Genomic DNA, 113,884 nt, shown 5'->3' on the forward strand with positions numbered 1-113,884 from the left:
GACAGTTCGATGAACACACGCTCCGGGTTCTCGCCAACCGGGCCGGCCAGGTCAGGATGCGCGGAGAAGTAGGCGATGCCGAAGAAGCCGACGGCCACGGCACCGGCCAGGGTGACGATCATCCAGGTCATGGAGATGCGACGGGCGGCCGGAATGGATTTAACCGAATCGGCAGCCATGAAGCGCGCCAGGATGTGCGGCTGGCCAAAGTAGCCCAGGCCCCAGGCCATCAGCGAGATGACACCGATGAAAGTGGCACCCTTGAGCATGTCGAAGTGGCTCGGGTCGACGGCCTCGATGGCGGTCATGGCCGGATCGAAACCGCCGGTGCCGATCAGCACGAATACCGGGGTGAGGATCAGGGCGAAGAGCATCAGGGTGGCCTGCACGGTGTCGGTCCAGCTCACTGCCAGGAAGCCACCGATGAAGGTGTAGGCGATGGTCGCTGCCGCACCAGCCCACAGGGCAGTGCCGTAGCTCAGGCCGAAGGTGCTCTCGAACAGGCGGGCACCGGCCACCACGCCCGAGGCGCAGTAGATGGTGAAGAACACCAGGATCACCAGTGCCGAGAAGATGCGCAGGATGCGGCTGTTGTCCTCGAAACGGTTGGTGAAGTAATCAGGCAGGGTCAGGGCGTTGCCGTTGTGCTCGGTCTGCACGCGCAGACGGCCGGCGACGAACAGCCAGTTGAGGTAGGCACCCACCACCAGACCGATGGCAATCCAGCTCTCGGAGATACCGGAAACGAAGATGGCGCCCGGCAGGCCCATCAGCAGCCAGCCGCTCATGTCGGAGGCACCGGCAGACAGCGCGGTAACGAAGCTACCGAGGCTGCGGCCACCGAGGATGTAGTCGGACAGGTTCTTGGTACGCAGGTAGGCGATAAGGCCGATCAGCACCATCGCGGCGATATACACCACGAAGGTAATCAGCATGGGGGTACTGGCTGTCATGGGAGGATGCCCTCTCGTTTGTTGTTATGCGCCACAGGGGTACCTGCGACTGGGTTGGCAAACTCGCCCGCTCGTGGCGGACGCTGGAAGGCCCCGGCCGTTCGACCGAGGCTATGAAGACTGACGCCCGCTGCCGGCGCCACATCACGCCGCTCCAGTCCGGGAACGACAACGGGGTGCCAAGCACCGCTCCAGGCCGAGCCGAGGATCAGCCCAGGATTACCGCCAGCCATGCGCTGACTCTTTCTGTTTAGCCCAGCAGGGATTCGGCGCAAACGCAATGCGCCGGCAGCCTGCACCGAGCGGATGCAGGACTCTAGTGACAGAGGCATGAAGGCTTCTTGCGAAAAGCTCCGGAGTTTTTGCAGAAAACTCCGGAGCGGGGAACTTTCCCGTGAACGCCCAGAGGCGATCAGCGCTCGATAATCTGCTCGCGCATCGGCGCCAGGCGCGCCAGCAGGCGGTTCTGCTGGCGCACGGGCACACCCTCGGCGTCCATGGCGTCGATCAGGTCTTCGACCAGAGCGTTGAAGTCACTGCGGGTCAGGTGCTGGCCCTTGTGGCTCTCTTCCATGCTGTCACCGGTGTACTCGCACGGCCCGCCCGCTTCGACGCAGATTTGCTCGACCAGTTTGTCGCGCAGGCGCTCCATGTCGATGTCCTCGAAGTGCCGGGCAATGCGCGGGTTGCGCACGGCATTGAGCAAAGTGCCCTCGACGATGCGGGTGATACCGGCGCGCTCGCCCAGCCCCCGATACAGGCTGTCATCCTGCGGCGGCTGGCTGGTGCAGGCGCTGAGCAGAAGCAGCAAGGCAGGCAACAGATGGCGCATGCTCAGAAGCTCCCCTGGATGGACAGGTAGGCGCCGTCCTGGTTATCCAGCCCGGCGATCTCGCCCAGGCGGGCGTAGGCCAGAACCACGGCCAGGTGCTTGTTGGGGAAGTAGCCGAGGAACACATCGGCCCAGTCGCTCTCGCCGGCGAAGTTCAGGTTGTCCGGTTTCTCGCGATATTCCACGCCCAGCGCCCAGCGCGGGTTGAACAGCACGGCGACGGAGCCTTCCTTGAGCACCGAATGCCGGTCTCGTCGGTCGCCGCCGAAGCCGAGCAGGCCCTGCTCATTGGCCCGACTGTAGCGCAGGTTGCCGTTGAACAGCAGGTTGTAGCCGAAGGCGCCGCCGAGAATCAGGCGACTGGCGGCCAGGTAGGCTTCCGTGTCCTCGTCGCGCTCGGCGCCCACCAGGCTCGGCACCCGGAAGTCCTTCTGCCGTTTGTGTTCGATACCCAGCGACACCTGGGGCAGGCGGTCGTAGATCAGGTCGCCGAACAGGCGCAGCTTGAGACCGAAGATATCCTGACTGAGGCTGTTGTCCGGCAGGTTCAGGTCACGCGCCAGGGTGCCCAGATCGAAGCGCTGGCGGGCGTAGGACAGCTCGATGCGGTTGTCGTAGGAGAATGCCGCGCCACCCACATCGAGACGGTAATCGCCGGTTTCGACGCGGGTGAGAAAAGCCGTGGCGCCCCACTCGCCCTGCTCGCCATAGCCGGACAGCACGGCCCAGGGCACGATGCCGCCACCGGCAGCGCCGTCGATGCTGGTCGCGCCGCCCGTGGCCAGCAGGCGGCCTTGGTCGGCAGCGGCCAGGCCGGGCAGCAGCGCGAGAAGAGCAAGGCACAGACGTTTGCGCATGGTCAGGGAACCTTTGCCAGATGGGAGCCTTGCCACTGCTGCAGCCAATGCTCGAAGGCGTTTGCCGGCAGCGGCTTGCCAATCAGATAGCCCTGGGCGATGTCGCAGCCCCAGGCCGTCAACAGTTCGAGGGTGGCACGCTGCTCGATGCCCTCGGCGACCACCCGCAGCCCGAGGGCATGACTCATTTCGATGGTCGAGCGCACGATCACCGCGTCCTCGCTGTGCGCATCCAGTTCACGGATGAAGGCCTGGTCGATCTTCAGCTCCTGCACCGGCATGCGCTTGAGCTGGGCCAACGAGGAATAACCGGTGCCGAAGTCGTCCACCGACAGGGGCAAGCCGCGCTGGCGCAAGCGCTGCAGCACCTCCAGGGCCAGCGCCGGGTCCTGCATCACCGCGCTCTCGGTGATTTCCAGCACCAGCTGCTCGGCGGGCACCTCGTGGGCCTCCAGCAATGTCGCGATGCGCTCGTCCAGATCCAGGCTGACCAGATCCTCGGCGGAGATATTCAGCGACACCTGCAACTTCAGGCCGCGCTGGTTCCATAGGTGCAGCTGGCGCAGCGCCTCCTCGATCACCCAGGCGGTGAGCAGCTGGATGCTGCCGGTGCGCTCGGCCAGGGGGATGAACTCGCCCGGCGAGACCATGCCGTACTGCGGGTGATTCCAGCGCAGCAAAGCTTCGGCCCCATGCGCCTGGCGGCTGCGCATGTCCAGCTTGGGCTGGTAGTAGAGCAGCAGCTCGCCATTGGCGGCCGCATGGCGCAAGTCGCGCACCAGGTTGACCTGGCGCAGATGGGCGTCGTCGCGGCCCTGCTGGTACAGCTGCAGGCGCCCGGGCTGCTGGGCGGCGTCCTGCATGGTGATGGCCGCGCGCCGCAGCAGTTCGTCGGGGTGATTGCCATGGGCCGGAAAGGCGACGATGCCGATGCTGCAATCGAGCACCAGGTCCAGCGTACCGACTCGCATCGGCGCCAGCAGCAGCTGATGCAGGCGGTCGGCGGCGGCGATGGCGGCGTCGCTATCGCAGTTCTCCAGCATCATCAGCATCTCGTCGGCGACCAGGCGGGCCAGGCTGTCGCCGGGGCGCAGCGTGGCCTGCAGGCGGCGGCTGAGCTGTTGCAGGGCCAGATCGAGCCCATCGGCGCCGCAACTCTCGAGAATGCTGCGGAAGTTGCCCACGCCGATGTACAGCAGCGCCGTCGGCCGCTTAGCGCTGATCGCGCTGCCCAGGCGTTCCAGCGCCAGGGTGCGATTGGGCAGGCCGGTGAGCCCGTCGTGCAGTGCATTGTGGGCCAGTTGCCGCTCGCGCTCGGCGATACCCTGCTGCATGGCATTGACTGCCTTGGCCAGGCTGCCCAGCTCATCCTTGCGCTGCAGCTCGACCTGGGTCGCATAGTCGCCCTGACCGATGCGCCCCGCCACCCGCGCCAGCTCACGCACCGGCTGCGCCAGGCTGCGCGCCAGCAGCAACGCGCCCAACAGTGACGCAAAGAACGCCGCCAGGGCGATCAGCAGAATGTCGCGATCGAGCGGCGCGAAGGCCTCCTCCGCCTGATCCAGGGATTTGTGCAGCAAGGCCAGCACCTGGAAGTCACTGCCGCTGGCCAGAGTCAGCCATTCGCCCAGGTAGCGCTGGCCCGCGGCTTCCAGCATGCGGCTGCCAGTACCACCCTGGCGCTGCGCCAGGATTTCCTCGCGCAGGCGCGCATGCAGGGCCGGCGGCAAGGTACTGACCCAGCCATCGGCCTTGCCATGCTCGATGGAGACCAGGGTCAGCTCCAGGTGGGTCAGCTCGCGCAACTCCTGAGCGAAGGCCTCGTCGATGCGAAAACCCATGACCACCCGCGCAATCGGTAGCGGAGCACTGACGGAAGCCTCCACCAGCAGATAGACCTCGCCGGCCAGTGGCAGCAGAAATACCTGAGCGCCACGCTGGGCCTGCTCGCGTACCTGGCCAGAGAGGCGCGCCACCGCCGCCGCGCCGATGCTCTGATCGGTGCTGGCCTGCAGGCTGCCATCGAGCGCCAGCAGCAGCACCAGGCTGGCATTGATGCGCGCCCCGTGGTTGGCCAGGGCCGAGCGAATGGTGTCGCGGTCGCGGCTGGCCACGGCGTCCTTGAAGCCGAAATCGGCGGCCAATACCTGCACCGCATCGCTGAGCTGGCGACCACGCACCTCGACCAGTTGCTCGAACACCCGGCCACCGACCCCCAGCTCTTCGCGTAGCTGGTTCTGCACGGCGACGCCGGTAGCGCCCTTTACCGCGAAATACAGGGCACCCACTACCACCAGCAGCAGCAGGATCAGAACCCCGGCGATGCGTGTCTGAAAACTATGGGTAAACGTCACTGGCGGCTTTCCTGATGGCCTCGCCAAATGCGCTGGGAGCGGGCTGGGTCGGCAGGGCCTGGGCGGCATCCCCCACCAGTTGTAGCGGATATTGGCGAGCGAGCCCCTGTTCCGGCACCTGCAGGCTGCCCGCTGCCACCGGCAGCATATCGGCGACTTGCGGGTGCCATAGGCTGACCTGGTAGGTGCCGGCTGGCAGCTCCAGGCGCACATGGCCCCGCTCGTCGCTCACGGCAAACCAGGGGTCGTCGGTGACGTAGACGTAGCCCAGCATCCAGTCATGGATGTTGCAGCCGAGCACCACCAGCCCCGGTTTGTCGAACAGCACCGGCTCGCTGGGCGTGCCCTGGTACAGGCGCAGCTCGAAACGCTTGGCCGGCGAGAAGGAATAGACGTGGTGGCGAATGTTGTCGCTGTTGGGGAACTTCACCGAGGTGCCGGTGCGCACCGCGAGCACACGTGGCAGGAATTGCTTGTTGCGCTGGTCCATCACGCCTTGCGCGGCGGCCGGCGCAGGCCCGGCGCCACGCAGGCTGAACACGGCATTTTCCAGCGGCTGGCCCTGGCCATCACGCAGATCGATATCGAGGGTTGCGGCTCCGGCAGACACACTGCCGAGGCCGCCCAGAACCAAAACCAGGGCAAGACGATGAAGCTTCATGGCATGGACTTCCGCAGTACTGCAAGGCGAACTGCAAGCTGGTGGCGCCTTCCTGGCAGATTTATTCGACTCCCCGCAGATTAGCTGAGTGACGGGTTAAGTTCACGCGCGAATTGGCCAGCAAAACGCCAGCATCATGACAAGACGCTACGGTCGAATATGAACCCGCCCGCACCCTGCGGCCGGTGCTCCAGCAGATTCTGCGGGCGCCCCATCTTCGGTTGGTTCTTCGCGCCGGTGTCCAGCACCCAGCCGTGCTGCTTCATCTTCTCCAGACGCCCGCGCAGGGTGGTGTGCTGCACGGCCTGGCCGAGGCTGGCCTGGAAGGCCGCCAGCGCCTCGGTGACGGTGAAGCGCGGCGCCAGCAGGTACAGCGGCAGCGAGGTGTACACCGCCTTGCTGGCCAGGCGTTCGGCGGCCTGAACCACCAGATGGGCATGGTCGAAGGGTAGCGCCAGGCGCCCGTCCAGTACCTCGGCCAGGGCGACGAAGCGCAGGTCGTCGCCCTGCAGCTCGGTGTCCGGCGCCAGCAGGGCCAGGTAGAAGGTCGACAACGACCAGCCACGCGGGTCGCGCGCCATATTGCCGACGGTAGCCACCTGTTCCAGATGCTGCGGAGCGATACGCGCCTTGTCGTGCAGCGCGCGCTCGGCGGCGGCATCCAGGCTGGCATCGACACAGCGACCGTTGACCAACACACCTGGCAGCGCCCACTGCTCGGCGAACGGCGCCTGAGCGCGGCGGATCAGCAGCAGTTGCAGCACGCCCTCCTCGCTCAGGCGCAGCGCCACGATGTCCACCCCGGCCAGCACTTCGGCAGCACTCATGCCCTCTCCTTGCAGTTACAGACTTATTTCATCTTGACGAATAACTCACAGAGTTTCACCCCTGGCGGAGAAAAACACTTGCAAACTTATTCCATCAGATGAAATATGTAACCACCGTCACGGCAACGAGGAATGCCAAGATGAAAATCGCCAGCTTCGACATCGATGCGCAAAAGGGCTTTACCCCCCTGTGCCCGGACGAGCTGCCGGTACCTGGCGGCGATACCATCGCCCCTGCCCTCAATCAGCTGGCCGAGCGCGCCAGCCTGCGCCTGGGCAGCAAGGACGCACACAGCCCGCGGGCCGCCTGGGTGGCACCGAGCCACGCCGAGATGCTGCAGCCGCTGCCGCTGGCCAACGCCGACCTCTCCTGGGTCAGCCACTGCGTGCCGGGCACTCCCGGCTTCGAGCTGCTCGACGAGCTGCCGGCGCCGCTGGACTACGACTACTTCGTGTGGAAAGGCGTGGAGCCGGACCTGCACCCCTACGGCGCCTGCTACCACGACCTGGCCGAGAAGCGCAGCACGGGCGCCATCGAATTTCTCCTGCAAAATGGCGTGCAGCGCGTGCTGGTCGGCGGCCTGGCCCTCGATTACTGCGTCAAGACCACCGCCCTGCAGCTGCGCCGCGCCGGTTTTGCGGTCGACGTATTGCTGCCGGCCTGCCGCGCCATTGCCGAGAACACCGCAAACGCCGCCTGCACCGAGATGCGCGCCGCCGGCATCGCCCTGCACGCCAGCCTGGATGAGCTGGATGCCGCATTGAACATGGATGGAGACAACTGAGATGAGCGAAAGCGTATTCGCCGACCGCATCGTGCAGAACCTGCTCGATACCGACTTCTACAAGCTGACCATGATGCAGGCGGTGCTGCACAACTACCCCAATGCCGAGGTGGAGTGGGAGTTTCGCTGCCGCAACAGCGAGGACCTGACGCCCTACCTGGCCGAGATCCGCTACCAGATCGAGCGTCTGGCAGAGCTGGAGGCCACTGCCGATCAACTGGCCTTCCTCGAACGCATTCCGTTCATGAAGTCCGACTTCATCCGCTTCCTCGGCCTGTTCCGTTTCAACCCACGGCACGTGCACACCGCCATCGAGGATGGCCAGCTGTGCATTCGCCTGCGTGGCCCCTGGCTGCATGTGATCCTCTACGAGATCCCGCTGCTGGCCATCATCAGCGAAGTGCGCAACCGCTATCGCTACCGCGAAGTCGTGCTGGAACAGGCCAGCGAGCGCCTGTACCAGAAACTCGACTGGCTCAAGAGCGAAGCCTCGGCCACCGAGCTGGCCGGCTTCCAGGTGGCCGACTTCGGCACCCGCCGGCGCTTCTCCTACCGGGTACAGGAGGAAATGGTGCGCATCATGAAGCGCGACTTCCCCGGTCGTTTCGCCGGCACCAGCAACGTACACCTGGCCCGCGAGCTGGAACTGCGCCCCATCGGCACCATGGCTCACGAATGGCTGATGGCCCACCAGCAGCTCGGCCCACGGCTGATCGACAGCCAGAGTGCGGCACTGGACTGCTGGGTACGCGAGTACCGTGGCCAGCTCGGCATCGCCCTGACCGACTGCATCACCATGGATGCCTTCCTCGCCGATTTCGATCTGTACTTCGCCAAGCTGTTCGATGGCCTGCGCCACGACTCCGGCGACCCGCTGGTATGGGCCGAGAAAGCCATCGCCCACTACGAACAGCTCGGCATCGACCCCGCCAGCAAGACCCTGGTGTTCTCCGACGGCCTGGATTTCGCAAGGTCGCTGCAGCTCTACCGTGCACTGCACGAGCGGATCAACGTAAGCTTCGGCATCGGCACCAAGCTGACCTGCGACATCCCCGGGGTCGAACCCATGAACATCGTCATCAAGATGACGGCCTGCAACGGTCAGCCGGTGGCCAAGATTTCCGATGCACCGGGCAAGACCCAGTGCCGCGACGAGAATTTCGTCAGCTACCTGAAACATGTTTTTCGCGTATGAGGACTCCGACATGAGCAACCGCCAAGCTGAAATCGCCGCCGCGCTGGACGTGGTGCCCCCTTTCGCCGACGAAGCCGCCCTGATCGCGCAGATCGACAAGCGCAAGGCCTTCATCAAGAACACGCTGCAGAATTCCGGGCTGAAAGTGCTGGTACTGGGCATCAGCGGCGGCGTCGACTCGCTGACCGCCGGGCGCCTGGCCCAGCTCTCGGTCGAGGAACTGCGCGCCGAAACCGGCGATGACGCCTACCGTTTCATCGCCGTGCGCCTGCCGCACAACAGCCAGCACGACGAGCACGATGCCCAGGACTCGCTGAAATTCATCCGCGCCGACGAGGAGGACACCGTCAATATCGCCGGCAGCGTCAGCGGCCTCGGCGAGCAGGTCACCCACCTGCAGAAGCTGACCGATGCCCGCCGCGACTTCGTGGTCGGCAATATCAAGGCGCGCATCCGCATGGTCGCCCAGTTCGCCATTGCCAACGCCAACAACGGCCTGGTGATCGGCACCGACCACGCCGCCGAGGCGGTGATGGGCTTCTTCACCAAGTTCGGCGACGGCGCCTGCGACCTGGCCCCGCTGTCCGGTCTGGTCAAGGGCCAAGTGCGCGCCATCGCCAAACACCTGGGCGCGCCGCAGCACCTGGTGCTGAAGACGCCGACCGCAGACCTGGAAGAGCTGCGCCCCGGCAAGCCGGACGAGGAAGCCCATGGCGTCAGCTACGCCGAGATCGACGCCTTCCTGCACGGCGAGGCGGTCAGCGAGGCGGCCTACGCGACCATAGTGCGCACCTACGACAACACCCGCCACAAGCGTGAGCTGCCGCTGGTGCCGTAACGGCTCAATGCCCTGCAGGGCTGGGCGGCGGCTGATCGGGAAGAGTCGGTTCACCCGGCTCTTCGGGCACCTCCGGGGTGTCAGGGTCGGGTTGATGGGGAATACCGCCGCCATGAACCGCAAGATGCGGCCCGACCACGGGCCATAACGAAGCCATGATGCAATCCTCCGTGTCGAACACATAAGGGTAGAGCCCGTCACGCAGGAAGAATCCACATCGGCGAATTTCCGGCCGCAAGAGGCATATCGGCTGAATCCGGGGAAACAGACATGACAGAGGGCCGCAGCGCAGTCGGGTGGAGCCGGCTACGCTGACTGGCGTGGCCCATCTAGTGAGTGGGGCTGCTCCCAGCAGACTCAGGAAAGGAACCCCTCATGTCCAATCTCACACCAATCGACCCCCGTATCCCCCGCACGCTGCTCGACACCCTGATTCGCGCGGGACTCATCGCCACCCTGGTCGTGGCCTGCTATGAGGTTTTTCACCCCTTTCTCAGCCTGATGGCCTGGGCGCTGATCCTCGCCGTGACCCTCTATCCGTTGCACGGCATGCTCAAGGCCCGCGTTGGCGGCGGTGAAGGACGGGCGGCCACCCTGATGGTCGTAATCGCCGTGGCGATCTTGCTGATCCCCGCCTACCTGCTCGGCGCCTCGCTGACCGAGTCGGTGCAGAGCGTCATCGCCGTGGTCAAGGAGGATGGCGTGCATATCCCCGCGCCACCGGCCAGCGTGGGTGACTGGCCACTGATCGGCAAACCGCTGTACGCGTTCTGGGCCCAGACCGCTGCCGATGTGAGCAGCGCCCTGCAACAGGCGGCACCGCATCTCAAGGGTGCCGCGCTGGGGCTGCTGAGCAAGCTGGCCGGAGCCAGCGTCGGCCTGCTGGTCTTCATCGGCGCACTGATCATCGCCGGGATCATCATGGCCTATGGCAAAACCGGCCATGCCAGCGCCCTGCGCATCGCCAACCGGGTCGCCGCCGAAGGGCAAGGCAACGACATAGTCACCCTGTGCACCGCCACCATTCGCGCCGTTGCCCAGGGCGTGATCGGCATCGCCTTCATCCAGATGCTGCTGATCGGTGCCGGCTTCATCGTCAAGGGTGTGCCGGGCGCCGGCCTGCTGGCCCTGGGGGTGCTGATCATCGGCATCATGCAACTGCCCGCCACCCTGATCACCCTGCCCGTGATCGCCTATGTGTTCTTCGCCGATGGCGCCAGCCTGGCCGTGATCATTTTCGCCATCTACACCTTCGTCGCCGGCCTGGCGGACAACGTGCTCAAACCACTGCTGCTCGGCCGCGGTGTGGATGTGCCGATGCCGGTGATCCTGATCGGCGCCCTGGGCGGCATGGTGGTTGGCGGCATCATAGGCCTGTTCATCGGCCCGGTGCTGCTGGCCGTCGGCTACAAGCTGTTCTGGCAGTGGGTCGACCAGCAACCGGCCGATGCACAGCCCAAGCCACAGGATGAGGCCTGAATACCACCCGGCCTGGATGCTGCTGGCCGCAGCCGCCCTTGGCGGCTGCGTGCGCCTGGGACCGGACTTCCAATCGCCGCGCCAGGACTGGATCGAGCACTGGCAGAGCACGGCGCTGAACGACGCCAGTGCCCGGCAGCAGGCCGACAATCGCCAGTGGTGGACGTTGTTCGACGACCCGGTGCTCAACCACCTGATCGAGCTGGCCGATGCCGGCAACCCCAGCCTGCGCATCGCCGCCCTGCGCATTCTCGAAGCCCGTGCCCAGCTCGGCATCGCCCGCAGCGGGCGCTACCCGCAGGTGCAACAGGCCAGCGCCGACGCGCTGTACCTGGATCGCAACCAGTACGGCGGCGACAACCCGCAGGATCTCAGCACCTGGCAGTACGGCGCCGGCTTCGACATCGGCTGGGAGCTGGACTTCTGGGGCCGTTATGCCCGCGCCATCGAATCCGCCGACGCCGTCTACTTCGCCGCCCACGCCAACTACCAGGATGCTCTGGTGCTGCTGCGCGCCCAGGTCGCGCAGAGCTACTTCAGCCTACGCACGGCCGAGGCGCGCCTGCGTATTGCCCGTGACAACGCCAAGCGGCAGCGGCGCAGCCTGCAGATCACCGAACGGCTGTTCAAGAGCGGCAACAGCGCCGAGCTCGACCTGCAACAGGCCAAGACGCAGTACCTGGGCACGCTCAGCAGCATTCCCGAGTTCGAAACCCAGGTCGCGCAGACCCGCAATGCCATTGCCGTACTACTCGGCCTGCCGCCTGGCGCCCTGACCGAACTGAAGGCGCAGACCGGCCTGATCCCGCTGGTCGACCAGGCGCTGATCGACGACGTACCGGCCACCCTGCTGCTGCGCCGCCCCGACGTGCGCGCCGCCGAGCTGCAGGTCGCCGCCCAGTCCGCGCTGATCGGCGTGGCGGAAACCGACCTCTACCCCTCGATCAGCCTGCTCGGCAGCATCGGCTGGTCGGCCAGCAGCCAGGACGGCAGCTCGGACACTCTCAGCATGGGCGGAGGCCCGAGCCTGACATGGAACCTGTTCGACCACGGCCGCCTGCGCAACAACGTGCGCGTGCAGGACGCCCGCCTGCAACAGTTGATCGAGGCCTACCGCGACCGCGTGCACCAGGCCGCCCGCGAGGCCGACGATGCCGCCACCGGCCTGCTCAATGCCCTCGAACGCGAACGCATCCTGCGCGAAGCCGCCTACTCGGCGGAACGCTCACTGACCCTGGCCAGCGCCCAGTACCGCGAAGGCTATTCCGACTTCCAGCGCGTGCTGGACGCCCAGCGCGCCCTGTTCGCCCAGCAGGACGGCTATCTGGTAGCGCGCAGCGCAGCCGTCAGCAGCCTGATCGACCTCTACCGAGCCCTGGGCGGCGGCTGGAACAGTGCCCGCCCACTGCTCGACCCGGATACCCGCGAGCAGATGCGCAAGCGCACCGACTGGGGCGAGCTGCTCGACGACACTGACCAAGCGGAGACACCCGTCAATGAATGACCAGGCCGAACAGTCCGACCCCAGCCGCCTGGGCGTGCGCATCGTGCTCGTGCTGATCGTCCTTAGCCTGCTCTGGTACCTGCTGGCCGACCGCTTCACCCCCTACACCCAGCAGGCGCGGGTGCAGGCCTATGTGGTGGCGGTGGCGCCGGAAGTGGCCGGCCGGGTAACCCAGGTACGGGTCGGCAACAACCAGATGGTCGAAGCTGGCCAGGTGCTGTTCGAGCTGGACCAGGAGCCCTACGAGATCGCCGTGGCCAAGGCCCGCGCCGAGCTGGAGAACATGCGCGGCCAGGTCGGCGCCAGTAGCGCCGCCATCGATTCGGCGCTGGCCAACCTGCGTGCCGCCCGAGCCGGCGAACTCAAGGCGCGGCAGGACCGCGATCGCCTAGAACGCCTGTATCGCGAAGACCCCGGCACCATTTCCCTGCGCCGTCTGGAGGTCTCGCGCGCCAGCCTGACCCAGGCCAGCGCCCAGGTCGCCGCCGCCGAGGCTCAGGTCGAGCAGGCGCGCGAGACCGAGGGCGGCAGCGGGGAAGACAACGCGCGCCTGCGCAGTGCTGCTGCGGCCCTGGAGAAAGCCGAGCTGGACCTGACCAAGACCCAGGTACGCGCCGCCTCCGCCGGCCTGGTCACCGACCTGCGCATCGAGGCCGGCCAGTTCGCCGGTGCCGGCAGCCCGCAACTGACGCTGATAGCCCTCAGCGACCTGTGGATCAACGCCGAGATGACCGAGAACAACCTCGGTCACCTGCAACCCGGCACGCCGGTATCCATCGTCCTCGACGCGCGCCCCGGCCACGTCTACCGCGGTAAGGTACGCAGCATCGGCTACGGTATCAGCGTCGGCCAGGGCACGCCGCCCGGCAGCCTGCCGACGGTGGAGAACAGTCGTGACTGGCTGCGCGCCGCCCAGCGCTTCCCAGTAGTGGTGGAGTTCGAGCCCGGCGAACTGGAGAACTATCAGGGCCTGCGCGTCGGCGGCCAGGCCGAGGTCATGGCCTTCCCCACCGAAGGCAACCCGCTCAACCTGCTCGGCCGCGCCTTCCTGCGCGTGATGAGCTGGCTATCGTTCGCCTACTGAGCATGAGCACGCCTATCGACCCTCGCCCCCGCCGCGCCCTGCGCCTGGCCTTCGGCGTGGCCTGCGGCACGGCCCTGGGCTTCGGCCTGGCCCTGCCGATTCCCTTTCTCACGCCCATGTTGGTGCTGTTTGTCCTGGTGCTGCGCAACCAGCCACTCAGCCTCAAGGCCGGCCTGGCCCTGGCCCTGGTCGTGGCGCTGACCACCGGCAGCGGTCTGTTGCTGAGCCCGCTGTTGAATCATCAAGCCTTCGCCGGCGTCCTGCTGGTCGCCCTCGGCCTGTTCTTCTGCTTCCGCTATGGGCTACGCGGCGGCAACGCCCTGCTGAGCAATCTGATGGTGGTCGGCCTGACCATGATCACCGCGGCCGGCACGACCTCCATGGCACTGGGACAGTTGGTAATCGAAGGACTGATCAAGGCCGTGTTCATGACCACCCTGTGCGTGGCCGTCAGCCACTGGCTGTTCCCCGAACCGGCCGGCCTGCCGCCGGCCAAGCCAGCCGCACCCTCGCCCCTGGCACAGGCCAACTGGATAGCCCTGCGCGCCATGCTGGTCGTGCTGCCGGCCTGGCTGCTGGCGCTGATCAACCCGGCCAGCTACATGCCGCTGGTGATGAAATCCGCCAGCCTGGGGCAGCAGGTCTGCGGCGTCAGCGCACGCAATGCCGGGCGCGAACTGCTCGGTTCGACCCTGCTTGGTGGCGCCCTGGCCATCGCTTTCTGGGGCATCCTCAGCATTTGCCCACAGCTATGGCTGTTCTTCCTGCTGATGGTGCTGTTCGCGCTGCTGCTGGCGCGACGGCTCTACCTGTTGGCGCCCAACAAGCTGAGCCCAGGCTTCTGGCTCAATACCTGCGCCACCCTGATCATCCTGCTCGGCCAGTCGGTGCAGGACAGCGCCGCCGGCAAGGATGTCTACAGTGCCTTCGCCGTCCGCATGGGCCTGTTCCTGCTTGTCACCCTCTATGCCTGCGCGGCGGTGTACCTGCTCGACCGGCGTGTGTCCCCCTCCGCACAAGGAACTCCAGCATGCTCCTGAACCTGATCATCGGCCTGCCCATAGCCATCCTGTGCCTGCTGCTGCAGGCTGTGCTCATAGCGCTCTGTCTACGTCGCTATGTCGACTACCGGCAGAATCTGACGCAGCCAACCCCTGGCAGCACCATCCTGATCCTGAGCCTGGTGATGCTGCTCATGCTGTTCGGCAACTTCCTGCAGATGGCCGTGTGGGCCTTGCTGTTCGTGACGCTCGGCGAATTCGAGACCTTTGCCCAGGCGCTGTACTTCTCCGGCGTGACCTTTGCCACCCTGGGTTATGGCGACCTGGTGCTATCTGCGCCGCGGCAACTGCTCAGCGCCGTGGAGGCCGCCAATGGCATCCTCATGTTCGGCCTCTCCACCGCGGCGATGACGGCCGCACTCGGTGACGTGCTCAAGCAATATGCCCAGCAGCTGCGGGCCACATCCCCGAATTGAACTAAAGCGCAACGCATCCGGCAGTTTCATGCGGGGGTAAAACGAAAAAACCGAGCATCAGCTCGGTTTTTTCAGTGCTCAGCGGCAATCAGGTCTTCGGCAGGGTTACACCGGTCTGACCCTGGTACTTGCCGCCACGGTCCGCGTAGGAGGTTTCGCAGGCCTCATCCGACTGCAGGAACAGCATCTGCGCCACGCCCTCGTTGGCGTAGATCTTTGCCGGCAGGGTGGTGGTGTTGGAAAACTCCAGGGTCACGTGGCCTTCCCACTCCGGCTCCAGCGGCGTGACGTTGACGATGATGCCGCAGCGCGCGTAAGTGCTCTTGCCGAGGCAGATGGTCAGCACATCACGCGGGATGCGGAAATACTCGACGGTACGGGCCAGGGCGAAGGAGTTCGGCGGAATGATGCACACCGGGCCTTTGACGTCGACAAAGCTCTTCTCATCGAAGTTCTTCGGATCGACGGTGGCCGAATGGATGTTGGTGAACACCTTGAATTCGTCGGCGCAGCGCACGTCGTAGCCGTAGCTGGAAACCCCGTAGGAAATCAGGCGCTCGGCGCCTTCGGTGCGCACCTGGCGCTCGACGAAGGGCTCGATCATCCCGTGTTCCTGGGCCATGCGGCGAATCCACTTGTCCGATTTGATGCTCATGGCGGGCGTCCTGAAGCTGGTGGTTGAAAATTGATCGCGCATCTTACCGGGAGGTGGCCCTGGTTCAAAGGCCCCCACCCGGTCCGGTAAGGTCAGTCGTCACTGGTCTCGATGGTCGGCATGGCCTGTGCGCCGAGTCCGGCCTGGGAGATACGCGCACCCACACAGCGCGCCATCTCTTGATAGATCATCGCCAACTGGCTTTCGGTATCGGCCACCACGGTCGGTTTGCCGCCATCGGCCTGCATGCGGATCGCCATCGACAACGGCAGCGAGGCCAGCAGGTCGACGCCATACTGGGCGGCCAGCTTCTCGCCACCGCCCTCGCCGAACAGATGCTCGCTATGGCCGCAGTTGCTGCAGATATGCACCGCCATGTTCTCCACCACTCCGAGTACCGGAATGTTGACCTTGCGGAACATCTCCACGCCCTTCTTGGCATCCAGCAGAGCCAGGTCCTGCGGGGTGGTGACGATGACACTGCCGGCCACCGGCACTTTCTGCGCCAGGGTCAGCTGGATGTCACCGGTGCCCGGCGGCATGTCGATCACCAGATAATCGAGATCGTCCCAGGCGGTCTGGGTCACCAGCTGCAGCAGCGCGCCTGAGACCATAGGCCCGCGCCACACCACCGGGGTGCTGTCATCGGTGAGGAAGGCCATGGACATGACCTGCACGCCATGGGCCTCCAGCGGCACGAAGAACTTCTGGTCACGCACCTTGGGCCGGGTACCTTCGGCGATGCCGAACATGATGCCCTGGCTGGGGCCATAGATATCCGCATCGAGGATGCCGACCCGCGCGCCTTCACGGGCCAGGGCCAGGGCCAGGTTGGCGGCGGTGGTGGACTTGCCCACGCCGCCCTTGCCGGAGGCCACGGCGATGATGTTCTTCACGTTGGCCAGTGCCGGTACTTGCTCCTGCGCCTTGTGCGGTTCGATGGCCACGTCCACCTGCACCTTCGCCGACTCCACGCCGTCCAGCCCCTCAAGGGCCATCTGCAGCATCTGTGCCCAGCCACTCTTGAACAGATCGGCGGCATAACCCAGCTCCAGGCGCACGGCGACCTTGCCGCCCTGGATATCGATCTCGCGCAGGCAGCCGGCGCTGACCGGGTCCTGATTCAGATGCGGGTCGGTGAACTGACGCAGGCGGGCTTCGACCGCTTCACGGGTGACGGCGCTCATGGGGCAACTCCGAAAGGCTGGGTAAAACAGGCCGGCATCTTACCCCGCTGCGCAGCCGTCGCGGATGAAAAAAAACCGCCGCGCCTATATAGTGGCCGACTTCCTTCGAAACACCCGATGGCCCGATCCCCATGTCCGAAGCCCGCAAGATTCTCGTTACCAGCGCCCTGCCCTACGCCAACGGCTCCATTCACCTGGGCCACATGCTCGAATACATCCAGACCGACATGTGGGTGCGTTTCCAGAAGCTGCGCGGCCACCAGGCCATCTACGTCTGCGCCGACGACGCCCATGGCTCGGCCATCATGCTGCGCGCCGAGAAAGAGGGGATCACCTCCGAACAGCTGATCGACGGCGTGCGCGCCGAGCATATGGCCGACTTCGCCGACTTCGGCGTCGATTTCGACAATTACCACTCGACCCACTCGGAAGAGAACCGCGAGCTGTCTGCCGCCATCTACCTCAAGCTGCGCGACGCCGGACACATCGCCACCCGTTCGGTGACCCAATACTTCGACCCCGAGAAGGGCATGTTCCTCGCCGATCGCTTCATCAAAGGTACCTGCCCCAAGTGCGGCACCGAGGATCAGTACGGCGACAACTGCGAGAAGTGCGGTGCCACCTACGCGCCCACCGAGCTGAAGAACCCGCGCTCGGCCATCTCCGGTGCCGTGCCGGTGCTCAAGGACTCCAAGCACTTCTTCTTCAAGCTGCCCGACTTCGAGGCCATGCTGAAGAGCTGGACCCGCAGCGGCACCCTGCAGGACGCCGTGGCCAACAAGATCGCCGAGTGGCTGGATGGCGGCCTGCAGGAGTGGGACATCTCACGCGACGCACCCTACTTCGGTTTCGAGATCCCGGACGAACCCGGCAAATACTTCTACGTCTGGCTGGACGCCCCGATCGGCTACATGGCCAGCTTCAAGAACCTCTGCAGCAAGCGATCGGAGCTGGACTTCGACGCATTCTGGAACAAGGAATCGACCGCCGAGCTGTACCACTTCATCGGCAAGGACATCGTCAACTTCCACGCCCTGTTCTGGCCGGCCATGCTCGAAGGCGCCGGTTACCGCAAGCCTACCGCGGTCAACGTGCACGGCTACCTGACCGTCAACGGCCAGAAGATGTCCAAGTCGCGCGGCACCTTCGTCAAGGCACGTACCTACCTGGATCACCTGAACCCGGAATACCTGCGCTACTACTACGCCAGCAAGCTGGGCCGTGGCGTGGACGACCTGGACCTGAACCTCGAAGACTTCGTGCAGAAGGTCAACTCGGACCTGGTCGGCAAGGTGGTCAACATCGCCAGCCGCTGCGCCGGCTTCATCCACAAGGGCAACGCTGGGGTTCTCGTAGACGCGAACCCAGAGCCGGAACTGTGGGCCGCCTTCCAGGCCGCCGCGCCGAGCATCGCCGACGCCTATGAAGCCCGCGACTTCTCCCGCGCCATGCGCGAGATCATGGCCCTGGCCGACCGCGCCAACGCCTGGATCGCCGACAAGGCGCCGTGGGCGCTGAACAAGGTCGAGGGCAAGCAGGCCGAGGTGCAGGAAATCTGCGCCCTGGGCGTCAACCTGTTCCGCCAGCTGGTGATCATGCTCAAGCCGGTGCTGCCGAAACTGGCCGCCGACGCCGAGGCCTTCCTCAACGTCGCCCCGCTGACCTGGGCCGACCTGGCCACGCCGCTGGCCAACCACCAGCTGAACCCGTTCAACCCGCTGCTGACCCGTATCGAACCCGCGAAGATCGAAGCCATGACCGAAGCCTCCAAGGAAGACCTCGCCGCCGAAGCCACCAAGCCAGCTGGCAATGGCGAACTGACCAAGGAGCCACTGGCCACCGAGATCAACTTCGACGCCTTTGCGGCGGTCGACCTGCGCATTGCCCTGATCGAGAAGTGCGAATTCGTCGAGGGTGCCGACAAGCTACTGCGCCTGTCGCTGGATATCGGCGACGAGAAGCGCAACGTGTTCTCCGGCATCAAGTCCGCCTACCCGGACCCGAGCAAGCTGGAAGGCCGCCTGACCCTGTACGTGGCCAACCTGGCCCCGCGCAAGATGAAGTTCGGCATCAGTGAAGGCATGGTCCTGGCCGCCGGCCCGGGCGGCGAGGAAATCTACCTGCTCAGCCCGGACAGCGGCGCCAAGCCGGGTCAGCGCGTCAAATAACCCCGGCAAGCAAGGATGCTGCAATGAACAGATGGCTGCTGGTTTTGCTGCTGGCCCTGGCCGGCTGCTCCGACAAGGGCGGCGAGGAGTACGGTGCTGCCATACAGGGTGAGCAAAACAAGCCCGGCAGTTATCTGGCCTACGAACACAGTGTCGGTATCGAGCTGCCAGCCGAGCGGATTGCCGAGCGCCTGACCGCCACCCGCCAGGCCTGCCTGGAAGAACGCTTCGGTGCGTGCAGCCTGATCGGCGCCGAGCAAAGCTCCGGCCAGTACCCCAGCGGCGAACTGACCTTGCGCATCGTCCCCGCGGGCGTCGAGAAGATCAGCGCCTTTGCTGCCGAAGGTGGCGAACAAGTGCGGCGCTTTACCCGCGCCGAGGACCTGGCTCAAGCCGTGGCCGACAACCGTCAGCAGCGCGAGCAACTACTGCGCCAGCAACAGACGCTGCAGCAATACCAGCAACGCACGGACCTGAGCGTTTCCGACCTGCTGGCCCTGGCCAGAGAGCTGGCCGCCGTCGAAGTGCAACTGCAGGCCCTGGACCAGCAGGCCGCCCAGCAGCAGCGCCGCCTGGATACCAACCTGCTGACTCTGAACTTCTCCAGTCGCTACCAGCGCTCGCGCATGGGGCAGATCGGCGAAGCTGCCGGCAACCTGCTGGACAACTTCACCGAAGGCTGCGTCGCAGTGCTTGAGTTCATCGGTTATGGCCTGCCATTCCTGATCCTGCTGTTCCCCTTGGCCTTGCTACTACGCGGGCTCTGGCGGCGCCTCACTCAGCGACCACGCTAAACCCGGCGCAACAGGCTAGCCTTTTCCTGCGGCCAGCTTGTTTGCTGTGGGCGCGTTCCCGATAATAGGCGCCCTTTTTCTACGGCCTTTCCGCCACCACGGTAGCTCCGATGACCGAACTCGCCTTGATCATGGTCAGCGCCATCCTGGTCAACAATTTCGTGCTGGTGCAGTTCCTCGGCCTGTGCCCCTTCATGGGCGTGTCGAAGAAGATCGAGACGGCCATCGGCCTGTCGCTGGCCACCACCTTCGTCCTCACCCTGGCTGCCATGTGCAGCTACCTGGTGCAGGAATACGTGCTGGAGCCCCTGGGCCTGGAGTTCCTGCGCACCATCAGTTTCATCCTGGTGATCGCCGTCACCGTGCAGTTCACCGAAATGGTGGTGAACAAGACCAGCCCCCTGCTCTACCGCGTGCTGGGCATCTTCCTGCCGCTGATCACCACCAACTGTATCGTCCTCGGCGTGGCCCTGCTCAACGCCAACAAGGCCGAGTTCACTTTCATCACCGCCACCGCCAACGGTTTCGCCGCTGGCCTGGGCTTCTCCCTGGTACTGGTGCTGTTTGCCGCCATGCGTGAACGCATCGCCATCGCCGACGTACCCAAGCCGTTCCAGGGCGCCTCCATCGGCATGATCACCGCCGGGCTGATGTCCCTGGCGTTTATGGGCTTCGCCGGGTTGATCAAGCTATGAGCCTGGTGCTGATCGCCGTTCTCGCCGTTCTCGGCCTGTGCCTGCTCGGCGGCGCCATCCTCGGCTTCGCTGCGGTGCGCTTCAAGGTCGAGGGTGACCCTATCGCCGAACAGATCAACGCGCTGCTGCCGCAGACCCAGTGCGGCCAGTGCGGTTACCCGGGCTGCAAGCCCTACGCCGAAGCCATCGCCGGCGGCGACAAGATCAACAAGTGCCCGCCCGGCGGCGAGGCCACGATCCAGGCCCTGGCCGACCTGCTCGACGTCGAGCCGGAGCCGCTGGATGCCGTCGAAGGCGAGAAGCCGCAGATGGTCGCGGTGATCCGCGAAGCCGAATGCATCGGCTGCACCAAATGCATCCAGGCCTGCCCGGTGGACGCTATCGTCGGCGCGGCCAAGCAGATGCACACGGTGATCGCCAGCGAATGCACCGGTTGCGACCTGTGCGTCGAGCCGTGCCCGGTGGACTGCATCGACATGGTGGAAGTCGGCAGCAACGTGCAGAGCTGGAAGTGGCAGCTGCCGCTGGCCCCCGGCCAACTGATCGCCAGCGACCGGGAGCAAGCCGCATGAGTGCCCACGAACGCATCTGGGACATTCCCGGCGGCATCCACCCGGCCGAGCGCAAGGAACTGTCCAACCGCACGCCGATCCAGCCCGCGCCGCTGCCCAAGCGCCTGATCCTGCCGCTGGGTCAGCATATCGGCGCCGCCGCCGAGCCCTGTGTGGCGTTAGGCGAGCGCGTTCTCAAGGGCCAGAAGATCGCCGAAGCCATCGGCTTCGTCAGCGCGCCGCTGCATGCGCCGACCTCCGGCACGGTCAGCTTCATCGGCCCGCAGCCCTACCCGCATGTGTCCGGCATGCTCGCGCCGGCCATCGTGATCGACAGCGACGGCCTGGACCAGTGGACCGAACTGACGCCGCAGCCGGACTACCGGCACATGGCGTCCAGCGCGCTGCTGAAGCTGATCCGCGAGGCCGGCATCAACGGCCTCGGTGGCGCCGGTTTTCCCACCGCGGTCAAGCTCACCGCGCGACCGACGCAGAAGATTCACACCCTCATCATCAACGGCACCGAGTGCGAGCCCTATATCACCGCCGACGATGTGCTGATGCGCGAGCGCGCCGCCGAACTGGTGTCCGGCATCGACATCCTGGTGCAGCTGATCCAGCCGGACGAAGTGCTGATCGGTATCGAGGACAACAAGCCTGAGGCCATCGCCGCCGTGCGTGCCGCCCTGCGCGAGCGCAGTTACACCCTCAAGGTGTTCCCCACCAAGTACCCCTCCGGCGGCGAGAAACAGCTGATCCAGATCCTCACCGGCGTGGAAGTGCCCAGCGGCGGCCTGCCGGCGGATATCGGCATGCTCTGCCAGAACGTCGGCACCTGCGTGGCCATCCACGACGCAGTGCTGCTGGGCAAGCCACTGATCTCGCGCATCACCACCCTGACCGGCGAAGCCCTGGCACGACCGGGCAATGTCGAAGCACTGCTCGGTACTCCGGTCGGTGAGCTGCTGGCCTTCGCCGGCCTGGACAGCAGCAAGCTCAACCGCCTGGTCATGGGCGGCCCGATGATGGGCTTCACCCTGCCCTCGCTCGATGTACCCCTGGTCAAGACCGCCAACTGCCTGCTGGCCGGCACCGCCAGCGAGCTGCCGGCACCGCCACCGGCCATGCCCTGCATCCGTTGTGGCGAATGCGCCGAGGCCTGCCCGGCCAGCCTGCTACCGCAGCAGCTGCACTTCTTTGCACTCGGCCAGCAGCACGAGCAGCTCAAGGCGCACAACCTGTTCGACTGCATCGAATGCGGCGCCTGCGCCTATGTCTGCCCCTCCAGCATCCCGCTGGTGCAGTACTACCGCGCCGCCAAAGGCGAAATCCGCGAGCTGGAACAGAAGCAGCAGAAGGCCGAGCACTCCAAGCAGCGCTTCGAGCTGCGCCAGGAACGCCTGCGCCGCGAGGAAGAACGCAAGGAGGCCGAACGTGTGGCCCGTGCCGAGCGCGCCGCCAAGGCCAAGGCGGCGCAAGCCGAGGCAGCGGCAGCAGCGCCTACCAGTGCAGCGCCGAGCGCCGCCGACGAGCAGCTCAAGCGCCTGAAGATCGAAGCCAGCATGGCCCAGGTCGCGCTGAAGAAGGCCGAGAAGCAGCTGGCCCAGCACGACACCGACGAACTCAAGGCCCAGGTCGCCGAACTGCGCAGCGCCGCCGAAGCCGCACAGAAGGCTCTGGAAGCCGCCCAGGCCAGCGCGCCCGCCTCCGCTGCAGCAGCGCCGGCCAACGACGATGCGCTGAAGAAAGCCAAGATCGAAGCCGCCATGCTCAAGGCCCAGCTACGCAAGCTGGATAAACTCGAAGCACCCAGCACCGAGCAGCAGGCCGAGCTGGAGCAGACCCGCGCCAAGCTGACCGAGGCCGAAAAGGTCCTGGAACAGCTGCAGTCCGCAGCGCCTGCACCCTCCGCCGCCGCGCCAGCCAACGACGACGCGCTGAAGAAAGCCAAGATCGAGGCCGCTATGCTCAAGGCCCAGCTGCGCAAGCTGGAAAAGCTCGAAGCGCCCAGCGCCGAACAGCAGGCCGAGCTGGAGCAGACCCGCGCCAAGCTGGCCGAGGCCGAAAAGATCCTGGGACAACTGCAATCTGCAGCACCAGCCCCCACCAAGGCCGCCGACGATAGCGAACTGAAAAAGGCCAAGGTCGAGCTGGCGATGAAGCGCGCCGAGCTGAAGAAGGCCGAGAAAGCCGGTGCAGAAGAAAGCGAGCTGGAGCGCCTACGCCAGGCCCTGTCCGCCGCCGAACAGGCTCTGCATGCCGCCGAAACAGCCTCTGGCAAACCAGTCCCAGACCTGGTGCGTACCGAAAAGCCCGGCGTTGACGCCGCGCTCAAGGCGCTGAAGACCGAAGTCGCCTTTGCCCGCGCCGACCTGCGCAAACTGGAACGCGACGACGCTGCCGCCAGCGACACCCTGGAAGCCGCCCGCGCCCGCCTGGCAACCGCCGAGCAAGCCCTGGCCGCTCACCAAGCCTGATTCCGGAGACCCGATGGCCCTGCCCCGCATCACCTCGCCCCACGCCAAGGGCGCCAACAAGACCCAGCGTGTCATGCTGCTGGTGGCGGCCGCCTGTGCCCCCGGTGCGCTGGCGCTGACCTGGCTGTTCGGCGTCGGCACCCTGGTCAACCTGCTCTGGGCCAGCCTGGTGGCCATCGCCTGCGAAGCGGCCATCCTGGCCGTGCGCAAGCGCCCGCTGGCGTTTTTCCTCAAGGACGGCAGCGCCCTGGTCACCGCCGTGCTGCTGGCCCTGGCCTTGCCGCCCTATGCGCCCTGGTGGCTGACCCTGGTCGCCGTGGGCTTCGCCATCGTCTTCGGCAAGCAGCTCTATGGCGGCCTGGGGCAGAACCCGTTCAACCCGGCCATGCTCGGCTACGTGGTGGTGCTGATCTCCTTCCCCATTCCTATGACCAGCTGGCCGACGCCGCACAGCGTCGGCATCGCCGAGGGCATCCAACAGATTCTCGGCCTGGCCGCCCTGCCGGATGGCTGGAGCCAGGCCACGGCCCTGGATGCACTGAAGATCAACAAGAGCCTGACCATCGATGAGCTTTGGGCGCAGAACCCGGCCTTCGGCAGCTTCGGCGGCAAGGCGGTGGAATGGGTCAACCTGGCCTTCCTGCTCGGCGGCCTGTTCCTGATCTACAAGAAAATCATCAGCTGGCACGCACCAGCGGGCATGCTCGGCGCCCTGTTCGTCATGAGCCTGCTGTTCTGGAACGGCTCGGGCTCGGACTCCCATGGTTCGCCGCTGTTCCACCTGCTGACCGGCGCCACCATGCTCGGTGCCTTCTTCATCGTCACCGACCCGGTCAGCGGCGCTACCAGCAACCTGGGGCGGATCATCTTCGGCGCCGGGGTCGGCGTGCTGGTCTACATCATCCGAGCCTGGGGCGGCTACCCGGACGGCGTGGCATTCGCCGTGCTACTGATGAACCTGGCCGCGCCGACCATCGACTACTACACCCGTCCGCGCACCTACGGCCATCGCAAGGCCGAGCGCGGCTTCAAGCTGGGAGAATGAGCGTGCTGCCGGAAATCTCCCGCTCCATGCTGAAGAACGCCACCGTGCTGGGCCTGTTCGCCATCGCCACGGTCGGCGTGGTGGCCGCCATTCAGCAAGGCACCGCGCCGCGCATCGCCGCCGCCGAGCGCGAAGCCCAGGTGCAGGCGCTGGCGCAGATCCTGCCGGCCGGCAGCTACGACAACCATCTGCTCGACAACAGCCGCCTGCTGCAGGACGAGCTGCTCGGCAACAGAAACCCGGCCCCCGCCTATCTGGCCACCCTCGGCGGCAAGCCCAGCGCGGTGATCCTGCAGGTCACCGCGCCAGATGGCTACAGCGGGTCGATTCGCCTGCTGGTGGGCATCCTCGCCGACGGCCGCCTGGCCGGCGTACGCGCCCTGCACCACCGCGAAACCCCCGGTCTGGGCGACAAGATCGACCTGAGCAAGAGCCGCTGGATTCTCGGCTTCGACGGCAAGTCGCTGACCCAGCCCGATGAAGCTGGCTGGGCAGTGAGGAAAGATGGCGGCCAGTTCGACCAGTTCGCCGGCGCCACCATCACCCCGCGCGCCGTGGTCAAGGCCGTGCACAAGGCGCTGCAATACTTCGACAAGCACAGGGCCGAGCTGCTGGCCCCGGAGGCCTCCCATGGCTAGTTATCGCGAGATCGCCATCAACGGTCTGTGGAAGAACAACCCCGGCCTGGTCCAGCTGCTCGGCCTGTGCCCGCTGCTCGGGGTGAGCAACTCGGTGGTCAACGCCCTGGGCATGGCCATCGCCACCGCCGTGGTGCTGACCTGCTCCAACGCCGCCGTGGCGCTGATCCGTCGCCAGGTCACCGACGCCGTGCGCCTGCCGGCCTTCGTCATGATCATCGCCGCGCTGACCACCTGTATCGAGCTGCTGATGCAGGCCTTCACCTACGAGCTGTACCAGATCCTCGGCATCTTCATCCCGCTGATCACCACCAACTGCGTGATCCTCGGCCGCGCCGAAGCCTTCGCCGCTAAGAACAGCGTGGCCCACGCCAGTTTCGACGGCCTGATGATGGGCGTCGGCTTCGGCGGCGTGCTGCTGGCCATTGGTGCGGTGCGCGAGCTACTCGGTACCGGCGTGCTGTTCAGCAATATGCAGCTGCTGTTCGGCCCGATTGCAGCCAACTGGCAGCTGACCCTGTTCCCTGGCTACCAGGGCTTCCTGTTGGCCATCCTGCCACCGGGCGCCTTCCTCGTGCTGGGCCTGCTGATCGCCCTGAAAAACCGCATCGATGAGCGCCTGGCCGAGCGTGCCAAGGCCGAGGAACCGGCAGCACCGGCCGTCAGCCGCCGCGTGCGGGTCACCGGGGTGATCGAATGAACGCCGCCAAGCGCCTGGAGATCTTCCGCCGCCTGCATGAAGACAATCCAAACCCGGAAACCGAACTGGCCTACACCAACCCGTTCGAGCTGCTGGTCGCGGTAACCCTGTCCGCCCAAGCCACCGACGTCAGCGTCAACAAGGCCACGGCCAAGCTGTTTCCGGTGGCCAACACGCCGGAAGCCATCTACGCCCTGGGCGTCGAGGGCCTGTCCGAGTACATCAAGACCATCGGCCTGTACAACAGCAAGGCGAAGAACGTCATCGAGGCCTGCCGCATCCTCATCGAGAAGCACGGCAGCCAAGTGCCGGACAACCGCGAGGACCTCGAAGCGCTGCCCGGCGTCGGCCGCAAGACCGCCAATGTGGTGCTCAACACCGCCTTTCGCCAGCTGGCCATGGCGGTGGATACCCACATCTTCCGCGTCAGCAACCGCACCGGCATCGCCCCCGGCAAGAACGTGCTGGAGGTGGAGAAGAAGCTGCTCAAGTTCGTGCCCAGGGACTATCTGCTGGATGCCCACCACTGGCTGATCCTGCATGGCCGCTACGTCTGCACCGCGCGCAAGCCGCGCTGTGGTGCCTGCCGCATCGAAGATCTGTGCGAATACAAGGCCAAGACTTCCGACGATTGAGCAATCATTGATTCGCTAATACCTTCGATTGAGAAAATCTTTTTTACCGCCTCAAGCTTTGTCGCTATAAGGAGCGCCATCGGCACCCCGAAAGCTGGAGTGAAGCCATGAGCACTGACAAAGAAGATCTCGAACTCGAAGACGATCTGGTTGAGGATGACAGCAGTGATACCGTCGAACGGAGCCCTGAGGTTGCCAAGACCAACCTGACCAAGCGCCGCGTGATCGACAACTACCTCGCTGAGCGCCGCTTGCAGAAGCAGTTGAACGACTACGACTTCGATCTTTGAGCGACATTCCAAAAAGCCCCGCAATTGCGGGGCTTTTTCTTGGCAGCAAATAGGAACCCCGTGCTGGTAGCCGCGTTCAGCTCACGACGAGGGGCGTTGACCACAACACAGGCAGCACAGAGTAACCCCGCCCCGCTATCGCGACTCAAGCGGAGTGCCAGTTCGCAAAGGGCTCCGGACGCACCTCAGAACCACTTGCGTTGCTAGCCGACGACCCGCAGGGAGCGCCGCGAGCATTTGTCGGCATACATGGCAGCATCTGCCTGGCTGAGCAGCGCTTCCAGGCTGACCTCATTGCGCAGCGAAGACTCGGCAATACCGACACTCAGCGACAGCGGCCGACCGGTATTGCGACGAAACTGCTGCAAGGCACCGTGCAAGCGCAGCAGCACATCCTCGCTGGTCGTGTAGTCGCTGGCCAGCACCACGAACTCATCGCCACCCAGGCGCGCGACCACATCGGTACTGCGAAAGACCGAGCGCAACAACTGCGCCGCATCGATCAGCATGGCATCGCCGGCGGCGTGGCCGAAGCGGTCATTGGCCTGTTTGAGATGGTCGAGATCGGCATACAGCAGAAGGCAACGCCCCTGGCGCCGGCGCGCCGACTCCAGCTCGCGCTCGGCCAGCAACAGAAAGCCGCGGCGATTGCGCAGGCCGGTCAGCTCGTCGGTCAACGACAGTTGCCGCACTTCCGCCGCCATCCGCTCACGCTCGCGCATCTCGGCCTGCAGCCGGCGGTTGGTTTCCGCCAATTGAGCGGTGCGCTCCTCGACTCGTCGCTCCAGCTCGGCATAGACCTGCACGTTCTCCAGAGCGATGGAGGTGGAGTCGGCCAGGGCCTGCAACAGCTCGACCTGCTCGTCCGCGGGCTGGTGATGCGACGCCCAGTAGGTGCCGATGGCACCGATCGGCTCCAGGGTACGAATCGGCACCATCACCAGGCTCTTCACGAAAGTCGGCCGGTAGGCCTCGTGGGGAACACGCTCATCCTGATAGATATCCGGGATCACGACAGCACGGCGGTTGAGCATGCTCCAACCGCTGATGCAGATATCCATGGGAAAGCGCTGCCCCTTCCACAGGGGCGAGATCGCATCCTCGTCGCGATAGAAACAGCGGTCGCCATCGCGCAGCACGAAAGTCGCACCATCGGCACCGGCCAACTCGCGCGCAGCATGCCGAACGATCTCGGCCACCTTGTCGGCATCCCTTGCCATCGACAACTCCTGCACGGCCTTGATCAGACGTCGTGCATGTTTGTCAGTCGTCATGGAACACCTCACACGAGCAGAATCACCACTTCACTTGTAAGTTATTGCTTACAGCATAGCAGCCATCAGTCCGCACGCTTGGGCGACAACAGTTCAACTTTGTAGCCATCCGGATCCTCCACGAAAGCCAGGATGCTGCTGCCGTGCAGCATCGGTCCCGGCTCGCGGGTGATCTTGCCGCCGCGCGAGCGGATGTCTTCACATGCCTTGTAGACATCCTCCACCTCCAGGGCGATATGGCCATAGCCAGTGCCCAGCTCGTACCGGTCAACGCCCCAGTTGTGAGTCAGCTCCAGCACGCTGTTCTCGGCCTCGTTGCCATAGCCCACGAACGCCAGGGTGAATTGGCCATCCGGGTAATCCTTGCGGCGCAGCAGGGTCATGCCCAGCACTTCGGTGTAGAACGCGATGGATTTATCCAGATCGCCGACGCGTAGCATGGTATGCAGCAGACGCATGGTGAGTTCTCCAAACCTGAAAATTCGAAGGGGCCACGCGGGCCCCTTCTGGATCGTGTATTGCCAAACCTGTTGGCACTCAGTTGCCGACCGCCTTCTTGAGCGCCTTGCGCTGCAGATGATCAGGCGCATCGTCGACCCGGTCACCGACATTATCCTTGGCATCGGAAACCGCATCTTTCTTGTCATCAACGTCCAGGCTGTCGGCAACAGCTTCTTTTGCCGAACAGCGGCCACTCACGCCGACCGTGGCCTTCATGGCGGCACTCTTGGCGGCCTTCTCGGCCGTGCAGTCCGGATCGATAATCCCTGCCTGCAACTGCATGCAGAGCAGCCCTGAAAACAGTACCGCGTATATCCTGACCATGATCGCACTCCTGCAGAGCCTGCTTGTGTGCGAATCATTGTGGCCCGACATTGCCACTGCGGCCAGAATGAAAAAGCCCGCGCGGACGAACCGCACGGGCTTTTCTTGCCGCCTCAGACCGCTTAGACCAGCTTGCGACCTTTACCGGCTGCGATGCGCATGCGCAGGGCGTTGAGCTTGATGAAGCCCGCCGCATCAGCCTGGTTGTAGGCGCCGCCATCTTCTTCGAAGGTGGCGATATTGGCGTCGAACAGCGAGTCATCGGACTTGCGACCGGTGACAATGACGTTGCCCTTGTACAGTTTCAGGCGCACCACGCCATTCACGCTGGCCTGGGAGGCGTCGATCATCTGCTGCAGCATCAGTCGCTCCGGGCTCCACCAGAAGCCGTTGTAGATCAGGCTGGCGTATTTCGGCATCAGCTCGTCTTTCAGGTGAGCCACTTCGCGATCCAGGGTGATCGACTCGATGGCACGGTGGCCTTTGAGCATGATGGTACCGCCAGGAGTCTCGTAGCAGCCACGCGACTTCATGCCGACGAAGCGGTTCTCGACGATGTCCAGACGACCGATGCCATTCTCGCCGCCGATGCGGTTCAGCTCGGCCAGCACGGTAGCCGGGCTCATCTCGACACCGTCGATGGCCACGATGTCACCCGCGCGGTAGGTCAGCTCGATGTAGGTCGGAGTATTCGGCGCGGCTTCCGGAGACTTGGTCCAGCGCCACATGTCCTCTTCGTGCTCGGCCCAGGTGTCTTCCAGCACACCACCTTCATAGGAAATGTGCAGCAGGTTGGCATCCATGGAGTACGGCGACTTCTTCTTGCCGTGGCGCTCGATCGGAATGCCGTGCTTCTCGGCGTAGTCCATCAGCTTCTCGCGCGACAGCAGGTCCCACTCGCGCCAGGGCGCGATAACCTTCACACCCGGCTTGAGGGCGTACGCGCCCAGCTCGAAGCGCACCTGGTCGTTACCCTTGCCGGTGGCGCCATGGGAAATGGCGTCGGCGCCGGTCTCGTTGGCGATCTCAATCAGGCGCTTGGCGATCAGCGGACGGGCGATGGAGGTACCCAGCAGGTACTCGCCTTCGTAGACGGTGTTGGCACGGAACATCGGGTAGACGAAATCACGCACGAACTCTTCGCGCAGGTCGTCGATGTAGATTTCCTTGACGCCCATGGCCTGAGCCTTGGCGCGGGCCGGCTCGACCTCTTCGCCCTGACCGAGGTCGGCAGTGAAGGTCACCACCTCACAGTTGTAGGTGTCTTGCAGCCACTTGAGGATCACCGAGGTATCCAGGCCACCGGAATAGGCCAGAACTACCTTCTTAACGTCCGCCATGCCAATAAACTCCACGGGTTGTACGGAAAACCGGGGATTCTACCGAGCGTGGCGAACGATTTACAGGGGCGCGACAGACACTGGCGACAAAGCGACAGATTTATTTGCGCTTAACCCCTCAGGACTTGGCAGCAGGAGCAGCTGCGTCAGGCACTGGCGCGGCGCTGGGTGCGGACTCTGCAGGGGGCTCGGGAATCGGCTCGCGGGATAGGGTGAGGGTCACCCGACGATTCTTCGCCCGGTTCGCCTCGCTGTTGTTCTTTACCAGGGGATACCGCTCGCCGTGAAAGCGCACGATGATCTGTTCGGCCGGAACGCCCTGGGCCTTGAGGTACTCCTCCACCGCCACGGCGCGGCGGCGCGACAGGTCGCGATTGGTCAGGCGGTTGCCACTATTGTCGGAATGTCCATCGAGCTGGATACGATTGACGCTGGGGTCGGCCTTGATGAAGTCGAGAATGATATCGAGCTTGGCCTGCCCCAGCGGGTCCAGCGCAAAACCGCCGCCAGGAAAACCGATCTGGGTCTGGCGAATCTGATCGAAGTTGACCGGCAACAGGCCGGCCGTGCACTTCAGGTAATCGTTGTAGGCCTGATTGAAGCGGATCGGCAGCAGGCGCACTTCCAGAGTTTCACCACCCTGCAGGGTGCGATGACGCACCAACGGACTGCGCCCTTCCATCAGACCGGTCAGCAGGCGCCCGCCCTGCTCCTGATTGCTGTTGAACGGCACTTCACCGCTGCTAACGCTGAGCGCGCCCAGATTGATGTCGCCACGACCCGGCTGCCAGGGCGCCGCCGCCGCCAATAGCGTTGCCGAGCCGGCACCGAGCCAGCGCTCGCGCACCTTGAGGCGGAAGGTCGCCTGCTCGCCAGCCCGGCGCACGAATTCGCCACTACCGAAATCGGCAATCGGCTGACTCAGACGACACTCGAACTTGTCACCCTCGACCTTCCACTCGACCTTCTCCATGCGCGTCTGGAAGGTGATGGCCGCCGCCGGCATGCACCAGGGCAGGCAGGCAAGCAGGCTGAGCAGGAAGAAACGAGACTGGTGCAAGATCGACTCCATCGGGAGATGCGGCTTCCATGCCCTTATCGGCCACCCGACGGGAAACTTGATAGGCCGCACGAAGCATAAGCTGGTAGCATTTCTGCACGTTTCACCTGCCGGGAATCCCCATGTCCGACCGCCTTACCCTGCTGCGCCCAGACGACTGGCACATCCATCTGCGTGATGGTGCCGTCCTGCAGCACACCGTCCGCGATGTTGCGCGGACCTTCGCTCGCGCCATCATCATGCCCAACCTGGTACCACCGGTGCGCAGCGCCAGTGAGGCCGACGCCTATCGCCAGCGCATTCTCGCCGCGCGACCGGCCGGCAGCCAGTTCGAACCGCTGATGGTGCTGTATCTCACCGACAAGACTTCTGCCGAAGACGTGCGCGCTGCCAAGGCCTGCGGCTTCGTGCATGCCGCCAAGTTGTACCCGGCTGGCGCCACCACCAACTCTGACTCCGGCGTGACCAGCATCGACAACATCTTCCCGGCGCTGGAAGCCATGGCCGAAGTCGGTTTGCCGCTGCTGGTGCACGGCGAAGTGACCCGCGCCGAAGTGGATGTATTCGACCGCGAGAAACGTTTCATCGACGAGCACCTGGTGCGCGTGGTCGAGCGCTTCCCGACGCTGAAGGTGGTGTTCGAGCACATCACCACCGGCGATGCCGTACAGTTCGTCAGCGCTGCAGGGGCTAACGTCGGCGCTACCATCACCGCCCATCATCTGCTGTACAACCGCAACCACATGCTGGTGGGCGGTATTCGCCCGCACTTCTACTGCTTGCCGATCCTCAAACGCAACACCCATCAGGAAGCCCTGCTCGACGCCGCAACCAGCGGCAATTCGAAGTTCTTCCTCGGCACCGACTCGGCTCCGCACGCCAAGCACGCCAAGGAGGCCGCCTGCGGCTGCGCCGGCTGCTACACGGCACACGCGGCCATTGAGCTGTACGCCGAAGCCTTCGAACAGCGCAACGCTCTGGACAAGCTGGAAGGCTTTGCCAGCTGCCACGGCCCCGACTTCTACGGCCTGCCGCGCAATACCGACCGCATCACCCTGGTGCGCGAGGACTGGGTTGGCCCGAGCGAACTGCCGCTGGGCGACAACCTGGTGATCCCGCTGCGCGCTGGCGAGAAGCTGCGCTGGCGCCTGCTGGAGGAACAAGCGTGAGCGAAGAGCATTTCGACGACGAACTCGACGGCAGCCTGCCCTCCGGCCCCCGCCATCCCATGGCTGCGCGCTTCCGCGGCTATCTGCCGGTAGTGGTGGATGTGGAAACCGGTGGCTTCAACTGCGCAACCGACGCCCTGCTGGAGATCGCCGCGACCACCATCGCCATGGATGAAGGCGGCTTCCTCTACCCCGACCACACGCACTTCTTCCGTATCGAGCCGTTCGAAGGCGCCAATATCGAACAGGCCGCCCTGGAGTTCACCGGCATCAAGCTGGATCACCCGTTGCGCATGGCCGTTAGCGAGGAACACGCGCTGACCGAAATTTTCCGCGGGCTGCGCAAGTCGATCAAAAGCAACGGCTGCAAGCGCGCCATCCTGGTCGGCCACAACAGCAGTTTCGACCTCGGCTTCCTCAACGCCGCCGTAGCTCGCTGCGACATCAAGCGCAACCCCTTCCACCCGTTCTCCAGCTTCGATACGGCCACCTTGGCGGGCCTCGCCTACGGCCAGACCGTACTGGCCAAAGCCTGCCAGACCGCCGGCATCGATTTCGACGGCAAGGAAGCGCACTCCGCGCGCTACGATACCGAGAAAACGGCCGAACTGTTCTGCGGCATCGTCAACCGCTGGAAGGAAATGGGCGGCTGGGACGAGTTCGACCAGTAACCCCAACGCAATCAAAAAACCGGCCCAGGCCGGTTTTTTTGTGCCGTCTGCATGGACCCCGCCCCCATCCGATCATGGCGCCACCAGATCGAAAGCCAGCCCGTACCGAGGCAACAGAAGAAAGTGCATCAATCTTTGACAAGCATTCTCATTAACATTAGTATCCTTCCGCAACAGCAACCCATTCTCATCCGAGATCGCCGCATGTACGTTTGTCTCTGCCAGGGTGTTACCGACGGTCAAATCCGCGAAGCTATCTACGAAGGCTGCTGCAGCTATCGTGACGTTCGCGAAAGCCTCGGTGTGGCAACCCAGTGCGGCAAGTGCGCCTGCCTGGCCAAGCAAGTGGTGCGCGACACACTCGGCGAACTGCAGAACGGCCAGGCCGCCCTCGCCTGCCAGGCCAGCTTCGTCGCCGCCTGATTGCTCCGCATACGAAAAAGCCGGACTCGATGTCCGGCTTTTTTATGCCTGCTGCAAACTCAGCAGAGTTGCGGCACACCACTGTGAAAACGGAACTCGCTATCGGGCGACTCGATCAGCTCGCGCTCGGCCTCGCGCACCCTGTCGACGACCCGCTCGACATCGGCCTTCTCGCCATATTGATAGGCAAGCTTGAGATAACCCTGAAAGTGACGCGCCTCGGACTTGAGCAGGCCGCCGTAGAACTTGCCCAGCTCCTCATCCAGATGCGGCACCAATGCCTCGAAACGCTCACAACTGCGCGCTTCGATGAACGCCCCGACCACCAGCGTATCGACCAGCTTCTGCGGCTCATGGTTGCGCACCTGTCGACGCAGACCTGATGCGTAGCGCGATGCGGAAATCGGCCGCGGGGCGATGCGTCGTTTCTTCATGATGCGCAACACCTGCTCGTGGTGCACCAGTTCCTCGCGAGCCAGGCGTGACATGAAATTGACCAGATCCAGGGACTGGTTGTACTTGGCGATCAACGCCATCGCCGTGGAAGCGGCCTTGAACTCGTTGTTCTTGTGGTCGATCAGCAGTGTTTCCTGGTCGGCCAGGGCCGCATCAACCCAGGCCGCAGGGGTCGGGCAGGCGAGAAAAGCATGGATGTCGAGGTCGGTATTCACGGTGCGAATGCTGGCAGGCTGGGACGAGGCGGGCCATTATACGGATGAGGGCGCAAGGGGCCAGCAATGCCGTGATGCAGGTCAACAGCGCCACCCGCGGCCACCTCTATAGTGGGCTGCATTCAAGCACCTCAAGACAGGGAGACGCTCATGCAAGCCATACGCAGCATTCTGGTGGTGATGGACCCACAGCAACCCGAGGGACTGGCGCTCAAGCGCGCCAAGTTGATTGCCGGCGTCACCCAGTCGCACCTGCACCTGCTGGTCTGCGACAAGAAAGGCGATTTCAGCGCTTTCCTCAGCGAACAACAGTCCGCCCTGCAGGAGGAAGGCCACAGGGTCAGCATCCAGCAGGCCTGGCACGAAAGTACCTACCAGACCATCATCACCGTGCAGCAGGCCGAAGGTTGCGGCCTGGTCATCAAGCAGCACGTGCCGGACAACCCACTGAAAAAAGCCCTGCTGACCCCGGAGGACTGGAAGCTCCTGCGCTACTGCCCAAGCCCGGTACTGATGGTCAAGACCGACACCCCCTGGGCGGGCGGCGTGATCCTCGCAGCAGTGGACGTCGGCAACAGCGACGCGGAACACCGCACCCTGCACTCGGGCATTGTCAGCCACGGCTATGACATCGCCCGCCTGGCCAATGCCACCCTGCATGTGATCAGCGCTCACCCCTCCCCCATGCTCTCGGCCGCCGACCCAACTTTCCAGCTCAAGGAAACCATCGAGGCGCGCTATCGCGAGCAATGCAAAGCCTTCCAGGCCGAATACGACGTCAGCGACGAACGCCTGCACGTGGCGGAAGGCCCGGCCGACGTGTTGATCCCCTACACCGCCCACAAGCTCAGCGCCGCCGTCACGGTCATCGGCACGGTAGCCCGTACCGGACTGTCTGGCGCGCTGATCGGCAACACCGCAGAAGTCGTGCTGGATGCTTTGGAAAGCGACGTACTGGTACTCAAGCCGGACGACATCATCGCCCACCTGGAGGAACTGGTGGCCCAGCGCTGACATGACCGCCACAAACGAAAAGGCCGCCCTACAGGCGGCCTTTTCGTTTACAGCCCATCACATGCGCACTTCCATGCCCTCACGCAGGAAGCGCGGCACGATATAGCGCTCATAGTGGGCCTCGGAAAGCAGGAAAAATTCGCGATCGATCGCCTCGCGCAACTCCGGCAGCTCCCAATCGCGAAACTCCGGCAGCAGGGTCATGCCGTAAGCGTCCAGACGGCTGATCAGGCGCGAGGCGCGGGCAATAAGCTGGTAGGCCCAGCAGTATTCGGACTGTTCCGGCAGGAAGCGCACCTGACGCTGCTCCAGCTGGATACGCAGGCGTTCGGCATCAAACACCTCGACCTTGCCCTGCATCACCTGCACCAGCAGCAGCTCCAGGCGCCGCCAAACGGCACGCTTCTCCTCTTCGCCATAGGCATTCCAATTCACCACCTCGTGATGAAAGCGTTTGCAGCCACGACAGACCACATCACCGTAAACGGTGGAGCAGAGACCGACGCAGGGAGTTTTGATGCGCTGATTGGACATTGGGGGAGAGACAACGAGTGCGGCGAAACAGGCGGGCCATATTAGCGCCTGCCCCGCTCAGGGTCATCATGACCCTACAGACCTTTGTCGACTTGCCAGACAAGCGACAGACAGTAGCCTAAGAAAGCGCCTGGAGCAGGCTTTGCGCTTAACTTTAGCGTGCCATTCCAGTAGAATCGGACCGCCTTTTTAGGCACCGATGTCCGTCAGAAGCTGTTTTCAAAGCGTCACGAGCACAGTTGATCCGCCAGGAACGTCGTTGGCGCAGATTCCCCAAGAGTCTCGCGCCAGCCCTCATCCACCCGCTTCCTGCGGCGTAAAACTTTGAAAGCAGCTTCTAGTATGAGGCTTTCGACACACCGGCCAGTACGCCCACAAAGCGTAGCGGCGCGATGTGCGATGGTTTTGTGGATAAGCGTTGCGGGCCACCGCGACCACTGATGAGGGTAAAACTGTGCTTGAAGCCTATCGCAAACACGTAGAAGAGCGCGCCGCGCTGGGTATCGTTCCCCAGCCGCTGAACGCCGAGCAAACCGCAGGCCTGGTCGAGCTGCTGAAAAATCCTCCCGCCGGCGAAGAAGCCTTCCTGGTCGACCTGCTGACCAACCGCGTTCCCCCGGGCGTCGACGAAGCCGCCTACGTCAAGGCCGGTTTCCTCTCCGCTATCGCCAAGGGCGAAGCCAGCTCCCCGCTGATCGACAAGCAACATGCCGTTGAGCTGCTGGGCACCATGCAGGGCGGCTACAACATCGCCACCATGGTCGAGCTGCTGGACAGCGCCGAGCTGGCCGAAGTAGCTGCCGCGCAACTCAAGCACACCCTGCTGATGTTCGACGCCTTCCACGACGTTGCCGAGAAAGCCAAGGCTGGCAATGCCAACGCCAAGGCCGTCATGCAGTCCTGGGCCGACGGCGAGTGGTTCGTCAACCGCCCGGCCGTTCCAGAAAAAGTCACCCTGACCGTGTTCAAGGTCACCGGCGAAACCAACACCGACGACCTGTCGCCGGCGCCGGACGCCTGGTCCCGCCCGGACATCCCGCTGCACGCCCTGGCCATGCTGAAAATGGCTCGCGACGGCATCAACCCGGATCAGCCGGGCTCCGTCGGCCCCATCAAGCAGATGGAAGCGCTGAAAGCCAAAGGCTTCCCGGTTGCCTACGTCGGTGACGTGGTCGGTACCGGTTCTTCCCGTAAATCGGCCACCAACTCGGTGCTGTGGTTCTTCGGCGACGACATCCCGAATGTTCCGAACAAGCGCGCTGGCGGCTTCTGCTTCGGCACTAAGATCGCCCCGATCTTCTACAACACCATGGAAGACGCCGGCGCCCTGCCGATCGAATTCGACTGCACCAACCTGGCCATGGGTGACGTCATCGACGTGTACCCGTACAAGGGTGAAGTACGCCGCAACGGCAGCGACGAGCTGGTCACCAGCTTCGAACTGAAGACCGACGTGCTGCTCGACGAAGTTCGCGCCGGTGGCCGTATTCCGCTGATCGTCGGCCGCGGCCTGACCGAGAAGGCCCGCGCCGAACTGGGCCTGGGCCCAGCCGATTTGTTCAAGAAGCCGGTTGCTCCGGCCGACAGCGGCAAGGGTTTCACCCTGGCGCAGAAGATGGTCGGTCGCGCTTGCGGTCTGCCGGAAGGCCAGGGCGTACGCCCGGGCACCTACTGCGAACCGAAGATGACCACCGTCGGCTCCCAGGACACCACCGGCCCGATGACCCGCGACGAGCTGAAAGACCTGGCTTGCCTGGGCTTCTCCGCCGACCTGGTGATGCAGTCCTTCTGCCACACCGCTGCCTATCCGAAGCCGATCGACGTCAACACCCACCACACCCTGCCGGACTTCATCATGACCCGCGGCGGCGTGTCCCTGCGTCCGGGCGACGGCATCATCCACAGCTGGCTGAACCGCATGCTGCTGCCCGACACCGTGGGTACCGGTGGCGACTCGCACACCCGTTTCCCGATGGGCATCTCCTTCCCGGCCGGTTCCGGCCTGGTAGCCTTCGCCGCTGCCACCGGCGTAATGCCGCTGGACATGCCGGAGTCGGTACTGGTGCGCTTCAAGGGCAAGCTGCAACCGGGCATCACCCTTCGTGACCTGGTGCATGCCATCCCCTACTACGCGATCCAGGCTGGCCTGCTGACCGTCGAGAAGAAAGGCAAGAAGAACATCTTCTCCGGCCGCATCCTCGAGATCGAAGGTCTGGACGAGCTGACCGTCGAACAAGCCTTCGAGCTGTCCGACGCCTCCGCCGAGCGTTCCGCTGCTGGTTGCACCATCAAGCTGCCGGAAAGCGCCATCGCCGAGTACCTGAAGTCCAACATCACCATGCTGCGCTGGATGATCGGCGAAGGCTACGGTGATGCCCGTACCCTGGAGCGTCGCGCCCAGGCCATGGAAGCCTGGCTGGCCAACCCGCAACTGCTGGAAGGCGACAAGGATGCCGAGTACGCCGCCGTGATCGAAATCGATCTGGCCGACGTCAAGGAGCCTGTCCTCTGCGCCCCGAACGACCCGGACGACGCCCGCCTGCTCTCCACCGTACAAGGTGAGAAGATCGACGAAGTATTCATCGGCTCGTGCATGACCAACATCGGTCACTTCCGCGCTGCCGGCAAGCTGCTGGACAAGGTCAAGGGCGGCATTCCGACCACCCTGTGGCTGGCTCCGCCGACCAAGATGGACCAACACCAGCTGGTCGAGGAAGGCTACTACGGTATCTACGGCAAGGCTGGCGCGCGCATGGAAATGCCGGGCTGCTCGCTGTGCATGGGTAACCAGGCTCGCGTGAAGACCGGTGCAACCGTGGTTTCCACCTCCACCCGTAACTTCCCGAACCGTCTGGGCGACGCTACCAACGTGTACCTGGCCTCTGCCGAACTGGCAGCAGTCGCTTCGATCATCGGCAAGCTGCCGACCGTCGAGGAGTACATGGGCTACGCGAAGAACATCGACAGCATGGCTGCCGACGTTTACCGCTACCTGAGCTTCGACCAGATCGCCGAGTACCGCGAAGCCGCCGCCAACGCCAAGATCCCTGCTGTTCAGGTCTAAGCGTTAGCCGCAATGAAAAGCCCCGCCTAGTGCGGGGCTTTTTTATGCCTGGGATATGCGGCGGGAACAGCTTTAGATGAGCATATCGCGGCGAAAGCCGCTCCCACTGGAACAGAGCAGCTCAGAGAATGTTCGGCTCGATTTCCAGCTCTACGCCAAAACGCGCCAGGATATCCGCCTGGATACGCCGCGCCAGCGCCAGCAACTGAGCGCCCGTGGCGGCACCGTAGTTGACCAGCACCAGCGCCTGCAGGCGATGCACGCCGGCGTCCCCCTCGCGAAAGCCTTTCCAGCCGGCCCGTTCGATGAGCCAGCCAGCGGCGAGCTTCACCTGCCCCTGCCCTGCCGGATAGCTGACCAGATCGGCGTGCTCTGCACGGATACGTTCGGCAAGCTCGACTGGCACCAGCGGATTCTTGAAGAAACTGCCGGCATTGCCCAGCACGGCCGGGTCCGGCAGTTTTTCACTGCGAATGGCGCAGATGGCGCGACTGACATCCGCTGCACTTGGCGTATCAACACCTTCGGCCTGCAGACGTTGGCGCACTGGGCCGTAGTCCAGGTGCAGCGCGCCCTGCCGACTGAGGGCAAAGCGCACCCGCAGGATCAGCCAGCGGCCAGGCTGCTGCTTGAACAGGCTGTCGCGATAGGCGAAGGCGCACTCCTCCAGGCCAAATTCGCGCAATTCGCCGCTGTGTCGATCCAGCGCAGTCAGGCCGGCGAACACGTCCTTGATCTCGACGCCGTAGGCGCCGATGTTCTGCATCGGCGCGGCGCCGACGGTGCCGGGGATCAGGCTGAGGTTCTCCAGCCCGGTCAGCCCTTGCTGCAGACTCCACAACACGAAGGGATGCCAGGGCTCACCGGCCTCGGCCTCCACCAGCACCTGCTCGCCATCATCGGCGAGGATGCGCAGGCCACGATTGGCCATGCGCAGCACCAGGGCCTCGACATCGGCTGTCAGCAGCAGATTGCTGCCACCACCGATAGGCAGCAGCGGCAGGCCACGTCGCGCCGCTTCGGTCAGAGCCAGGCGTACTTCGTCATCACTGCCGGCCTCGGCGAACAGCCGGGCACGCACGTCCACCCCGAAGCTATTGAAGGGCTTGAGGGACAGGTTTTCCTGCAGATGAAGGCTCACAGACGCCCCTTGATCTCGGCCAGCAGCGCATCGCTGGCCTGCTCAATCAGATCCAGCACCTGCTCGAAACCATCGGCGCCGCCGTAATAAGGATCGGGCACCTCGTCCAGCGCCAGCTGGTAGCGACGCAGGAACAGGTCCAGCTCGGCACCACGCCCCTGCGGGCGCAGGGCCTGCAGGCGGGCCAGGTTGTCGTGGTCCATCGCCAGGATCAGGTCGAAGCGCTCGAAGTCGGCAGCCGTGGCCTGGCGCGCGCGCAGACTCGACAGATCATAGCCGCGGCGCAAGGCCGCCTGGCTGGAGCGGCCGTCCGGCGCCTTGCCCACATGCCAGTCGCCGGTACCCGCGGAGTCCACCGTCACTCGATCGGCCAGTCCCGCGGCGTGCAGGCGCTGACGGAACACGCCCTCGGCGGTCGGCGAGCGACAGATATTGCCCATGCAGACGAACAGGACGCGCATCAGGCCCCCAGCAGGCGACGTACCCGCTCCAGGTCTTCCGGTGTATCGACACCGGCCGCCGGGGCCTCCAGGGCATCGGCGACATGAATGCGCACGCCGTGCCACAGGGCACGCAGCTGCTCCAGGCACTCGGTGTCTTCCAGCCAGCACGGGCCCCAGGCCACGAAGTCATGCAGGAAGCCGGCGCGGTAGGCGTAAATGCCGATGTGACGACGGTATGGCACACCCTCGGGCAACACCTCGCGACTCTTGGCGAAGGCATCGCGAGCCCAGGCCAGGGGGGCGCGACTGAAGGTCAGGGCCAAACCGCTCTTGTCGGCGACCACCTTGACCACATTGGGGTTGAACAGCGCGGCAACGTCCTCGATCGGCTCGGCCAGGGTAGCGATGCCCGCCTGCGGATTGGCGGCGAGATTGGCCGCCACCTGATCGATAATGCTCGGCGGTACCAGCGGCTCGTCGCCCTGCACATTGACCACGATGGCATCGCTGGCCAGACCGAGCTGCTCGGCTACCTCAGCCAGGCGGTCGGTACCGGAGTTATGGTCGACACGGGTCAGCAGCACCTCGGCGCCGAATCCCTGGCAGGCCGCGAAGATACGTGCATCGTCGGTGGCAACCACCACGCGCTTGGCGGAGCTCTTCTTGGCCTGTTCCCAGACGTGCTGAACCATGGGTTTGCCGGCAATATCCTGCAGCGGCTTGCCGGGCAGGCGACTGGAGGCGTAGCGGGCGGGAATGACGACGGTGAAGGCTGTACTCATTTACTTGTCCAGGCGCTCGTCGACGGTCAGGGTACGGGCTTCGCTCTCCAGCATCACCGGGATGCCGTCGCGGATCGGATAGGCCAGGCCGGCGCCCTTGCTGATCAGCTCGGTCTTGTCTTCGGAGAGCTGCAACGGGCCCTTGCAGACCGGGCAGGCCAGGATATCGAGCAGTTTGGTGTCCATCGGAATGTCCTTGCTGGCATTGAAGGCGCCGGCAGGACTCAGGCCTGGGCCGGCAGTAGACGGGTCAGTTCGCGGTCGAGCCAGGCGACGAAGGCCGGCGATGGCGCCGCATCCACGGCCAGATACCACCAGTTGTCGGCGGCGAAGGCCCGGCATTTCACCGCATCCTTCTCGGTCATCACCAGTGGCAGCTCGGGGCTGAACTGCAACGCCTCGCGGCTGTAGCTGGCATGGTCGGCGAAGGGGTGCGCGATCGGCCGCCAGTTTAGCGCTTCGAGGGTGCGGAAGAAACGCTGCGGATTACCAATGCCGGCCACCGCGTGAAGCTGCTGCCCCGCCGCGAAGTGATCGAGATTGCGCCTTTCGCCACTGCGCAGATTGACCAGTGCCGTTGGGCGTAACTGCAAGGCGAAGCCCTGCGCGTCATCACTGGTCGCGCCGTTGCACAGCACGGCATCCACCTCGGCCAGACGCTCCAGCGGTTCACGCAGAGGGCCGGCCGGCAGACAACGGCGATTGCCAAGACCGCGGGCGGCATCGATCAACACCAACTCCAAGTCGCGCGCCAGGCGGTAATGCTGCAGACCGTCGTCACAGAGGACCAGATCCATCTCTTCCTGTTCCAACAACGCCTGCACGGCGCGTGGACGCAGCGGATCGATCACCAGCGGCACACCGCTGCGCTGGACGATCAGCAGCGGCTCGTCGCCGGCCTCGCTGGCTGGATGCTCGGCACGCACCCGCCAGGGAAGCTCTGGAGGTTGGGCGCCATAGCCGCGACTGACCACGCCGACCCGCAAGCCACGGGAACGGCAGTGTTCGATCAGCCAGAGAATCATCGGGGTCTTGCCGGTGCCACCGACGGTGACGTTGCCAACCACCAGCACCGGCACCGGCGCGCGGTAGATGTCACCCTCGCCCGCCAGGAAGGCGCGGCGCTTGCGCCGCACCACACTGCGGTACAGCCACTCCAGCGGGCGCAACAGGTGCAGAGCCGGATGGCCACCGTACCAGGCCGCGCTGAGCCGGTCGGCCAGGCTCAAGGTTGCGCCCCGGCCTCGACGGTGGTGATGCGCAGGTGGGCGAAGCCCAGCTTGCCGGCAGCATCCATGGCGGTGATCACAGCCTGGTGCGGGGTCTTGGCGTCGGCGCTGATCACCAGCGGCAGGCTGTTGTCGCCAGCGGACTCCTTGCCCAAGGCAGTCATCAGGCCGGCCAGATCGTTCTTCATCAACGCCTGGCCATTGAGCGAATAGCTGCCATCGGCGCCGATCAGCACCTCCAGCTGCTTCAGGGTGCTTTCCTCCGGCGGCGTACCGCTGGCGGCCTCCGGCAGATCGACCTTGAGCTGAGTTTCGCGGGTAAAGGTGGTGGTGACCACGAAAAACAGCAGCAGGATAAACACCACGTCGATCAGCGAGGCCAGGTTGATCTCGACGTTTTCTCGCGGTTTGCGCCGAAACTTCACGCCTTCCGCCCCTCTTTGCGGGCTTCCTTGGCGGGGGCCGTTGGAGCGCTGCCCAGATCGACGTCACGGTCGCCCTGCACCACTTCCACCAGCTTGATCGCCTCCTGCTCCATACCCACGACCAGCTCGTCGACGCGACGTTGCAGGAAACGGTGGAAGAACAGTGCCGGGATGGCCACCATCAGGCCGGCCGCAGTGGTGATCAGAGCCTTGGAGATACCACCGGCGAGCACCGCGGCATTGGCCATGTTGGCGCCCATGAAGGCACTGAAGATGTCGATCATGCCCAGCACGGTACCGAGCAGGCCCAGCAGCGGCGCGATGCCGGCGATGGTACCGAGGGCATTGAGGTAGCGCTCCAGCTCATGAATGACGCGGGCGGCGGCCTCTTCGATGCACTCTTTCATGATCTCGCGACCATGCTTGGAGTTGGCCAGGCCTGCGGCGAGGATTTGCCCCAGCGGCGAGTCGGCACGCAGCTCCTTGAGCTTGTCGTTGTTGAGCTTCTTCTCCTTGATCCACTTCCACACCTGCCCCAGCAGATGGGACGGCGTGACGCGGCTCGGCCGCAGGGTCCAGAGGCGCTCGGCGATGATGCCGGCAGCAGCGATGGAACACAGAATGATCGGCAGCATCATCCAGCCGCCTGCTTTGACCAGTTCCCACACGGTTGTACATCCCCCTCGGAAAAGTGGCGCCACTCTAGCATAGGGTCAGGCGAGCGCAGACCACCCCGGTTCTCATTTTTCCCGCCAGAAACGCGCATGCTGACGCCAGCTTGTCGCAGCCTCCCCGGAGCCCAGCCGTAGGCGCACGGCGCCCTCCTCGGCGCTGTCATGCACCTCGATCCCGCGCGCCCGATAACGCGCCATTACCTGTTCATGGGGATGACCGAAGGGGTTGTGCCGACCGCGCGAGAGCAAGGCCTGGAGCGGTGCAACGGCATCGAGAAAGGCGCTTGATGATGAACTGCGACTGCCATGATGCGGCACCTGCAACCAGTCGGCGCGCACATCGCGATCGGCATTCAGCAGGGCTCGCTCGGCGGCGCTATCGATATCGCCAGTTAGCAGCAAGGCCTCCCCGCCCGCCTCCACCTTGAGCAGGCAGGACGCCGCATTGCCGCCCTCGGCCTCAGCCCAGCGCCAGGTGGTGAAGCGCACACCATCCCAGACCCAACCGGCACCATCGACACAGGGTTGTGCCTGCAGCTCGGCGGGCAGCTCGGAGGCTTCGCCACTGCGTACAGCGGCCACCGGTAGGCCCAGCACCAGCGCACGAGCACCACCGGCGTGATCGCTATCGGCATGGCTCAGTAGCAGCAAGTCGAGCCGTGCGACACTCAACTGCCGCAGCGACGGCAACACCACCCGTTCGCCCAGATCGAAATCGCCAAAGCGCGGCCCGGCGTCATAAAGCAACGCATGCTCTCGCGTGCGCACCAATACCGCCGAACCCTGCCCGACATCTAACTGCCACACCTCGGCCTGGCCGTGGGGCACCTGCGCAACCGGTGGCAGAAAAAGTGCTGACAGCAACAGCAGGCCCGGCAGCCTGACCGCCAACCCAGCCGGCAGGATGCACAGCAATGTACCCAGCGCCCCCAGCAACCAGGCCCAACCCGGTACGGCCGTGGGCAGCCAGGCCGGCAGCAGCGCGGCCAACCAGGCAAGCAGCTGGAATAACAACGCCAGCAGGCCGCCTGCCCCCGCCAGCAACGCCTCGCCAAGCCAGGGCACGGGTAGCAGCAACGTGCCGAGCAAGGCCAGCGGCACTACCAACAAGCTGACCCAGGGAACCGCCAGCAGATTGCACAGCGGGGCGCTCAGGCTCAGTGGCAGGCCCAAGGCGAAGAACAGCGGCATCAACCCCAGTGCGAGCACCCACTGCGCACGCCACCAGGCCTGCCACCAGGGCCAGGCACCCAGTCGCCCGGCAAACGCCAGGGCCAGCAAGGCCACGGCCCCGAACGACAACCAGAACCCCGGCTGCAAAGTCGCCAGCGGCTCTACCAGCAACACCAGGATCCACGCTGTCAATAGAGGCAGCCAGACGCCAAGGTGGCGAAAACGCAGACGCCACAGCAACACCAGCGCCACCATCACGCAGGCACGCCGTACCGGCACCTCGAAACCGGCCAGCAAGCCGTAACCCAGCGCCCCGAAGAAGGCCAAGGCGCAGGCACAAGGTAGCCAGGGCAAGGCTCGCGGCCAGCACCCAAGTCGCACCAGGCCGGCGACCAGGCCATAAAGCAGTGCCGCCAGCAGCGCCACATGCTGCCCGGATATCACCAGCAGATGCACCGTGCCGGTATCCTGCAATACACGCCAATCCTGCCGCGACAAGCCGGAATCGTCGCCCAGCACCAATGCCGCCAAGGTGCCCTCGCGGCCGTAGGCATCCACTTGTAGCAGACGCTGGCGCAAGGCATCACGCCAGGCGGAGAAACCGCCTGCTGTCGTCAGGCGCTCGCCCTGCTTGATCGTGCCCGTAGCACCGATGCGCTGCGCCAGCAGCCAGGCCTCGTAATCGAAGCCCTGGGGATTGACCAACCCACGCGAGCGCTTGAGCTTGACCGCCAGACGCCACCGTTCGCCGGCCTGCACCAGCGGCCCGTCATACCAGGACAGGCGCAGACGTTGAGGCAAGGCATGCCGGCGGGAACTCGCCTGCTCCAACTGAAATCGCTGCACGCCCTCGCCACGCTCGGGCAAGCCCGTGACGCGCCCCTCCAGCCAGACGGTGCGTCCATCCAGTTCAAGCGAGAGACGGTCATCCAGCGCGCGCTGCGCCGAAAAGCTGGCCCAGGTCAGGCCGAAAAGAAACAAAGCAATGGGATAGCTGCGCCAGGGCAACAACATCAGCCCCAGAGGCAATGTCACAACCATCAGCCAGCCGGGCGGCAAAGCCGGCAGAAACGGCAGGCAGGCAAGCCCTCCCGCCAGCGCGAGCATCCCTGTACGCATTCAAATCCCCGTCCTGGGTTATTCCATGTCACAAAAGCAGGCGAGCCGTCGCGCCGGCATCCGTGCATAATAGCGCCGCCTCAGCTTCCCGAGAGCCTCAATGCCGCGTCGTCTCTTCAAACGCTACATGCCCGATCCGCAGTTCGTCCGGGAACACAAGTCTCTGCGTTTTCTCGGCACCCTGCTGCACGACCCGAACCTCTGGCACCTCAATCGCCACTCGGTCGCACGGGCCATGGCCGTTGGTCTGTTCTCCGCATTCGTGCCGATTCCAATGCAGATGCTGCTCGCCGCCATGCTGGCCCTGCCGATCCGCGCCAACATGCCGATCTCGGTGGGCCTGGTCTGGCTGACCAATCCCATCACCATGCCGCCGATCTTCTACTGCACCTACAAGCTGGGCGCGATGCTGATGGGCATCCCACCGGTCGAACTCCCGGAAGAATTGACCTGGAGCTGGATCACCGGCGAGCTGTCCACCCTGTGGAAACCCTTCCTGTTCGGCTCGGTACTCACCGGCAGCGTGCTGGCGGTCAGCGCCTATGGCCTGACCATGCTGTATTGGCGCTGGTGGGTGGCGCATGCCTGGCGCAAACGCGTGGAGCGCCGCGCACTGAATGAAAAACGCCGCTGAAGTAGCGGCGTTTTTCATTCACTCGTAGCGCAGCGCCTCGGCTGGCTGCGTTCCCGCTGCACGCCACGCCGGATAGAGGGTGGCGAGAAAGCTCATCAACAACGCCGCCCCACAGATCAGCACGACATCGGTCGCCTGCACATCAGATGGCAGGCTGTTAATGAAGTACAGATCGGAGCTGAAGATGTGCATGCCGCTGACCCGCTCCAGCCAGGCCACCCAGGCACTGACGTTGAGCGCCACCAGCACGCCGAGCGCTCCGCCGATCAGGGTACCGATACTGCCGATCACCGTGCCCTGAACCATGAACACCGCCATGATCTGCCCTGGCGTGGCGCCCAGCGTACGCAGGATGGCGATATCGGCGCGCTTGTCGGCCACCACCATGATCAGCGTGGCAATGATGTTGAAGGCCGCCACGGCGATGATCAGCAGCAAGAGCAGGCCGATCATGGTCTTCTCCATCTTCATTGCGCTGAACAGGCTGCCCTGGCTGCGGGTCCAGTCGTTGGCGCTGTAACCCGCGCCGAGTTGCTCGACGATGGCCGCCGCCACCTGCGGCGCCTGGTACAGGTCCTTGAGCGCGATTCGCACGCTCTGCACCTGCCCGGGCTCAGCGCGCAGCATGCTGCTGGCATCGGCAATGTTGATCAACGCCAGACTGCCATCCAGTTCGGCGCCAACCTTGAACACACCGACCACGCTCAGGCGCAACATGCGCGGCGTGATGCCGGCCGCACTGTCGCTCGCCTCCGGCACGATCAGGGTCAGCTTGTCACCGACACTCAGGCGGAAACGTCGCGCCGTGATCTCGCCGATTACCACACCGAACTCGCCGGCCTTAAGGTCTTCCAGGCGCCCCTGGACCATGTGCTGACCGATGATCGAGACCTTCTGTTCCTGCTCGGGGTCGATACCGTTGATCTGCACCGGCTGCATGGCGCCCTTGTAGGAAAACATGCCCTCCAGCTCGGCAAAGGGCGCCGCGCCGGTGACCTGTTTGTTGCGCATGGCCTCGGCTGCCACGGCTTGCCAGTCGTCCAGCGGCTTGTCAGCCGCCAGGGTGGCATGCGGCACCATGCCGAGGATGCGCGAGCTCATTTCCTTCTGGAAACCGTTCATCACCGACAGCACCACGATCATTGCCAGCACGCCGAGGGCCAGGCCGATCATCGAGGTCAACGAGATGAAGGAAATGTAGTGATTGCGCCGCTTGGCCCGGGTGTAGCGGGTGCCGACGAACAGCGAGAGTGGTCGGAACATATCAGGCAGCCACCAACCGGCCTTCTTCCAGACGCAGCACGCGGTCCATCTGCCGCGCCAGCTGCATGTCATGGGTTACCACCAGGAAGGCGGTCAGGGATGACTGGCTCAGTTCGCGCATCAGCTCCTGGATCTCATGGGCGGTGTGCTGGTCGAGGTTGCCGGTAGGCTCGTCGAGCAGTACCAGCGCCGGCTGGTTGACCAGAGCACGGGCAATGGCCACGCGTTGACGCTCGCCACCCGACAGTTCAGCTGGTTTGTGGCTCAGGCGATGGCCGAGCCCGACGCGCTGCAACAGCGCCGTCGCCCGCTGGCGCGCCTCGGGGATCGGCGTCTTGCCGATCAGCAGCGGCATGCACACGTTCTCCAGCGCGGTGAACTCCGGCAACAGGTGATGGAACTGATAGACGAAGCCCAGCGCACGGTTGCGCAGCAGGCCACGAGCCTTCTCGTTGAGCGCGGACAGCTCCTCGCCCGCCAGCCAGACGCTACCCTGGCTCGGTGTATCCAGGCCGCCGAGCATATTCAGCAGGGTGCTTTTGCCGGAACCCGAGGTACCGACGATCGCCACCCGTTCGCCGGGCAACAGTTCCAGCTCGACGCCGGCCAGCACCTCCACGGTCTGCGGGCCTTCCTCGTAGCTCTTGCCCAGGTTGCGGCAACTCAGGACAGCCTTATCACTCATAACGCAAAGCCTCCGCTGGCTGGGTGCGCGCCGCACGCCAGGCCGGATAAAGGGTGGCAAGAAAACTCAGGACCAACGCTGCGGTGCAGACCATCACCACGTCGCTGACCACGACCTGCGACGGCAGGTAATCGATGAAGTACACCTCGGCATTGAGGAAGTGGATGCCCAGCGCACCCTCCAGCCATTTGATCGCGGCACTGACATTGAGCGCCGCCAGCACGCCGAGCACGCCGCCGATCAAGGTGCCGAACACGCCAATTACCGTGCCCTGGACCATGAAGGTGAGCATGATCTGCCGTGGCGTAGCCCCCAGTGTGCGCAGGATGGCGATATCGGCCTTCTTGTCGGTCACCACCATCACCAGAGTGGAAATGATATTGAAGGCGGCCACCGCGACGATCAGCAGCAACAGCAGGCCGATGATCGATTTCTCCATGCGAATGGCCTGGTACAGCCCGCCGTGGGTGCGGGTCCAGTCGCGGGCGTAGAAGTCCTTGTCGCGCAGCAGCGTAGCCAGCTCCCAGGCCACCTGCGGTGCCTGGAACAGGTCATGCAGCTTGAGGCGAATGCCTTGCACGGCACCGGGTTTGAGACGCAGCAGACGCCCAACGTCCTGCAGATGGGCCATGGCCACATGGCCATCGACCTCGCCGGCACCGACATGAAAGATGCCGACCACGGTAAAGCGCTTCATGCGCGGAAACATGCCTGCCGGGGTCACAGTGACCTCGGGGGCAACGAAAGTGACCTTGTCGCCCAGCGCCAGGCCCAGCTTCTTCGCCGCCAGGTCGCCAATGACAATGCCGAACCCTCCAGCCTTGAGCGAATCGAGCGAGCCCTGATCCTTGAGGAAATAATCGCCAATGATCGAAACCTTGCCCTCTTCGGCCGGGTCGATGGCATTGACCAGCACTTTCTGCACCTGGCCATTGTGGGTCAGCAGGCCCTGCATCTGGGTGAAGGGCGCTACCGCCGCCACCTGCGGATGCCGTACCAGGCCCTCCGCGATGGTACGCCAGTCGTCGATTGGCGTGGCACTGTCCAGGGTGGCGTGCGGCACCATGCCCAGCACGCGATTACGCATCTCGCGGTCGAAGCCGTTCATGACCGACAGCACCACGATCATTACCAGCACACCCAGCGCCAGGCCGATGATCGAAGTAAGGGAAATGAAGGAAACGAAGTGGTTGCGGCGCTTGGCGCGCGTGTAGCGCAGGCCGAGAAACAAAGACAGGGGTCTGAGCATCAGTACGAAGTTCGCTGGCGAATGGGAAACGTCCTTGTGGCAGGGCTCGGCGCGCGGCCTTACACTCAGACCACCACTGCAGCCATGGGTTCGCCATGTCGAATCAAGACGTCGATGACCGCCGCGAATACTATCGTATCGAGGATACGATCGCACTGGATTTCAGCCTGCTATCCAGCGCCGAAGCGCATACCAGCGAACCGCTTCACGACAGTTCGCCGCTGTTCAACCTGCTCAGCGAGCTGCATTTGATGGACTTCGAATCGCAGCACCTGCTGCGCCACATCAGCGAGCGCGACCGGACCCTGGCCAACTACCTGAAGGTGATGAACAAACGCATCGACCTGCTCGGCCAGGCGGTGGCGCAAAGCCTGCTGCGCGACATCGGCGCACCGCGCCAGGTGTCGCTCTCCGAAGGGGGTATCAGTTTCAATCACCACCAAGCGGTGCCTGCCGGCAGCCATCTGGCGATCAAGATGGTACTGATGCCCCAAGCCCTCGGCCTGCTGCTGCGAGCCGAGGTCGTGCATTGTCAGGCGCGCGGCGACGGCCAGTTCGAGATCGGCACCGAGTGGGAGGTGCTGACCGATGCTCAGCGCCAGCTGCTGGCCCGCCACATTCTGCAGAAACAGGCGCTGGAGCGACGCCAGGCGCGGGAGCAAAAATGAAACGACTACCGCTGCTGCTTGCCATGCTGCTGCCCTTGCCTGCGCTGGCGCAAACCATCGAGATTCCGCTTGGCCAGCAGGGCGACGCCGTCGCCGGCCTGCCCAAACTGGGCGAGTCCAAGCGCGCGGTGCTGGAGCGCTTTGGCCTGGCCGACGAGGAGCATCCCCCGGTTGGCCAGCCGCCGATCACCCGCTGGGACTACCGCAGCTTCAGCGTTTACTTCGAATACGACCACGTGATCGACAGCGTGCTGCATCACCAGCCACGCAACCCCGTCGCCAAGGAGCAACAGTGACCCTCATCTACGGCCACCGCGGCGCCAAGGGCGAAGCACCGGAGAACACCCTCGCCAGCTTCCAGCGCTGCCTCGAACATGGCGTCACCCGCTGCGAGCTGGACTTGCACCTGTCACGCGACGGCGAACTGATGGTGATCCACGACCCGACCCTCAAGCGCACTACCGGCCGCCGCGGCAAGGTGGTGCAGCATGACGCCGAGGAGCTGGTGACCCTCGATGCCCGCCAGGGCGGCCCGGGCTGGAAGGCGCCCTGCCCCATCCCCAGGCTGGAAACACTGTTCGAGCAGTGCCCGTTCGAACACTGGCAACTGGAGGTGAAGATCGCCTCCCGCGTGCGCGCAGCGCGTACCGTGCTGGCCATCCAGGCGTTGGCGGAGCGCTTCGGCATCAAGGACCGGATAACCGTCACCAGCAGCTCGCGCGAAGTCCTGCGCGCTCTGCGCCGCCTGACCCCGGAGCTGTCGCGCGGCCTGGTCGCCGAATACAACTGGCTCGACCCGCTGAAGGTCGCCGCGCACCACGGTTGTTCGATGCTGGCGCTGAACTGGACCCTGTGCACCCCCGAACGCCTGCTCAAGGCACAGAAAGCCGGGCTACACGTGTCGGTATGGACGGTCAACGAACCCTCGCTGATGCGCCGCCTGGCCGACTTCGGCGTGGACAGCATCATCACCGACTACCCCGGGCTGGCGGTGGATACACTCAAGCGCTAGCCCCCCCTTCCCGAGGCAAAGGGGCAAACAAAAAACCGGCTCAAGGGCCGGTTTTTTGTTGTAGCGTCGCGCCTGGTCAGAAGCTCTCCCGGTTCGGCCAGCGCCAGTCGCGGGAGTTGCTGAAGGGATCTACCCCAACCGGCTCAGGCCACCGGTCGGAGCCGCTCAAAAAAGCCGGTTGAGCCCGTCGAATGCCGCCACCCGATAGGCCTCGGCCATGGTCGGGTAGTTGAAGGTGGTGTTGACGAAGTACTTGATGCTGTTCGCCTCGCCCTTCTGGTTCATGATCGCCTGACCGATATGCACGATCTCGGAAGCCTGGTAGCCGAAGCAGTGCACGCCGAGGACTTCCAGGGTCTCGCGGTGGAACAGGATCTTCAGCATGCCCACCGGCTCGTGGGAAATTTGCGCGCGGGCCATGCCCTTGAAGAAGGCCTTGCCCACTTCATAGGGAATCTTGGCCTGGGTCAGCTCCTTCTCGTTCTTGCCGATCGAGCTGATCTCCGGAATGGTGTAAATGCCGGTCGGCACATCGTCGACGAAGCGCCAGCTGTCATTCTCCACCGCGCTGCCGGCGGCCGAGCGGCCCTGGTCGGCAGCAGCACTGGCCAGGCTCGGCCAGCCGATCACGTCACCGGCGGCGTAGATGTTCGGTACCGCCGTGCGGTAATGCTGATCGACTTCGATCTGGCCGCGGCCGTTGGCTTTCAGACCGATGTTCTCCAGGCCCAGCTTGTCGGTGTTGCCGGTACGACCGTTGCACCACAGCAGGCAGTCGGCCTTGATCTTCTTGCCCGACTTGAGGTGCAGGATCACGCCGTTCTCCAGGCCCTCGATGCGCTCGTACTCCTCGTTGTGACGGATCAGCACGTTGTTGTTGCGCAGGTGGTAGCTCAGGGCATCGGAAATCTCGTCGTCGAGGAAGCTGAGCAGCTGATCGCGGTTATCGATCAGGTCGACCAGCACGCCCAGGCCGCTGAAGATCGAGGCGTACTCGGAGCCGATCACGCCGGCGCCATAAATGATGATCCGGCGCGGGGTGTGGGTCAGGCTGAGGATGGTATCGCTGTCGTAGATACGCGGGTGGTGGAAGTCCACATCGGCCGGGCGATAGGGACGCGAACCGGTGGCGACGATCACCTGTTTGGCCACCAGACGCTCGACCACGCCACTGGCGCAGACCACTTCCACGGTGTGCTCGTCATGAAAGCTGGCAGTGCCAAAGAACACGTCGACACGGTTGCGCGCGTAGTAGCCGGTGCGCGACGTGACCTGCTTGGCGATCACGCGCTCGGCGCTCTTCAGCACGTCCGGGAAGGAGAACCAGCGCGGCTCGCCGATCTGGCGGAACAGCGGGTTGGTGTTGTACTGCATGATCTGGCGCACCGAGTGACGCAGGGCCTTGGACGGGATAGTGCCCAAGTGGGTGCAGTTGCCGCCGACCAGGGGCCGGTTGTCGACCACCGCCACCTTGCGCCCGGCCTTGACCGCGTTCATCGCCGCGCCCTCGCCCGCCGGACCGGAACCCAGCACCACCACGTCGTAGTTGTAGACCGCCATGCTTACTCCTTTCAGAACTGCTCAGGGCGCCCGAGGCGCCCTGCAGGTGCCGCTACGGCACGCTCTTTGTCATCGTTCCAGCTTAGCTGGAGCATTTTGCCCGGCACATTAGCGCTTGGTCGCGTCGTAGGCGAGCGTTGCATCCACTACATCGCCGTTCTGCTCACGATTGACCTCTTCGCACTTCTCGCGACTGCCGCCACAGATCGAGCATTCCTTCTCGATACCGAGGTTGGCGATGCCGCCGCAGGAACCGGCGATGGGCTTGCGCCCGAAGATCACGCCGACGGCCATGCCCAGCACCACCAGCAGCATCAGACCGAAAACCAGAACCCAGGTCATGGGGACTCTCCTTCGCCGAAACGGCGAGTAAATGCGGGCGTCGCACGGGTGGCGAAGCCCTGGTCGGTACGAGTGACGAAGAAAGCGGCGATATCCGCGCGCTCAGCGAAGGCATAGCCACGCTTCGGCCCCAGCACCATCAATAGAGTAGACAGCCCATCGGCACGCAGGGTCGATGGATCGACCACGGTCACCGACGCCAGGCGATGAGTGATCGGCGCACCGGTCTGCGGGTCGAGGGTGTGCGAATAGCGTTTGCCATCTTCCTCGAAGTAGTTGCGGTAGTCGCCGGAGGTCGACACGCCGAGGCCATCCAGCTGCAGCACCTTCTGCGCCACCTGCTGATCGTCACGCGGCGCCTCGATGGCAACGCGCCAGGGCGAACCGTCTGGCTTGCGTCCTGCAGCCCTGACTTCCCCAGTCACGTCCAGCAGGTAGCTGGTCACGCCCAGCTGGCCAAGACGCTCGGCGATGCGATCGACCGTATAGCCGGCCGCAATACTGTTGAGATCGACCTGTACCGCAGCATCCTTGCACAGGCGCTTCTCGCCGATCTGCAGATGCTGGTGACCGATGCGCTGACGGGCCTCGGCAATCGCCTCGGCGCTGGGCACCTGCTCGCCGCGCGCCTGCGGGCCGAAGCCCCAGAGATCGAGCAGCGGCTCCAGGGTCAGATCGAAGGCACCATCGCTTTCGGCACTCAGCTCGTCGCCAGCCCGCACCAGTTCCAGCACGGCAGCCGGCATGACCCGACAGCTGTGGGCTGGCAGGCGATTGAACTGGGAGATGTCGGAATCCGGGCGCCAGGTGGACATCTGCCGATCGACTTCGGCGAGCAGACCGTCCACTTCGGCCTTGAGGGCGGCAGGCTCGGGAGTCCCCTCGCCTGCCAGGTACTTCAGCGAGTAGTGGCTGCCCATGGTCGGGCCGCCGAACTCCTCGATCTTCTCGCCGCAACCGGCCAGCAGGGCGCTGGCCAGCAACAGACATACCGCAGGTTTAACCACCGAAATCGTCCAGCAGGATGTTCTCGCGCTCGACACCCAGATCCAGCAGCATCTTGATCACCGCAGCGTTCATCATGGGCGGGCCGCACATGTAGAACTCGCAGTCCTCCGGCGCCGGGTGGTCCTTGAGGTACTGCTCGAACAACACGTTGTGAATGAAGCCCTTGAGGCCGGTCCAGTTGTCTTCCGGTTGAGGGTCGGACAGCGCCAGGTGCCACTCGAAGTTGGGGTTCTCCGCGGCCAGCTGGTCGTACTCTTCGGTGTAGAAGGCTTCGCGCAGCGAGCGCGCGCCGTACCAGAAGCTGATCTTGCGCTTGGAGCCCAGGCGCTTGAGCTGGTCGAAGATGTGCGAGCGCATCGGCGCCATGCCGGCGCCACCGCCGATGAAGACCATCTCGGCCTCGGTTTCCTTGGCGAAGAACTCGCCGAACGGACCGTAAACGGTGACCTTGTCGCCCGGCTTGAGGTTGAACACCCACGACGACATCTGGCCCGGCGGCAGGTGATCCTTGCCCGGTGGCGGCGAAGCGATACGGATGTTGAATTTGACGATGCCCTTCTCGTCCGGGTAGTTGGCCATCGAGTAGGCGCGAATCACCGTCTCGTCGACCTTGGACACGTACTTCCACTGGTTGAACTTGTCCCAGTCGCCGCGGTACTCGGGCTGAATGTCGAAGTCCTTGTAATTGACCACGTGCGGCGGGCACTCCAGCTGCACGTAGCCACCGGCGCGGAAGTCCACGCTCTCGCCTTCCGGCAGACGCAGGGTCAGCTCCTTGATGAAGGTGGCCACGTTGGGGTTGGACTCCACCGTGCACTCCCACTTCTTCACGCCGAAGACTTCTTCCGACACTTCGATGTGCATGTCCTGCTTGACCGGAGTCTGGCAGGACAGGCGCCAGCCGGCCTTTGCCTCGCGCTTGGTGAAGTGCGATTCCTCGGTGGGCAGCATCTCGCCACCGCCCGACTCGACGATGCACTTGCACTGGGCGCAGGTACCACCGCCGCCGCAGGCGGAAGACAGGAACAGGTTGTTGGCCGCCAGGGTCTGCAACAGCTTGCCGCCGGCAGGCACGGTCAGCGTCTTTTCACCGTTGATGACGATGTTCACGTCGCCGCTGGAGACCAGCTTGGCGCGTGCAGCCAGGATGATCAGCACCAGCGCCAGAACGATGGCGGTGAACATGCCGATGGCCAGGAAAATCTCGAATCCCATCGTGTTCTCCTTACAGCTGGATGCCGCCGAACGACATGAAGCCGAGCGACATCAGACCGATGGTGATAAAGGTGATGCCCAGGCCCTGCAGGCCTTCCGGCACATCGCTGTACTTGAGCTTCTCGCGGATGCCGGCCAGCAGCGCGATGGCCAGGGCCCAGGAGAAACCGGAGCCGACGCCGTAGACCACGCTCTCGGAGAGGTTGTAGTCGCGCTCGACCATGAACAGGGTGCCACCCATGATGGCGCAGTTCACGGTGATCAGCGGCAGGAACACGCCGAGGGCGTTGTACAGGCTGGGCACGTACTTATCGAGCAGCATCTCGAGGATCTGCACGATGGCAGCGATCACCCCGATGTAGCTGAGCAGGCCGAGGAAGGACAGATCCACCTCCGGCAGCCCGGCCCAGGCCAGAGCGCCGTCCTTGAGCAGGTAGGCGTAGATCAGGTTGTTGGCCGGCACGGTGATGGTCTGCACCACCACCACGGCGATGCCGAGACCGATGGCGGTCTCGACCTTCTTCGAGATGGCGATGAAGGTACACATGCCGAGGAAGAAGGCCAGCGCCATGTTCTCGACGAACACGGCCTTGGCGAACAGGCTGAGATAGTGTTCCATCAGTAGGCCTCCTTGTTCGATACCTGCGGCGCCATCTTGAAGCTGGGCGCCTCCACCTGGTCTTTCTTCCAGCTACGGATGGCCCAGATGAACAGACCGATCAGGAAGAATGCCGAAGGCGGCAGCAGCAGCATGCCGTTGGGCTGGTACCAGCCACCATCGTTGACGGTCGGCAGCACGGTGTAGCCGAGCAGCTTGCCGGCGCCGAACAGCTCGCGCACCACGCCCAGGGCAATCAGCATGGCGCTGTAGCCCAGGCCGTTGCCGATACCGTCGAAGAACGACAGCACCGGCGGGTTGGCCATGGCGAAAGCCTCGGCGCGGCCCATCACGATGCAGTTGGTGATGATCAACCCGACGAACACCGACAGCTGCTTGGACAGCGAGTAGGCGAATGCCTTGAGCGCCTGATCCACCACGATCACCAGCGAGGCGATGATCACCATCTGCACGATCATGCGGATCGAGCTGGGGATCTGGCTGCGGATCATCGAAATGAACAGGTTGGAGAAGGCGGTCACCAGGGTCAGGGCCACCGACATCACCAGCGCGGTCTTCAGGTTCGAGGTCACCGCCAGGGCCGAGCAGATCCCGAGGATCTGCAGGCCGATGGGGTTGTTGTTGAAGATCGGGTTGAGCAGAACTTCTTTATAGGTCGGTTGCGACATCGCTTATGCCTCCCCTTTGCCCAGCTTGGCCAGGAACGGGCCGAAGCCGTTCTCGCCGAGCCAGAAATGCAGCAGATTGTTCACGCCCTTGCTGGTCAGCGTGGCGCCGGCCAGGGCATCGACCTGATGCACGGCCTTCGGGCTCTGCGGATCGACGCCGCCCTTGATGATTTCCACGGCCAGCTCGCCGTTTTCATCGAACAGCGACTTGCCGACCCACAGGCCTTTCCATTTCGGGTTGTCTACTTCGCCGCCGAGGCCGGGGGTCTCGCCGTGCTGGTAGAAGCCGAAGCCGACCACGGTATTCAGGTCGCCCTTCACCGCGATGAAGCCATGCAGGGTCGACCACAGGCCATAACCACGCACCGGCAGGATCAGGGTCTGCAACTGGCCATCCTGCTCAACCATATAAACGGTGGAGAAGTCTTCGCGACGTTTGATCGAGGCGATGTCCTGCTCGCCGCTCAGCGCTTCGGACAACTTCGGGTCCTTGGCTGCCTTGAGCGGGTCGAAGGTGGCTGGGTTCTGCGCATCGCTGAAGGTGCCGTTGCGCAGGTCCACGACCTTGGCCTGGATGCGCTCGCCGAACAGCGCTTTCACCTGCTTGGCCGTCATGCCCGCCTCACCCAGGCCGGCAATGGCCAGGATGCTGCGTTGTTTGTCGAGCTGACGGTTTTCCAGCTGGGTCGGTTTCAGTGCCACGGCCGCGCCGGCGACGAACACCGAGCAGACCAGGCACACCAGCACCGCTACGGTGAGGGTGCGAACAGTCGATTCTTTGTTAGCCACGAGCGAGCCTCCGCTTGATGTTGGCCTGGACCACGAAGTGGTCGATCAGCGGTGCACAGAGGTTGGCGAACAGAACCGCCAGCATCATGCCTTCCGGGAAGGCCGGGTTGACCACACGGATCAGCACCACCATCACGCCGATCAGCGCACCGAAGATCCACTTGCCGGTATTGGTCATGGAAGCCGACACCGGGTCGGTGGCCATGAAGATCATGGCGAAGGCGAAACCGCCCACCACCAGATGCCAATGCCAGGGCATGGCGAACATCGGGTTGCTATCCGAGCCGATGGCGTTGAACAGGTAGCTGGTAGCGACCATGCCCAGCATCACCCCGGAGACGATGCGCCAGGAGGCGATCTTGCTGATCAGCAGCACGGCGCCGCCGATGAAGATCGCCAGCACGCTGGTCTCGCCCATGGAGCCGTGTTCGAGGCCGACGAAGGCATTCCACCAGGACAGGCCGGTGGCCGCGACCTGCTCCATGCCGCCGGCAGCCGCGACCGAAAGCGTGGTAGCGCCGGCGAAACCGTCGACCGAAGTCCACACCGCGTCACCGGACATCTGCGCCGGGTAGGCAAAGAACAGGAAGGCACGACCGACCAGAGCAGGGTTGAGGAAGTTCTTGCCGGTACCGCCGAACACTTCCTTGCCGATCACCACGCCGAAACTGATGCCCAGGGCCACCTGCCACAGCGGAATGTCCGGCGGCAGGGTCAGAGCGAACAGTACGGAGGTGACGAAGAAGCCTTCGTTGACCTCGTGGCGGCGAATGGAGGCGAACAGCACCTCCCAGAAACCGCCGACGATGAAGGTGGTCAGGTACACCGGCAGGAAGTAGGCGGCACCCTGGATGAAGTTGTCCCAGACGCTGGCCGGGTCGAACCCTGCGAGCATGCCGATCAGGCCGAAGCGCCAGCCTTCCTGGCTGGCCAGCAGCTCGGGCTGGGCAGCGAAGATAGTATTGGCCTGGTAGCCGACGTTCCACATACCGAAGAACATGGCCGGGAAAGTGCAGAGCCACACGGTGATCATCATGCGCTTGAGGTCGATGCCGTCACGCACGTGGGCGGTGGTCTTGGTCACGCTGCCCGGTCGGTAGAAGAAGGTATCCAGGGCTTCGTACAGGGCGTACCACTTCTCGTACTTGCCGCCCTGTTCGAAGTTGTGCTCGATCTTGTCGAGGAATTTGCGCAGGCCCATCTCAGCCCTCCTTCTCGATGCGAGTCAGGTTGTCCCGCAGGATCGGGCCGTACTCATACTTGCCGGCACACACATAGGTGCACAGGGCCAGGTCTTCTTCGTCCAGCTCCAGGCAACCGAGCTTCTGCGCCATCTCGGTATCGCCGACGATCAGGTAGCGCAGCAACTGGGTAGGCAGGATGTCCAGCGGCATCACTTCCTCATAGTTGCCCACCGGCACCATGGCACGCGGACTGCCGTTGGTGCTGGTGTCCATCGGCAGCAGTTTGCCGCCGAGCAGCTTGGAGACAAAGATGTTCAGCACCGAGTGCTTGTTCACCCCGGCACGCAGGTAATGCAGCAGCTCGCGCTCGCGACCTTCGTGCAGGCAGGAAAGCTGCACGTGGTAGCGGCCGAGGAAAGCGAAGGCGCCGCGAGAGGTACGACCACCGAACACCGAGCCGGAAATCACCCGATTGTTACCGGGCTGCAGCTCGCCGGCGGCCAGTTCGTCCAGGCTCGCACCCAGACGGGTGCGCAACAGGCGGGGCTTTTCCACCACCGGGCCAGCCAGGGCAACCACACGTTCGACCGACAGTTTGCCGGTGGTAAACAGCGCGCCGATGGCGATGACATCCTGATAGCCGATATACCAGACGCTCTTGCTGACGCTGACCGGATCGAGGAAGTGGATATGCGTACCCGGCAGACCTGCCGGGTGCGGACCGGAAAAGCCTTCGCTCTGCACACCGGCCAGGCTTTCGCCCGGCAGGCTGACGCCTTCGGCCTTGCACAGAAAGACCTTGGCCAGGCGGGTCAGTACCTTGAGGCCGTTTTCGAAGTCACTCGCCTTGTCGGCGATGATCACGGCAGGATCGGCAGCCAGCGGATGACTGTCGATAGCGGTGACGAAAATCGAGCTGGGCTGGGCGTCGACGGCGGCCACCTTGCTGAACGGACGGCTGCGCAGCGCAGTCCACAGGCCGGACTGCTGCAGGTTGTCACGTACGACCTGGGGTTCCAGACTGGCCAACTGGGCGGCATCGTAGCGGGCGAACTCGATACTTTCGTCACCTTCCAGGTCGATGACCACGGATTGCAATACACGCTGCTCGCCGCGATGGATCGCACTGATCACGCCCGCGCCAGGCGCGGTGAAATGCACACCAGGATTCTTCTTGTCGGAGAACAGGACCTGACCCAGTTTGACTCGGTCACCGACCTGCACGGCCATGGTCGGCTTCATGCCTTGGTAGTCGCAACCCAGCAGGGCCACGCTGCGCACCGGGCGAGCCGCTTCGATGCGCTGCTCGGGTGCGCCACTGATGGGCAGATCCAGCCCTCGTTTGATCTTTATCATTGTTTGTCCCAAACACCGGCAACGGTGTTTCCGCAGGGTTCGAACACGACCGGAACGCCAGGGGCGGGCCACTGCAGCAGCCTTGCAGTGGCCCGCCCTGCACTGTTCCGGGGCGAAAATCTCAGGGATTATAAGGAGATATAAGCAAGCTGCACACCCACGGGTGCTACCTGCGACCTATCAGTCGTAACAACAAGCAACAGAGCAACTGACCCGCCACAGCCCGCGATACGGCAAGCCGAAAAAGCACCGTAACGCGCCCTGCAGCAAGCCCTGCTCGTCCATTCGACCATGGTCGAAGGCAGAAAACAAAAACGGGAGCCGAAGCTCCCGTTTTGCATGCCGCGCCGCGCTTACTGCGGGAAGGCCGGCGGGTTGACCCCAGCCATGTCTTCCATCACACGCACGACCTGGCAGCTGTAGCCGAACTCGTTGTCGTACCACACATACAGCACGACGCGATTGTCGTTGCAGATGGTGGCTTCGGCATCGACCACACCAGCGTGGCGGGAGCCGACGAAGTCGGTGGACACCACTTCCTGCGACTGCACGAAGTCGATCTGCTTCTGCAGGTCCGAGTGCATGGCCATCTGGCGCAGGTACTCGTTGATCTCTTCGCGAGTGGTGGCCTTTTCCAGGTTCAGATTGAGGATGGCCATGGACACGTTCGGCGTCGGCACGCGAATGGCATTGCCGGTCAGCTTGCCTTTCAGCACCGGCAGGGCCTTGGCGGCAGCGGTAGCAGCACCGGTTTCGGTGATGACCATGTTCAGCGCGGCGCTGCGGCCACGACGGCTACCCTTGTGGAAGTTGTCGATCAGGTTCTGGTCGTTGGTGTACGAGTGAACGGTTTCGACGTGACCGTTGACGATGCCGTACTGGTCATTCACAGCCTTCAGCACCGGCACGATGGCGTTGGTGGTGCAGGAGGCGGCGGAGATGATCTTGTCGTCAGCAGTGATCTCGGCATGGTTGATGCCATGCACAATGTTCTTCAGCGCGCCCTTGCCCGGCGCAGTGAGGACGACGCGATCGATACCCGGGCACTTCAGGTGCTGACCCAGGCCTTCGGCGTCGCGCCATTTGCCGGTGTTGTCAACCAGCAGCGCATCCTTGATGCCGTACTGGGTGTAATCGATCGAGGCCGGATCGTTGGAGTAGATGATCTGGATCAGGTTGCCGTTGGCAGTGAGGGTGCTGTTCTCCTCATCGATGGTGATGGTGCCATCGAACTTGCCATGCACGGAGTCGCGGCGCAGCAGGCTGGCACGCTTGACCAGATCATTCTCGGCGCCCTTGCGCACGACGATGGCGCGCAGGCGCAGGCCGTCGCCACCACCGGTCTTCTCGATCAGGATGCGCGCCAGCAGGCGGCCGATGCGGCCGAAGCCGTACAGAACAACATCAGTACCTTCGCGGGCAGCACCGTTCTGCTTACCGGCCACCTCGGCCAGCTCGTCCTTGGTGAACTGCTCGATGCTGCGACCAGCGCCTTCGCTCTTGAACTTGGCAACCAGCTTGCCCAGGTCCACGGAAGCCGCGCCCAGTTTGAGCTCGGTCATGGTCTTGAGGATCGGGAAAGTATCGTGAACCGACAGTTCGACCTCGCCATCCAGACGGTGACGGGCGAAACGGTGGGCTTTGAGAATGTCGATCACCGAACGGTTGATCAGACCACGGCCGTAGATCGAGGTCACCACGCTGTTGTTGCGGTAGAGCTGACCGATCATTGGAATCATCGCTTCTGCGAGGGCTTCACGATCGATCCACTCACCGAGACACTGGTCGGGCTTCTGGGTCACGGGCAATACCTTCCACATGTAGGGGCTGAAAAAAGGGGCTACATTATGACGGCGCGCGCTAGCCGGAGCAATGCGCGCCTGTCGCAACTGACAGTGGGCGCCTCCCCTCGCTACAATCGCCCCCTTAAATTCCGCCTGGGGCCGCGACACCCGTGTCCGTACTGCACTTGCCGAAACTACCGGCCGCAACCGGTAAACAGCACTGGGGCAACCTGCCCGGCGCCGCACTGAGCCTGGCCATTGCCGAGGCAGCCAGCGCCGCCAAGCGTTTCACCCTGCTGCTCACCCACGACAGCCAGAGCGCCGAGCGCCTGCAGGAAGAGCTGGCGTTCTTCGCCCCGAACCTGCCGGTGCTGCACTTTCCCGACTGGGAAACCCTGCCCTACGACGTGTTTTCGCCCCACCAGGACATCATCTCCCAGCGTATCGCCACCCTGTACCGCCTGCCGGAGATCAAGCATGGCGTCCTGGTAGTGCCGATCGCCACTGCACTGCACCGCCTGGCGCCAACCCGCTTCCTGCTCGGCAGCGGCCTGCTGCTGGATGTCGGCCAGAAGCTCGATGTCGAGGAAATGCGCGCGCGCCTGGAAGCCGCCGGCTACCGCTGCGTGGATACCGTCTATGAACACGGTGAATTCGCCGTACGCGGCGCGCTGATCGATCTGTTTCCGATGGGCAGCGAAACGCCCTACCGCATCGACCTGTTCGACGACGAAATCGAGACCCTGCGCACCTTCGACCCGGAAACCCAGCGCTCGGTGGACAAGGTCGACAGCATCCGCCTGCTGCCGGCCCGCGAGTTCCCGCTGGAGAAGAAGGCCGTCACCGATTTCCGTGGCCGCTTTCGCGAGCGCTTCGACGTCGACTTCCGCCGCTGCCCGATCTATCAGGACCTTTCCACCGGCATCACCCCGGCAGGCATCGAGTACTACCTGCCGCTGTTCTTCGAGGAAAGCGCCACCCTGTTCGACTATTTGCCGCAGGACACCCAGGTGTTCTCCCTGCCCGGCATCGAGAAGGCCGCCGAGCAGTTCTGGCAGGATGCGCGCAACCGCTTTGATGATCGCCGTGTCGATCCGGAACGTCCGATCCTGCCACCTGCAGACATTTTCCTGCCGGTGGAAGACTGCTTCGCCCGCCTGAAAAACTGGCCGCGCGTGGTGGTCGATCAGAACGACATCGAAACCGGCGTCGGCCGCGAGCGTTTCAACGCCCGCCCGCTGCCCGACCTGGCGATCCAGGCCAAGGCCAGCGAGCCATTGGCGGCGCTACGCCGCTTTATCGAGGAATACCCGGGCCGGGTGCTGTTCAGCGCCGAGTCCGCCGGCCGCCGCGAAGTGCTGCTGGAGCTACTCGCCCGCCTCAAGCTCAAACCGCGTGAAGTTGCCGACTGGCACGAGTTCACGGCCAGTAAGGAGCGCCTGGCCATCTGCATCGCCCCACTCGACGAAGGCCTGCTACTCGACGACATCGCCCTGGTCGCCGAGAGCCCGCTGTTCGGCCAACGCGTGATGCAGCGCCGCCGCCGCGAGAAATCGCGCGATGGCGGCGACAACGTGATCAAGAACCTCACCGAGCTGCGCGAAGGCGCGCCGGTAGTGCATATCGACCACGGCGTCGGCCGCTACCTGGGCCTGGTGACCATGGAATTCGACGGCCAGGCGGCCGAATTCCTCGCCCTGATGTACGCCGAGGAAGCCAAGCTCTACGTGCCGGTCGCCAGCCTGCACCTGATCGCCCGCTACACCGGCAGCGACGATGCCCTGGCGCCGCTGCACCGCCTGGGCTCCGAGACCTGGCAGAAAGCCAAGCGCAAGGCCGCCGAGCAGGTACGTGACGTCGCCGCCGAACTGCTCGACATCTACGCCCGCCGCGCCGCCCGCGAAGGCTACGCGTTCAAGGATCCGGCCGCCGACTACGCCACCTTCAGTGCCGGCTTCCCCTTCGAGGAAACCCCGGATCAGCAGAACGCCATCGAGGCCGTGGTGGCTGACATGCTCGCCGCCAAGCCGATGGACCGTCTGGTCTGCGGCGACGTCGGCTTCGGCAAGACCGAGGTGGCCATGCGCGCCGCCTTCGTCGCCGTGCATAGCGGCCGTCAGGTAGCCGTGCTGGTGCCCACCACCCTGCTCGCCCAGCAGCACTACAACAGCTTCCGCGACCGCTTCGCCGACTGGCCGGTAACGGTCGAGGTGATGAGCCGCTTCAAGACCGCCAAGGAGATCAATGAAGCGGTGGCCAAGCTGGCCGAAGGCAAGATCGACATCATCATCGGCACCCACAAGCTGCTGCAGGACGATGTGCGCTTCAAGGACCTGGGGCTGTGCATCATCGACGAGGAGCACCGTTTCGGCGTGCGCCAGAAGGAGCAGCTCAAGGCCCTGCGCAGCGAGGTGGACATCCTCACCCTCACTGCCACGCCGATCCCGCGCACCCTCAATATGGCGGTGTCGGGCATGCGCGACCTGTCGATCATCGCCACCCCGCCGGCGCGCCGCCTGTCGGTACGCACCTTCGTCATGGAGCAGAACAACCCGACGATCAAGGAAGCCCTGCTGCGCGAACTGCTGCGTGGCGGCCAGGTGTACTACCTACACAACGATGTGAAGACCATCGAGAAGTGCGCCGCCGACCTGGCCGAACTGGTGCCGGAAGCGCGCATCGCCATCGGCCACGGGCAGATGCACGAGCGCGACCTGGAACGGGTGATGAGCGACTTCTACCACAAGCGCTTCAACGTGCTGGTGGCCTCGACCATCATCGAAACCGGCATCGACGTGCCCAGCGCCAACACCATTCTCATCGAGCGTGCCGACAAGTTCGGCCTGGCCCAGCTGCACCAGCTGCGCGGCCGCGTTGGCCGTAGCCACCACCAGGCCTATGCCTACCTGCTGACGCCGCCACGCAAGGGCATGACCGACGACGCGCAGAAGCGCCTGGAGGCCATCGCCAATGCCCAGGACCTCGGCGCCGGCTTCGTCCTGGCCACACACGACCTGGAGATCCGCGGCGCCGGCGAGCTGCTCGGCGACGGCCAGAGCGGACAGATCCAGGCGGTCGGCTTCACCCTCTACATGGAAATGCTGGAGCGCGCGGTCAAGGCCATCCGCAAGGGCGAGCAGCCCAACCTGGACCAGCCGCTCGGCGGCGGCCCGGAGGTCAACCTGCGGGTTCCCGCACTCATTCCCGAGGACTACTTGCCGGATGTGCATGCCCGTCTGATCCTCTACAAGCGCATCGCCAACGCCGCTGACGAGGATGGCCTGAAGGAATTGCAGGTGGAGATGATCGACCGCTTCGGCCTGCTGCCGGAGGCGACCAAGAACCTGGTGCGCCTGACCCTGCTCAAGCTGCAGGCAGAAAAGCTGGGGATCAAGAAGATCGACGCCGGCCCCCAGGGCGGGCGCATCGAATTCGCCGCCGATACCTGCGTCGATCCGCTGGTGCTGATCAAGCTGATCCAGGGCCAGCCGAACCGCTACAAGTTCGAAGGCGCCACCCTGTTCAAATTCCAGGTGCCGATGGAGCGCCCGGAAGAACGTTTCAATACTCTGGAGGCGCTGCTGGAGCGCCTCGCCCCGCAATCCGCCTAAAGGACTGACCCATGCGTGCGCTTCGCCTTATCCCCCTGCTGTTCTGCCTGCTGGCCCCGGCCGCCTTCGCAGACGGCCTGTACCAGATCGAAGTCATCGTCTTCCGCCAAGCCGGCGAAGCACTCAGCAGCAGCCAGCCGGCACCGGATGACTGGGCGGTAGGCGCCGCGCCGATTGCCGGCAACGAGCGCGGCACCGCCCTCAACAATGAGGCCGCCAAGCTCAACCCGGGCAACGGCTACGAAGTGTTGCTGCACCAGGCCTGGGCGCAAAACCTGTCGGCCGTGCCGACCAAGAGCGCCCTGAGCACCGGCACCGAGCAGTTTGGCCACTACCCGGCCGAGGGCACGGTGAGCCTGAGCGAGCAGGATCGCCTGGTCGACCTGGAGGCGAACATCTGGATCAACCGTTTCGACGCCGACGGCCTGCTCACCGGCAGCGAGCGGGTTCGCCAGCGCACTCGTCTGCGCCCCGGTGAGTTGACCTATCTGGACAACGGCAGCCTCGGCCTGCTGGTCAAGGTTACCCAGCTCTGATATGGCGACGCTGCAGGAGTTGCTGCAGCACGACGCCTGGCAGTCCCTCTTCGACCCCGGCGCGCTCGAACGTGGCCGGCGCTATGCCGCCCAGGGGCGCGTCCGGATACTCAGCCAGGAAGCGGAGCAGATCCACGCCAGCTGCCAGGGCAGCGCCGAGCACCGCTACCAGCAATGGATTCGCCCCGGCGCAGCCGGCGTGCCGCTGCTGGCCCGCTGCAGCTGCCCAGTGGGCTACAACTGCAAGCATTGCGCAGCGGTGCTATTGCAGATCGACCCGACAGGCTTTACCGAGAACACAGCAGCAGCACCACGCCTGATCGATGACCTGCAACCCATCGCCCACCTGGCCCTGGGCAGCCACCTGCAAAGCGTCTACCAGCCGGGCAATCGCCGCACCGTGCAGCAACAGCAGCACCGCGCCGGCCTGGCGTTCGCCTATGCCGGACGCCTGGTGCACGGCAAGCGGGTCGCCAGTGGCGAGCGCATTCGCCAGATCATCGATGGTCAGCCCGTCAGCATCCTGCGCCAGCCCGAAGCCGAGCAGCGCCTGCGCCAGCAACTGGAGCGCTACGGCCTGCGCCCGGCCATGCGCCAGAGCCTGGCCCTGGCGCCGGACAGCGGCGAGATGTACGAATTGCCCGGCGACGGCGCCTGGCTGCGCTTCGTCCAGCAGGGGCTGCCCGAACTGCAGGCGCAGGGCTGGCAGATCGATCTGCGCCCCGGCTTCCACTTCGATCTCAGCCCACTGCAGGGCTGGTACGCCGAGATCGACGAGGCCCCCAGCCAGGACTGGTTCGACCTGGAACTGGGCATCCTGGTCGACGGCCAGCGCATCAGCCTGCTGCCGGTGCTGTTGCGCCTGATCCGCAATCGCCCCGAACTGCTGGCGCCGGCCAACCTGGCGCGTCGCGGCGACGACGAACTCCTGCCCATCCAGCTGGAGCACAAGCGCAGCAGCGACGGCAGCCCCCTGCAGGTCGCCCTGCCCTTCGCCCGCCTCAAGCCACTGCTGAGCACCCTGGGCGAGCTGTACCTGCACGAACCGGACCCCAGCCCCAGGTTGCGCCTGAGCGCCCCGGACGCCGCGCGCCTGAGCCAGCTCGACGAATTACCGCTGCAATGGCAGGGCGGCGAGCGCCTGCGCGACTTCGCCCGACAGCTGCAGCACAGCCACGCACTGCCACAGGGCGCGCCGCCTGGGCTACAGGCCGAACTGCGCCCCTACCAGCTCGATGGCCTGCGCTGGATGCAGACCCTGCGCGAGCTGCAGGTCGGCGGCGTACTGGGCGACGACATGGGCCTGGGCAAGACGCTGCAGAGCCTCGCCCATCTGCTGTGCGAAAAACGCGCGGGCCGTCTGGATCGCCCGGCCCTCGCGGTGATGCCCACCAGTCTGATTCCCAACTGGCTGGACGAAGCTGCCCGCTTCGCCCCCGAACTGCGCGTGCTGGCCCTGCACGGCCCGAAACGCAGTGCCGACTTCGCCAGGCTTGCCGAATATGACCTGCTGCTGACCAGCTATGCCCTGCTGCCGCGCGACCTGCCGCACTGGCGACAACAGCCACTGCACGTGCTGCTGCTCGACGAAGCCCAGTACATCAAGAACCCGGCCAGCAAGGCAGCCCAGGCCGCCTGCCAACTGCAGGCCCGGCAGCGCCTGTGCCTGACCGGCACGCCGCTGGAAAATCACCTGGGCGAGCTCTGGTCGCTGTTCCACTTCCTCATGCCAGGTTGGCTGGGCGACGCCAAGCGCTTCACCCGCGACTACCGCACGCCCATCGAGAAACACGGTGATGAGGCACGCTTGGAGCACCTCAAGGCGCGGGTCAAACCCTTCCTGCTCAGACGCCGCAAGGATCAGGTAGCCAAGGAGCTGCCGGCCAAGAGTGAGATGATCCACTGGGTGGACCTCGGCCAGAGCCAGCGCGACCTCTACGAGACAGTGCGTTTGGCGATGGACCGTAAGGTACGCGAGGAGATCGGCCGCAAGGGCCTGGCCAGCAGTCAGATCGTCATCCTCGAAGCCCTGCTCAAGCTGCGCCAGGTGTGCTGCGACACCCGCCTGGTGCGCGCGGACGGCGCCGCCCAGTCGGCCAAACTGGACAGTCTGCTGCAGATGCTCGACGAGCTGTTGGCCGAAGGCCGCCGCGTGCTGCTGTTCTCACAGTTCACCTCAATGCTGGCGCTGATCGAGACCGAACTGCAACGCCGGGGCATCGCCTACGCCCTGCTCACCGGCGCCACCCAGGATCGCCGCACCCCCGTACAGCGCTTCCAGGCGGGCGAACTGCCGCTGTTCCTGATCAGCCTCAAGGCCGGCGGCACCGGCCTTAACCTGACCGCGGCGGACACCGTGATCCACTATGACCCCTGGTGGAATCCGGCGGCGGAGAACCAGGCCACCGACCGCGCCTACCGCATCGGCCAGGACAAGCCGGTCTTCGTCTACCGCCTGATCGCCCGCGGCACCGTGGAGGAGAAGATCCAGCAACTGCAGCAGCGCAAGGCAGCGTTGAGCGCCGGTCTGCTCGATGGCGGCAACCAGGGCGACTGGCAACTGCGCCCCGAGGACATCGACGCACTGTTCGCCCCGCTGCCCGGCTAGCAGATGCCGAAAGACAGTGGACCGCTGACCGCAGAGTTCGGCTCCGCCGCCGGCATCAGCCTTGCGCCAACACCCGACTCAGCACCGCGCGTACCTTGTCGATTCCCTGGGCCAGCTCGCGCTCGATATCGGCCATGGTGATCAGGCCACTGGCCTTGCCTGCGGCGGGATTGACCACCAGGGCCAGGCAGGCATAAGGCAGCTCAAGCTCGCGCGCCAACGCCGCCTCGGGCATGCCGGTCATGCCGACGATGTCGCAGCCATCGCGCTCCAGGCGGACAATTTCCGCCGCGGTTTCCAGGCGCGGCCCCTGGGTGGCGGCGTACACACCGTGACTGCTGTGCGGATAGCCCAGCGCCGCCAGCGCCTCGATCAGACGGCCACGCAACGCCTCGTCGTAGGGGTAGCTGAAGTCGACATGGGTGACATGCTCGATCTCACCCTCGAAAAAGGTATGCGCGCGACCCCAGGTGTAGTCGACCAATTGATGCGCTACGCACAGGTGCCCACTGCCCATGGCCGCATGAATGCCGCCCACCGCGTTGACCGCAAGGATCGCCTCGGCACCGGCCTGCTTGAGCGCCCACAGGTTGGCGCGATAGTTGATCTGATGCGGCGGGATGCGATGCGGATGGCCATGACGAGCCAGGAACAGCACTTCTCGACCGGCGTATTCGCCATGCAGCACGGCCGCCGAAGGCGCGCCGAAGGGGGTGTCCAGATTCTGCATCTGCTTGATGCTCAAGCCTTCCAGCTGAGTCAGGCCGGTGCCGCCGATGATGGCGTAGGTTGTCATGGCGAATACCCTCTCAATCGATCAGCTGCGCATCGCGCAGTGCTGTCACGGCCTGCAACCAACGCGGCTGCTGGCGATAGTCGGTACGAGCGAAGCCCCGGCCGCGCATGCGTGCCAAGCCCCTGGGCGGCAATGCCTTGAGGCGCTGCAGGGCGCTCAGGGCCAACTCAGCGGCTGCGCGGTCGTTGCACACCAGCCCCATGTCGCACCCGGCCGTGAGCGCGGCTTCGATGCGATTGGCGGCATCGCCCACGACATGAGCGCCGGCCATGGACAGATCGTCGCTGAAGATCACCCCTTCGAAGCCCAAATCGCCACGCAGGATGTCCTGCAGCCAGCGCCGCGAGAAGCCGGCCGGGCTGTCGTCCACCTGCGGGTAGATGACGTGGGCGGGCATCACCGCCGCCAACTGCCGACTCAACTGGCGGAACGGCACCATATCGCAGGTGCGGATCTCGTCCAGGCTGCGCTCATCGACCGGAATGGCGACATGGGAATCGGCCTCGGCCCAGCCATGGCCGGGGAAATGCTTGCCGCAGGCGGCCATGCCCGCCGCATTCATGCCGCGGATAAAGGCACCAGCCAAACGGGTCGCCAGCTCCGGGTCACCCTCGAAGCTGCGACTACCGACCACGGCACTGCGCTGGTGGTCCAGATCCAGAACCGGCGCGAAGCTGAGATCCAGACCCACAGCCAGCACCTCGCTGGCCATCAGCCAGCCGCACTGCTCCGCCAGATACTCGGCAGCGGCATTGTCGGCCAAGGCGCGCATGGCCGGCAGGCGCACGAAGCCATTGCGCAGGCGCTGCACTCGACCGCCCTCCTGATCCACGGCCAGCAACAGATCGGGGCGCACGGCGCGGATGGCAGCGCAGAGCTCACGCACCTGGCGCGGCTCCTCGATATTGCGTGCGAAAAGAATCAGCCCACCTACTTCGGGTTGACGCAGGATCCGGCGGTCTTCGGCAGTCAGCCAGGTACCTTGGATGTCCAGCATCAGGGAACCATACAGGGGAGTCGTCACAACAGAGTCCTTAGGCGAGGTCGGCCGCCGCCCACTCGGGGCATGCCGCCTCGTCGATCAACACCGCACAGTGCGGTGGTACGCGAGGAAAAAGAGTCAACAGATCGGCATTGCGCAAACGCACACAGCCATGGGACAGCGGCACGCCCATAGGTTCGCTGTCCGGCGTGCCGTGCAGATAGATATAACGACGAAAAGTGTCGACTGCCCCGAGGCGGTTGACACCCGGCTCGCAGCCGCTGAGCCAGAGGATGCGGGTCAGAATCCAGTCGCGCCCCGGGAATTGCGTCGCCAACTCTCGCGACCAGACCTCGCCGGTCCAGCGCCGCCCACGCAGTACGGCGCCCTCGGGCAGCCCCTCACCAATCTTCGCCCGCACCTGATGGCGGCCACGGGGCGTACAGTTCGAGCCACTGCGCTCGCCAGGGCCATTGAGCGCGGTAGACACCGGCAGATGCAGGCACAGCTGCCCGTCGGCAAAGCCGTACAGGCACTGGTCAGCAATGGAGATATGCAGGAAATCGAGCAGGTACATGGGCCGCTAGCTTAGCCCATCGCCCCGCCCGGGCACAGGGTCAGCCGGCCTTGGCGGTAGCCGTCTTGCTACGCGGCTTGAACTGGGCATTGGCCAGAACGTCGTCGCTCACACCGCTCTCGGCACGCATACCCGCCGCGAGGAACGGCACCATCAGACGCATGACCTGCTCCATCGAGGTGTCCACGCCAAAGTCGTTCTCGGCCATGCCGCGCAAGGCCTTGATGCCGGACATGCTGAACGCGGCAGCACCGAGCATGAAATGCACGCGCCAGAAGATCTCCAGCGGCGGCAACTTCGGCGCGACCTCATTGAGCAGCAGCATGTAGCGGCGGAAGACCTTGCCGTACACCTCTTCCAGGTACTTGCGCAGGTGACCCTGACTCTGGCTGAAGGCCAGCCCCAGCAAGCGCATGAAGATCGACAGGTCATTGCCACTGCGGGGTTTCACCGCCAGGGCCTGCTCCACCAGCATGTTGAGCAGGTCCTCCAGGCTGGGCTTGTCACCGGCACGGACCTGACGGCGATCCAGTTCGCGCTCCAGGCTGATGCAGAACGGCCCCAGGAACCGCGAAAACACCGCCTGAATCAACGCTTTCTTGGAACCGAAATGGTAATTCACCGCCGCCAGATTGACCCCGGCCTTGCTCGTGATCAGGCGCAGAGAGGTTTCCGCGAAGCCTTTTTCGGCAAACAGCTGCTCTGCAGCATCCAAGATGCGCTCAACGGTTTCTGATTGAGCCATGACATACCTACCTGACAAACACTTGTTTGAAACATACGTATCAGACAGACGCCCTGTCAAGCCTGACAGGCCTTTTCATGGCTGGCCGGTCACCCATTAAACCATAGAGCAATCGCGGCAGAACTGCGGGCATCTCGGCAAACACCCGGATTGGCCATTTTGCCCGTCACAAAAAACAGGTGTTGCCAGCGACAAATCACTGTATATAATCACAGCAACTGTATAAACAGACAGACCACCAGCATGCTCAAACTGACGCCGCGGCAAACCGAGATCCTTTCTTTCATCAAGCGCTGCCTGGAAGACAACGGCTATCCGCCAACCCGCGCGGAAATCGCCCAGGAGCTCGGATTCAAATCACCGAATGCCGCCGAGGAGCATCTCAAGGCCCTTGCGCGCAAAGGTGCCATCGAGATGACTCCAGGCGCCTCGCGCGGCATCCGCATTCCCGGCTTCGAGCCTGCCAACGATGAAGAAGGCCTGCCCGTGATCGGTCGCGTAGCTGCCGGCGCACCGATCCTGGCACAACAGAATGTCGAAGACTCCTGCAAGATCAATCCCGAGTTCTTCCACCCCAAGGCCGACTATCTACTGCGCGTACGCGGCATGAGCATGAAAGATATCGGCATCCTCGACGGCGACCTGCTGGCCGTGCACACCACCCGCGAGGCACGCAACGGCCAGATCGTGGTAGCGCGCATCGACGATGAAGTCACCGTCAAACGCTTTCAGCGCAACGGCAACAAGGTGCTGCTGATTGCCGAAAACCCCGAGTTCGCACCGATAGAAGTGAACCTGGAAGAACAGGACCTGGTAATCGAAGGCTTGAGTGTCGGCGTAATCCGCCGCTGAGTTAAGGAGAGCTTCATGCAGTTCCCGCAGTCGCTGAACCGTTCGCAACTCCCGCTGTTTGAAGCCTTCATCGGCAGCACCATGCCGCAATTGCTCGACGATATGGTGGAAACACCCTGGCTCGACGAGCCAGAACCCTTCAGCGAACTGCGCCTGTCCGGCTCTCCGGGCAACTGCCGCCATCTGCTCGGCCCTGTGCTGCGCGAACTCAGCCAGAACCAGGATGCACGCTGGCTGACCCTGGTTGCCCCGCCAGCCTCTATCACCAATGCCTGGCTACGTAGTGTCGGCCTTAACCTGGATCGACTGCTACTGCTGCAACCTCGCACTGGCCAGGATGCTCTGGAACTGACCCGCGAGGCCCTGCGCCTGGGCCGCAGCCATACCGTGGTGAGCTGGCTCAACCTGCAGGCCGCGCAACGCGCGCACCTGAGCAGCGCCGCCCGCATGGGCAGTGCGCAAAGCCTGAATATTCGACTGGATTGAAGCGTAGAGCTCGGGGCGTAAATTACCCCAGCTTAGATGCCCGTTGCGGGCATCAGTCAATCAATGCAACACGCGAGGCTGCTCATCCTGCTCGAGATCGCCTTCAGCCAGGCGACCGGCCATCTGCACGCCGACGTTGAGCATGGCCTTGGCCACCTCGACGTGGTGTCCCTGCATAAAGGCCCGAGCATCCGCCGAGAAATCCAGAGTCACCAGCACTTCTTCATCCTCGGCACGACGCAGAATAATACGCCCATCGGGCATTTCGACGATTTCAAGGAAGGATGTAGACATAACTTAACTCTCCAAGCGGGCGATCAGTGTACCAGCCAAGGCGGTGTCACCCTAGCCCACCGATCCCGTCAGCACTCGCTGAGCGACTCTCGATAGCGCAGCACCAGCTGTTTGAGCTGCTGCCGCCAATCTTCCAATTCAGCACTGCTCAGCGGTGGCTCTGCCTCATCGACGCTGACCGCCTCGATCAACGGCAGGGTCGGATCTACCTTGGCTTTCTTCGGCGCCTGTGTCGGCCTGTGCAGCTCCGCGTGAGCAGCAAGCAAGCGCGCTAGCCAGCTTTCCGGTTGCTGCGCTATCTCCATCAGCTCAGCCAGCTCAGGCGTCGGGGTGGACTGCAGAACCTGGGAACTGAGGATCAAGTCGACGCGCGGGGCACCCGCTACAGCCAGCTTGTAGTAGTCGGTAATCTCATGGCAGAGCCCCAGTACGGCACCGTACAAATGGAACAAAGCAGCTTCACGCTCCGCTTGCAGCAGCGCCTGCGCATTGGCGACCTGCCCCGCTTCGGCCCTGCGCAGGCTTTCGAGCGCCAATCCGGCGAAGAAGATCTTCTGGTTGGTACGAGTGTAGGGCTCATGGGCCATGACCAGCTCCTCTGCGTCAGCCAGACGCTGTGACGCAAACAGAAAATATCTCGGGGCGCCTCAAGGACGCCCCAGCAGAGCGCGCATACGAATGAACGTCAGCGCTTGTCTTCCACCTTCCACTTGCCACCGTCGAAGAAAGCGCGCCAGCCGGTGGGCTTACCATCCACCTCACTTTGCACATACTGCTCCTTCGTTTTACGGCTGTAGCGGATCACCGCCGGGCGGCCATCGGGGTCCTTGGCCGGGGCAGCCAGCAGGAAGTGGTACTTGGGATCGATCTCGTCCTTGTGCGGAATCAGCTCCAGCACCAGCGGGGCGCGCGTTTCTCGGTTCTTCGGGAAACCGCTGGCAGCGAGGAACAGGCCGGACGCACCGTCACGCAGTACGTAGGTATCGTTGACCTTCTCGCACTTGAGTTCGGGCATCGGCACCGCATCCATCTTCGGTGGTGCGGCTTCACCACTCTTGAGCAGCTTGCGGGTGTTCTTGCAGCTGGCATTGGTGCAACCGAAGAACTTGCCGAAACGACCGGTCTTGAGCTGCATCTCGCTGCCACACTTGTCGCACTCCAGGCTTGGCCCTTCATAGCCCTTGATGCGGTACTGACCCTGCTCGATCTCGTAGCCGGCACAGTCCGGGTTGTTACCGCAGATATGCAGCTTGCGCGTTTCATCCAGCAGATAGGCATCCATCGCCGTGGCACAGATCGGGCAGCGATGCTTGCCCAGCAGCACTCGCGACTCGGACTCGCCTTCGTCATCCGCAGCAATTTCATCGCCCGGAATCAGGTTGATAGTGGCCTTGCAGCGCTCTTTTGGCGGCAGCGCGTAACCGGAACAGCCGAGAAACACACCGGTGGATGCAGTACGGATCATCATCGGTCGGCCACAGTCACGGCACGGGATGTCGGTCAATGTCGGCTGGTTGGCGCGCATGCCGGTATCAGCGACTTCGGCCACTTCGAGCTTCTTCTTGAAGTCGCCATAGAACTCGTCGAGCAGATGTTTCCAGTCCCGCTCACCCTGGGCAACGTCGTCCAGGTGCTCTTCCATCCCGGCGGTGAAGCCGTAGTCCATCAGGTTGGCGAAGCTTTCGCTGAGGCGCTCGGTGACGATATCGCCCATCTTCTCCGCGTAGAAACGACGGTTATGCACCGTAACGTAGCCGCGATCCTGAATGGTCGAAATGATCGCCGCGTAGGTGGACGGGCGACCGATGCCGCGCTTTTCCAGCTCCTTGACCAGGCTGGCTTCGGAGAAACGCGCAGGTGGTTTGGTGAAGTGCTGGCTCGGGTCGAGCTTGATCAGCTTGAGCGCCTCGCCTTCCTTCATGTCCGGCAGCACATCGTCCTCACCCGGCTTGCTCTGCTGTGGCAGCACGCGGGTATAGCCATCGAACTTGAGGATACGGCCCTTGGCACGCAGATCGAAGCTGCCAGCCTTGGCGGTAACGCTGGTGGACAGATATTCGGCCGGCGGCATCTGGCAGGCGACGAACTGGCGCCAGATCAGCTCGTACAGACGCTCAGCATCGCGCTCCATGCCGGACAGCTGGGTCGGACGCAGGTTGACGTCGGACGGACGAATCGCCTCGTGCGCCTCCTGGGCACCCTCCTTGCTCGAATAGGAGTTCGGTTTGGCGGGCAGGTACTTCTGGCCGTACTCGTTGTCGATGAAGCCGCGCACCATCTCGATGGCGTCGTTCGACAGGTTGGTCGAGTCGGTACGCATGTAGGTGATATAGCCCGCCTCATAGAGACGCTGGGCCATCATCATGGTCTTCTTCACCCCGAAGCCAAGGCGATTGCTCGCGGCCTGCTGCAGGGTGGAGGTGATGAAGGGAGCGGACGGCTTGCTCGAGGTGGGTTTGTCTTCGCGCTTGCTCACGCTGTAGCTGGAAGCCTTGAGCTTCTCCAGCGCAGCCATGGCCTGAGCTTCATTGAGCGGCTTGAAGGCCTCGCCGTTTTCGCGGGCCACCTCGAACCGCACCTTGGCGTCCTTGGCGGTGCCCAGGTCGGCGTGCACTTCCCAGTACTCTTCCGGCACGAAGGCACGGATTTCCTTCTCGCGCTCGACCACCAGCTTCACCGCCACCGACTGCACGCGGCCGGCAGACAGGCCACGGGCGATCTTCGCCCACAGCAGCGGCGAGACCATGTAGCCCACCACGCGGTCGAGGAAGCGGCGCGCCTGCTGGGCGTTGACCCGATTGATATCCAGCTCGCCGGGCTGGGAGAAGGCCTCCTGAATGGCCTTCTTGGTGATCTCGTTGAACACCACGCGCTTGTAGCGGCTGTCATCGCCACCAATGGCCTCGCGCAGGTGCCAAGCGATGGCCTCCCCCTCGCGATCCAAGTCGGTTGCGAGATAGATGGTGTCGGCATCCTTGGCCAGGCGGCGCAGCTCTTCGATCACCTTTTCCTTGCCGGGCAGGATCTCGTACTTGGCTTTCCAGCCGTGCTCGGGATCGACCCCCATACGGCTGAACAACTGGCGTTTGGCTTTTTCCTTGGGCGACAGCGCCGGGGCCTCGGCAGCCGCAGCTTTGCCACGCTTGGCGGGCTCCTTGCTGGCGCTGGCGGAACCGCTGGTGGGCAGGTCACGAATATGGCCGATGCTCGACTTCACCACGAACTGGTTGCCCAGATACTTGTTGATGGTCTTGGCCTTGGCCGGGGATTCCACGATGACCAGCGATTTGCCCATGGACTGGAGAATTCCTGAATACGAAAAAGAAAGAATAAGCGGCGGGCGCCTATAAAGGCACCGCTATATATAGTGGCCGTCGAGCTCAGGTCAAGGGTGAATCCCTGAGGCACTCGGCCCGATCAATGCAGATTCAGCCTCGATCAGAGCAAAGCGCGGGACCGTCTCGCCGTCCAGCTCGACCGTACCGCAGAACATCTCAAGCGGCCTGACCCAAAGGCCGAAATCGCCGTACAGCGCCTGATAGACCACCAGCCACTCCTCGGTTTCCGAGTGTTGGGCAGTGGCGAAGACGCGGTATTGCGGCCCCTTGTAGTGACGATACAAGCCGGGTTGAAGTTGCATGCAAGACTCCTGAAAAACAAAAACCGGGGCACAGGGCCCCGGTTTTCACATCCCGAACGCTTAGACGCGTTCGAAGATGGTGGTGATGCCCTGACCGAGGCCCACGCACATGGTGGACACGCCCAGAGTACCGCCGTTCTGCTTCATCACGTTCAGCAGGGTGCCGGAGATACGCGCACCGGAGCAGCCGAACGGGTGGCCCAGAGCAATGGCGCCGCCGTGCAGGTTAACCTTCTGCTCCATCTTGTCGAGGAGTTTCAGATCTTTCAGCACCGGCAGAGCCTGGGCAGCGAAGGCTTCGTTGAGTTCGACGAAGTCGATGTCATCCATGCTCAGGCCAGCACGCTTCAATGCCTTCTGAGTGGACGGTACCGGGCCGTAACCCATGATCGCCGGGTCGACACCAGCGACGGCCATGGCGCGAACCACGGCCATCGGCTGGATACCCAGGTCCTGAGCGCGCTGGGCGCTCATGACGATCATGCAGGAAGCGCCGTCGGTGATCTGCGAGGAAGTACCCGCAGTCACGGTGCCGCCTTTCGGGTTGAATGCCGGCTTCAGGGCGGCCAGGCTCTCGAGGGTGGTTTCCGGACGAATGGTTTCGTCGAAGTCGAAGACCTTGAGGAAGCCATTCTCGTCGTAGCCCTGCATCGGGATGATTTCATCCTTGAACTTGCCTTCGACGGTGGCCTTGTGTGCCAGACGGTGCGAACGCTCACCGAAGGCGTCCTGCTGCTCGCGGCTGATACCGTGCATCTTGCCCAGCATCTCGGCGGTCAGACCCATCATGCCCGACGCCTTGGCGGCGTACAGGGACAGGTGCGGGTTCGGATCGACGCCGTGCATCATGCCGACGTGGCCCATGTGCTCCACACCGCCGACAACGAACACGTCGCCGTTGCCGGTCTGGATCGCCTGCACGGCAGTGTGCAGGGCGCTCATGGAAGAACCGCACAGACGGCTGACGGTCTGGCCGGCACTGGTGTGCGGGATCTGGGTCATCAGCGACGCCATACGCGCGATGTTCCAGCCCTGCTCCAGGGTCTGGTTGACGCAGCCCCAGATCACGTCTTCGACTTCAGCCGGGTCCAGCTTGGTGTTACGCGCCAGGACGCCACTGATCAGGTGTGCCGACATGGTCTCGGCACGGGTGTTGCGGTGCATGCCGCCCTTGGAACGACCCATCGGGGTACGACCGAAGTCGACGATGACTGCATCTCTCGGATTCAGGCTCATATTTCTACTCTCGCTCTGTTCGCTGCGCGATTAACCGAAGAACTTCTGGCCCTTGGCGGCCATTTCGCGAAGTTTGGCGGTCGGGTGGTACAGCGCGCCCAGCTCAGCATACTTGTCAGCCAGGGCCACGAATTCAGCTACACCAATGGAATCGATGTAACGCAGGGCACCACCGCGGAAGGGCGGGAAGCCGATACCGTAGATCAGGCCCATATCGGCCTCAGCTGCGGTTTCGACGATGCCGTCTTCCAGGCAACGAACGGTTTCCATGCACAGCGGGATCATCATGAAGTTGATGATGTCTTCGTCGGTCAGCTCGCGCTGTTCTTTGACGATGGACTTCAGCAGCTCGTAGGCGACCGGGTCGGAGACCTTCTTCGGCTTGCCGCGCTTGTCGGTCTCGTAGGCGTAGAAGCCCTTGCCATTTTTCTGGCCCAGACGGTTGGCGTCGTACATCACATCGACAGCAGTTTTACCTTCGACAGCCATGCGATCCGGGAAGCCTTCGGCCATCACATCACGGCCGTGGTGGCCGGTGTCGATACCGACGACGTCCGACAGGTACGCCGGGCCCATGGGCCAGCCGAACTTCTCCATGACCTTGTCGATGCGCACGAAGTCGACACCGAACTCAAGGAGCTTGCCGAAGCCACCGAAGTACGGGAACAGCACGCGGTTGACCAGGAAGCCCGGGCAGTCGTTGACCACGATCGGGTTCTTGCCCATCTTCTTGGCGTAAGCCACGGTGGTGGCAACCGCCACGTCGCTGGACTTCTCGCCACGGATCACTTCCACCAGCGGCATCATGTGCACCGGGTTGAAGAAGTGCATGCCGACGAAGTTTTCCGGACGTTTCAGGGCCTTGGCCAACAGGTTGATCGAGATGGTCGAGGTATTGGAAGCCAGGATAGCGTCTTCCTTAACCGCACCTTCCACTTCGGCCAGAACGATCTGCTTGACCTTCGGGTTCTCGACTACGGCTTCGACGACGATGTCGACGTTACCGAAATCACCGTAAGACATGGTCGGGCGAATGGCATTGAGGGCTTCAGCCATCTTGGCCGGGGCCAGACGGCCCTTCTCGACACGCTTGCCGAGCAGCTTGGAAGCCTCACTCAGGCCCAACTGGATACCCTCTTCGCGGATATCCTTCATCAGGATCGGGGTGCCCTTGGAAGCGGACTGGTAGGCGATACCGCCACCCATGATGCCGGCGCCGAGAACGGCGGCCAGTTTCACGTCACGAGCGATCTCGTCGTGCTGCTTGGCCTTCTTCTTCAGATCCTGATCGTTCAGGAACAGACCAACCAGGCTCTCGGCAACCGAGGTCTTGGCCAGTTTGACGAAGCCAGCGGCTTCCACTTCCAGCGCCTTGTCGCGACCGAAGTTGGCGGCTTTCTGGATGGTCTTGATCGCTTCGACCGGGGCCGGGTAGTTCGGGCCGGCCTGGCCAGCAACGAAACCTTTGGCGGTTTCGAAGGCCATCATCTGCTCGATGGCGTTGAGCTTGATCTTTTCCAGCTTGGGCTGACGCTTGGCCTTGTAGTCCAGCTCGCCGGCGATGGCGCGCTTGACCAGATCCAGAGCGGCATCCTTGAGCTTGGCAGGTGCCACGACTGCGTCGACGGCGCCTACTTTCAGAGCGTCAGCGGCCTTGCTTTCCTTACCGGAAGCGATCCACTCGATGGCGTTGTCGGTACCGATCACGCGCGGCAGACGCACGGTGCCGCCGAAGCCCGGGTAGATACCCAGCTTGACTTCCGGCAGGCCAATCTTGGCGGCCTCGGAGGCAACACGGTAGTCACCGGCCAGGCACATCTCGAAACCGCCACCGAGGGCGATGCCGTTGATGGCGACTACGGTGGGAACGGCCAGGTCTTCGAAATCGCTGAAGATCTTGTTGGCTTCGAGGTTGCCGGCAACCAGCTCTTCGTCGGGCAGTTTGAAGTTCTCGACGAACTCGGTGATGTCGGCGCCGACGATGAACACGTCTTTGCCGCTGGTGACGATTACGCCCTTGATCGAACCGTCGGCCTTGATGGCATCGACCGACTGGCGCAGTTCGCTCAGGGTCAGACGGTTGAACTTGTTAACGGACTCACCCTTGAGGTCGAAATTCAATTCGACGATGCCGCCCTCAAGAGCCTTAACCGTGATGGCTTTACCTTCGTAAATCATCAACTGATCTCCACGGTATGGAAGCTGAACGGTACACATCGGAGCCAACCGGCCTGGGCAGCCCGCGGCAATGGCCAACGAGCATAATCCCAATCGGTGCGACACACCCGCCGACGCGATAATCGGGCTGTAAAGGCGCTACCTACAGCGGCAGACACTCAATTCATACGCCCGTTTGATTTGGGTGGGCGTACATTCTGTGAAAACCAGGCAATTGTCAATTGCCCGTCACAGGCGCCCCATATGAGAGCAGCGTCACGGAGTGACCAAAAGCGCATATCCAGCCACAAAAACGATCTAATCACAGACGCCAGAGGCATCCACGGCCACATCGCGCTACCAGATTAGGCCACTGCCGTCAGGAGTTCTGCCACCCGCCGCAACTCGGGCTCGCCACCTCGTTCGCCCCAGTAGAGCGCGACCATCTGCGGCCCGGCCTCGACCTTGTAGACGTCCACCGGCAAGCGCTGCAACTGTTCAAGCAGGCTTGCGTCGCTGCAGGGCTCGCGCCACTGATTGCACCACTGTCCCGGCCCTGTCTGCCAGTAGCTCCAGCTATCCACACTGCCGCGACGGCGGGCCCGATGGTATTGCGCGCAGCTGGCGGGGGGTTGCCGATCCAGCCAGTGCGGCCAGTCCTGCTGACTGAGCTGCATACCCAGCCCCAGGCGTCTGGCCGCCAGACGCAACTCCATCTGCCCACGCTGGCGCGGCGAGGGGCGCAACCAGACCAGCGGGCTGAGCGCGGCGCCGACGAGTAAAAGCACTATCCACCAGGTCATATCTGTCACTTGCAAGCAAAAGCCTGTGTTTTGAAGAGGACAAAGCCATACTGCAAGCATGCCCTTTCAATGGAGGAAACTCAGATGCCTTACCAGCACATCCTGATTGCCGTCGATCTCACCGACGAATGTCATCCGGTCGTAGAGCGCGCCCTGGCCATCGCCGCCAGCAGCGGCGCCAAGGCATCCCTGGTGCACATAGTCGAACCGATGGCCATGGCCTTCGGCGGTGACGTCCCCATGGATCTGTCCATGCTCCAGCAGCAGCAGTTCGATCAGGCCCGCGAACGCCTGGACAGCTTTGCCGGGAAATACGCTGAACTCGGCAGCGAGCAACGTCATCTGGCCTATGGCCAACCACGCCAGGAAATTCACCGCCTGGCCGAGGAGCAGGCCTGCGACCTCATCGTAGTCGGCAGCCACGGCCGCCATGGCCTGGCACTGCTGCTCGGCTCGACGGCCAACGACGTACTGCACGGCGCCCCCTGCGACGTGCTGGCCGTGCGCCTGAAGAAACCCAAGGACTGACCGGGTCGCTAATCCGAAGCTTCGCCCGCACTCATGACCAGCGGGCGAATCTTCTGCAGCTGGGTCTCCAGCGACACCGTCATGCTCGACGACATGGAGAAGAAGGTCAGGAAGGCCTTGAGGTTGGAGTCCCCCTCGCAGACATCGAGAATGCGCTGCCAGAACGCCTGATTGACCAACTGCAGTTGCTGGAACTGCTTGACCAACCCCTTCAACTCCCAGTCGGCATGGCGCCCCTCACGGAAGTTGAAGTACTGCCGTGTGAGGTAGAGGGAAATGGTGCGCAGGATGAACTCCTGGCTACTGGCAAAGGGCAGGTGGTTATGCGCCATCGGCTTTAGGCGACCCAATACCGGGCAGGCACTGGTCGCCATGATCACGCCGAGCAGCGAGCGCAGCCCCTCCTCCAGCCCTACCAGCTTGGTGTATTCCCGCTCCGGGGTGCGCACCCAGACCTGAGCCTTCTTGAAGGCCGGCAGGCCCTGAAAATCTTCGATCACGCGGTGCAGGTCGACCGCGGCCGGGCAACGACTGAACTGCTCCCGACTCAAGGGGCAGTTACTGCACTGGTGGTGTTCCAGGCGCGTCCACTTGGGCGCGGCCTCCGCACTCTGGGCATCGTACTGACGATCCAGCTCGATCCTGTAGCTGAACTGATGGTTGTCATCCAGAGTGACGCGGTACTCAATCGCCATGCATGTCTCCGACAGGCTATCAGGCTTCCAATTCGGCCCAGCGCTCCAGCAACTGGTCCAGTTCCTGTTGCAGACTCTGCAAACGCTCCAGCGCGGCCCCGGTGATATTCGCGGCCTGCTGGTAGAACGCCGGATCGGCGATCTGTGCCTGCAGTTCTGCCAGCTGGGCCTCCAGGGCGTCGATCTGCCCGGGAATGGCTTCCAGCTCACGCTGCAGCTTGTAGCTGAGCTTTTTCTTGTTGGCGGCCGGAACCTCTTCCGCCACCGGTACGGGTGTCGCTGCGGCGGGTGCCACCGCAGCGAGTTCGGCCTTGCCCGACTTGCTTTCGCCAACCCCGAGCAGACGTGGCGAGCCGCCCTGGCGAAGCCAGTCCTGATAGCCACCGACATACTCGCGTACACGCCCCTCGCCCTCGAACACCAGGGTGCTGGTCACCACGTTGTCTAGGAAGGCACGGTCGTGGCTGACCATCAGCACGGTGCCGGGGAAGCTCAGCAGCACTTCCTCCAACAGCTCGAGGGTTTCCACATCGAGGTCGTTGGTCGGCTCGTCCAGCACCAGCAGGTTGGCCGGCTTGCTGAACAGCTTGGCCAGCAGCAGGCGCGCACGCTCGCCACCGGACAAGGCCTTGACCGGCGTACGCGCACGCTGCGGACTGAACAGGAAATCACCGAGGTAACTCAGCACGTGGCGACTCTGGCCATCGATGCTGATGAAGTCACGGCCTTCGGCCAAGTTATCGATCACGGTCTTCTCAAGGTCCAACTGATGGCGTAGCTGGTCGAAGTAAGCCACTTCCAGCTTGGTCCCTGCCACTATCGTGCCACTAGTAGGTTGCAGGTCGCCCAACAGCAGTTTGAGCAGCGTGGTCTTGCCGGTACCGTTGGCGCCGAGCAGGCCGATGCGGTCGCCGCGCTGCAGCACCAGGGAGAAGTCGCTGAGCAGCGAACCTCCCCCTGGGTGCGCAAAACTGACATTTTCCGCCACTATCACCTGCTTGCCGGACTTGTCCGCCGTATCCAGCTGGATGTTTGCCTTGCCCTGACGCTCGCGCCGCTCGCCACGCTCCTGGCGCATGGCCTTGAGCGCCCGCACGCGGCCTTCGTTGCGGGTACGCCGGGCCTTGATGCCCTGGCGAATCCACACTTCTTCCTGGGCCAGGCGCTTGTCGAACAGGGCATTGGCGGTTTCTTCGGCCGCCAGTTGTTGCTCCTTGTGCACCAGGAAGCTGGCGTAGTCGCCATTCCAGTCGATCAGGCCGCCGCGATCGAGTTCGAGGATGCGCGTGGCCAGGTTCTGCAGGAAGGAACGGTCGTGGGTAATGAAAAGCACCGCACCGCCGAAGTCCTTCAGCGCCTCTTCCAGCCAGGCGATGGCGCCGATATCCAGGTGGTTGGTCGGCTCGTCGAGCAGCAGCAGATCGGGCTCGGAAACCAGCGCTTGGGCCAGCAGCACCCGGCGGCGCCAACCGCCGGACAGCTCGGCCAGGGTCTTGTCGGCCGGCAACTGCAGGCGGCTCAGGGTGCTGTCCACCAACTGCTGCAGACGCCAGCCGTCCTTGGCCTCCAGCTCCTGCTGCACATGCATGAGCTGAGTGAGGTCTTCGTCGGTGTGGATGTTCTGGCTGAGATGGTGGTAACGGGCCAGCAGCTCGCCGACCCCGGCCAGGCCTTCGGCCACCACATCGAACACCGTCCGTTCGTCGGCTCGCGGCAATTCCTGCGGCAATTCGCCGATCTTCAGCGCCGGAGCTCGCCAGATTTCCCCGTCATCGGGCATCTGATCACCCTTGACCAGACGCAGCATGCTCGATTTGCCGGTGCCGTTGCGGCCGATGATGCACACCCGCTCGCCACGGGCGATCTGCCAGGACACGTGGTCCAGCAGCGGCGTGGTGCCGTAGGCCAGGGAAACATCGGCGAACTTGAGCAGGGTCATGGGCGGCACCTTGGAAAACGGGGGCGCATTCTAACCGAGTTGCGCCACCGCCATACTGGCCTTTGTGCATCATTCAAGGCGGGTTTTTCCGCCCCTGCACAACAGGCTAAGCTAGGCCTATTGGAAGCACCCCGCTTCGATTAGTTCTTCATCACGGATGTGTCATGCGCCGCCCTCTGCTTTATCTGTTTTCCTCGCTCGTCACCTGCACCCTGGCCCTGGCCAGCGCTCAAGCCGCCAACCTGACCCAACAACGCCAGATGTACGACGAGGCCAAACGCGCCCTGGCCAAGGGCGATAGCGGCCCGTATCGACGTTACGCCAATGCCCTGCGCGATTATCCGCTGGAGCCTTATCTGGCCTACGACGAGCTGACCGCCCGCCTGAAGTCGGCCAGCAACGACGAGATCGAAGCCTTCCTCACCGAACACGGCGACCTGCCCCAGGCCGGCTGGATGAAACTGCGCTGGCTGCGCTGGCTGGCCGAGCGCGGCGAATGGCAGACCTTCGCCAATCATTACGACCCCAAGCTGAACTTCACCGAGCTGGACTGCCTGTACGGCCAGTACCTGTACCGCCAGGGCATGAAGCCCGAAGCACGGGCGGCTGCCGAGAAGCTCTGGCTGGTCGGCAAGTCCCAGCCGGAAGCCTGCGACGCGCTGTTCAGCACCTGGCGCGGCGACGGTCAGCTGACCGAGGAGCGCCGCTGGCAGCGCGCCAAGCTGGCGGCCGAGAGCCGCAACTACGGGCTGGCCAGCTATCTGGTCAAGGGCCTGCCGAGCCTGGGCAAGCAGGGCCAGATGCTGCTGGAGGCGGCACAGAAGCCGCAGATCATGAGCCAGACCGCGCGCTTCACGCCGGCCGACCGGCACATGGCCGACGCCGCGGGCCTGGGCCTGCGCCGCCTGGCCCGCCAGGACCCGGAAAAAGCCCTGAGCCTGCTGGATGTCTACGCCAGCAAACTGCCTTTCTCTGCCGAGGAGAAAGTGGCTATCGCCCGCGAAGTCGGCCTGACCCTAGCCAAGCGCTTCGACGTGCGCGCCCTGCAGGTCATGGCCCAGTACGACCCGGAACTGCGCGACAATACCGTCTCCGAGTGGCACGCCCGCCTGCTGCTACGCCACGGCCGCTGGGACGAGGCTTACCAGCTGACCAGCCGCATGCCGGCGGACCTGGCGACCACCAGCCGCTGGCGCTATTGGCATGCACGTAGCCTGCAACTGGCCAAGCCGCAGGACCAGCAGGCCGCAGCCCTGTACCAGCAACTGGCCAAGGAGCGCGACTTCTACGGCTTCCTCGCAGCAGACCGGGTCAAGGCGCCCTACAGCCTCAATCACAAACCGATGGCCATCGAGCCACAGGTGATGCAGAAAGTGCGCAGCACCGCCGGCATCCGCCGTGCCGTGGAATTTCATGATCGCGGCCAGATCGTCGACGGTCGCCGCGAGTGGTACCACGTCAGCCGCCTGTTCAGTCGTGAGGAGCTGGTCGCCCAGGCCAAGCTGGCCTACGACAAGCAGTGGTACTTCCCGGCCATTCGCACCATCAGCCAGGCGCAGTATTGGGACGATCTGGATATCCGCTTCCCGATGCCCTACAAGGCCAGCCTGACCAGCCAAGCCAAACTGCGAGGCCTGCACTCCAGCTGGGTGTTCGCCATTACCCGCCAGGAAAGCGCCTTCATGGCCGACGCCCGCTCGCCGGTCGGCGCCATGGGCCTTATGCAGCTGATGCCGGGCACGGCCAAGGAAACCGCACGCAAGTTCGGCATCGCACTGGGCAACCCCCAACAAGCCCTGGCGCCAGAGAAGAACATCCAGCTCGGCGCCGCCTACCTGAGCCAGGTGCATGGCCAGTTCAACGGCAACCGGGTACTCGCCTCGGCCGCTTACAACGCGGGCCCTGGCCGCGTGCGTCAGTGGCTGCGTGGCGCCGACCACCTGTCGTTCGATGTCTGGGTGGAGAACATCCCGTTCGACGAAACCCGCCAGTACGTGCAGAACGTGCTGTCCTACTCGGTGATCTACGGGCAGAAGCTGGGCGCGCCGCAACCACTGGTGGACTGGCACGAACGCTTCTTCGACGACCAGTGAAAACACCAAGGGCGCCACAAGGCGCCCTTTTTCATTGCCGTGTCGGACAATCTATTCCAGCACTTCTACTTCCATGCCCACGCGCAGTTCGCCGACGCCTCGCGGCAACAGGTTCTGGCCGAAATACACCTGCCCCTCGCGCTCGCGATAGGTTTTCAACGTGGCCAGCGGCTCGCGGTCGGCGCTGCGCTCACCGGTATGCGGGTCGAGCGTGGTGAGGATGCAGCGACTGCAGCCCTTGGCCACCTGGAACTCCAGCTCACCGATACGGATGCGCTTCCAGCGGTCCTCGGCATAAGGCTCCGCACCCTGGATCACCAGGTTGGGGCGAAAACGCAGCATCTCCAGCGGCCACCCTACCCGCGTCGACAGGTCATCCAGCGAGCCCTGGCCGATCAACAGCAGCGGAAAGCCATCGGCAAACGCCACCTTGTCACCCGGCTCGGCGTAACCGGTATCGACCTGACGAGCCCGGTTTTCCGGCACCTGCACCAGCCGACAGGCGCGACCGATGAAGGCGCTGAGCCAGGCAGCAGCCGCATCGCCGGCATCCGGTACACGCAGGCTATCACTCCACACGGTGACTCCCCGCAGCTCGGCATCCGGCCCAGGCAGCGCCACCTCGATGCTGGTACAGCCCGGAGCACTGAGGATCAACCCTCCAGCGTCGTTGTAGCGGGCCTCGATACGGCCCATCTGCGGCAACAGCCGCTGGGTGAGAAAGCGCCCATTGCTCTCGTCCACCAGCATCCAGCGCCGGTCACCCGCCAGGCCCAGAGCCTCGACCCGGGAACTCGACAGGCTTTCGTAGCCAGCAGACTTGAGCGGATAGCGATATAGCGCGGAAAGCTGCATGAAACCCTCGATTACGCAGAAAGTATGAATCGATCATTAATACTTAGGATCGACGTGATGGACATCACGAAGTTGCTAGATTGGCCGACAGATAAAACCAATAAAAACACGTCCGGTGTACCCCATGCATAACTCCCAGTCCACTGCCGCCACCCCGCAGGCCCCCGGCCTGTCACTCTCCACCCCGCTCTGCCTGCTGCTGTCCTGCCAGGTGATCCTGCTTGCAGCGGTTCTGATCCAGGCCGACAACGGCTTGCGTCTGGTAGCCGGACTGCTCGCCCTGCCACTGCTTCTGCTGGCCTGGCACCTGGGCAAGGGCCAGCAGCGCAGCCAGCTGGCCACGCAACTCGAGGCCATGGACGGCAAACTGATCGATCTCAGCCAGGTCGTCGACGATAGCGCCGCGCAGGACGGTGCGAACAATCTGCAGAACCTGACGACCCGCCTGCGCCAGAGCATCACCAGCCTGCAACACAACAGCCTGCAGATCGCCCTGACCTCGGCTGCCAGCCGCCTGCAATCCGAGCAGGCCGCCAGTGAAGCCGGCGAGCAGCAGAGCCTGTCCGAGCTGATCTTTCACGCCAGCGAGCAGACCACAACGGCTCTGCAGGATATTTCTGCGCGCACCGGCGGCATTACCGATATGAACAGCCGCAACCTGGACATGGCGCACCAGTCGCAACAGCAACTGAGTGAAGCCCGTCGGCAGATGCAGGACATCAACCTGACCATGGACGGCTTCAAGCACAACATCGAAGCCCTCGATGCCTCGTCCACCAAGGTTCGCGAGATCCTTACCACCGTCCAGGACTTCTCCACCCAGACCAACATGCTGGCGCTCAACGCCGCCATCGAGGCGGCCCGGGCCGGCGAAGCCGGACGCGGCTTCGCCGTGGTCGCCGACGAGGTGCGCAACCTGTCGCAGAAGGTCGGCAGCGCCGCACAGCAAATTGGCGCCCTGATGGAGGAAATGACCAACGCCATGGCCGGCGCCGATCAGCAGACCCAACGCATGATCGAGCAGAGCGCCAGCACCGGCACCGCCGTGAATAGCGCGACAGATCAGTTCGAGCTGATGGTCGGCGACTTCCAGAAGGCCAACGATGACCTGCTGATGGTCAGCAGCGCCCTGGAAGAACTGCACGCCACCAACCAGGAAACCCACCAGCACAGCAGCCGCATCCGCGACCTCAGCCTGGCCATCGGCGAACGCATGAAGCAGAACTTCGCCCAGGCCGACACCATGCGTGACACCACCAACCTGCTGGTGCAGCAGCTGTGCAACTTCCGCCTGGGCAGCGGGCGTCTGGAGGCCATCACCGACATGCTGTTCCAGCGTCGCGACCTGATCGAGGCGCGCCTGGAAGAGCTGCAGGCCTCGGGTATCGATCTGTTCGACCAGAACTACCGACCGATTGCCAATACCAACCCGCCAAAGCACGACGTCAGCTGGGTCGAACCCTATCGCCAGCGCATCCAGCCGCTGCTCGACGAGTGGGACCAGGGCGGCAAGGACGGCGTGCTCTATCTGGTACCGATGACCGAACGCGGCTACCTCCCGGCTGCCCGCAGCGCCGCCTCGCAACCGCCGACCGGCAATCCGCAGGTGGACGCAGCCAAGAGCATGCACCAGCGCTTCATTCCGGTGAGCGCCAGCGAGATGGAAAGCGTGCGTCAGTGCCAGCACCTGAGCATGGGCACCTTCGTGATCCCGGGCACCAACACCATCGTCTTCGTCATCTATACCCCTGTGCGCATCGGTGGCCGGCGCTGGGGCACCATCAGCGCCGGCATCGTGCCGGCTGCACTGGGTATTTGAAGGGTTCTGATTCGCGGCGCGTTACCACCTGGCAAGTGCGCGCCTCAATCAGCTGGCCTCGGGGTCAGACCCTCGGCCTAGCGCGCTCTACACGAGGCATGCAAGCGATGGCGGGAAGCCGCGACCTCAGGCGTCGCGGCGAAGGCGGTCGGCAATCACATCGACCAGCTTGTCCGGCTGGAACTTGGAGAGGAAGTTGTCGCAGCCCACCTTCTTCACCATGGCTTCGTTGAAGCTGCCGGACAGGGATGTGTGCAGCACCACGTAGAGGTCTCGCAGACGCGGGTCGTTGCGGATCTCGGTGGTCAGACGGTAACCGTCCATCTCCGGCATTTCCGCATCGGTAAAGATCATCAGCAGCTTGTCGGTCATCACCTCGCCGCCGTCGGCCCACTTCTTCAGCTGCTGCAGACCCTTGAGGCCATCGCTGGCACTGTGGGTGCGAATGCCCAGCTGGGCCAGCGTCTCGCGCAGCTGGTTGAGGGCCACGCTGGAGTCGTCGACCAGCAGCACTTCGCGACCGACTGCGCCGGCCAATACCGGGTCTGCCAGCTTCTCGTCGGACACCTTGGTACTCATCGGCGCGATCTCGGCCAGCACCTTCTCTACATCGATGATCTCGACGATCTGGTCTTCGACCTTGGTAATCGCCGTCAGGTAGTGCTGGCGCCCTGCTCCGCCAGGCGGCGGCAGGATGGATTCCCAGTTGAGGTTGAGGATGCGATCCACGCCACCGACCAGGAAAGCCTGCACCGAACGGTTGTATTCGGTGACGATAATGGTGCTATTGGCATCGGGGGTGATCGGGCGCATGCCAATGGCCTGGGACAGATCAATCACCGGCAGGGTCTGACCGCGCAGGTTGACCACGCCACAGACATAGGGGTGACGATGCGGCATCAGGGTCAGCTTGGGCAGCTGCAGGACTTCCTGCACCTTGAACACGTTGATGGCAAACAACTGCCGGCCCGCCAGGCGGAACATGAGGATTTCCAGGCGGTTCTCGCCCACCAACTGGGTGCGTTGATCCACTGTGTCGAGAATGCCGGCCATCATGCGCTCCTGTTATCTGTACCGAGTCTAGCCCAGCGCCTAGCGCTGTATCGGCCATAACGACAGAATCTGCAGGCTGTGGCCGTTCGCCATCATGCCGCAGCCCAAGGCGCGACGCCACAAGCCGTCATGCACCACTGAGCAACGGCGAGTTGCTGGGCAGATGCAGGCGCAAGGCTTTGGCCCGGGCCGAGAAGCGCAGACGCCGCCCTTCCAGCGGCTCGCCGTCCAGATTTATATCCAACCCTTCCGGTGTCTCCACCTCCAGCCAGGGCAGACGGGCGCTGACCGACACCGACTCCACGCCGAGCATGCCGCCAGAGAGCAGTGTGCCCAGGGTGCCGACCATGTCCTGCGAGGCCGGTACGATGCAGATGTCCAGCAGACCGTCGTCGATGCGCGCCTGCGGGCACAGCACATGGCCGCCACCCGCCTGACGCCCGTTGCCGATGCCGAGGGCAAGAAAGTCTCCCTCCCAGGCGAAACCCGGCCCGGAGAAGCGCCCGAAGGCGGAATGCACCTCGGCAAAGCGCGTCAGCCCGGTGAGAAAGTACGCCGCACCGCCGAGCAGGTTCTTCAGCTCTTCCGAGGTATTGGCGGTGACCTGCGAGCCGAAGCCACCGGTAGCCATATTGAGGAACAGCTGGCCATCCACTTCACCCAGGTCAACAGGCCGCGCCGCCGCATCCAGCAAAGCAAGCGCCTCAGCTGGCGCCAGCGGAATGCCGGCCGCGCGGCAGAAGTCGTTGGCGGTGCCCAGTGGCAGCAAGGCCAGGGAAGCATCGCCTTCGGCCAGCGCCAGCGCCTCGGCCACCTCACGCAGGGTACCGTCGCCACCACCAGCAATCAGGGTCGAATAACCCGCCACCAGGGCCTCGGCGACCAGTCGCGCGGCATCGCCAGCCTCCCAGGTCAGGCGCACGGCCAGCTCCCAGCCGCTCGCACGCAGCGCCATCACGGCAGTCCGCACCTCCTCGTTCTGTGCCTGTTTGCCATGCAGAATCAGCAATGCCTTGCGTGCTGCCACCCTGTATCCCTCCAATTCGGTTCGCATACAACAGACCGCTGCCGATGACTGAAAGTGCCTTCGCAGAGCCTAGCGGGCCTCAGCTGAAGGCGTAGGCCGCGACGCCACTCAACCAGGGCAGGTAAGCCAGCAGAAACACTCCGGCGCAAAGCAACATACCTCGCCAGCCGCGGGTATGCAGCAGATAGGCAGGCAAAACCAGCGGCCAGAGGAAAAATAGAAAAGCACCGAACTCATACGGGCAGTGATAACGCCGGCGCTTGGCATCGGCCAGGCACCAGTGAGCCAGCATCAAGGCGAAAGCCCAGCTCATCAGCGCCTGCGCCTCATGCGAGGGGTAGTCGCCTGCATACCCCAGCAACGCGTAGTGCAGGACCGAAATACCGATCACCAGCCCCCATACGATCTGCATAAACATCCCTGTCATCAACTGCGTGCCCGGCAGTTTCCATCGCCAGGTCGCCATCATGCAATGACTAGGCCGGATAACCGGTGATTTCACGAATACTGCGGTACAGCGGTTTGAGTTGCTTGTACATGCGCAGGTAGACCTCGCGATACAGCCGCTCGTACACCACCACCGCCTGCGGGTTGGGCTGGAACACCTTGCCCACACGGGTCATGGCGGCGATGGCCGTGGGGAAGTCCGGGTGCAGGCCGAGGCCGACGGCACAATCGATGGCCGCGCCGAGGCCGGAGGTCTCGTACAGGTGCGGACGCTCGGCCGGCAGGTTGAAGATATCGGCGGTCAGCTGCATGGCCGCGTCACTCTGTGAACCGCCCCCGGAGATGCGCAGGCGCTCGATGCGCGTGCCAGAGCGTTTCTCGATCTTCTCGCGACCCTGGCGCAGGGCGTAGGCCAGACCTTCGAGAATGGCGCGGTACAGGTGCGCACGGGTATGCACGTCGCCGAAACCGATGATCGAGCCCTTGGCTTCCAGCCCCGGCTCGCGGATGCCCGGCGACCAGAACGGCTGCAGCATCAGCCCCATGGAGCCCGGCGGCACGCTCTCGACCAGCTCGTCGAACAGGGTCTCGGCCTCCACCCCCAACTCCAGGCCGCGCTGGCGCTCGGCATGGCCGAACTGCTCCTTGAACCAGCTGACCATCCAGAAGCCGCGAAACACCATGACCTCGGTGTTGTAGTGGTCGGGAATCGCCGCCGGGTACGGCGGGATCAGTGGGATGGTCTCCAGGTACTGGGCGCGCGTGGTGTTGATGGTTGCCGTGGTGCCGTAGGACAGGCACGCCGTGCTCGGCTCCACACCGCCGGCGCCGATTACCTCGCAGGCCTTGTCCGAGGCCGCGGCGATCAGCGGCAGCCCCTCGGGAATGCCGGTGTGGGCACTGGCCTCGGCGCTGATCGCACCGATGTGCTCGCCCGGCTTGACCAGCTCCGGCAGCATGTCCGGGCGCACCGGAATGGCCTGCCACTTCCAGTCACTGGGCTTGGCCCAGCACAGGCGCTTGTAGTCGAACGGCAGGTAGGCCACGCAGCTACCCACCGAGTCGGCGAAACGGCCACACAGGCGATGGGTAAGAAAGCCCGAGAGCAGCAGGAACTTGTGCGTGCGCGCCCAGATGTCCGGCTGCTGCTGGGTGATCCAGTTGGCCTCGGCCTGACTGCGGAAGTAGTCGATGGTCTCCTCTTCGCGGATCAGTTTGAACAGCCAGCCCCAGGGCCCCTTGATGCTTCCCTCCACCTCGGCGCGGCGCTGATCGAGCCAGAGGATGGCCGGGCGCAGCGGCTTTCCGGACTCATCCACGTTGATCAGGGTGCCGCGCTGGGTGGTCAGCGACACCCCGGCGATCTGCCGGCGGTCGATGTCGACGCTGGCCCACAGCTGCTGGCAGGCCTCGCCGAGGCTGCGCCAGTAGTACTCCGGGTCCTGCTCGGCCCAGCCGGGTTGCTCGGAGTAATAAGGCTCCAGCTCCACCTTGCCCTTGCCGACCAGGTTGCCGGCCAGGTCGAAGAGCAGCGCGCGCACGCTCTGGGTGCCGTTGTCGATGGCCAGCAGATAGCGTTGTTCACTCACGAGAGTTCACCCGGCAGGCTGTAGCACTGGCGCCAGAGCGCCAGGTAGCGTTGTTGTTGTTCGTCCCAGCGTGCGTCGCTCCAGCCCAGGCGCGGCTGGCACAGGGTGCGGATGCATGGCAGTTCGGCCTCGGCGCCACCCGGCAGCAGCAGACCAATGCGGGTGCGGCGTAGCAGCAGGTCGTCCAGCTGCAGCACCAGCTCATCGTCGCAAGCCAGGGCCAGTTCGGCCCAGAGCGTGGCGCTGGCGCCGATGCACTCGCTGCCCAGCTCGCCGATTAGCTCGGCCAGGCGCGGCAACGTTCGACCATGACGGCCGGCCAGGCGCCGCTGCTGGCTCAGACACAGGCCCGGCAGCACGACCTGTGGCAGCGTTGGGAAAACCGCCTGGCCGACATCCGTCACCTCGCGCCCTAGCATGGGCGCGCAGGCGCGCAGCACCTCCAGCGCCAGCAGGCGGAAGGTGGTCAGCTTGCCGCCGGCCAGGGTCACACAGCCGGGTTCGATCCACAGGGCATGCTCGCGTTTCTCGTCCGACGGCTTCTTGCCGGAGCTTTCGCCCTCACTGACCACAGGGCGCACACCGGCCCAGGTGGACAGCACATCGGCGCGCCTGACGCCAGCCTGGGGAAACACGCGGGCGCAGGCCGCCAGCAGGTAATCCACCTCCTCGGCGGTGATCCGTGCATCGCGGTTCAGCGCCTCGCCATGGTCCAGATCCGTGGTGCCAATCACCGTGGCGCCTTCCCAGGGGAAGACGAACACCGGGCGCTTGTCCTCGGGGTGCATAAAGCTGATGGCCTGGGCCACCGGCAGGCGCCAGGCTGGCAACAGCAGGTGGCTACCGCGCAGCGGGCGGATATGTTCCAGGCCCACTTTCTGGCGCAGCTCATCGGCCCAGGCGCCGGTGGCCTGGGCCACGGCGCGGGCGCGGAAGCTGAAGCGCCGGCCGCTTTCGCTGTCCTCGGCGATCAGGCCGCTCACCCGTTCGCCATCGCGGCTCAGCTCGACCACGCGCAGGCCGTTGAGCGCCTCGCCACCCTCGGCCCGCGCCTCGCCGAGCACACGCATGACCAGGCGGGCATCGTCGGTGACGGCATCGGTAAACAGGGTGCCACCGAGCAGCTCGGTGTCGTTCAGCCCTGGCGCCAGGTAACGCAGTTCGCCTGCCGGGTGGTAGTGGTGCAGGCGTTGGCCGGCCAGGGCGTCGTAGACGCCAAGCAGGCCACCGAACACCTTGGGCCCGGGAAACTTGCCACGGTAATGCGGGAACAGGAACGGCAGCGCATCGACCAGCCCCGGCGCCTCGCCGAGCAGGCGCTGGCGCTCGCGCACCGAGTCGCGGGTCAGGCCCAGCTGGCCCTTGGCGATATAGCGCAGGCCGCCATGGACCATCTTCGACGAGCGGCTGGAGGTGCCCCAGGCGAAGTCGCGCTGCTCAAGCAGCAGGCAGCTCCAGCCACGCCGGGCCGCCTCGCGCAGGATGCCGGCGCCGCTGATGCCGCCGCCGATCACTATCAGGTCCCAGTCGCGCGCCGCCAGCTCGGGCAGCGCCGTCTCACGCCAGGCGGCGTTCCAGGCCATTTCAGTCTTCCAGGAGGACGCCGGGGGCCAAACGCTGCGCCGGATCGAAGTGCTGCGCCATGGCCTTGAGCGCCGCCATGCCAAGTTCACCTTTCTCCGCCGCCAGGTAGGGCGCGTGATCACGACCGACGCCGTGCTGGTGGCTGATGGTGCCGCGGTTGGCGGCGATGGTCCGGCTGGCGGCCTGTTTGAGCTTGGTCCAACGCGCCAGCGTCACGTCGTAGCTGCTGCCCGGACGGAATACGTAGGTGGTATAGATGCTCGAGCCCTGGCCGTAGACATGTGACAGGTGGGTGAACACATGGCCCCGCTCACCCTCGTCCGCCAGCCCCAGGCGCAGGTTGGCCTCGACCTGGTTCAGCAGGTGGTCGACGTTGCTCCAGTCGGTGGCCGTTTCCAGGGTATCCACTGCGTAGCCGGCCTCCCACAGGCCATGGCGCAGATAGGGGAAGCGGAAGCGGTTCTCCGCCCACTTCTTGCCCAGCAGGGTGCCAGTGAATACGCCGCCAAAGCTCTTAAGCAGCTTCTTCGCCTGCTTCACCGACAGCGCATTCTGGCTGCGGTTACCGGTGACACCGAAGGTCAGCATGCATTTACCGGCGCGAGCGCCACGCAGGGCCAGGTACTTCTCCAGCCAGGCGATCTGCTCGGGATGGCCGGCCAGGGCCAGCTGGGTCTCGGTCTCGATGGCGTTGGACAGGCGCAGCATCGACAACGGAATGCGCGCCTGCACCAGGGCGCGGATGCCGGCCAACGCCTGCGGCCAGCTGGGCAGAAACACGGCGAAGAACTTCTCCTGCTCGGCCAGTTTGGTCACACGCACCTTGACCTCGGAGATCACGCCGAAGCGGCCCTCGCTGCCGAGGATCAACTCGCGCAGGTCTGGACCGGCGGCCGACGCCGGGAAGGTCGGAATATCAAGGGCGCCGGCAAAAGTCTCGACCTTGCCGCCAGCGAACAGCTGCTCGATGCGCCCATAGCGCAGCGACTGCTGGCCACTGGAGCGGCTGGCAACCCAGCCACCGAGGGTGGACAGCTCCCAGGACTGCGGAAAGTGGCCGAGGGTATAGCCACGTGCGCGCAGCTGCGCCTCCACCTGCGGACCGTTGGCGCCAGGGCCGAAGGTAGCGATCTGGCTCTGTTCGTCGAGGTCGAGCAGCTGGGTCATGCGCTCCAGCGACAGGGTCAGCACCGGCCTGGCCGATTCGACCGGGTTGATGTGCCCCGCCACAGAGGTACCACCACCGTAGGGGATGACGATGGCGTCCTGCTGCTCGGCCCAGGCCAGCAGCTCGCGGATCTGCGCGGCGGTCTCCGGCAGGGCGACGCCGTCGGGGAACACGCCGAAGTCGCCGGAGCGCATGGCCAGCCAATCCGGCAGGCTCTGGCCGCGGGCGTGGCGCACGCGCACCTCGGCATCGACGCTGACCAGCGGATGACGCAGGCTCAGGCGCGTTTCGGGTACTCGAGCCAGCACCTGCTCCAGACTGGCGTCCGCCAGGCGCTGTCCGGCGCCAACCAGCTGCTCCAGGAATGCCGCGCCGTGCGCCGGCAGCTCCACCACGGTGGCCTCATCGCCCCATCCGTTCCAACGTCGCATGCTTGCTCCCACCTATTCCGGTCGATCTCGATGGCTGCCTATACTAGCCAGCCGCCAGGCCTGGTCACTGTCGAATCAGGCCAGCGTCTATCGCCAATCAAGCCAAGCAGAACAACAAGAACAGATGCTGACTCTCGGCTATACCTCCGTCCCCGCTCTACTCAAGTACCTGCGCCATGCCGAACACCTCGGCCTGGATCTGGCCGCCGCGCGCACCGCTGCTGGCGTAACCCTGGAAGACCTGGCCGACAACGGCCGACGCATCCCCAGCGAGATGCACGAGCGCCTGCTGGCGCACCTGATGGAAGTTTCCGGCGACCCATTGTTCGGCCTGCATTCGGCGCGCTATGTGCAGCCGGGCTCCTGGAGCGTACTCGGCTACATCACCATGAACTGCGCCACCCTGGGCGAAGCCATGAGCCGCATCGTGCCTTATGAAAAGCTGGTCGGTGACATGGGTACCAGCCGCCTGGAGCCGGTCGGCGACCATATACGACTGATCTGGAACTGCCGCCACGAGAGCCCGGAGATTCGCCGGCATATGGTGGAGAACGTGCTGGCGTCCTGGATGCTCTATGCCCGCTGGATAGCGGACATGGACAGGTCGCCGCGCGAGGTGTGGTTCGAGCACGACCGCCCCAGCGAGGCGACACAGGAAGATTACGAGGAAGTCTTCGGCTGCCCGGTACGCTTCGGCCAGCCCTGCAACGCACTGCTGGTGCCATTCGACTACCTGGCTATTCCCCTGCGCCAGGCCGACGCCAACCTGCTGCGCACCCTGGAAGAACACGCGCTGACCATGATGGCTGGCCTGGACAGCGACGAGCCGCTGCCGGTGCGAGTCAAGAATGCCCTGCGCCTGCTGCTCAAGGACGGCCTGCCACGCAAGGAGAAGGTCGCCGAAAAATTCCACATGACGGTGCGCACCCTGCAGCGCCACCTGCAGCAGGCCGGTACCAGCTATCAGGAAATCCTCGACCAGCTGCGCCAGGAGCTGGCCGAGCACTATCTGCTGCGCAGCAACCTGCCGATCCAAGACATCGCCACCTATCTCGGCTTTACCGAATCACGCTCCTTCCACCGCAGTTTCAAGTCCTGGACAGGCATGACGCCCGGTGCATTTCGCGAGCAGTGCCAAAATGCCAGCACAGATTGATTGCCTGCTCCGGATGCCTATGGTCAAATCGACATAAAGCCGGCGCACATCATTACAACCATAAAGTTGTCGCCAAATAATTGACTAATATGCCGAATATTGATTCGAGCTCATCGGGCTACCGACGAGCCATCCGGGGGAGCTTTTGCGTCCGCAGTCGATCGAAAGCCAGCTCATCAACAAGCCTGGCTTCATTCAGTATTTCGTCGCATTCACCCGCCTGCTGCACGGTTTCACCGCCGTGCTGCCAGGCTTGCTGTTGATCTGGTGGCTACACGACGGGGCCGGCGAGCAGGGTGAGTACTACACCGCGCTGATGCTCTTCTTCGCGCTGATCACGGTATTGCTGTTCCAGACCTTCGGCGTCTATAGCGAAGAGCTGTTCAGCAATCTGCTGCGCTTTCGCCTGACGCTGTTCTGCTGGCTCGCCGCGTTCTCCATGCTGGTGTTCATGCACCAGGCTCTGGGCCTGTTCGGTCTGGTGTCCAATCGGCAACTGCTGATCTGGTTCAGCGCCAGTCTCGTATTGTTTGGCGCCGAACGCCTGTTGCTGCTGCTGATATTGCGCACATTGACCCGCCAGGGCCGCCACCTGCAGAACGCCGTGATTCTGGGCGGCACGGAGAACGGCATCCGTATCGCCGAGTACCTGAGCCGCAATGGTGACATCCGCATGGGCTTGCTCGGTTTCATCGACGACCGGGTCAAGCGCAGCAGTAAAGAAATCGCCGGGCTACCACTGCTGGGCGACTCCAAAGCCCTGGAACAGATGATCCGCAACGAGCAGGTTCAGCAAGTCCTAGTCGCTCTGCCCTGGACAGCGGAGAACCGCATCGGCCAACTGGTCGGCCGCCTGCGCAAACTGCCGGTCAGTGTCCTGCTGGTGCCGGACATGCTCGCCCTGCGCCACTCGCACAACCGCATCACCGAGATTGCCGGTCTACCGATGTTCAACGCCTCACAGCTGCCGTTACGCGGCTGGTCGCCACTGATCAAACGCCTCGAAGATCTGATCCTGGCCGGCCTCGCCCTGTTATTGCTGGCACCTCTGATGCTGTTGCTGGCCATCGCCATCAAGCTCGACTCGCCAGGCCCGGTGCTGTTCCGGCAGAAGCGCTACGGCTACAACAACCGCCTGATCGAGGTCTACAAGTTCCGCTCGATGTACCACCGCATGGCCGATGCCAATGCCGAGCGCCAGACCACCCGTGGCGACGCGCGCATCACCCGCATCGGCGCCTTCATCCGCCGTACCAGCCTGGACGAGCTGCCGCAGCTGTTCAACGTGCTGTTCGGCAGCATGTCGATGGTCGGGCCTCGCCCCCATGCCACCGCCACCAAGGCCGCCGGCATTCTCTTTGAAGAGGCGGTGGAGACCTACAGTGCTCGACACAGAGTCAAACCCGGCATTACCGGCTGGGCCCAGGTCAACGGTTACCGTGGCGAAACCGACACCCTGGAAAAGATCGAAAAGCGCGTCGAATTCGACCTCGAATACATTGAAAACTGGTCGGTGTGGTTCGATCTCTACATCCTTTTCCGCACCATACCGGCCGTGATTTTCACCAAGGAAGCCTACTGATGAGCGCCCTGATTCCCTGCATCATCGCTGGCGGAGCCGGCACCCGCCTGTGGCCGGTATCGCGCGAGGCGCGGCCCAAGCCCTTCATGCGCCTGGCCGACGGCCAAAGCCTGCTGCAGAAGACCTTTCTGCGTGCCACGCGCCTGGCCGATGTACAGCGGGTGATCACGGTGACCAACCGCGAGCTGCTGTTCACCACCCTGGACGACTACCGTGAGATCAACGCCCGCGGGCTCGCGCTGGATCTGCTGCTCGAACCCTGCGGCCGCAATACTGCTCCGGCCATTGCCGTGGCGGCATTGCATGCCCAGCGCATGTATGGCGACGACAGCCAGCTACTGGTGCTGCCGGCCGATCATCTGATTCAGGACGAACAGGCATTCGCTGCCGCCGTCACGACTGCCCGCCAACTGGCGGCCATGGGCCGACTGGTGACCTTCGGCATCCAGCCGACCCGCGCCGAAACCGGTTACGGCTATATCGAGACCGGTGCTGCATTGACTGAAGGCGGCCAGGAGGTCGCCCGTTTTGTCGAGAAACCAGACGCTGCTAGCGCCCAGCAATACCTCGACGGCGGTCGCCATTTGTGGAACGCCGGCATGTTCTGCCTGCAGGTGGATTGTTTGCTGGATGAACTGCAGCGCTGCGCTCCCGAGGTGCTGGAAGCGGCCCGTGCCAGTCTCGACGCCAGCCAGTCGCTGCAAGGCAAGGAATGCCTGCAGTGCGAGCTGGATCGCAATGAGTTCGCCCAGGCCCCGAATATCTCCATCGACTACGCCCTGATGGAGCGCTCGCGCAAAGTGGCCGTGGTGCCCTGCGCCATTGGCTGGAACGACATCGGCTCCTGGCTCACCCTGCGCGAACTGCTGCCCAGTGACGCCCAGGGCAATCAGGTCCGCGGTGAAGTCATCCTGCACGACGTGAACAACTGCTATATCGACAGCCCCGAGCGCCTGGTGGGTGCCGTCGGCGTGCAGGACCTGATCGTGGTGGACACTCCCGACGCCCTGCTGATCGCCGACGCCCAGCGCAGCCAGGACGTCAAACACATAGTCGCGGAGCTGAAGCTGCGCGGCCATGAGGCCTATCGCCTGCACCGCACGGTCAGTCGCCCCTGGGGTAGCTACAGCGTTATCGAGGAAGGCCCGCGCTTCAAGATCAAGCGCATCGTCGTACGCCCCGGTGCCGCCCTGTCGTTGCAGATGCACCATCACCGTAGCGAACACTGGATAGTCGTCAGCGGTATGGCCCGCGTGGTCAACGGCGAACAGGATTTCCTCCTCGACACCAACCAGTCGACCTTCATTCCCGCCGGTCACAGCCACCGCCTGAGCAATCCCGGGGTCATCGACCTGGTGATGATCGAGGTGCAGAGCGGCGAGTACCTGGGCGAGGATGACATCGTCCGCTTCGAAGACATCTATGGCCGCACCGCCGATAGTGAGCCACGTCCCTGATGCGCACCGCCCTGATCATCCCGACCCGCAATGCCGGCCCGCATCTGGACCGGCTGTTGCCGGCGCTGGCCAGCCAGAGCCTGCAGCCAGACCAGTTCCTGGTGGTCGACAGCAGCTCCAGCGACGACAGCGTTGCGCGCCTGCGCGCGTTCGGCGCACGGGTCGAAGTGATCCCGGCCAGCCAGTTCAACCATGGCGGCACCCGTCAGTGGGCCAGCCAGCAGGTCGATGCCGACATACTGATCTACCTGACCCAGGACGCCATCCCGGCCAACCCGCAGGCGCTGGCCAAGCTGCGTGACGAGCTGCTGGCCGAGCCCGACATCAGCGTGGCCTACGGTCGCCAGTTGCCGCACCCGCAGGCCGGACTGCTGGCCAGCCAGGCGCGGCGTTTCAACTACCCCGCCGAAGGCCGCACCAAGCGCCTGGCTGATGCCGCCGAGCTGGGCATCAAGACCTGCTTCAGCTCGGACTCCTTCGCCGCCTACCGGCGCAGTGCCCTCGAAGCCGTTGGCGGTTTCCCCATGGACGTGATCGGTAGCGAAGATGCTTACGTGGCCGGCAAGTTGCTGCTGGCCGGCCACGCCGTACGCTACGCCGCCAGCGCCTGTGTGGAGCACTCCCACGACTACCGCCTGCTGGAAGAATTCCGCCGCTACTTCGACATCGGCACCTTTTACGGCCGCGAGCGCTGGATCGCCGAGACCTTTGGCCGTGCCGGCGGCGAGGGCAAACGCTATCTGCTCGCGGAACTCTCGGCCCTGCGTACCGCCGGCGCTCTCTGGCGGCTGCCCGAAGTGCTGTTGCGCAGCGCCCTCAAACTGCTCGGCTACAAGCTCGGCTATCACGGCCAGGCGCTGCCACGCCCCCTGAAACGACAACTCAGCATGTTCGCTGGCTACTGGAGCTGAATCATGTCGCCCAACACCCTGTACCGACTGCTTTCCTGCGCCCTGCTTGTCTCCACGCTGGCGGCCTGCAGCACACCGGCCCGCGTGCACCTGCCCGATGACGAGGTGCTGGAGTACCGTCACCAGGAGCTTTACAAGCTCGCCGAGCTGCCACCGCCACAGGTGCGCATCCAGAGCGGTGACACCCTGCGCATCGTGCGCGACGCTCAGGAACCGTCGGAAAAAGACGACATGACCCTGTTCGTGGTGCGTCCCGATGGTTATTTCTCCATCCCCTTCGTCGGCCTGATCAAGGCCGACGGCCGCACGCCCGAGGATGTAGCCAAGGAAGTCACCGGCAAACTGGCGAAGATCTATCGCCGCCCCAACGCCACGGTGAATATCGCCATTGCCCCAAGCAACAAGGTGTTCATCGGTGGTGCAGTGCCCAATGCCGCCTTTTTCGATCTGGTCGGCCATGCAACCCTGGAACAGGTTCTGCTGGCTTCCGGCGGCGTCCTGCCCTCTGCCGACAGCGACAACATCGCCCTGCTGCGCGCCGGCGACGACGGCAAGTACAAGCTGTATTTCTTCAGCCTGGCCAGCCTGCTTCAGGACAAGGAGCGCCCCATGGTCGCCATGCAGCGTGGCGACCTCATCTATGTGCCGCAGTCCAGCATCGGCAGCGCCGTCGAGGCGGTAGACATGTACTTCACCCGCCTGATTCCGATCAACAAGGCAGTCGGCCTTGGCTTCAACTACGACCTGAACCAGCAGGACGAAGTGAAAGTGATCCCTTACAACCCAGTCCCCTAATCGCCACGGCACCTCTTTTCAGTAGATATCAATCGAGAAAAATTTAATGATCGATATTCGCTCCTTCCGCGACCTACTGCGGCTTTTCTTCATCTTTCGCCGCGAGTTTCAGTGGGCGGTTATCGCCACCGTGGTGGTGGCCGTACTCGGCGCCTTCCTGCTGCCGACCAAGTACGAGTCCAATGCCCGCCTGCTGGTCAAGCCGGGGCGCGAGAGCACCACCTTGCCGATCGAAGTCGCCAACCGCCAGGCGCTGATCGCGCCCAGCACCCAGCGCGACCCCATAGTCGACGAAGAAAAGATGCTGACCGGCCGCCCCATCGTGCGCATGGTCGCCGAGCGTTACATCGAGCAGATGGCCGGTTATCAGCCGCAGGGCTTCTGGAAAACCATCAAGTTCTACGTCGGCAAGGTGTTCAACTGGGGTATCGAACTGCTGCGCAGCATCCTGCAAATGCTCGGTATCGTCGAAGCGCAAAGTGATGTGGAACGCCTGGCCAAGAAGCTGGAGAAAAACTTCACGGTCGGTCACGAACCCGGCTCGGCGGTGATGGAGGTCAGTTTCACCTGGAACGACCCGGCCATCGCCCAGAAGGTAGTGGAGACCTGGGTCGACGCCTTCCTCGAGGAGCGTACCCGCACCCTCGGGCGCAAGAGTCTGTATGCCTTCTACGAAAACGAAATGCAGAAGGTCGACAGCCAGATCGGCCTGCTCAAGACGGAGCTGCAAGGCCGCCTGCAAGGCATCCAGTCGGTCAGCGTCAAGGAGCGCCTGGAGAATCTCACCAACCAGATCAACCGCCTTGCCGATGCCCGCGCCGAGAAACTCAACGACCAGGCCGGCATCCGCAGCTTCCTCACCAACGCGCGCCTGCAACTTAAGCGTCAGCCGCAGGAAGTGATCACCGCCCGCGAAGTCAGCCTCAACCCCTCGCAACTCGATCTCAAGCGCCGTCTCAACGCGCTGGAGCAGGAGCGCGCCAACCTGCTGCGCACCTTCCTGCCCGATGCGCCGCCGGTCCGGGAAGCCGAGGAAAACATCGCCCAGATGAAGGCGATGATCGCCCGCGAGGCCGAGCGCCTGGAGCGCTCGAAGAACTTCGCGCCGAACTCCATCGTGGTCAGCCTTCGCCAGCAGATCGTCGATGCCGAGTTGCGCGACCGCCAGCTCGCCGGCGAACTCAAGGACTATGACCTGCAGCTGGAACAACTGCGCAGCGAACGCTCGCGGGTGATGAGCGAGGAGCCGGACATCAACCGCCTGCTCCTGCAACTGAGCAGCGCCGAGAAGAGCTACGCCCTGTATGCCGAAAACCTGGAGAAGGCCCGCATCGACCGCGAGCTGGACAAGAGCCAGATCAGCAACATCGCCCTGGTCGAACAGGCCACCTACAACCCCAGCCGGGTTTTTCCCAAGAGCCTGATGATCCTGCTGCTGGCGATTCCTGCCGGCCTCGCCGTCGGACTGCTGACCCTGTACATCTGCTACCTGCTCGACCAGCGCATCCATGACGGAGCGCGCATCGAGGAAACCTTCAAGGTACCGCTGTGGACCACCCTCTCCGATCTCGGCGCACAGCCGTGGCGCATTGGCAGTCCCTTCACCGCCAGCCTGTATCGGCTGTACAGCCTGTTACCCACAGACGATATCGAGAGCAAGGGGCTGACCCTGGCGCTCACCTCGGCCCGTGTCGGCGAAGGTGTCAGCTTCGTGACCGAGCACCTGCAGGCCATGCTGCAGGATCGCGGCCACAGCGTACGCCTGGAGGGCGATACCCCGGCCCAGCCAGGTGAAGTGCTGCTGCTCGACGCCGCCGGCCTGATGAACAACCAGCAGGCCTTCATCGCACTGCGTCGCGCAGACCTGATCGCCCTGGTAATCGAGGCCAAGACCAGCACCGTACCCGTGGTCGAGAACGCCCTGTCGGTGCTCCACACCGCCTTCGGCAAAGTCGACGGCATCATCCTCAACCGTCGCCGCTTCGAAGTTCCTGCGCGAGTGCTGGACCTGATCAGGCGTGTGCGGGGCGAAGGCTGATGCGCATAGCCCTGCTGGCGCCACTACCGCCAGAGCAAACCGGCATTGCCGATTACGCCGAGCATTTTCGCCGGGCACTCGTCGAGCGAGGCGTGGAAGTGCTGACGCCGCTGCAGGGCTGCACGCCTGAGCGGCTCGGCGAACGCCTGTCCAGCTTCGACTGGAGCCAGGTGCAGCTGGCGCATGCCGAACTGGGTGGAGGCCGTCTCAACGAATTTCACTCCCTCGACTACCTGCGTCGATATCAACCAGGGCTGGCGTTGACCGCCACCGTGCACGACCCCGAGCGCCTGGTCTGGCGCCGCGCCCAGTTGCCCTGGCCGCTGTCGCTGGCCGAGCGCCTGCCGCGTCCGCTGCCCCAGGCTGCAGCTCTGCTGGCTGATCCATTGACCCTGTATGAAGAGCGGCGCCTGGCCCGTCACCTGCGCCGTGCCGTGACGCTTACCGAGCTGGGTGGGCGCTGTCTGACCAAACGCATGGGGCTGCGCGCCGAACAGAGCGCAACCATCGCCCATGGCAATCTGCCGCTTGCAGCTGCCGAGCTGCCACCTCTGGAACCACTGCGCCTGCTCTACTTCGGCTTCATCTACCGCGGTAAAGGCATCGAGGACCTGCTCAACGCCCTCGCCCAGGTTTTCGCCCGCCTACCTTCACTGCGCGGCCGCCTGCGGCTGGCGCTGGCCGGAGGCACCGCCCCGGAAATGGCGTTCGGTCCCGCCGGCAACTACCTCGACGAACTACGGGCACTGGCCAAACGTCTGGAGCTGAGCGACAGCCTGGACTGGCATCTCGATCTGCCCAGCGACGCCATTGCCAGCACCATCCAGGCCCACCATGTGATGGTGCTGCCCTATCGCGAATCGAAGAAACTCGGCCTGCTCGGTGAGATGCGCGGCACCAGCGGCGCTCTATCCTGGGCCAATGCCTGTGGCCGAGGGGTGATAACCTCCAATGCACGGGCCTTTGCCGAGGAGGTTGCCAGCGGTAATGGCGCAACCTATCCACAGGGCGATGTCGCGGCACTGGCCCAGGCCATCGAGGCGCTTGCCCTGCGTCCGGCAGAGGCCGTGCGCTGGGCGGCGCGCGCTGGCGAAATAGGCCGGGAGCGCAACTGGGCGGCCACCGCCGAGCGCTTCCATTCCCTGTTTAGCGCCGCCTGTGGAGAAGCCTGACATGCGCAAATTACTGATTGCAGTACCACTTGCGGGTCTGCTGGCCCTGTCCCTGGCGGTCTACCCCAGCCTGCGCGCCGAAGCCAACGGCGTGCAGCTCAAAGCCCCCCGCGCGGTGGAGTGGAGCGAGTTTCTCGGCGTCAATGCCCACTTCCTGTGGTTCCCTCCCGAGCAGTACCGCAAGCAGATGCAGCAGTGGAAGGCCCTCGGTCTCGACTGGACGCGCGTCGACCTGCACTGGGACCGCCACGAGCCCGAGCAGGGCCAGTACCGCTTGGGCGAGCTGGACGGCGTGATCCAGCAGATGCAGCAGGAACAACTCAAGTCGGTGTTCTATCTGGTCGGCTCGGCCCCCCATGCCACCAGCGCCCCCAGCGGCTCGCCGACACCGGACCAGTACCCGCCCAAGGACCCACAGCTGTTTGCCGATGCCATCGCCATGTTCGCCAAGCACTATCCCTCGGTGAATGCCTGGCAGGTATGGAACGAGCCCAACCTGCCGTCCTTCTGGCGCCCCCATGAAGACCCGATCGGCTATGGCCGCCTGCTGCAGGCCAGCGTCCCCGCGCTGCGCCAGGCCGCACCGGGCAAGCCGGTGGTGATGGCGGGCATGGCCTACTACAGCCAGATGCCGGTCAAGGGCGGCCTGATGCTGGAGGAACTGGGCAAGCTCGGCGTACAGCAACTGGGCACCGTCGTCGCCTACCACCCCTACTCCCAGGAGCCGGAAAGCGATGAGCCCGGCGCCAATGACTTCATCCTCCGCGCCCAGCAGCTCAACGCCACCCTGCGCAGCGCACAGGTACCAGCCATCTGGGCCACCGAGTGGGGCTGGTCGAGCTATGCCGGGCCCAAGGAACTGCAGGAAATCATTGGTGCCGACGGTCAGGCCGACTACCTGCTGCGGCGCCTGGCATTGATGAGCGCACTGGATTACGACCGTATCTTCCTGTTCGCCCTGGCTGACCTGGATAGCCGCGCCAGCGCCCGCGACCAGCACTACGGCCTGCTCGACCTGCAGGGCAAGCCCAAACCCGCCTATCGGGCCCTCAAGCGTTTCCTGAAAGTCAGCGGACCGCGTCTGGAGCCGAGCGACCCACCGGCCCTGGCCGCCACCATCGATGACCTCTACAGCATCGCCTGGAAGCGCAGTGATGGGCGCAACCTGTGGCTGTTCTGGAGCGCCAGCGGCGACGAAGTGCAGCTGACCAATGTCACACGGGCCGTATTGCACGACCCGCTGACCGGCGACAAACAAACGCTGGAAGATGCCAACGGTCTGCGCTTCAAGGCCAAACCCAGCCTGCAGATGCTGGTCTGGTGAAGACTGCGATGCGAATACTGTGGATCCTTCCCTACCTACCCTGGCCCACGTCCAGCGGCGGCAAGACGCGCCAGTACCACCTGCTGCGCACCCTGGCCGCACGCGGGCACCGCATCACCCTGTTGGTGCAGGCCAAACAGGCCCTCGATGAAGAGGCCCGCCAGGCGCTGGAGCCGCTGCTGGAGCAGTTGATCGTGCTGCCACGGCGCGGCCTGCGCCATCCACTGACGCTCGCCACCGCGTTGTTCGGCCCCTGGCCACTGCTGACCTGCGTGAACGGCCTGGCACCAGCACTGGAGCGCCGCTTCGCCGAACTGCTGAAGCAATCCTGGGATGTCGTTCAGGTCGAGCACAGCTACAGCTTCCAGCCCTACGCCAAGGCCCTGAAGGCGGCCGAGCAGGCTTTCATCCTGACCGAGCACAACCTGGAATCCAGCCTGGGCGGTGCCACCTATAGCCGCTTCCCGCGCTGGCTGGCCCCCTTCGTACGCTTCGACCAGTGGCGGGCCCGCCGCTGGGAGCGCCAGGTATTCGACGCCGCAACCAGGGTAGTCGCCGTCACCGAGGCGGATGCCAAGGCCATGCGCAGCCTCACCCACACCGCCGTGGAGGTCGTGGTCAACGGCGTCGACTGCCGTGGCTTCGCCGAGGTGCAACGCTCACCGCAAAGCCAGCGCATTCTCTTCGTCGGCAACTACGAATATCCGCCCAACGTTGACGCCGTGAGCTGGGCACTGGACGAAATCATGCCGCGACTTTGGCAGCAATGCCCGACGGCGCGTTTCATCGTCGCCGGCTATGCCATGCCGAGTGACTGGGCCCAGTGCTGGCCGGACCCGCGTATCGAATGGCGCGGTTTCGTCGACGACCTGCGCACCCTGCAGGCCGAAAGCAGCCTGTTCCTCGCCCCGCTACGCCAGGGCGGCGGCTCCAAGCTCAAGGTACTGGAAGCCCTGGCCGCCGGCCTGCCGCTGGTGAGCACGGCCCAGGGCGTCTCCGGGCTGGCGCTGCGCGACGGCCACGACTACCGCCACGGCGATGAGGCGAGCGCACTGAGCGCAGCGCTGGCCGAGCTGCTTAACGACGCATCCCAGGCCGACAGCCTCGCCACCGCCGGGCGCCGCTACGTCAATCAGCAGCATGATTGGCAAGCTGCCGCCAGCCAGTTGGAAGCGGTCTACCAGCAACTGATCGACAAGGAGTGCCGCGCATGCGCGTAGGCCTGGATTATCGCCCGGCCACGGTAGCGCCGCAGTCCGGTATCGGCCGTCAGGTACGCGCGCTGGAGAGTGCTCTGCTGGCACGTGCAGACACCGAACTGGTGCGCTTCAGCGAAGCGCCACTGGATCACCCGCAGCGTCAGAGCGCCTGCTGCCCCGCCTGGGAGAGCCCGCTGGCCGGCCTGCAACGGCCGCAGGTAAGGCTGCGCTTCGAGGCGCGCTTTCTTCCCGAGGCCCTGCGCGAGCAGAAGGTCGATCTGTATATCGCCACGGCCAACATGGGCCTGCCGCTGGGACGTAAACCCGCCGGCCAACGCCAGGTCTTACTGCTGCACGACCTGTTCCAGCTGACCGAACGCAATCACCACCGCTCGCGCCTCAAGGCCCTGGCCTATCGGCTGATCGACACCCTGTCCATCGCCTGGTCGGTCTGGCGCGCCGACCGCGTCTGGTGCCCATCGCAATTCTCCGCCCGCGAAACCCAGCGCCTGTTCCCCTTCGCCAAAGGCAAGGTGCGCGTGCTGCCCAACCTGGTGCCCGTACTCGACGAAAACGAGCAGCAGCCACCGGCAGGCTTGCCCGCACGCTACTGGCTGGCCGTCGGTACTCGCGAGCCGCGCAAGAACATGTCGCGCTTCGTCGAGGCCTGGCGCCAGGCCCGCGCACAGTCGCCGCTGGTGCCGGAGCTGGCCCTGGTCGGCCATCCGCACGACCTGCCCGAAAACCTGCGCGCACTGCCCGGCCTGCACTGGCTGAGCGGCCTGGATGATGCCGCCTTGCAGGCGCTCTACCGTCATGCCGAATGCCTGTGGCAGCCGTCTTACGCCGAAGGCTTTGGCCTGCCCGTGGTCGAGGCTCTGGGCCTGGGCACTCCGGTGGCCCTGGCCCAGGGCTCGGCGCTGGATGAAGTGGCCCCAAGCGAGTCGCCGCGCTTTGCCGCTCACTCCTCTGCGGCGCTGCTCGCCTGCCTGCTAAAGCTGGCTGCCAACCCACCAGGCCGCGACCGCCCAGAGCTGCGTCAATGGGCAGCGCGTTTCGCCATGCCGGCATACGCCGCGCGCCTGGATGAACTGCTTGAGGAGCTGTACGCGTGAATATCGGGCTGCCCATCGCCGTGCTGCTCGGCACCCTGTTTGGCGGGCTGCTCTGGGTGCTGCCGGTCAGCAAGCTGATCATCCTCATGGCCGGTGTGGTCCTGGCCCTGACCCTCATGCGCAAGCCCTTGTGGGGTTTGCTGCTGTTCGCCGTGCTGGCCACCAGCATTCCCTACACCACCGTACAGGTCGGCATCCGCACGACAGTCAGTGAGGCCGTACTGGCACTGACCTGGGTCGCAGTGTTCTGGCAGGCCTTTCTCGGTCGGACTCGCGGGCTGCTGCACTGGCACCCGCTGGAACGCAGTCTGGCCATGCTGATGGCCTACAGCGCCCTGCCCTTCGTGGTCGGCATGCTGATCATCCACGCCGAAGGCAACGGCCCGGTGAACTGGGTGCGCTGGCTGATGAACCTGTCGCTGCTGTTCCTGGTGCCACTGCTGCTGCGTACCGACCGGGATCGCGACCAACTGGTCGTGGCGCTGCTGCTCGGCAACCTGGCGATGCTCTGCCTGTCGATCTTCATCTTCCTCAAGGATCGCGACGCCAACACCATGATCCCGATCCTGACCGACCTCAAATACGCGCACCCCGAGGCGGTTCGGGACATCTTCTCGGCCAACTACCAGCGCATGGCCTCACCCTGGGTACATCCCAACCTGACTGGCGGCATCCTCGCTCTGATGGTGCCGCTGGCCCTGCTGTATGGCTGGACCCGAGAAGGCTGGAGGCGCCTACTCGGCCTGAGCGTGGCGATCCTCGGCTGCGCCGGTCTGCTGTTCAGCATTTCCCGCGGCGCCATCGTTGCCCTGGTGCTGGTGCTGTTCTGGCTGAGCTACAAGCGGGTGCCCTATAGCGGGCGCATCATCGGTCTGGGCGCGGCCTTCGGCGCCGCCTTGGTGATGTTCTATCCACCGCTTCAGGAGCGCCTGCTCAGCATGTTCTCCGCCAGCAATGCCAGTACCGAGATCCGCTTCGAGGAATACGCCATGTTCCCCGAAGCCATGGCCCGCTACCCCCTGGGGATCGGCTTCAAGATCGACCCGCCCGTGCCCGGCAGCGGCCTGCTGGGCATTTCCAACCTGTGGCTGAACTTCATCTACAAGATCGGCTTGCCCGGCATGGCCCTGTTCGTCCTGGTTACCCTGCGCTGGTGGCGCGAGGTTCGCCCGCTCGCCAGCGTGACCAGCATTACCCGGGAAAACGCCCTGTGGCTGGGCAGCATGGCCGGCGTGATGGCGGCACTGCTCACGGGCATCTTCGACCACTACTACAGCTTCACTTTCGTCATCATCGCCCTGTTCTGGCTACTCGCCGGCCTGGCCCTGCAACAGGCCAGGCTGTATCCGCAGCACACCACCGGCCGCAAGGAATCCGCCCGATGAAACACCGCGTCATGCTCCGCTCGCACCTGCGCAACCAGCTCGCCGAATACGCCGAAAAGCTCGGCACCAGCACCGAGGAACTCGGCCAGGCGTTGGAGTGGATGCTGGCCAACGACGTGGCGTTCGAGGAAGGCGAGCGCTACGCCATCGCCTCCATCGATGCCGAACAGCGCATTGACCAGCCTTTGGCCAAACGCTTCTACGCCCTGCTCAAGACCGAGATCCCGGCGGTATTCGTACCGATCTACGGCAAGAACTGGGCGACCCTCAAGGACCGCTGGCTGCGGGCCTGGGAACAGGTCTACAACATCGTCATCAACAAGATTCCCAGCCACAACCTGCGCATCTGGTGGCTGCGCGCCGGCGGTGCAAAGATCGGCAAGGGCTCGTCGATCTGGCGCAACACCGAGGTACTTGGAGTGGAGAATCTGGTGATCGGCGAGGACAGCGTCATCGCCTGGCATTGCCAGGTAGACGCCCGTGCCGGCCTGGTCATCGGCGACCATGTGGCCATCGCCTCCCACGTGCTGATCATCGCCGGCAGCCACGACCTGACCGCCCCCGAGTTCTGGTCCATCTCGGGCCCCATCTATATCGACGACTACGCCTGGATCGCCAGCCGCGCCCTGATCAGCTTCGGCTCGCATATCGGCCGCGGCGCCGTGGTCACCGCCAATACCACCGTGGCCAAGGAAATCGCGCCCTACAAGATCGTTGGTGGCAGCGGCGCCAAGCCCATGGGCGAGCGCCCCCACGACCTCAACTACAAGGTCGGCGGCAAGGGCCTGTTCACCTTGCTGCACTGAGCCATGTTCAACAGCACCCTGTGGCTGACCCTGGCCACCCTGGCCGGCCTCGGCCTCGGCTTCGCCCGGGAGTGGCTACTGGTCGCCGCCTGGGGCGCCGGTTCGCGCAGCGACGCCTTTCTCGTGGCGCTGTTCCTGCCGGAAGCGCTGCGCATGACCCTGGCTGCCGGGTTGCTGGGGGCGGCGGCATTGCCGCTCTATCTACAGCGGGACGAACTGGCCAGGAGCCGCTGGCTGAATGGCCTGAGCCCGTGGTTGTTGCTGATCGCAATACTGCTCGCAGGCCTGCTGGCACTGGGGGCACCGCTGTGGTGCCGCTTGATCGGCCCCGGCCTGGCGAGCGAGGCACAGCACGAGGCCAGCGCCAGCCTGCAGCTGCTCGCCCTGTGTGCTCCCGGCTTTCTGCTGCACGCCTGGCTGAGCATTCCCCTGCAGGCCCGTGAACGCTTTGTCCTGGCGGGACTCGGCTCGCTGCTGTTCAACCTGCCACCGGTGTTGCTGCTGGCCCTGCAAGGCGCCGCCAGTAGCAACACGCAACTGGCCCTGGCCTGTATTGCCGGCAGCGTGCTGATGCCTCTGGCGTTGGTGCTGGCCGCCGGCCGGCTGGGCTGGCGACCCTGGCACTGGCGTGGCGAATCCGGTGCCGGGCGCGAGCTCCTTGGCCGTATCGGACCGCTCCTGGCCAGCAATGCCGCCAGTCAGGGACTGGCGCTGCTGGAGCGACTGATTGCCAGCCTGCTTGGTGAGGGCGCGGTGACCTGGGTCAACCTGGCGCGCAAACTGGTCAATCTGCCATTGATAGCCCTGATGGCGCTCAATCAGGTGCTGCTCGGCATGATGAGCGGCAAGACGGGGGGTGAACGCCTGCCCTTGTTGCGCCGCGGCCTGGCTGCGGCCACCTTGCTGAGCCTGCCGGCGGCCGTTGGTCTGGTCGGTGCCAGCCCGACGCTGGTAGCCCTGCTGTTACCGCAACAAGCACAGAACAGCCCGTTGCCAGCCCTATTGGCCTGGTTTGCCATTCCACTGGTCTTCGGCGCCTGGAACGCCATGCTGGCGCGCTACGCCTACGCCGCGGGAGATACCCGCCTGCCGCTGCGCTGCGAGCTGCTCGGCAGTGCTGCCAACGCCCTGCTGCTCGGTCTCCTGCCCTTCGCCCTGGGGCTTCCCGGCATCGCTCTGGCGGCCCTGGCTGGCGTACTCGTCACCAACGTGCTGCTGCTCAAGCGCCAGGAGCTGCTGCACAGCCTGGCCTGGCCGGCACAATGGCTGGCCAGCCTGCTCATGCTCGTTCTCGCCGCGGTCCTGCTGCACCCGCTGAGCAATCCCTGGCTGCAGCTACCGCTGAGCACACTCTACGCGGCAAGCTGTCTGGCCGGTCTTGCCCTATGGTTGAAGCCCTGGCGCTAGCCGAGCAATTCGCTCATGGGAATGAAGCGGAGGTGATCGCCCTCCGCCAAAGTGGCATTTTCTCTCACCTCCACCAGCCCATCGGCCCAGGCCGCACTGCGCAGCACCCCCGAGCTCTGGTTCGGGTAGAGCACCGCCCGCCCCTGCTCCAACCGCGCCCGCAGGTATTCCCGCCGACTGCCCGGCTTGCTCCAGGCAAATCCTGCGGGAACCGGGATGGCCAGCGGCTCAACCTCAGCAACGCCGAGACGCCGCAGCAGATAGGGGCGCGCCAATAGACCGAAAGTCACCAGCGTCGACGCCGGATTGCCCGGCAGGCCGAGCACCGGCACGCCACGGTAGTGACCGCAGGTCAGAGGCTTGCCCGGCTTGATCGCCAGCTTCCACAGGGTCAGCTCGCCGTCTTCACGCAGCACCTGGCCGAGAAAGTCGGCCTCGCCAACCGACACACCACCGGTGGAGAGGATCAGGTCGACATCGTCCAAAGCCCCCAGGGCCAGGCGGGTAAGCTGCAGGTCGTCGGCCAGAATGCCCGCATCCAGCACCTCGCACCCGAGGCGCTGCAGCCAGGCACAGAGCAAACGGCGATTGCTGTTGTAGATCTGCCCAGGCTCCAGGGCCTGCCCCGGCTCGACCAGCTCGTCGCCCGTGGAAAGCACCGCCACCCGCGGTTTCCGCCGTACCGGCAACAGTGCGCAGCCCAGCGACGCCGCCAAGCCCAGCTGCACCGGCCCGAGACGCGAACCGGCGCTCAGCACCGCTTCGCCACGACGAGCCTCCTGCCCCTGGGTGCGCACATTCTGCCCGGCTCGCAGAGGCTCGCGGAAAGCTATGCGGCCGTCAGGCAGCACTTCGCAGTTCTCCTGCATTTCCACGGTATCCGCTCCAGATGGCAGCGGCGCGCCGGTAAAGATTCGTGCGCAGGTGCCAGGCTGCAATTGCTGTGGCGCCTGTCCGGCCTGGACACGCTGGCTCACGGGTAATGCCTCGCCCTTGTAGTCGGCCAGATTCAGTGCATAGCCATCCATCGCGCTGTTCGGCCATGGCGGCAGGTCCAGACCGGCAACCAGCTCGGTGGCCAGGACCCGGCCATCGGCAGCCGCCAGCGGTAACATTTCCAATTCGCGAATCGGCGCCTGATCGGCAAGCGCCAGCAGGCGCTCCAGCGCCTCTTCGACCGGCAACAAGCTCATCCGCGACTCTCGCAAACAGCGACTTGCTTCAGATGGGTCACGAAG

The 113,884-nt window shown here is 64.3% G+C and carries 106 protein-coding genes (2 of these 106 only partly in view); 48 read left to right on the forward strand and 58 right to left on the reverse strand.

The window, feature by feature from the left end; genetic code table 11:
* The 6 genes from putP to AYB31_RS04525 form a co-directional block, all read right to left on the reverse strand.
* Positions 1–953: the 5' portion of a sodium/proline symporter PutP gene (putP, locus tag AYB31_RS04500; protein WP_068826199.1), read on the reverse strand. The gene continues 538 nt to the left of window position 1, outside the view; 953 of the gene's 1,491 nt are visible here — the first part of the coding sequence; it begins with the start codon at positions 951–953; the stop codon falls past the left edge of the window.
* Between the two features lie 412 nt (positions 954–1,365).
* The gene (locus AYB31_RS04505) at positions 1,366–1,785 is read right to left on the reverse strand and encodes a group I truncated hemoglobin (protein WP_068826201.1); all 420 of its coding nucleotides are present in this window, start codon (positions 1,783–1,785) and stop codon (positions 1,366–1,368) included.
* 2 nt (positions 1,786–1,787) lie between these two features.
* Positions 1,788–2,642 carry a DUF3034 family protein gene (locus tag AYB31_RS04510; protein ID WP_068826203.1) on the reverse strand — a complete coding sequence of 285 codons (855 nt, stop codon included), beginning with the start codon at positions 2,640–2,642 and terminating at the stop codon, positions 1,788–1,790.
* 2 nt (positions 2,643–2,644) lie between these two features.
* A complete protein-coding gene (locus AYB31_RS04515; protein WP_068826205.1) occupies positions 2,645–4,996 on the reverse strand; it encodes a putative bifunctional diguanylate cyclase/phosphodiesterase in 2,352 nt (783 codons plus the stop codon).
* Entirely contained in the window at positions 4,980–5,657 is a 678-nt protein-coding gene (locus AYB31_RS04520; RefSeq protein ID WP_068826207.1) for a methylamine utilization protein, read from the reverse strand. Before AYB31_RS04520 ends, AYB31_RS04515 begins: the two co-directional genes overlap by 17 nt.
* A gap of 134 nt (positions 5,658–5,791) precedes the next feature.
* The gene (locus tag AYB31_RS04525) at positions 5,792–6,484 is read right to left on the reverse strand and encodes an NUDIX hydrolase (protein ID WP_068826209.1); all 693 of its coding nucleotides are present in this window, start codon (positions 6,482–6,484) and stop codon (positions 5,792–5,794) included.
* Positions 6,485–6,582: 98 nt separating this feature from the next.
* Here AYB31_RS04525 and AYB31_RS04530 point away from each other — a divergent pair, with 98 nt between their 5' ends.
* The 8 genes from AYB31_RS04530 to AYB31_RS04565 all read left to right on the forward strand — a co-directional run bounded on the left by AYB31_RS04530 (position 6,583) and on the right by AYB31_RS04565 (position 14,846).
* Positions 6,583–7,269, forward strand: a complete 687-nt coding sequence (locus AYB31_RS04530) for a nicotinamidase (RefSeq protein ID WP_442961791.1) — start codon at positions 6,583–6,585, stop codon at positions 7,267–7,269.
* A 1-nt stretch (position 7,270) separates the two neighbouring features.
* Positions 7,271–8,464: a nicotinate phosphoribosyltransferase gene (gene pncB / locus AYB31_RS04535; RefSeq protein WP_068826213.1), complete on the forward strand. Its 1,194-nt coding sequence runs from the start codon at positions 7,271–7,273 to the stop codon at positions 8,462–8,464.
* A gap of 10 nt (positions 8,465–8,474) precedes the next feature.
* Positions 8,475–9,302, forward strand: coding sequence for an ammonia-dependent NAD(+) synthetase (gene nadE, locus AYB31_RS04540; RefSeq protein WP_068826215.1), 828 nt, complete (start codon positions 8,475–8,477; stop codon positions 9,300–9,302).
* A gap of 375 nt (positions 9,303–9,677) precedes the next feature.
* Complete coding sequence (locus AYB31_RS04545; protein ID WP_068826217.1) at positions 9,678–10,781, forward strand: AI-2E family transporter; 1,104 nt, start codon at positions 9,678–9,680, stop codon at positions 10,779–10,781.
* Positions 10,771–12,285: an efflux transporter outer membrane subunit gene (locus AYB31_RS04550; RefSeq protein ID WP_068826219.1), complete on the forward strand. Its 1,515-nt coding sequence runs from the start codon at positions 10,771–10,773 to the stop codon at positions 12,283–12,285. Before AYB31_RS04545 ends, AYB31_RS04550 begins: the two co-directional genes overlap by 11 nt.
* Positions 12,278–13,369, forward strand: coding sequence for an HlyD family secretion protein (locus tag AYB31_RS04555; protein WP_068826221.1), 1,092 nt, complete (start codon positions 12,278–12,280; stop codon positions 13,367–13,369). Before AYB31_RS04550 ends, AYB31_RS04555 begins: the two co-directional genes overlap by 8 nt.
* Positions 13,370–13,371: 2 nt before the next feature.
* A complete protein-coding gene (locus AYB31_RS04560) occupies positions 13,372–14,409 on the forward strand; it encodes a DUF2955 domain-containing protein (protein ID WP_068826223.1) in 1,038 nt (345 codons plus the stop codon).
* Positions 14,400–14,846 carry a potassium channel family protein gene (locus AYB31_RS04565; RefSeq protein WP_068826226.1) on the forward strand — a complete coding sequence of 149 codons (447 nt, stop codon included), beginning with the start codon at positions 14,400–14,402 and terminating at the stop codon, positions 14,844–14,846. Before AYB31_RS04560 ends, AYB31_RS04565 begins: the two co-directional genes overlap by 10 nt.
* An 88-nt stretch (positions 14,847–14,934) precedes the next feature.
* Here AYB31_RS04565 and dcd read toward each other — a convergent pair whose 3' ends face one another.
* Both dcd and apbC read right to left on the reverse strand, forming a co-directional pair.
* Entirely contained in the window at positions 14,935–15,501 is a 567-nt protein-coding gene (dcd, locus tag AYB31_RS04570; protein ID WP_068826228.1) for a dCTP deaminase, read from the reverse strand.
* Positions 15,502–15,593: 92 nt separating this feature from the next.
* On the reverse strand, positions 15,594–16,688 hold the full coding sequence (apbC, locus tag AYB31_RS04575) for an iron-sulfur cluster carrier protein ApbC (protein WP_068826230.1): 1,095 nt from the start codon (positions 16,686–16,688) through the stop codon (positions 15,594–15,596).
* 131 nt (positions 16,689–16,819) lie between these two features.
* Here apbC and metG point away from each other — a divergent pair, with 131 nt between their 5' ends.
* The 10 genes from metG to AYB31_RS04625 all read left to right on the forward strand — a co-directional run bounded on the left by metG (position 16,820) and on the right by AYB31_RS04625 (position 26,681).
* Positions 16,820–18,856 (forward strand): methionine--tRNA ligase, encoded by a 2,037-nt coding sequence (metG, locus tag AYB31_RS04580; protein ID WP_068826232.1) that lies wholly within the window; start codon positions 16,820–16,822, stop codon positions 18,854–18,856.
* 23 nt (positions 18,857–18,879) lie between these two features.
* The gene (locus AYB31_RS04585) at positions 18,880–19,650 is read left to right on the forward strand and encodes a DUF4349 domain-containing protein (protein ID WP_068826234.1); all 771 of its coding nucleotides are present in this window, start codon (positions 18,880–18,882) and stop codon (positions 19,648–19,650) included.
* Between the two features lie 110 nt (positions 19,651–19,760).
* Positions 19,761–20,345: an electron transport complex subunit RsxA gene (rsxA, locus tag AYB31_RS04590; RefSeq protein WP_068826236.1), complete on the forward strand. Its 585-nt coding sequence runs from the start codon at positions 19,761–19,763 to the stop codon at positions 20,343–20,345.
* Complete coding sequence (gene rsxB, locus AYB31_RS04595; protein ID WP_068826238.1) at positions 20,342–20,917, forward strand: electron transport complex subunit RsxB; 576 nt, start codon at positions 20,342–20,344, stop codon at positions 20,915–20,917. Before rsxA ends, rsxB begins: the two co-directional genes overlap by 4 nt.
* Positions 20,914–23,373 carry an electron transport complex subunit RsxC gene (gene rsxC / locus AYB31_RS04600; protein WP_068826240.1) on the forward strand — a complete coding sequence of 820 codons (2,460 nt, stop codon included), beginning with the start codon at positions 20,914–20,916 and terminating at the stop codon, positions 23,371–23,373. Before rsxB ends, rsxC begins: the two co-directional genes overlap by 4 nt.
* 13 nt (positions 23,374–23,386) lie before the next feature.
* On the forward strand, positions 23,387–24,418 hold the full coding sequence (locus AYB31_RS04605; RefSeq protein ID WP_068826241.1) for an RnfABCDGE type electron transport complex subunit D: 1,032 nt from the start codon (positions 23,387–23,389) through the stop codon (positions 24,416–24,418).
* 2 nt (positions 24,419–24,420) lie between these two features.
* Positions 24,421–25,056, forward strand: a complete 636-nt coding sequence (gene rsxG, locus AYB31_RS04610) for an electron transport complex subunit RsxG (RefSeq protein ID WP_177332278.1) — start codon at positions 24,421–24,423, stop codon at positions 25,054–25,056.
* On the forward strand, positions 25,049–25,756 hold the full coding sequence (locus AYB31_RS04615) for an electron transport complex subunit E (protein WP_068826244.1): 708 nt from the start codon (positions 25,049–25,051) through the stop codon (positions 25,754–25,756). The genes rsxG and AYB31_RS04615 overlap by 8 nt, the downstream gene beginning before the upstream one ends.
* Positions 25,753–26,391, forward strand: a complete 639-nt coding sequence (gene nth / locus AYB31_RS04620; RefSeq protein ID WP_068826246.1) for an endonuclease III — start codon at positions 25,753–25,755, stop codon at positions 26,389–26,391. The genes AYB31_RS04615 and nth overlap by 4 nt, the downstream gene beginning before the upstream one ends.
* A 107-nt stretch (positions 26,392–26,498) precedes the next feature.
* Positions 26,499–26,681 carry a PA3496 family putative envelope integrity protein gene (locus AYB31_RS04625; protein WP_068826247.1) on the forward strand — a complete coding sequence of 61 codons (183 nt, stop codon included), beginning with the start codon at positions 26,499–26,501 and terminating at the stop codon, positions 26,679–26,681.
* A gap of 203 nt (positions 26,682–26,884) precedes the next feature.
* Here the strand turns inward: AYB31_RS04625 and AYB31_RS04630 are convergent, their stop codons facing one another.
* The 5 genes from AYB31_RS04630 to AYB31_RS04650 all read right to left on the reverse strand — a co-directional run bounded on the left by AYB31_RS04630 (position 26,885) and on the right by AYB31_RS04650 (position 31,126).
* A complete protein-coding gene (locus tag AYB31_RS04630) occupies positions 26,885–27,955 on the reverse strand; it encodes a GGDEF domain-containing protein (protein ID WP_068826249.1) in 1,071 nt (356 codons plus the stop codon).
* A 65-nt stretch (positions 27,956–28,020) separates the two neighbouring features.
* Positions 28,021–28,413 carry a lactoylglutathione lyase gene (gloA, locus tag AYB31_RS04635; protein WP_068826250.1) on the reverse strand — a complete coding sequence of 131 codons (393 nt, stop codon included), beginning with the start codon at positions 28,411–28,413 and terminating at the stop codon, positions 28,021–28,023.
* Positions 28,414–28,492: 79 nt separating this feature from the next.
* Positions 28,493–28,780: a hypothetical protein gene (locus AYB31_RS04640; RefSeq protein WP_068826252.1), complete on the reverse strand. Its 288-nt coding sequence runs from the start codon at positions 28,778–28,780 to the stop codon at positions 28,493–28,495.
* 122 nt (positions 28,781–28,902) lie between these two features.
* Positions 28,903–30,120: an argininosuccinate synthase gene (locus AYB31_RS04645; protein WP_068826253.1), complete on the reverse strand. Its 1,218-nt coding sequence runs from the start codon at positions 30,118–30,120 to the stop codon at positions 28,903–28,905.
* A gap of 118 nt (positions 30,121–30,238) precedes the next feature.
* On the reverse strand, positions 30,239–31,126 hold the full coding sequence (locus AYB31_RS04650) for a flagellar protein MotY (protein ID WP_068826812.1): 888 nt from the start codon (positions 31,124–31,126) through the stop codon (positions 30,239–30,241).
* Positions 31,127–31,302: 176 nt separating this feature from the next.
* Between AYB31_RS04650 and pyrC the strand changes: the two genes are divergently transcribed.
* From pyrC to AYB31_RS04665, 3 genes are all read left to right on the forward strand, one after another.
* Entirely contained in the window at positions 31,303–32,349 is a 1,047-nt protein-coding gene (gene pyrC, locus AYB31_RS04655) for a dihydroorotase (protein WP_068826255.1), read from the forward strand.
* Positions 32,346–33,020, forward strand: coding sequence for a ribonuclease T (rnt, locus tag AYB31_RS04660; protein ID WP_068826256.1), 675 nt, complete (start codon positions 32,346–32,348; stop codon positions 33,018–33,020). The genes pyrC and rnt overlap by 4 nt, the downstream gene beginning before the upstream one ends.
* Before the next feature lie 204 nt (positions 33,021–33,224).
* Positions 33,225–33,443 carry a bacterioferritin-associated ferredoxin gene (locus AYB31_RS04665; RefSeq protein ID WP_068826258.1) on the forward strand — a complete coding sequence of 73 codons (219 nt, stop codon included), beginning with the start codon at positions 33,225–33,227 and terminating at the stop codon, positions 33,441–33,443.
* Between the two features lie 59 nt (positions 33,444–33,502).
* On the opposite strand, the gene AYB31_RS04670 is transcribed toward AYB31_RS04665, so the two are convergent.
* Positions 33,503–34,114 (reverse strand): tRNA-(ms[2]io[6]A)-hydroxylase, encoded by a 612-nt coding sequence (locus tag AYB31_RS04670; RefSeq protein ID WP_068826259.1) that lies wholly within the window; start codon positions 34,112–34,114, stop codon positions 33,503–33,505.
* A gap of 150 nt (positions 34,115–34,264) precedes the next feature.
* On the opposite strand from AYB31_RS04670, the gene AYB31_RS04675 reads away from it, so the two are divergent.
* Complete coding sequence (locus AYB31_RS04675; RefSeq protein ID WP_068826261.1) at positions 34,265–35,128, forward strand: universal stress protein; 864 nt, start codon at positions 34,265–34,267, stop codon at positions 35,126–35,128.
* A gap of 57 nt (positions 35,129–35,185) precedes the next feature.
* On the opposite strand, the gene AYB31_RS04680 is transcribed toward AYB31_RS04675, so the two are convergent.
* Positions 35,186–35,662 (reverse strand): DUF1289 domain-containing protein, encoded by a 477-nt coding sequence (locus tag AYB31_RS04680; RefSeq protein WP_068826262.1) that lies wholly within the window; start codon positions 35,660–35,662, stop codon positions 35,186–35,188.
* Positions 35,663–36,116: 454 nt separating this feature from the next.
* On the opposite strand from AYB31_RS04680, the gene acnB reads away from it, so the two are divergent.
* Positions 36,117–38,726: a bifunctional aconitate hydratase 2/2-methylisocitrate dehydratase gene (gene acnB, locus AYB31_RS04685; RefSeq protein ID WP_068826264.1), complete on the forward strand. Its 2,610-nt coding sequence runs from the start codon at positions 36,117–36,119 to the stop codon at positions 38,724–38,726.
* 121 nt (positions 38,727–38,847) lie between these two features.
* Here the strand turns inward: acnB and murB are convergent, their stop codons facing one another.
* From murB to AYB31_RS04725, 8 genes are all read right to left on the reverse strand, one after another.
* Positions 38,848–39,867 carry a UDP-N-acetylmuramate dehydrogenase gene (gene murB, locus AYB31_RS04690; RefSeq protein WP_068826266.1) on the reverse strand — a complete coding sequence of 340 codons (1,020 nt, stop codon included), beginning with the start codon at positions 39,865–39,867 and terminating at the stop codon, positions 38,848–38,850.
* Complete coding sequence (locus AYB31_RS04695) at positions 39,864–40,328, reverse strand: low molecular weight protein-tyrosine-phosphatase (RefSeq protein ID WP_068826268.1); 465 nt, start codon at positions 40,326–40,328, stop codon at positions 39,864–39,866. The genes murB and AYB31_RS04695 overlap by 4 nt, the downstream gene beginning before the upstream one ends.
* Complete coding sequence (gene kdsB, locus AYB31_RS04700; RefSeq protein WP_068826271.1) at positions 40,328–41,092, reverse strand: 3-deoxy-manno-octulosonate cytidylyltransferase; 765 nt, start codon at positions 41,090–41,092, stop codon at positions 40,328–40,330. Before kdsB ends, AYB31_RS04695 begins: the two co-directional genes overlap by 1 nt.
* Positions 41,093–41,278 carry a Trm112 family protein gene (locus AYB31_RS04705; RefSeq protein ID WP_068826273.1) on the reverse strand — a complete coding sequence of 62 codons (186 nt, stop codon included), beginning with the start codon at positions 41,276–41,278 and terminating at the stop codon, positions 41,093–41,095. It lies immediately after the preceding gene.
* A gap of 38 nt (positions 41,279–41,316) precedes the next feature.
* Positions 41,317–42,321, reverse strand: a complete 1,005-nt coding sequence (gene lpxK / locus AYB31_RS04710; RefSeq protein ID WP_068826275.1) for a tetraacyldisaccharide 4'-kinase — start codon at positions 42,319–42,321, stop codon at positions 41,317–41,319.
* Positions 42,318–42,746 (reverse strand): ExbD/TolR family protein, encoded by a 429-nt coding sequence (locus tag AYB31_RS04715; RefSeq protein WP_068826277.1) that lies wholly within the window; start codon positions 42,744–42,746, stop codon positions 42,318–42,320. The genes lpxK and AYB31_RS04715 overlap by 4 nt, the downstream gene beginning before the upstream one ends.
* Complete coding sequence (locus tag AYB31_RS04720) at positions 42,743–43,414, reverse strand: MotA/TolQ/ExbB proton channel family protein (protein ID WP_068826279.1); 672 nt, start codon at positions 43,412–43,414, stop codon at positions 42,743–42,745. Before AYB31_RS04720 ends, AYB31_RS04715 begins: the two co-directional genes overlap by 4 nt.
* Before the next feature lie 72 nt (positions 43,415–43,486).
* Positions 43,487–45,712, reverse strand: a complete 2,226-nt coding sequence (locus AYB31_RS04725) for a DNA internalization-related competence protein ComEC/Rec2 (protein WP_068826281.1) — start codon at positions 45,710–45,712, stop codon at positions 43,487–43,489.
* A gap of 100 nt (positions 45,713–45,812) precedes the next feature.
* Here AYB31_RS04725 and AYB31_RS04730 point away from each other — a divergent pair, with 100 nt between their 5' ends.
* Positions 45,813–46,346 (forward strand): DUF2062 domain-containing protein, encoded by a 534-nt coding sequence (locus tag AYB31_RS04730; protein WP_068826283.1) that lies wholly within the window; start codon positions 45,813–45,815, stop codon positions 46,344–46,346.
* An 18-nt stretch (positions 46,347–46,364) separates the two neighbouring features.
* Here the strand turns inward: AYB31_RS04730 and AYB31_RS04735 are convergent, their stop codons facing one another.
* From AYB31_RS04735 to AYB31_RS04745, 3 genes are read right to left on the reverse strand one after another with little or no spacing between them, the layout of a single operon-like run.
* Positions 46,365–47,609 (reverse strand): lipoprotein-releasing ABC transporter permease subunit, encoded by a 1,245-nt coding sequence (locus tag AYB31_RS04735; RefSeq protein WP_068826286.1) that lies wholly within the window; start codon positions 47,607–47,609, stop codon positions 46,365–46,367.
* Between the two features lies 1 nt (position 47,610).
* Positions 47,611–48,294 (reverse strand): lipoprotein-releasing ABC transporter ATP-binding protein LolD, encoded by a 684-nt coding sequence (gene lolD, locus AYB31_RS04740; RefSeq protein WP_068826288.1) that lies wholly within the window; start codon positions 48,292–48,294, stop codon positions 47,611–47,613.
* Positions 48,287–49,543: a lipoprotein-releasing ABC transporter permease subunit gene (locus tag AYB31_RS04745; RefSeq protein WP_068826290.1), complete on the reverse strand. Its 1,257-nt coding sequence runs from the start codon at positions 49,541–49,543 to the stop codon at positions 48,287–48,289. The genes lolD and AYB31_RS04745 overlap by 8 nt, the downstream gene beginning before the upstream one ends.
* Before the next feature lie 95 nt (positions 49,544–49,638).
* Between AYB31_RS04745 and AYB31_RS04750 the strand changes: the two genes are divergently transcribed.
* From AYB31_RS04750 to AYB31_RS04760, 3 genes are read left to right on the forward strand one after another with little or no spacing between them, the layout of a single operon-like run.
* Positions 49,639–50,211, forward strand: a complete 573-nt coding sequence (locus tag AYB31_RS04750; protein WP_068826292.1) for a PilZ domain-containing protein — start codon at positions 49,639–49,641, stop codon at positions 50,209–50,211.
* On the forward strand, positions 50,208–50,507 hold the full coding sequence (locus AYB31_RS04755; RefSeq protein ID WP_068826295.1) for a phosphodiesterase: 300 nt from the start codon (positions 50,208–50,210) through the stop codon (positions 50,505–50,507). Before AYB31_RS04750 ends, AYB31_RS04755 begins: the two co-directional genes overlap by 4 nt.
* Positions 50,504–51,223, forward strand: a complete 720-nt coding sequence (locus AYB31_RS04760; protein ID WP_068826297.1) for a glycerophosphodiester phosphodiesterase — start codon at positions 50,504–50,506, stop codon at positions 51,221–51,223. Before AYB31_RS04755 ends, AYB31_RS04760 begins: the two co-directional genes overlap by 4 nt.
* A gap of 165 nt (positions 51,224–51,388) precedes the next feature.
* Here the strand turns inward: AYB31_RS04760 and sthA are convergent, their stop codons facing one another.
* From sthA to AYB31_RS04810, 10 genes are all read right to left on the reverse strand, one after another.
* The gene (gene sthA / locus AYB31_RS04765; RefSeq protein WP_068826299.1) at positions 51,389–52,783 is read right to left on the reverse strand and encodes a Si-specific NAD(P)(+) transhydrogenase; all 1,395 of its coding nucleotides are present in this window, start codon (positions 52,781–52,783) and stop codon (positions 51,389–51,391) included.
* Between the two features lie 108 nt (positions 52,784–52,891).
* Complete coding sequence (nqrM, locus tag AYB31_RS04770; protein WP_068826301.1) at positions 52,892–53,125, reverse strand: (Na+)-NQR maturation NqrM; 234 nt, start codon at positions 53,123–53,125, stop codon at positions 52,892–52,894.
* Positions 53,122–54,132, reverse strand: coding sequence for an FAD:protein FMN transferase (locus AYB31_RS04775; protein WP_236715502.1), 1,011 nt, complete (start codon positions 54,130–54,132; stop codon positions 53,122–53,124). Before AYB31_RS04775 ends, nqrM begins: the two co-directional genes overlap by 4 nt.
* A complete protein-coding gene (gene nqrF, locus AYB31_RS04780; protein ID WP_068826303.1) occupies positions 54,125–55,348 on the reverse strand; it encodes an NADH:ubiquinone reductase (Na(+)-transporting) subunit F in 1,224 nt (407 codons plus the stop codon). Before nqrF ends, AYB31_RS04775 begins: the two co-directional genes overlap by 8 nt.
* Positions 55,349–55,358: 10 nt before the next feature.
* Positions 55,359–55,967, reverse strand: a complete 609-nt coding sequence (gene nqrE, locus AYB31_RS04785) for an NADH:ubiquinone reductase (Na(+)-transporting) subunit E (protein WP_068826305.1) — start codon at positions 55,965–55,967, stop codon at positions 55,359–55,361.
* Positions 55,967–56,635 (reverse strand): NADH:ubiquinone reductase (Na(+)-transporting) subunit D, encoded by a 669-nt coding sequence (locus tag AYB31_RS04790; protein ID WP_068826307.1) that lies wholly within the window; start codon positions 56,633–56,635, stop codon positions 55,967–55,969. Before AYB31_RS04790 ends, nqrE begins: the two co-directional genes overlap by 1 nt.
* A 3-nt stretch (positions 56,636–56,638) precedes the next feature.
* Positions 56,639–57,424: a Na(+)-translocating NADH-quinone reductase subunit C gene (locus AYB31_RS04795; protein WP_068826309.1), complete on the reverse strand. Its 786-nt coding sequence runs from the start codon at positions 57,422–57,424 to the stop codon at positions 56,639–56,641.
* The gene (locus tag AYB31_RS04800) at positions 57,417–58,625 is read right to left on the reverse strand and encodes an NADH:ubiquinone reductase (Na(+)-transporting) subunit B (RefSeq protein ID WP_068826311.1); all 1,209 of its coding nucleotides are present in this window, start codon (positions 58,623–58,625) and stop codon (positions 57,417–57,419) included. Before AYB31_RS04800 ends, AYB31_RS04795 begins: the two co-directional genes overlap by 8 nt.
* Position 58,626: 1 nt before the next feature.
* Positions 58,627–59,964, reverse strand: coding sequence for a Na(+)-translocating NADH-quinone reductase subunit A (locus AYB31_RS04805; RefSeq protein WP_068826313.1), 1,338 nt, complete (start codon positions 59,962–59,964; stop codon positions 58,627–58,629).
* 353 nt (positions 59,965–60,317) lie between these two features.
* The gene (locus AYB31_RS04810; RefSeq protein WP_082805198.1) at positions 60,318–61,784 is read right to left on the reverse strand and encodes a glyceraldehyde-3-phosphate dehydrogenase; all 1,467 of its coding nucleotides are present in this window, start codon (positions 61,782–61,784) and stop codon (positions 60,318–60,320) included.
* A 134-nt stretch (positions 61,785–61,918) separates the two neighbouring features.
* Here AYB31_RS04810 and mfd point away from each other — a divergent pair, with 134 nt between their 5' ends.
* Genes mfd through AYB31_RS04825 form a run of 3 tightly spaced genes read left to right on the forward strand, consistent with a single transcriptional unit; the run spans position 61,919 to position 68,503 of the window.
* Positions 61,919–65,359, forward strand: a complete 3,441-nt coding sequence (gene mfd / locus AYB31_RS04815) for a transcription-repair coupling factor (protein ID WP_068826316.1) — start codon at positions 61,919–61,921, stop codon at positions 65,357–65,359.
* An 11-nt stretch (positions 65,360–65,370) separates the two neighbouring features.
* Positions 65,371–65,895, forward strand: a complete 525-nt coding sequence (locus AYB31_RS04820) for a CsiV family protein (RefSeq protein ID WP_068826318.1) — start codon at positions 65,371–65,373, stop codon at positions 65,893–65,895.
* 1 nt (position 65,896) lies between these two features.
* Positions 65,897–68,503, forward strand: a complete 2,607-nt coding sequence (locus AYB31_RS04825; RefSeq protein ID WP_082805199.1) for a DEAD/DEAH box helicase — start codon at positions 65,897–65,899, stop codon at positions 68,501–68,503.
* Between the two features lie 55 nt (positions 68,504–68,558).
* On the opposite strand, the gene AYB31_RS04830 is transcribed toward AYB31_RS04825, so the two are convergent.
* The 4 genes from AYB31_RS04830 to AYB31_RS04845 are packed head-to-tail and all read right to left on the reverse strand — an operon-like array spanning position 68,559 to position 71,603.
* The gene (locus AYB31_RS04830) at positions 68,559–69,299 is read right to left on the reverse strand and encodes an S-methyl-5'-thioinosine phosphorylase (protein ID WP_068826319.1); all 741 of its coding nucleotides are present in this window, start codon (positions 69,297–69,299) and stop codon (positions 68,559–68,561) included.
* A gap of 13 nt (positions 69,300–69,312) precedes the next feature.
* Positions 69,313–70,311 carry a beta-N-acetylhexosaminidase gene (nagZ, locus tag AYB31_RS04835; protein WP_162493000.1) on the reverse strand — a complete coding sequence of 333 codons (999 nt, stop codon included), beginning with the start codon at positions 70,309–70,311 and terminating at the stop codon, positions 69,313–69,315.
* Positions 70,312–70,333: 22 nt separating this feature from the next.
* The gene (locus AYB31_RS04840) at positions 70,334–70,858 is read right to left on the reverse strand and encodes a L,D-transpeptidase (protein ID WP_068826323.1); all 525 of its coding nucleotides are present in this window, start codon (positions 70,856–70,858) and stop codon (positions 70,334–70,336) included.
* A gap of 40 nt (positions 70,859–70,898) precedes the next feature.
* Positions 70,899–71,603 (reverse strand): TetR/AcrR family transcriptional regulator, encoded by a 705-nt coding sequence (locus AYB31_RS04845; RefSeq protein ID WP_068826324.1) that lies wholly within the window; start codon positions 71,601–71,603, stop codon positions 70,899–70,901.
* 243 nt (positions 71,604–71,846) lie between these two features.
* Between AYB31_RS04845 and lexA the strand changes: the two genes are divergently transcribed.
* Positions 71,847–72,455 carry a transcriptional repressor LexA gene (gene lexA, locus AYB31_RS04850; RefSeq protein WP_068826326.1) on the forward strand — a complete coding sequence of 203 codons (609 nt, stop codon included), beginning with the start codon at positions 71,847–71,849 and terminating at the stop codon, positions 72,453–72,455.
* A gap of 15 nt (positions 72,456–72,470) precedes the next feature.
* Positions 72,471–72,941 carry an SOS-induced cell division inhibitor SulA gene (gene sulA, locus AYB31_RS04855; RefSeq protein WP_068826328.1) on the forward strand — a complete coding sequence of 157 codons (471 nt, stop codon included), beginning with the start codon at positions 72,471–72,473 and terminating at the stop codon, positions 72,939–72,941.
* Positions 72,942–73,001: 60 nt separating this feature from the next.
* Here the strand turns inward: sulA and AYB31_RS04860 are convergent, their stop codons facing one another.
* From AYB31_RS04860 to AYB31_RS04890, 7 genes are all read right to left on the reverse strand, one after another.
* Positions 73,002–73,235: a hypothetical protein gene (locus AYB31_RS04860; RefSeq protein WP_068826330.1), complete on the reverse strand. Its 234-nt coding sequence runs from the start codon at positions 73,233–73,235 to the stop codon at positions 73,002–73,004.
* 68 nt (positions 73,236–73,303) lie between these two features.
* Positions 73,304–73,822, reverse strand: a complete 519-nt coding sequence (locus AYB31_RS04865) for a DUF6586 family protein (protein ID WP_068826331.1) — start codon at positions 73,820–73,822, stop codon at positions 73,304–73,306.
* Between the two features lie 98 nt (positions 73,823–73,920).
* Complete coding sequence (gene topA / locus AYB31_RS04870) at positions 73,921–76,530, reverse strand: type I DNA topoisomerase (RefSeq protein ID WP_068826333.1); 2,610 nt, start codon at positions 76,528–76,530, stop codon at positions 73,921–73,923.
* 90 nt (positions 76,531–76,620) lie between these two features.
* On the reverse strand, positions 76,621–76,875 hold the full coding sequence (locus AYB31_RS04875; RefSeq protein ID WP_068826334.1) for a DUF1653 domain-containing protein: 255 nt from the start codon (positions 76,873–76,875) through the stop codon (positions 76,621–76,623).
* Positions 76,876–76,935: 60 nt separating this feature from the next.
* Complete coding sequence (gene fadA / locus AYB31_RS04880) at positions 76,936–78,111, reverse strand: acetyl-CoA C-acyltransferase FadA (RefSeq protein WP_068826336.1); 1,176 nt, start codon at positions 78,109–78,111, stop codon at positions 76,936–76,938.
* Between the two features lie 30 nt (positions 78,112–78,141).
* Positions 78,142–80,289: a fatty acid oxidation complex subunit alpha FadB gene (fadB, locus tag AYB31_RS04885; RefSeq protein ID WP_068826338.1), complete on the reverse strand. Its 2,148-nt coding sequence runs from the start codon at positions 80,287–80,289 to the stop codon at positions 78,142–78,144.
* A 344-nt stretch (positions 80,290–80,633) separates the two neighbouring features.
* Positions 80,634–81,071: a hypothetical protein gene (locus AYB31_RS04890; RefSeq protein WP_068826340.1), complete on the reverse strand. Its 438-nt coding sequence runs from the start codon at positions 81,069–81,071 to the stop codon at positions 80,634–80,636.
* Positions 81,072–81,155: 84 nt separating this feature from the next.
* Between AYB31_RS04890 and AYB31_RS04895 the strand changes: the two genes are divergently transcribed.
* Positions 81,156–81,599: a universal stress protein gene (locus AYB31_RS04895; protein WP_068826342.1), complete on the forward strand. Its 444-nt coding sequence runs from the start codon at positions 81,156–81,158 to the stop codon at positions 81,597–81,599.
* 8 nt (positions 81,600–81,607) lie between these two features.
* On the opposite strand, the gene AYB31_RS04900 is transcribed toward AYB31_RS04895, so the two are convergent.
* A complete protein-coding gene (locus AYB31_RS04900) occupies positions 81,608–82,294 on the reverse strand; it encodes a DUF6901 family protein (RefSeq protein ID WP_068826344.1) in 687 nt (228 codons plus the stop codon).
* 19 nt (positions 82,295–82,313) lie between these two features.
* A complete protein-coding gene (locus tag AYB31_RS04905; RefSeq protein WP_068826347.1) occupies positions 82,314–84,233 on the reverse strand; it encodes an ATP-binding cassette domain-containing protein in 1,920 nt (639 codons plus the stop codon).
* Positions 84,234–84,397: 164 nt separating this feature from the next.
* Between AYB31_RS04905 and AYB31_RS04910 the strand changes: the two genes are divergently transcribed.
* Entirely contained in the window at positions 84,398–86,326 is a 1,929-nt protein-coding gene (locus tag AYB31_RS04910; protein ID WP_068826348.1) for a transglycosylase SLT domain-containing protein, read from the forward strand.
* 51 nt (positions 86,327–86,377) lie between these two features.
* Here AYB31_RS04910 and AYB31_RS04915 read toward each other — a convergent pair whose 3' ends face one another.
* Complete coding sequence (locus AYB31_RS04915; RefSeq protein ID WP_068826350.1) at positions 86,378–87,181, reverse strand: MOSC domain-containing protein; 804 nt, start codon at positions 87,179–87,181, stop codon at positions 86,378–86,380.
* A gap of 709 nt (positions 87,182–87,890) precedes the next feature.
* On the opposite strand from AYB31_RS04915, the gene AYB31_RS04920 reads away from it, so the two are divergent.
* Positions 87,891–89,000 carry a methyl-accepting chemotaxis protein gene (locus AYB31_RS04920; protein ID WP_442961794.1) on the forward strand — a complete coding sequence of 370 codons (1,110 nt, stop codon included), beginning with the start codon at positions 87,891–87,893 and terminating at the stop codon, positions 88,998–89,000.
* Positions 89,001–89,126: 126 nt separating this feature from the next.
* On the opposite strand, the gene AYB31_RS04925 is transcribed toward AYB31_RS04920, so the two are convergent.
* The 6 genes from AYB31_RS04925 to AYB31_RS04950 form a co-directional block, all read right to left on the reverse strand.
* A complete protein-coding gene (locus AYB31_RS04925; protein WP_068826353.1) occupies positions 89,127–90,053 on the reverse strand; it encodes a chemotaxis protein CheV in 927 nt (308 codons plus the stop codon).
* Between the two features lie 127 nt (positions 90,054–90,180).
* Positions 90,181–91,107 carry a lipid kinase YegS gene (gene yegS, locus AYB31_RS04930; RefSeq protein WP_068826355.1) on the reverse strand — a complete coding sequence of 309 codons (927 nt, stop codon included), beginning with the start codon at positions 91,105–91,107 and terminating at the stop codon, positions 90,181–90,183.
* A gap of 52 nt (positions 91,108–91,159) precedes the next feature.
* Positions 91,160–91,549 (reverse strand): hypothetical protein, encoded by a 390-nt coding sequence (locus tag AYB31_RS04935; RefSeq protein ID WP_153020639.1) that lies wholly within the window; start codon positions 91,547–91,549, stop codon positions 91,160–91,162.
* Positions 91,550–91,556: 7 nt separating this feature from the next.
* Entirely contained in the window at positions 91,557–93,116 is a 1,560-nt protein-coding gene (locus AYB31_RS04940) for an FGGY-family carbohydrate kinase (protein ID WP_068826359.1), read from the reverse strand.
* The gene (locus AYB31_RS04945; protein ID WP_068826361.1) at positions 93,113–94,699 is read right to left on the reverse strand and encodes a glycerol-3-phosphate dehydrogenase/oxidase; all 1,587 of its coding nucleotides are present in this window, start codon (positions 94,697–94,699) and stop codon (positions 93,113–93,115) included. The genes AYB31_RS04940 and AYB31_RS04945 overlap by 4 nt, the downstream gene beginning before the upstream one ends.
* A gap of 1 nt (position 94,700) precedes the next feature.
* Complete coding sequence (locus AYB31_RS04950) at positions 94,701–96,299, reverse strand: FAD-binding oxidoreductase (protein WP_068826363.1); 1,599 nt, start codon at positions 96,297–96,299, stop codon at positions 94,701–94,703.
* Between the two features lie 124 nt (positions 96,300–96,423).
* Between AYB31_RS04950 and gliR the strand changes: the two genes are divergently transcribed.
* From gliR to AYB31_RS05015, 13 genes are all read left to right on the forward strand, one after another.
* A complete protein-coding gene (gene gliR / locus AYB31_RS04955) occupies positions 96,424–97,455 on the forward strand; it encodes an AraC family transcriptional regulator GliR (RefSeq protein WP_068826365.1) in 1,032 nt (343 codons plus the stop codon).
* 145 nt (positions 97,456–97,600) lie between these two features.
* A complete protein-coding gene (locus AYB31_RS04960; RefSeq protein ID WP_068826367.1) occupies positions 97,601–99,037 on the forward strand; it encodes an undecaprenyl-phosphate glucose phosphotransferase in 1,437 nt (478 codons plus the stop codon).
* Positions 99,037–100,494 carry a mannose-1-phosphate guanylyltransferase/mannose-6-phosphate isomerase gene (locus AYB31_RS04965; RefSeq protein WP_068826369.1) on the forward strand — a complete coding sequence of 486 codons (1,458 nt, stop codon included), beginning with the start codon at positions 99,037–99,039 and terminating at the stop codon, positions 100,492–100,494. The genes AYB31_RS04960 and AYB31_RS04965 overlap by 1 nt, the downstream gene beginning before the upstream one ends.
* Positions 100,494–101,405, forward strand: coding sequence for a glycosyltransferase family 2 protein (locus AYB31_RS04970; RefSeq protein ID WP_068826371.1), 912 nt, complete (start codon positions 100,494–100,496; stop codon positions 101,403–101,405). Before AYB31_RS04965 ends, AYB31_RS04970 begins: the two co-directional genes overlap by 1 nt.
* A gap of 3 nt (positions 101,406–101,408) precedes the next feature.
* A complete protein-coding gene (locus AYB31_RS04975; protein ID WP_068826374.1) occupies positions 101,409–102,200 on the forward strand; it encodes a polysaccharide biosynthesis/export family protein in 792 nt (263 codons plus the stop codon).
* Between the two features lie 46 nt (positions 102,201–102,246).
* Entirely contained in the window at positions 102,247–104,238 is a 1,992-nt protein-coding gene (locus tag AYB31_RS04980; protein WP_068826376.1) for a GumC family protein, read from the forward strand.
* Positions 104,238–105,410, forward strand: coding sequence for a glycosyltransferase (locus tag AYB31_RS04985; protein WP_068826378.1), 1,173 nt, complete (start codon positions 104,238–104,240; stop codon positions 105,408–105,410). Before AYB31_RS04980 ends, AYB31_RS04985 begins: the two co-directional genes overlap by 1 nt.
* Before the next feature lies 1 nt (position 105,411).
* Positions 105,412–106,734, forward strand: coding sequence for a cellulase family glycosylhydrolase (locus AYB31_RS04990; protein WP_068826381.1), 1,323 nt, complete (start codon positions 105,412–105,414; stop codon positions 106,732–106,734).
* 8 nt (positions 106,735–106,742) lie between these two features.
* Positions 106,743–107,954, forward strand: coding sequence for a glycosyltransferase family 4 protein (locus AYB31_RS04995; protein ID WP_068826383.1), 1,212 nt, complete (start codon positions 106,743–106,745; stop codon positions 107,952–107,954).
* The gene (locus AYB31_RS05000; RefSeq protein ID WP_068826385.1) at positions 107,945–109,048 is read left to right on the forward strand and encodes a glycosyltransferase family 4 protein; all 1,104 of its coding nucleotides are present in this window, start codon (positions 107,945–107,947) and stop codon (positions 109,046–109,048) included. Before AYB31_RS04995 ends, AYB31_RS05000 begins: the two co-directional genes overlap by 10 nt.
* Positions 109,045–110,433, forward strand: a complete 1,389-nt coding sequence (locus AYB31_RS05005; RefSeq protein ID WP_068826387.1) for an O-antigen ligase family protein — start codon at positions 109,045–109,047, stop codon at positions 110,431–110,433. The genes AYB31_RS05000 and AYB31_RS05005 overlap by 4 nt, the downstream gene beginning before the upstream one ends.
* On the forward strand, positions 110,430–111,239 hold the full coding sequence (locus AYB31_RS05010; RefSeq protein WP_068826389.1) for an acyltransferase: 810 nt from the start codon (positions 110,430–110,432) through the stop codon (positions 111,237–111,239). Before AYB31_RS05005 ends, AYB31_RS05010 begins: the two co-directional genes overlap by 4 nt.
* A 3-nt stretch (positions 111,240–111,242) precedes the next feature.
* Positions 111,243–112,646 carry a lipid II flippase MurJ gene (locus AYB31_RS05015; RefSeq protein WP_068826391.1) on the forward strand — a complete coding sequence of 468 codons (1,404 nt, stop codon included), beginning with the start codon at positions 111,243–111,245 and terminating at the stop codon, positions 112,644–112,646.
* Here AYB31_RS05015 and AYB31_RS05020 read toward each other — a convergent pair.
* Positions 112,643–113,839, reverse strand: coding sequence for a molybdopterin molybdotransferase MoeA (locus AYB31_RS05020; protein ID WP_068826393.1), 1,197 nt, complete (start codon positions 113,837–113,839; stop codon positions 112,643–112,645). The two genes, AYB31_RS05015 and AYB31_RS05020, sit on opposite strands and share 4 nt — an antisense overlap.
* Positions 113,836–113,884, reverse strand: partial view of a molybdenum cofactor biosynthesis protein B gene (gene moaB, locus AYB31_RS05025; protein WP_068826395.1) — the 3' portion only. It continues 491 nt past the right edge of the window; 49 of the gene's 540 nt are visible here — the last part of the coding sequence; the start codon falls outside the window, past its right edge; it ends in the stop codon at positions 113,836–113,838. Before moaB ends, AYB31_RS05020 begins: the two co-directional genes overlap by 4 nt.

The sequence above is a fragment of the Pseudomonas sp. BMS12 genome (genome assembly GCF_001592875.1).
Lineage (GTDB): Bacteria > Pseudomonadota > Gammaproteobacteria > Pseudomonadales > Pseudomonadaceae > Aquipseudomonas.

Coding starts and splice junctions, on each gene's coding strand:
- AYB31_RS04505 (WP_068826201.1), bottom strand. CDS start 1,785: ATGCGCCATCTGTTGCCTGCCTTGCTGCTTCTGCTCAGCGCCTGCACC.
- AYB31_RS04510 (WP_068826203.1), bottom strand. CDS start 2,642: ATGCGCAAACGTCTGTGCCTTGCTCTTCTCGCGCTGCTGCCCGGCCTG.
- AYB31_RS04520 (WP_068826207.1), bottom strand. CDS start 5,657: ATGAAGCTTCATCGTCTTGCCCTGGTTTTGGTTCTGGGCGGCCTCGGC.
- AYB31_RS04525 (WP_068826209.1), bottom strand. CDS start 6,484: ATGAGTGCTGCCGAAGTGCTGGCCGGGGTGGACATCGTGGCGCTGCGC.
- AYB31_RS04530 (WP_442961791.1), top strand. CDS start 6,583: ATGAAATATGTAACCACCGTCACGGCAACGAGGAATGCCAAGATGAAA.
- pncB (WP_068826213.1), top strand. CDS start 7,271: ATGAGCGAAAGCGTATTCGCCGACCGCATCGTGCAGAACCTGCTCGAT.
- nadE (WP_068826215.1), top strand. CDS start 8,475: ATGAGCAACCGCCAAGCTGAAATCGCCGCCGCGCTGGACGTGGTGCCC.
- AYB31_RS04545 (WP_068826217.1), top strand. CDS start 9,678: ATGTCCAATCTCACACCAATCGACCCCCGTATCCCCCGCACGCTGCTC.
- AYB31_RS04550 (WP_068826219.1), top strand. CDS start 10,771: ATGAGGCCTGAATACCACCCGGCCTGGATGCTGCTGGCCGCAGCCGCC.
- AYB31_RS04555 (WP_068826221.1), top strand. CDS start 12,278: ATGAATGACCAGGCCGAACAGTCCGACCCCAGCCGCCTGGGCGTGCGC.
- AYB31_RS04560 (WP_068826223.1), top strand. CDS start 13,372: ATGAGCACGCCTATCGACCCTCGCCCCCGCCGCGCCCTGCGCCTGGCC.
- AYB31_RS04565 (WP_068826226.1), top strand. CDS start 14,400: ATGCTCCTGAACCTGATCATCGGCCTGCCCATAGCCATCCTGTGCCTG.
- dcd (WP_068826228.1), bottom strand. CDS start 15,501: ATGAGCATCAAATCGGACAAGTGGATTCGCCGCATGGCCCAGGAACAC.
- apbC (WP_068826230.1), bottom strand. CDS start 16,688: ATGAGCGCCGTCACCCGTGAAGCGGTCGAAGCCCGCCTGCGTCAGTTC.
- metG (WP_068826232.1), top strand. CDS start 16,820: ATGTCCGAAGCCCGCAAGATTCTCGTTACCAGCGCCCTGCCCTACGCC.
- AYB31_RS04585 (WP_068826234.1), top strand. CDS start 18,880: ATGAACAGATGGCTGCTGGTTTTGCTGCTGGCCCTGGCCGGCTGCTCC.
- rsxA (WP_068826236.1), top strand. CDS start 19,761: ATGACCGAACTCGCCTTGATCATGGTCAGCGCCATCCTGGTCAACAAT.
- rsxB (WP_068826238.1), top strand. CDS start 20,342: ATGAGCCTGGTGCTGATCGCCGTTCTCGCCGTTCTCGGCCTGTGCCTG.
- rsxC (WP_068826240.1), top strand. CDS start 20,914: ATGAGTGCCCACGAACGCATCTGGGACATTCCCGGCGGCATCCACCCG.
- AYB31_RS04605 (WP_068826241.1), top strand. CDS start 23,387: ATGGCCCTGCCCCGCATCACCTCGCCCCACGCCAAGGGCGCCAACAAG.
- AYB31_RS04615 (WP_068826244.1), top strand. CDS start 25,049: ATGGCTAGTTATCGCGAGATCGCCATCAACGGTCTGTGGAAGAACAAC.
- nth (WP_068826246.1), top strand. CDS start 25,753: ATGAACGCCGCCAAGCGCCTGGAGATCTTCCGCCGCCTGCATGAAGAC.
- AYB31_RS04625 (WP_068826247.1), top strand. CDS start 26,499: ATGAGCACTGACAAAGAAGATCTCGAACTCGAAGACGATCTGGTTGAG.
- AYB31_RS04630 (WP_068826249.1), bottom strand. CDS start 27,955: ATGACGACTGACAAACATGCACGACGTCTGATCAAGGCCGTGCAGGAG.
- gloA (WP_068826250.1), bottom strand. CDS start 28,413: ATGCGTCTGCTGCATACCATGCTACGCGTCGGCGATCTGGATAAATCC.
- AYB31_RS04640 (WP_068826252.1), bottom strand. CDS start 28,780: ATGGTCAGGATATACGCGGTACTGTTTTCAGGGCTGCTCTGCATGCAG.
- AYB31_RS04645 (WP_068826253.1), bottom strand. CDS start 30,120: ATGGCGGACGTTAAGAAGGTAGTTCTGGCCTATTCCGGTGGCCTGGAT.
- AYB31_RS04650 (WP_068826812.1), bottom strand. CDS start 31,126: ATGCCGGCGGCGGCCATCACCTTCCAGACGCGCATGGAGAAGGTCGAG.
- pyrC (WP_068826255.1), top strand. CDS start 31,303: ATGTCCGACCGCCTTACCCTGCTGCGCCCAGACGACTGGCACATCCAT.
- AYB31_RS04665 (WP_068826258.1), top strand. CDS start 33,225: ATGTACGTTTGTCTCTGCCAGGGTGTTACCGACGGTCAAATCCGCGAA.
- AYB31_RS04675 (WP_068826261.1), top strand. CDS start 34,265: ATGCAAGCCATACGCAGCATTCTGGTGGTGATGGACCCACAGCAACCC.
- AYB31_RS04680 (WP_068826262.1), bottom strand. CDS start 35,662: ATGTCCAATCAGCGCATCAAAACTCCCTGCGTCGGTCTCTGCTCCACC.
- AYB31_RS04695 (WP_068826268.1), bottom strand. CDS start 40,328: ATGCGCGTCCTGTTCGTCTGCATGGGCAATATCTGTCGCTCGCCGACC.
- kdsB (WP_068826271.1), bottom strand. CDS start 41,092: ATGAGTACAGCCTTCACCGTCGTCATTCCCGCCCGCTACGCCTCCAGT.
- AYB31_RS04705 (WP_068826273.1), bottom strand. CDS start 41,278: ATGGACACCAAACTGCTCGATATCCTGGCCTGCCCGGTCTGCAAGGGC.
- AYB31_RS04725 (WP_068826281.1), bottom strand. CDS start 45,712: ATGCGTACAGGGATGCTCGCGCTGGCGGGAGGGCTTGCCTGCCTGCCG.
- AYB31_RS04730 (WP_068826283.1), top strand. CDS start 45,813: ATGCCGCGTCGTCTCTTCAAACGCTACATGCCCGATCCGCAGTTCGTC.
- AYB31_RS04735 (WP_068826286.1), bottom strand. CDS start 47,609: ATGTTCCGACCACTCTCGCTGTTCGTCGGCACCCGCTACACCCGGGCC.
- lolD (WP_068826288.1), bottom strand. CDS start 48,294: ATGAGTGATAAGGCTGTCCTGAGTTGCCGCAACCTGGGCAAGAGCTAC.
- AYB31_RS04745 (WP_068826290.1), bottom strand. CDS start 49,543: ATGCTCAGACCCCTGTCTTTGTTTCTCGGCCTGCGCTACACGCGCGCC.
- AYB31_RS04750 (WP_068826292.1), top strand. CDS start 49,639: ATGTCGAATCAAGACGTCGATGACCGCCGCGAATACTATCGTATCGAG.
- AYB31_RS04755 (WP_068826295.1), top strand. CDS start 50,208: ATGAAACGACTACCGCTGCTGCTTGCCATGCTGCTGCCCTTGCCTGCG.
- sthA (WP_068826299.1), bottom strand. CDS start 52,783: ATGGCGGTCTACAACTACGACGTGGTGGTGCTGGGTTCCGGTCCGGCG.
- nqrM (WP_068826301.1), bottom strand. CDS start 53,125: ATGACCTGGGTTCTGGTTTTCGGTCTGATGCTGCTGGTGGTGCTGGGC.
- nqrF (WP_068826303.1), bottom strand. CDS start 55,348: ATGGGATTCGAGATTTTCCTGGCCATCGGCATGTTCACCGCCATCGTT.
- nqrE (WP_068826305.1), bottom strand. CDS start 55,967: ATGGAACACTATCTCAGCCTGTTCGCCAAGGCCGTGTTCGTCGAGAAC.
- AYB31_RS04790 (WP_068826307.1), bottom strand. CDS start 56,635: ATGTCGCAACCGACCTATAAAGAAGTTCTGCTCAACCCGATCTTCAAC.
- AYB31_RS04800 (WP_068826311.1), bottom strand. CDS start 58,625: ATGGGCCTGCGCAAATTCCTCGACAAGATCGAGCACAACTTCGAACAG.
- AYB31_RS04805 (WP_068826313.1), bottom strand. CDS start 59,964: ATGATAAAGATCAAACGAGGGCTGGATCTGCCCATCAGTGGCGCACCC.
- AYB31_RS04810 (WP_082805198.1), bottom strand. CDS start 61,784: ATGTGGAAGGTATTGCCCGTGACCCAGAAGCCCGACCAGTGTCTCGGT.
- AYB31_RS04820 (WP_068826318.1), top strand. CDS start 65,371: ATGCGTGCGCTTCGCCTTATCCCCCTGCTGTTCTGCCTGCTGGCCCCG.
- AYB31_RS04825 (WP_082805199.1), top strand. CDS start 65,897: ATGGCGACGCTGCAGGAGTTGCTGCAGCACGACGCCTGGCAGTCCCTC.
- AYB31_RS04830 (WP_068826319.1), bottom strand. CDS start 69,299: ATGACAACCTACGCCATCATCGGCGGCACCGGCCTGACTCAGCTGGAA.
- AYB31_RS04840 (WP_068826323.1), bottom strand. CDS start 70,858: ATGTACCTGCTCGATTTCCTGCATATCTCCATTGCTGACCAGTGCCTG.
- AYB31_RS04845 (WP_068826324.1), bottom strand. CDS start 71,603: ATGGCTCAATCAGAAACCGTTGAGCGCATCTTGGATGCTGCAGAGCAG.
- lexA (WP_068826326.1), top strand. CDS start 71,847: ATGCTCAAACTGACGCCGCGGCAAACCGAGATCCTTTCTTTCATCAAG.
- sulA (WP_068826328.1), top strand. CDS start 72,471: ATGCAGTTCCCGCAGTCGCTGAACCGTTCGCAACTCCCGCTGTTTGAA.
- AYB31_RS04860 (WP_068826330.1), bottom strand. CDS start 73,235: ATGTCTACATCCTTCCTTGAAATCGTCGAAATGCCCGATGGGCGTATT.
- AYB31_RS04865 (WP_068826331.1), bottom strand. CDS start 73,822: ATGGCCCATGAGCCCTACACTCGTACCAACCAGAAGATCTTCTTCGCC.
- topA (WP_068826333.1), bottom strand. CDS start 76,530: ATGGGCAAATCGCTGGTCATCGTGGAATCCCCGGCCAAGGCCAAGACC.
- AYB31_RS04875 (WP_068826334.1), bottom strand. CDS start 76,875: ATGCAACTTCAACCCGGCTTGTATCGTCACTACAAGGGGCCGCAATAC.
- fadA (WP_068826336.1), bottom strand. CDS start 78,111: ATGAGCCTGAATCCGAGAGATGCAGTCATCGTCGACTTCGGTCGTACC.
- fadB (WP_068826338.1), bottom strand. CDS start 80,289: ATGATTTACGAAGGTAAAGCCATCACGGTTAAGGCTCTTGAGGGCGGC.
- AYB31_RS04890 (WP_068826340.1), bottom strand. CDS start 81,071: ATGACCTGGTGGATAGTGCTTTTACTCGTCGGCGCCGCGCTCAGCCCG.
- AYB31_RS04895 (WP_068826342.1), top strand. CDS start 81,156: ATGCCTTACCAGCACATCCTGATTGCCGTCGATCTCACCGACGAATGT.
- AYB31_RS04900 (WP_068826344.1), bottom strand. CDS start 82,294: ATGGCGATTGAGTACCGCGTCACTCTGGATGACAACCATCAGTTCAGC.
- AYB31_RS04905 (WP_068826347.1), bottom strand. CDS start 84,233: ATGACCCTGCTCAAGTTCGCCGATGTTTCCCTGGCCTACGGCACCACG.
- AYB31_RS04910 (WP_068826348.1), top strand. CDS start 84,398: ATGCGCCGCCCTCTGCTTTATCTGTTTTCCTCGCTCGTCACCTGCACC.
- AYB31_RS04915 (WP_068826350.1), bottom strand. CDS start 87,181: ATGCAGCTTTCCGCGCTATATCGCTATCCGCTCAAGTCTGCTGGCTAC.
- AYB31_RS04920 (WP_442961794.1), top strand. CDS start 87,891: ATGCAGGACATCAACCTGACCATGGACGGCTTCAAGCACAACATCGAA.
- AYB31_RS04925 (WP_068826353.1), bottom strand. CDS start 90,053: ATGGCCGGCATTCTCGACACAGTGGATCAACGCACCCAGTTGGTGGGC.
- yegS (WP_068826355.1), bottom strand. CDS start 91,107: ATGCGAACCGAATTGGAGGGATACAGGGTGGCAGCACGCAAGGCATTG.
- AYB31_RS04935 (WP_153020639.1), bottom strand. CDS start 91,549: ATGATGGCGACCTGGCGATGGAAACTGCCGGGCACGCAGTTGATGACA.
- AYB31_RS04945 (WP_068826361.1), bottom strand. CDS start 94,699: ATGGCCTGGAACGCCGCCTGGCGTGAGACGGCGCTGCCCGAGCTGGCG.
- AYB31_RS04950 (WP_068826363.1), bottom strand. CDS start 96,299: ATGCGACGTTGGAACGGATGGGGCGATGAGGCCACCGTGGTGGAGCTG.
- gliR (WP_068826365.1), top strand. CDS start 96,424: ATGCTGACTCTCGGCTATACCTCCGTCCCCGCTCTACTCAAGTACCTG.
- AYB31_RS04965 (WP_068826369.1), top strand. CDS start 99,037: ATGAGCGCCCTGATTCCCTGCATCATCGCTGGCGGAGCCGGCACCCGC.
- AYB31_RS04970 (WP_068826371.1), top strand. CDS start 100,494: ATGCGCACCGCCCTGATCATCCCGACCCGCAATGCCGGCCCGCATCTG.
- AYB31_RS04975 (WP_068826374.1), top strand. CDS start 101,409: ATGTCGCCCAACACCCTGTACCGACTGCTTTCCTGCGCCCTGCTTGTC.
- AYB31_RS04980 (WP_068826376.1), top strand. CDS start 102,247: ATGATCGATATTCGCTCCTTCCGCGACCTACTGCGGCTTTTCTTCATC.
- AYB31_RS04985 (WP_068826378.1), top strand. CDS start 104,238: ATGCGCATAGCCCTGCTGGCGCCACTACCGCCAGAGCAAACCGGCATT.
- AYB31_RS04990 (WP_068826381.1), top strand. CDS start 105,412: ATGCGCAAATTACTGATTGCAGTACCACTTGCGGGTCTGCTGGCCCTG.
- AYB31_RS04995 (WP_068826383.1), top strand. CDS start 106,743: ATGCGAATACTGTGGATCCTTCCCTACCTACCCTGGCCCACGTCCAGC.
- AYB31_RS05000 (WP_068826385.1), top strand. CDS start 107,945: ATGCGCGTAGGCCTGGATTATCGCCCGGCCACGGTAGCGCCGCAGTCC.
- AYB31_RS05010 (WP_068826389.1), top strand. CDS start 110,430: ATGAAACACCGCGTCATGCTCCGCTCGCACCTGCGCAACCAGCTCGCC.
- AYB31_RS05015 (WP_068826391.1), top strand. CDS start 111,243: ATGTTCAACAGCACCCTGTGGCTGACCCTGGCCACCCTGGCCGGCCTC.
- AYB31_RS05020 (WP_068826393.1), bottom strand. CDS start 113,839: ATGAGCTTGTTGCCGGTCGAAGAGGCGCTGGAGCGCCTGCTGGCGCTT.